This is a genomic window from Streptomyces sp. NPDC041814 (assembly GCF_055590565.1).
On sequence record NZ_JBVJAM010000008.1, the window covers coordinates 111,313 to 224,478 of the forward strand.

Annotated in this window: 101 protein-coding genes and 1 tRNA gene (2 of these 102 cut by a window edge); 45 read left to right on the plus strand and 57 right to left on the minus strand. The window is 72.1% G+C overall.

The window, feature by feature from the left end; genetic code table 11:
• Positions 1-7, minus strand: partial view of an SCO6745 family protein gene (locus ACZ6C6_RS21020; protein ID WP_469204789.1) — the start only. It extends 860 nt beyond the left edge of the window; 7 of the gene's 867 nt are visible here — the first part of the coding sequence; the start codon lies at positions 5-7; the stop codon falls past the left edge of the window.
• Between the two features lie 110 nt (positions 8-117).
• On the opposite strand from ACZ6C6_RS21020, the gene ACZ6C6_RS21025 reads away from it, so the two are divergent.
• Positions 118-717, plus strand: a complete 600-nt coding sequence (locus tag ACZ6C6_RS21025; RefSeq protein WP_469204790.1) for a TetR/AcrR family transcriptional regulator — start codon at positions 118-120, stop codon at positions 715-717.
• A 118-nt stretch (positions 718-835) separates the two neighbouring features.
• Entirely contained in the window at positions 836-2,017 is a 1,182-nt protein-coding gene (locus ACZ6C6_RS21030) for a GDSL-type esterase/lipase family protein (RefSeq protein WP_469204791.1), read from the plus strand.
• A gap of 76 nt (positions 2,018-2,093) precedes the next feature.
• Here ACZ6C6_RS21030 and mfd read toward each other — a convergent pair whose 3' ends face one another.
• From mfd to ACZ6C6_RS21050, 4 genes are all read right to left on the minus strand, one after another.
• Positions 2,094-5,624: a transcription-repair coupling factor gene (gene mfd / locus ACZ6C6_RS21035; RefSeq protein WP_469204792.1), complete on the minus strand. Its 3,531-nt coding sequence runs from the start codon at positions 5,622-5,624 to the stop codon at positions 2,094-2,096.
• Positions 5,625-5,849: 225 nt separating this feature from the next.
• Positions 5,850-8,432 carry an ABC transporter permease gene (locus ACZ6C6_RS21040; RefSeq protein WP_469204793.1) on the minus strand — a complete coding sequence of 861 codons (2,583 nt, stop codon included), beginning with the start codon at positions 8,430-8,432 and terminating at the stop codon, positions 5,850-5,852.
• A complete protein-coding gene (locus ACZ6C6_RS21045) occupies positions 8,429-9,217 on the minus strand; it encodes an ABC transporter ATP-binding protein (RefSeq protein ID WP_365682405.1) in 789 nt (262 codons plus the stop codon). The genes ACZ6C6_RS21040 and ACZ6C6_RS21045 overlap by 4 nt, the downstream gene beginning before the upstream one ends.
• A gap of 344 nt (positions 9,218-9,561) precedes the next feature.
• Positions 9,562-10,152 (minus strand): TetR/AcrR family transcriptional regulator, encoded by a 591-nt coding sequence (locus tag ACZ6C6_RS21050; RefSeq protein ID WP_469204794.1) that lies wholly within the window; start codon positions 10,150-10,152, stop codon positions 9,562-9,564.
• 75 nt (positions 10,153-10,227) lie between these two features.
• On the opposite strand from ACZ6C6_RS21050, the gene ACZ6C6_RS21055 reads away from it, so the two are divergent.
• From ACZ6C6_RS21055 to ACZ6C6_RS21065, 3 genes are read left to right on the plus strand one after another with little or no spacing between them, the layout of a single operon-like run.
• A complete protein-coding gene (locus ACZ6C6_RS21055; protein WP_469204795.1) occupies positions 10,228-10,920 on the plus strand; it encodes an NAD(P)-dependent oxidoreductase in 693 nt (230 codons plus the stop codon).
• Positions 10,917-11,321 carry a pyridoxamine 5'-phosphate oxidase family protein gene (locus ACZ6C6_RS21060; protein WP_469204796.1) on the plus strand — a complete coding sequence of 135 codons (405 nt, stop codon included), beginning with the start codon at positions 10,917-10,919 and terminating at the stop codon, positions 11,319-11,321. Before ACZ6C6_RS21055 ends, ACZ6C6_RS21060 begins: the two co-directional genes overlap by 4 nt.
• A 35-nt stretch (positions 11,322-11,356) precedes the next feature.
• Positions 11,357-12,226, plus strand: a complete 870-nt coding sequence (locus tag ACZ6C6_RS21065; protein WP_469204797.1) for a haloalkane dehalogenase — start codon at positions 11,357-11,359, stop codon at positions 12,224-12,226.
• A 75-nt stretch (positions 12,227-12,301) separates the two neighbouring features.
• Here ACZ6C6_RS21065 and ACZ6C6_RS21070 read toward each other — a convergent pair whose 3' ends face one another.
• On the minus strand, positions 12,302-13,759 hold the full coding sequence (locus tag ACZ6C6_RS21070; RefSeq protein WP_469204798.1) for an MFS transporter: 1,458 nt from the start codon (positions 13,757-13,759) through the stop codon (positions 12,302-12,304).
• 150 nt (positions 13,760-13,909) lie between these two features.
• On the opposite strand from ACZ6C6_RS21070, the gene ACZ6C6_RS21075 reads away from it, so the two are divergent.
• Positions 13,910-14,365: a MarR family winged helix-turn-helix transcriptional regulator gene (locus ACZ6C6_RS21075; RefSeq protein WP_469205021.1), complete on the plus strand. Its 456-nt coding sequence runs from the start codon at positions 13,910-13,912 to the stop codon at positions 14,363-14,365.
• Positions 14,366-14,372: 7 nt separating this feature from the next.
• Here the strand turns inward: ACZ6C6_RS21075 and ACZ6C6_RS21080 are convergent, their stop codons facing one another.
• From ACZ6C6_RS21080 to ACZ6C6_RS21090, 3 genes are all read right to left on the minus strand, one after another.
• A complete protein-coding gene (locus tag ACZ6C6_RS21080) occupies positions 14,373-15,290 on the minus strand; it encodes a cellulose-binding protein (protein WP_469204799.1) in 918 nt (305 codons plus the stop codon).
• Positions 15,291-15,486: 196 nt separating this feature from the next.
• The gene (locus ACZ6C6_RS21085) at positions 15,487-17,970 is read right to left on the minus strand and encodes an SUKH-4 family immunity protein (RefSeq protein WP_469204800.1); all 2,484 of its coding nucleotides are present in this window, start codon (positions 17,968-17,970) and stop codon (positions 15,487-15,489) included.
• Between the two features lie 5 nt (positions 17,971-17,975).
• Positions 17,976-18,953: an SMI1/KNR4 family protein gene (locus tag ACZ6C6_RS21090; RefSeq protein WP_469204801.1), complete on the minus strand. Its 978-nt coding sequence runs from the start codon at positions 18,951-18,953 to the stop codon at positions 17,976-17,978.
• A gap of 304 nt (positions 18,954-19,257) precedes the next feature.
• On the opposite strand from ACZ6C6_RS21090, the gene ACZ6C6_RS21095 reads away from it, so the two are divergent.
• The gene (locus ACZ6C6_RS21095) at positions 19,258-19,791 is read left to right on the plus strand and encodes a YwqJ-related putative deaminase (RefSeq protein ID WP_469204802.1); all 534 of its coding nucleotides are present in this window, start codon (positions 19,258-19,260) and stop codon (positions 19,789-19,791) included.
• Between the two features lie 8 nt (positions 19,792-19,799).
• Positions 19,800-20,324 (plus strand): SUKH-3 domain-containing protein, encoded by a 525-nt coding sequence (locus ACZ6C6_RS21100; RefSeq protein WP_469204803.1) that lies wholly within the window; start codon positions 19,800-19,802, stop codon positions 20,322-20,324.
• A 104-nt stretch (positions 20,325-20,428) separates the two neighbouring features.
• Here ACZ6C6_RS21100 and ACZ6C6_RS21105 read toward each other — a convergent pair whose 3' ends face one another.
• The gene (locus tag ACZ6C6_RS21105) at positions 20,429-21,730 is read right to left on the minus strand and encodes a sensor histidine kinase (RefSeq protein WP_469204804.1); all 1,302 of its coding nucleotides are present in this window, start codon (positions 21,728-21,730) and stop codon (positions 20,429-20,431) included.
• A gap of 155 nt (positions 21,731-21,885) precedes the next feature.
• Here ACZ6C6_RS21105 and ACZ6C6_RS21110 point away from each other — a divergent pair, with 155 nt between their 5' ends.
• From ACZ6C6_RS21110 to ACZ6C6_RS21140, 7 genes are all read left to right on the plus strand, one after another.
• A complete protein-coding gene (locus ACZ6C6_RS21110; RefSeq protein ID WP_469204805.1) occupies positions 21,886-22,752 on the plus strand; it encodes a hypothetical protein in 867 nt (288 codons plus the stop codon).
• Positions 22,753-22,763: 11 nt separating this feature from the next.
• Positions 22,764-22,834: transfer RNA gene (locus ACZ6C6_RS21115), tRNA-Gln, on the plus strand.
• 108 nt (positions 22,835-22,942) lie between these two features.
• Positions 22,943-24,391: a bifunctional UDP-N-acetylglucosamine diphosphorylase/glucosamine-1-phosphate N-acetyltransferase GlmU gene (gene glmU, locus ACZ6C6_RS21120; protein ID WP_469204806.1), complete on the plus strand. Its 1,449-nt coding sequence runs from the start codon at positions 22,943-22,945 to the stop codon at positions 24,389-24,391.
• A 120-nt stretch (positions 24,392-24,511) separates the two neighbouring features.
• Positions 24,512-25,486: a ribose-phosphate diphosphokinase gene (locus tag ACZ6C6_RS21125; protein WP_164402038.1), complete on the plus strand. Its 975-nt coding sequence runs from the start codon at positions 24,512-24,514 to the stop codon at positions 25,484-25,486.
• Between the two features lie 202 nt (positions 25,487-25,688).
• Positions 25,689-26,276 (plus strand): 50S ribosomal protein L25/general stress protein Ctc, encoded by a 588-nt coding sequence (locus ACZ6C6_RS21130; RefSeq protein ID WP_361021573.1) that lies wholly within the window; start codon positions 25,689-25,691, stop codon positions 26,274-26,276.
• Positions 26,277-26,390: 114 nt separating this feature from the next.
• Positions 26,391-26,984 carry an aminoacyl-tRNA hydrolase gene (gene pth, locus ACZ6C6_RS21135; protein WP_469204807.1) on the plus strand — a complete coding sequence of 198 codons (594 nt, stop codon included), beginning with the start codon at positions 26,391-26,393 and terminating at the stop codon, positions 26,982-26,984.
• 54 nt (positions 26,985-27,038) lie between these two features.
• Entirely contained in the window at positions 27,039-27,509 is a 471-nt protein-coding gene (locus tag ACZ6C6_RS21140) for a hypothetical protein (protein ID WP_469204808.1), read from the plus strand.
• A gap of 57 nt (positions 27,510-27,566) precedes the next feature.
• Here ACZ6C6_RS21140 and ppc read toward each other — a convergent pair whose 3' ends face one another.
• A complete protein-coding gene (ppc, locus tag ACZ6C6_RS21145; protein WP_469204809.1) occupies positions 27,567-30,296 on the minus strand; it encodes a phosphoenolpyruvate carboxylase in 2,730 nt (909 codons plus the stop codon).
• Positions 30,297-30,631: 335 nt separating this feature from the next.
• Here ppc and ACZ6C6_RS21150 point away from each other — a divergent pair, with 335 nt between their 5' ends.
• From ACZ6C6_RS21150 to ACZ6C6_RS21160, 3 genes are all read left to right on the plus strand, one after another.
• Positions 30,632-31,615, plus strand: coding sequence for an acyl-CoA desaturase (locus ACZ6C6_RS21150; protein WP_469204810.1), 984 nt, complete (start codon positions 30,632-30,634; stop codon positions 31,613-31,615).
• A complete protein-coding gene (locus tag ACZ6C6_RS21155; protein ID WP_445064631.1) occupies positions 31,612-32,298 on the plus strand; it encodes a TetR family transcriptional regulator in 687 nt (228 codons plus the stop codon). Before ACZ6C6_RS21150 ends, ACZ6C6_RS21155 begins: the two co-directional genes overlap by 4 nt.
• A gap of 201 nt (positions 32,299-32,499) precedes the next feature.
• Entirely contained in the window at positions 32,500-34,260 is a 1,761-nt protein-coding gene (locus tag ACZ6C6_RS21160) for an FG-GAP repeat domain-containing protein (RefSeq protein ID WP_469205022.1), read from the plus strand.
• Positions 34,261-34,320: 60 nt separating this feature from the next.
• Here the strand turns inward: ACZ6C6_RS21160 and ACZ6C6_RS21165 are convergent, their stop codons facing one another.
• Positions 34,321-34,686: a VOC family protein gene (locus ACZ6C6_RS21165; RefSeq protein ID WP_469204811.1), complete on the minus strand. Its 366-nt coding sequence runs from the start codon at positions 34,684-34,686 to the stop codon at positions 34,321-34,323.
• On the minus strand, positions 34,683-35,495 hold the full coding sequence (locus tag ACZ6C6_RS21170; protein WP_469204812.1) for a trans-aconitate 2-methyltransferase: 813 nt from the start codon (positions 35,493-35,495) through the stop codon (positions 34,683-34,685). Before ACZ6C6_RS21170 ends, ACZ6C6_RS21165 begins: the two co-directional genes overlap by 4 nt.
• 88 nt (positions 35,496-35,583) lie before the next feature.
• Between ACZ6C6_RS21170 and ACZ6C6_RS21175 the strand changes: the two genes are divergently transcribed.
• Positions 35,584-36,081, plus strand: a complete 498-nt coding sequence (locus ACZ6C6_RS21175; RefSeq protein ID WP_365682366.1) for a MarR family winged helix-turn-helix transcriptional regulator — start codon at positions 35,584-35,586, stop codon at positions 36,079-36,081.
• Here ACZ6C6_RS21175 and ACZ6C6_RS21180 read toward each other — a convergent pair.
• Positions 36,040-36,831 (minus strand): LuxR C-terminal-related transcriptional regulator, encoded by a 792-nt coding sequence (locus ACZ6C6_RS21180; RefSeq protein WP_469205023.1) that lies wholly within the window; start codon positions 36,829-36,831, stop codon positions 36,040-36,042. The genes ACZ6C6_RS21175 and ACZ6C6_RS21180 overlap by 42 nt on opposite strands.
• Before the next feature lie 135 nt (positions 36,832-36,966).
• Here ACZ6C6_RS21180 and ACZ6C6_RS21185 point away from each other — a divergent pair, with 135 nt between their 5' ends.
• Positions 36,967-37,410 (plus strand): GNAT family N-acetyltransferase, encoded by a 444-nt coding sequence (locus tag ACZ6C6_RS21185; protein ID WP_469204813.1) that lies wholly within the window; start codon positions 36,967-36,969, stop codon positions 37,408-37,410.
• 6 nt (positions 37,411-37,416) lie between these two features.
• Here the strand turns inward: ACZ6C6_RS21185 and galK are convergent, their stop codons facing one another.
• From galK to galT, 3 genes are read right to left on the minus strand one after another with little or no spacing between them, the layout of a single operon-like run.
• Entirely contained in the window at positions 37,417-38,586 is a 1,170-nt protein-coding gene (galK, locus tag ACZ6C6_RS21190) for a galactokinase (RefSeq protein WP_469204814.1), read from the minus strand.
• The gene (galE, locus tag ACZ6C6_RS21195) at positions 38,583-39,563 is read right to left on the minus strand and encodes a UDP-glucose 4-epimerase GalE (protein ID WP_469204815.1); all 981 of its coding nucleotides are present in this window, start codon (positions 39,561-39,563) and stop codon (positions 38,583-38,585) included. The genes galK and galE overlap by 4 nt, the downstream gene beginning before the upstream one ends.
• Positions 39,560-40,603, minus strand: a complete 1,044-nt coding sequence (galT, locus tag ACZ6C6_RS21200; protein ID WP_469204816.1) for a galactose-1-phosphate uridylyltransferase — start codon at positions 40,601-40,603, stop codon at positions 39,560-39,562. The genes galE and galT overlap by 4 nt, the downstream gene beginning before the upstream one ends.
• A 236-nt stretch (positions 40,604-40,839) precedes the next feature.
• Between galT and ACZ6C6_RS21205 the strand changes: the two genes are divergently transcribed.
• From ACZ6C6_RS21205 to ACZ6C6_RS21235, 7 genes are all read left to right on the plus strand, one after another.
• Positions 40,840-42,510, plus strand: coding sequence for a sodium:solute symporter family protein (locus ACZ6C6_RS21205; protein ID WP_469204817.1), 1,671 nt, complete (start codon positions 40,840-40,842; stop codon positions 42,508-42,510).
• A 15-nt stretch (positions 42,511-42,525) separates the two neighbouring features.
• Positions 42,526-42,804, plus strand: a complete 279-nt coding sequence (locus ACZ6C6_RS21210) for a hypothetical protein (protein ID WP_469204818.1) — start codon at positions 42,526-42,528, stop codon at positions 42,802-42,804.
• 345 nt (positions 42,805-43,149) lie between these two features.
• A complete protein-coding gene (gene sbnA, locus ACZ6C6_RS21215; RefSeq protein ID WP_469204819.1) occupies positions 43,150-44,136 on the plus strand; it encodes a 2,3-diaminopropionate biosynthesis protein SbnA in 987 nt (328 codons plus the stop codon).
• A gap of 12 nt (positions 44,137-44,148) precedes the next feature.
• Positions 44,149-45,150, plus strand: a complete 1,002-nt coding sequence (gene sbnB / locus ACZ6C6_RS21220; RefSeq protein WP_469204820.1) for a 2,3-diaminopropionate biosynthesis protein SbnB — start codon at positions 44,149-44,151, stop codon at positions 45,148-45,150.
• Entirely contained in the window at positions 45,144-47,126 is a 1,983-nt protein-coding gene (locus ACZ6C6_RS21225) for an FAD/NAD(P)-binding protein (protein WP_469204821.1), read from the plus strand. The genes sbnB and ACZ6C6_RS21225 overlap by 7 nt, the downstream gene beginning before the upstream one ends.
• Entirely contained in the window at positions 47,123-48,325 is a 1,203-nt protein-coding gene (locus ACZ6C6_RS21230) for a trans-sulfuration enzyme family protein (RefSeq protein ID WP_469204822.1), read from the plus strand. The genes ACZ6C6_RS21225 and ACZ6C6_RS21230 overlap by 4 nt, the downstream gene beginning before the upstream one ends.
• The gene (locus ACZ6C6_RS21235) at positions 48,322-49,617 is read left to right on the plus strand and encodes a benzoate/H(+) symporter BenE family transporter (RefSeq protein ID WP_469204823.1); all 1,296 of its coding nucleotides are present in this window, start codon (positions 48,322-48,324) and stop codon (positions 49,615-49,617) included. Before ACZ6C6_RS21230 ends, ACZ6C6_RS21235 begins: the two co-directional genes overlap by 4 nt.
• A gap of 40 nt (positions 49,618-49,657) precedes the next feature.
• Here the strand turns inward: ACZ6C6_RS21235 and ACZ6C6_RS21240 are convergent, their stop codons facing one another.
• The 5 genes from ACZ6C6_RS21240 to ACZ6C6_RS21260 all read right to left on the minus strand — a co-directional run bounded on the left by ACZ6C6_RS21240 (position 49,658) and on the right by ACZ6C6_RS21260 (position 58,116).
• Positions 49,658-50,350: a helix-turn-helix transcriptional regulator gene (locus ACZ6C6_RS21240; RefSeq protein ID WP_073968595.1), complete on the minus strand. Its 693-nt coding sequence runs from the start codon at positions 50,348-50,350 to the stop codon at positions 49,658-49,660.
• Positions 50,351-50,471: 121 nt separating this feature from the next.
• Entirely contained in the window at positions 50,472-52,310 is a 1,839-nt protein-coding gene (locus ACZ6C6_RS21245; protein WP_469204824.1) for an outer membrane protein assembly factor BamB family protein, read from the minus strand.
• A gap of 58 nt (positions 52,311-52,368) precedes the next feature.
• Positions 52,369-54,267 carry an outer membrane protein assembly factor BamB family protein gene (locus ACZ6C6_RS21250; RefSeq protein ID WP_469204825.1) on the minus strand — a complete coding sequence of 633 codons (1,899 nt, stop codon included), beginning with the start codon at positions 54,265-54,267 and terminating at the stop codon, positions 52,369-52,371.
• Between the two features lie 243 nt (positions 54,268-54,510).
• Positions 54,511-56,214, minus strand: a complete 1,704-nt coding sequence (locus ACZ6C6_RS21255; protein ID WP_469204826.1) for an outer membrane protein assembly factor BamB family protein — start codon at positions 56,212-56,214, stop codon at positions 54,511-54,513.
• A 90-nt stretch (positions 56,215-56,304) separates the two neighbouring features.
• On the minus strand, positions 56,305-58,116 hold the full coding sequence (locus tag ACZ6C6_RS21260; protein WP_469204827.1) for an ABC-F family ATP-binding cassette domain-containing protein: 1,812 nt from the start codon (positions 58,114-58,116) through the stop codon (positions 56,305-56,307).
• Positions 58,117-58,241: 125 nt separating this feature from the next.
• On the opposite strand from ACZ6C6_RS21260, the gene ACZ6C6_RS21265 reads away from it, so the two are divergent.
• Positions 58,242-58,883, plus strand: a complete 642-nt coding sequence (locus tag ACZ6C6_RS21265; protein ID WP_469204828.1) for a lipoprotein — start codon at positions 58,242-58,244, stop codon at positions 58,881-58,883.
• Positions 58,884-58,922: 39 nt separating this feature from the next.
• On the opposite strand, the gene ACZ6C6_RS21270 is transcribed toward ACZ6C6_RS21265, so the two are convergent.
• The 5 genes from ACZ6C6_RS21270 to rsmI all read right to left on the minus strand — a co-directional run bounded on the left by ACZ6C6_RS21270 (position 58,923) and on the right by rsmI (position 63,098).
• A complete protein-coding gene (locus tag ACZ6C6_RS21270; RefSeq protein ID WP_469204829.1) occupies positions 58,923-59,816 on the minus strand; it encodes a 4-(cytidine 5'-diphospho)-2-C-methyl-D-erythritol kinase in 894 nt (297 codons plus the stop codon).
• A complete protein-coding gene (gene rsmA, locus ACZ6C6_RS21275; protein WP_469204830.1) occupies positions 59,813-60,697 on the minus strand; it encodes a 16S rRNA (adenine(1518)-N(6)/adenine(1519)-N(6))-dimethyltransferase RsmA in 885 nt (294 codons plus the stop codon). Before rsmA ends, ACZ6C6_RS21270 begins: the two co-directional genes overlap by 4 nt.
• Before the next feature lie 53 nt (positions 60,698-60,750).
• On the minus strand, positions 60,751-61,617 hold the full coding sequence (locus tag ACZ6C6_RS21280) for a TatD family hydrolase (protein ID WP_469204831.1): 867 nt from the start codon (positions 61,615-61,617) through the stop codon (positions 60,751-60,753).
• A 34-nt stretch (positions 61,618-61,651) separates the two neighbouring features.
• Positions 61,652-62,041 (minus strand): hypothetical protein, encoded by a 390-nt coding sequence (locus ACZ6C6_RS21285; RefSeq protein ID WP_469204832.1) that lies wholly within the window; start codon positions 62,039-62,041, stop codon positions 61,652-61,654.
• Positions 62,042-62,201: 160 nt separating this feature from the next.
• A complete protein-coding gene (rsmI, locus tag ACZ6C6_RS21290) occupies positions 62,202-63,098 on the minus strand; it encodes a 16S rRNA (cytidine(1402)-2'-O)-methyltransferase (RefSeq protein ID WP_469204833.1) in 897 nt (298 codons plus the stop codon).
• Between the two features lie 52 nt (positions 63,099-63,150).
• Here rsmI and ACZ6C6_RS21295 point away from each other — a divergent pair, with 52 nt between their 5' ends.
• Both ACZ6C6_RS21295 and ACZ6C6_RS21300 read left to right on the plus strand, forming a co-directional pair.
• On the plus strand, positions 63,151-64,929 hold the full coding sequence (locus ACZ6C6_RS21295) for a dolichyl-phosphate-mannose--protein mannosyltransferase (RefSeq protein WP_469204834.1): 1,779 nt from the start codon (positions 63,151-63,153) through the stop codon (positions 64,927-64,929).
• 163 nt (positions 64,930-65,092) lie between these two features.
• A complete protein-coding gene (locus tag ACZ6C6_RS21300) occupies positions 65,093-66,742 on the plus strand; it encodes a penicillin-binding transpeptidase domain-containing protein (RefSeq protein WP_469204835.1) in 1,650 nt (549 codons plus the stop codon).
• A gap of 34 nt (positions 66,743-66,776) precedes the next feature.
• On the opposite strand, the gene ACZ6C6_RS21305 is transcribed toward ACZ6C6_RS21300, so the two are convergent.
• Positions 66,777-67,409 (minus strand): NAD(P)-dependent oxidoreductase, encoded by a 633-nt coding sequence (locus ACZ6C6_RS21305; protein ID WP_469204836.1) that lies wholly within the window; start codon positions 67,407-67,409, stop codon positions 66,777-66,779.
• Positions 67,406-68,329: an EamA family transporter gene (locus ACZ6C6_RS21310; RefSeq protein ID WP_469204837.1), complete on the minus strand. Its 924-nt coding sequence runs from the start codon at positions 68,327-68,329 to the stop codon at positions 67,406-67,408. The genes ACZ6C6_RS21305 and ACZ6C6_RS21310 overlap by 4 nt, the downstream gene beginning before the upstream one ends.
• Positions 68,330-68,420: 91 nt before the next feature.
• On the opposite strand from ACZ6C6_RS21310, the gene ACZ6C6_RS21315 reads away from it, so the two are divergent.
• The 3 genes from ACZ6C6_RS21315 to ACZ6C6_RS21325 all read left to right on the plus strand — a co-directional run bounded on the left by ACZ6C6_RS21315 (position 68,421) and on the right by ACZ6C6_RS21325 (position 72,474).
• Entirely contained in the window at positions 68,421-69,311 is an 891-nt protein-coding gene (locus ACZ6C6_RS21315) for a LysR family transcriptional regulator (RefSeq protein ID WP_469204838.1), read from the plus strand.
• A gap of 158 nt (positions 69,312-69,469) precedes the next feature.
• Positions 69,470-70,570, plus strand: a complete 1,101-nt coding sequence (locus ACZ6C6_RS21320) for a DUF1996 domain-containing protein (protein ID WP_469204839.1) — start codon at positions 69,470-69,472, stop codon at positions 70,568-70,570.
• Between the two features lie 146 nt (positions 70,571-70,716).
• Positions 70,717-72,474 carry a discoidin domain-containing protein gene (locus ACZ6C6_RS21325; protein WP_469204840.1) on the plus strand — a complete coding sequence of 586 codons (1,758 nt, stop codon included), beginning with the start codon at positions 70,717-70,719 and terminating at the stop codon, positions 72,472-72,474.
• Between the two features lie 195 nt (positions 72,475-72,669).
• Here ACZ6C6_RS21325 and ACZ6C6_RS21330 read toward each other — a convergent pair whose 3' ends face one another.
• From ACZ6C6_RS21330 to ACZ6C6_RS21355, 6 genes are all read right to left on the minus strand, one after another.
• Entirely contained in the window at positions 72,670-75,171 is a 2,502-nt protein-coding gene (locus tag ACZ6C6_RS21330) for an ABC transporter permease (protein WP_469204841.1), read from the minus strand.
• Entirely contained in the window at positions 75,168-76,013 is an 846-nt protein-coding gene (locus ACZ6C6_RS21335; RefSeq protein WP_469204842.1) for an ABC transporter ATP-binding protein, read from the minus strand. The genes ACZ6C6_RS21330 and ACZ6C6_RS21335 overlap by 4 nt, the downstream gene beginning before the upstream one ends.
• A gap of 153 nt (positions 76,014-76,166) precedes the next feature.
• The gene (locus ACZ6C6_RS21340; RefSeq protein WP_469204843.1) at positions 76,167-76,841 is read right to left on the minus strand and encodes a response regulator; all 675 of its coding nucleotides are present in this window, start codon (positions 76,839-76,841) and stop codon (positions 76,167-76,169) included.
• Positions 76,838-78,121 carry a sensor histidine kinase gene (locus ACZ6C6_RS21345; RefSeq protein ID WP_469204844.1) on the minus strand — a complete coding sequence of 428 codons (1,284 nt, stop codon included), beginning with the start codon at positions 78,119-78,121 and terminating at the stop codon, positions 76,838-76,840. The genes ACZ6C6_RS21340 and ACZ6C6_RS21345 overlap by 4 nt, the downstream gene beginning before the upstream one ends.
• 162 nt (positions 78,122-78,283) lie before the next feature.
• Positions 78,284-78,709, minus strand: a complete 426-nt coding sequence (locus ACZ6C6_RS21350) for a VOC family protein (protein ID WP_469204845.1) — start codon at positions 78,707-78,709, stop codon at positions 78,284-78,286.
• A gap of 91 nt (positions 78,710-78,800) precedes the next feature.
• Positions 78,801-79,649: a LysR family transcriptional regulator gene (locus ACZ6C6_RS21355; protein ID WP_469204846.1), complete on the minus strand. Its 849-nt coding sequence runs from the start codon at positions 79,647-79,649 to the stop codon at positions 78,801-78,803.
• A 103-nt stretch (positions 79,650-79,752) separates the two neighbouring features.
• Between ACZ6C6_RS21355 and ACZ6C6_RS21360 the strand changes: the two genes are divergently transcribed.
• A complete protein-coding gene (locus ACZ6C6_RS21360; protein WP_469204847.1) occupies positions 79,753-80,496 on the plus strand; it encodes an SDR family oxidoreductase in 744 nt (247 codons plus the stop codon).
• 69 nt (positions 80,497-80,565) lie between these two features.
• Here the strand turns inward: ACZ6C6_RS21360 and ACZ6C6_RS21365 are convergent, their stop codons facing one another.
• The 7 genes from ACZ6C6_RS21365 to ACZ6C6_RS21395 all read right to left on the minus strand — a co-directional run bounded on the left by ACZ6C6_RS21365 (position 80,566) and on the right by ACZ6C6_RS21395 (position 86,972).
• Positions 80,566-81,648: a hypothetical protein gene (locus ACZ6C6_RS21365; RefSeq protein ID WP_469204848.1), complete on the minus strand. Its 1,083-nt coding sequence runs from the start codon at positions 81,646-81,648 to the stop codon at positions 80,566-80,568.
• Entirely contained in the window at positions 81,645-82,211 is a 567-nt protein-coding gene (locus ACZ6C6_RS21370) for an RNA polymerase sigma factor (protein ID WP_469204849.1), read from the minus strand. The genes ACZ6C6_RS21365 and ACZ6C6_RS21370 overlap by 4 nt, the downstream gene beginning before the upstream one ends.
• Before the next feature lie 83 nt (positions 82,212-82,294).
• Positions 82,295-83,077 carry an SDR family NAD(P)-dependent oxidoreductase gene (locus tag ACZ6C6_RS21375; RefSeq protein ID WP_469204850.1) on the minus strand — a complete coding sequence of 261 codons (783 nt, stop codon included), beginning with the start codon at positions 83,075-83,077 and terminating at the stop codon, positions 82,295-82,297.
• A 76-nt stretch (positions 83,078-83,153) separates the two neighbouring features.
• On the minus strand, positions 83,154-84,314 hold the full coding sequence (locus tag ACZ6C6_RS21380; RefSeq protein WP_469205024.1) for a serine hydrolase domain-containing protein: 1,161 nt from the start codon (positions 84,312-84,314) through the stop codon (positions 83,154-83,156).
• A 66-nt stretch (positions 84,315-84,380) separates the two neighbouring features.
• A complete protein-coding gene (locus ACZ6C6_RS21385; RefSeq protein WP_469204851.1) occupies positions 84,381-85,154 on the minus strand; it encodes an energy-coupling factor ABC transporter ATP-binding protein in 774 nt (257 codons plus the stop codon).
• The gene (cbiQ, locus tag ACZ6C6_RS21390) at positions 85,151-85,912 is read right to left on the minus strand and encodes a cobalt ECF transporter T component CbiQ (protein ID WP_469204852.1); all 762 of its coding nucleotides are present in this window, start codon (positions 85,910-85,912) and stop codon (positions 85,151-85,153) included. The genes ACZ6C6_RS21385 and cbiQ overlap by 4 nt, the downstream gene beginning before the upstream one ends.
• 1 nt (position 85,913) lies before the next feature.
• Positions 85,914-86,972 (minus strand): energy-coupling factor ABC transporter permease, encoded by a 1,059-nt coding sequence (locus ACZ6C6_RS21395; RefSeq protein ID WP_469204853.1) that lies wholly within the window; start codon positions 86,970-86,972, stop codon positions 85,914-85,916.
• A 199-nt stretch (positions 86,973-87,171) separates the two neighbouring features.
• On the opposite strand from ACZ6C6_RS21395, the gene ACZ6C6_RS21400 reads away from it, so the two are divergent.
• Positions 87,172-87,528: an SsgA family sporulation/cell division regulator gene (locus ACZ6C6_RS21400; RefSeq protein WP_469204854.1), complete on the plus strand. Its 357-nt coding sequence runs from the start codon at positions 87,172-87,174 to the stop codon at positions 87,526-87,528.
• Between the two features lie 128 nt (positions 87,529-87,656).
• On the opposite strand, the gene ACZ6C6_RS21405 is transcribed toward ACZ6C6_RS21400, so the two are convergent.
• Positions 87,657-89,885, minus strand: coding sequence for an MMPL family transporter (locus tag ACZ6C6_RS21405; protein WP_469204855.1), 2,229 nt, complete (start codon positions 89,883-89,885; stop codon positions 87,657-87,659).
• A gap of 122 nt (positions 89,886-90,007) precedes the next feature.
• Complete coding sequence (locus ACZ6C6_RS21410) at positions 90,008-90,580, minus strand: TetR/AcrR family transcriptional regulator (RefSeq protein ID WP_469204856.1); 573 nt, start codon at positions 90,578-90,580, stop codon at positions 90,008-90,010.
• Positions 90,581-90,742: 162 nt separating this feature from the next.
• Here ACZ6C6_RS21410 and ACZ6C6_RS21415 point away from each other — a divergent pair, with 162 nt between their 5' ends.
• A complete protein-coding gene (locus ACZ6C6_RS21415; RefSeq protein ID WP_469204857.1) occupies positions 90,743-94,027 on the plus strand; it encodes a S41 family peptidase in 3,285 nt (1,094 codons plus the stop codon).
• Between the two features lie 15 nt (positions 94,028-94,042).
• Here the strand turns inward: ACZ6C6_RS21415 and ACZ6C6_RS21420 are convergent, their stop codons facing one another.
• The gene (locus ACZ6C6_RS21420) at positions 94,043-95,758 is read right to left on the minus strand and encodes an SEL1-like repeat protein (protein ID WP_469204858.1); all 1,716 of its coding nucleotides are present in this window, start codon (positions 95,756-95,758) and stop codon (positions 94,043-94,045) included.
• 345 nt (positions 95,759-96,103) lie between these two features.
• Here ACZ6C6_RS21420 and ACZ6C6_RS21425 point away from each other — a divergent pair, with 345 nt between their 5' ends.
• Positions 96,104-96,577, plus strand: coding sequence for a carboxymuconolactone decarboxylase family protein (locus tag ACZ6C6_RS21425; RefSeq protein WP_469204859.1), 474 nt, complete (start codon positions 96,104-96,106; stop codon positions 96,575-96,577).
• A gap of 28 nt (positions 96,578-96,605) precedes the next feature.
• A complete protein-coding gene (locus ACZ6C6_RS21430) occupies positions 96,606-97,529 on the plus strand; it encodes an RNA polymerase sigma-70 factor (RefSeq protein ID WP_469204860.1) in 924 nt (307 codons plus the stop codon).
• A 3-nt stretch (positions 97,530-97,532) separates the two neighbouring features.
• Here the strand turns inward: ACZ6C6_RS21430 and ACZ6C6_RS21435 are convergent, their stop codons facing one another.
• Positions 97,533-98,114, minus strand: a complete 582-nt coding sequence (locus ACZ6C6_RS21435; RefSeq protein WP_469204861.1) for a DinB family protein — start codon at positions 98,112-98,114, stop codon at positions 97,533-97,535.
• Between the two features lie 113 nt (positions 98,115-98,227).
• On the opposite strand from ACZ6C6_RS21435, the gene ACZ6C6_RS21440 reads away from it, so the two are divergent.
• Positions 98,228-98,800, plus strand: a complete 573-nt coding sequence (locus tag ACZ6C6_RS21440; RefSeq protein WP_469204862.1) for a dihydrofolate reductase family protein — start codon at positions 98,228-98,230, stop codon at positions 98,798-98,800.
• A 44-nt stretch (positions 98,801-98,844) separates the two neighbouring features.
• Entirely contained in the window at positions 98,845-99,450 is a 606-nt protein-coding gene (locus tag ACZ6C6_RS21445) for a dihydrofolate reductase family protein (RefSeq protein WP_469204863.1), read from the plus strand.
• Between the two features lie 6 nt (positions 99,451-99,456).
• Here the strand turns inward: ACZ6C6_RS21445 and ACZ6C6_RS21450 are convergent, their stop codons facing one another.
• From ACZ6C6_RS21450 to ACZ6C6_RS21465, 4 genes are all read right to left on the minus strand, one after another.
• Positions 99,457-100,011: a DUF6879 family protein gene (locus tag ACZ6C6_RS21450; protein ID WP_469204864.1), complete on the minus strand. Its 555-nt coding sequence runs from the start codon at positions 100,009-100,011 to the stop codon at positions 99,457-99,459.
• Positions 100,012-100,121: 110 nt separating this feature from the next.
• Positions 100,122-100,649, minus strand: a complete 528-nt coding sequence (locus ACZ6C6_RS21455) for a GNAT family N-acetyltransferase (RefSeq protein WP_469205025.1) — start codon at positions 100,647-100,649, stop codon at positions 100,122-100,124.
• A gap of 25 nt (positions 100,650-100,674) precedes the next feature.
• Complete coding sequence (locus tag ACZ6C6_RS21460) at positions 100,675-101,163, minus strand: ATP-binding protein (protein ID WP_469204865.1); 489 nt, start codon at positions 101,161-101,163, stop codon at positions 100,675-100,677.
• Positions 101,160-101,366: a hypothetical protein gene (locus tag ACZ6C6_RS21465; protein ID WP_469204866.1), complete on the minus strand. Its 207-nt coding sequence runs from the start codon at positions 101,364-101,366 to the stop codon at positions 101,160-101,162. The genes ACZ6C6_RS21460 and ACZ6C6_RS21465 overlap by 4 nt, the downstream gene beginning before the upstream one ends.
• 117 nt (positions 101,367-101,483) lie before the next feature.
• Between ACZ6C6_RS21465 and ACZ6C6_RS21470 the strand changes: the two genes are divergently transcribed.
• Entirely contained in the window at positions 101,484-102,326 is an 843-nt protein-coding gene (locus ACZ6C6_RS21470) for a DUF5753 domain-containing protein (RefSeq protein WP_469204867.1), read from the plus strand.
• Positions 102,307-102,579: a DUF397 domain-containing protein gene (locus tag ACZ6C6_RS21475; RefSeq protein WP_469204868.1), complete on the plus strand. Its 273-nt coding sequence runs from the start codon at positions 102,307-102,309 to the stop codon at positions 102,577-102,579. Before ACZ6C6_RS21470 ends, ACZ6C6_RS21475 begins: the two co-directional genes overlap by 20 nt.
• Positions 102,580-102,598: 19 nt before the next feature.
• Here ACZ6C6_RS21475 and ACZ6C6_RS21480 read toward each other — a convergent pair whose 3' ends face one another.
• The 5 genes from ACZ6C6_RS21480 to ACZ6C6_RS21500 all read right to left on the minus strand — a co-directional run bounded on the left by ACZ6C6_RS21480 (position 102,599) and on the right by ACZ6C6_RS21500 (position 108,102).
• On the minus strand, positions 102,599-104,254 hold the full coding sequence (locus ACZ6C6_RS21480; protein WP_469204869.1) for an eCIS core domain-containing protein: 1,656 nt from the start codon (positions 104,252-104,254) through the stop codon (positions 102,599-102,601).
• 197 nt (positions 104,255-104,451) lie between these two features.
• On the minus strand, positions 104,452-104,643 hold the full coding sequence (locus ACZ6C6_RS21485; protein WP_469205026.1) for a hypothetical protein: 192 nt from the start codon (positions 104,641-104,643) through the stop codon (positions 104,452-104,454).
• A gap of 86 nt (positions 104,644-104,729) precedes the next feature.
• Entirely contained in the window at positions 104,730-105,623 is an 894-nt protein-coding gene (locus ACZ6C6_RS21490) for an SDR family oxidoreductase (RefSeq protein WP_469204870.1), read from the minus strand.
• Positions 105,620-106,579 carry an alpha/beta fold hydrolase gene (locus ACZ6C6_RS21495; RefSeq protein WP_469204871.1) on the minus strand — a complete coding sequence of 320 codons (960 nt, stop codon included), beginning with the start codon at positions 106,577-106,579 and terminating at the stop codon, positions 105,620-105,622. Before ACZ6C6_RS21495 ends, ACZ6C6_RS21490 begins: the two co-directional genes overlap by 4 nt.
• Complete coding sequence (locus tag ACZ6C6_RS21500; protein WP_469204872.1) at positions 106,576-108,102, minus strand: flavin-containing monooxygenase; 1,527 nt, start codon at positions 108,100-108,102, stop codon at positions 106,576-106,578. The genes ACZ6C6_RS21495 and ACZ6C6_RS21500 overlap by 4 nt, the downstream gene beginning before the upstream one ends.
• 194 nt (positions 108,103-108,296) lie before the next feature.
• Here ACZ6C6_RS21500 and ACZ6C6_RS21505 point away from each other — a divergent pair, with 194 nt between their 5' ends.
• Together ACZ6C6_RS21505 and ACZ6C6_RS21510 are read left to right on the plus strand one after the other, a co-directional pair.
• Positions 108,297-108,938 carry a MerR family transcriptional regulator gene (locus ACZ6C6_RS21505; RefSeq protein WP_469205027.1) on the plus strand — a complete coding sequence of 214 codons (642 nt, stop codon included), beginning with the start codon at positions 108,297-108,299 and terminating at the stop codon, positions 108,936-108,938.
• A gap of 62 nt (positions 108,939-109,000) precedes the next feature.
• Positions 109,001-111,325, plus strand: a complete 2,325-nt coding sequence (locus tag ACZ6C6_RS21510) for an MFS transporter (RefSeq protein WP_469204873.1) — start codon at positions 109,001-109,003, stop codon at positions 111,323-111,325.
• 85 nt (positions 111,326-111,410) lie between these two features.
• Here ACZ6C6_RS21510 and ACZ6C6_RS21515 read toward each other — a convergent pair whose 3' ends face one another.
• The gene (locus ACZ6C6_RS21515) at positions 111,411-112,226 is read right to left on the minus strand and encodes an exodeoxyribonuclease III (protein ID WP_469204874.1); all 816 of its coding nucleotides are present in this window, start codon (positions 112,224-112,226) and stop codon (positions 111,411-111,413) included.
• Between the two features lie 49 nt (positions 112,227-112,275).
• On the opposite strand from ACZ6C6_RS21515, the gene ACZ6C6_RS21520 reads away from it, so the two are divergent.
• A complete protein-coding gene (locus ACZ6C6_RS21520; protein WP_469204875.1) occupies positions 112,276-112,770 on the plus strand; it encodes a GNAT family N-acetyltransferase in 495 nt (164 codons plus the stop codon).
• A 13-nt stretch (positions 112,771-112,783) separates the two neighbouring features.
• Here the strand turns inward: ACZ6C6_RS21520 and ACZ6C6_RS21525 are convergent, their stop codons facing one another.
• Positions 112,784-113,166, minus strand: partial view of a hypothetical protein gene (locus tag ACZ6C6_RS21525; protein ID WP_469204876.1) — the 3' portion only. The gene runs 40 nt beyond the window's last position; only the last 383 of its 423 coding nucleotides appear in the window; its start codon lies beyond the right edge, outside the window; it ends in the stop codon at positions 112,784-112,786.

The following is a 113,166-nucleotide window of genomic DNA, read 5'->3' on the forward strand; positions in this document are numbered from 1 at the left end:
CGGACATGTCCACACCTTCCGCCACGCACCGGCCACCATCTAGCCACTGCCTAGATCCCAAGAGTGCGCGCCCTCCGCGAACTTGTCAACGACTAGATCCCGCGTAGCCTGCTGTCCATGACCAGCGACCGCGCCTACCACCACGGCGACCTGCGGCGAGCCGTTCTCACCGCCGCCCTCGACGTCATCCGCACCGAAGGCCCCGCCGCGCTCAGCCTGCGCGACCTGGCGCGCCGGGCCGGCGTCTCCCACGCCGCCCCGGCCCACCACTTCAAGGACCGCACGGGCCTGCTCACCGCGATCGCCGCCGAGGGCTACGGCCTGTTCGCGGACGCCCTGGCAGCGGCCCCGGACCTACGGGAACGGGGCGTGGCGTACGTACGGTTCGCGAGGACGCATCCGGCGCACTTCCAGGTGATGTTCCAGCCGGACCTGTACCGCGCGGACGACCCGGACCTCCTCGCCGCGAAGGCCCGGGCCACGGCGGAACTCCGCGCGGGCGTCGCCACCCTGAGCCCCACCGACGACTCCCGCCTCACGGGCATCGCCGCCTGGTCCCTCGCCCACGGCTTCGCCACGCTCCTGCTGAGCGGCAACCTGACGGACGCGGTGGGCGACCGCGACCCGGAGGAGGCCTTCCGCCTCGTCGGCGGATTGGTGTTCACGCCGGGTGAGGCATCCGCGCGAGGTGACTCCCACACTTCGCCGAAAACGTGACCGGTCCCGACCCCTTCTGTCGCTCTCGGTCCATAACTCACCGCCCCAACTGGTCCATTCGGCTGCAAACAGGCGACCGCACTTCACCTCCCACCGCCCCGCTGCCGACAACCAACGCATGATCATTTCTCCCTCACGACGTTCCAGGACCCTCGCCGCCGCAGCCGCCACCGTGTGTGCGCTCGCGGTCTCGGGCGCGCTGCCCGCCTCCGCCTCCGGCTCCCGTGCGGAGCCGGCCGCCGCCGAGGCGCCTTTGCTGGTGTCCGTGGGCGACAGCTTCATCTCCGGTGAGGCCGGGCGCTGGTCCGGCAACAGCAACGTGAGCGCCAACGGTCACTCCGGCACCGACCGGGCCTGGGACCCGGCGACCGGCAAGTCCGACCCGTACCGGGTGTACGGGTCGTCCTACGACAGCGGCTGCAACCGCTCCGACGTGGCCGAGGTCCAGTCCGTCACGCTCGACGTCAGCCGCCTCAACCTCGCCTGTTCGGGGGCGACGTCGAAGGCGGTGCTCCTCCCGGAGAACGGCGGCGTGCCGTTCAAGGGCGAGCGCTCGCAGGCCAGGGAGCTGGAGGACGTGGCGGCCGGCCGGGCCGTGCGCGCGGTCGTCGTGTCGATCGGCGGCAACGACCTCGGCTTCTCCGACATCATCACCGGCTGCGCGACCGAGTTCGTCAAGCCCTTCGGCGGCGACCCGTGCGCACCGGACGCGGCCGAGCAGGTCGCCCAGCGGCTGCCCGGCGTGCGGCAGGCGGCCGTGAACACCCTCGCCGACGTGCGGACCGCGCTCGACCGGGCTGGCCACCCGGCCGGTTCGTACCGGCTGATCCTCCAGTCCTACCCGTCCCCGCTCCCGGACGCCGGCCGCATCCGCTACCCCGGCGAGAAGTACGACCGGCTCAAGTCCGGCGGCTGCCCCTTCTTCGACAAGGACCTCACCTGGGCGCACGACGAGCTGGTCCCGGAGATCAGCTCGGTCCTGGCGGACGCGGCCGACGAGGGCGGCGCGGAGTTCCTGGACCTGTCCCGGTCGTTCGAGGGCCGCGAGGTGTGCTCGACCAGCACCCGGCAGGCCGACGCCACCCACTCCCCCGCCGGTGACACCAGCGAGTGGGTCCGCTTCGTGACCTCCGGCCTCGGGCAGGGCCAGAAGCAGGAGTCCCTGCACCCCAACCGCTACGGCCAGCAGGCCCTCGGCACCTGCCTGACCCTTCAGCTGGAGCAGCCCTCGGGCGACCGCAGCTGCACCAACACCGCCGGCCAGGGCCCCGCCGCGATGCGGCTGAGCTCCATCGGCTGACACCTTCGCCGGAACGGGAGCGGGTGCGGTACGCCGTCGGCGTACCGCACCCGCTCCCGTTCCCGTGTCCGGGCCCTCACGACCCCAGGATCGTCGTCAGGAACTCGCCCGTCCACGCCAGCAGTTCGCGCCCCACCACCGGCTTTCCGCCGATCTTGCCCGTCGTCGGGCGCGGCACCAGGATCTGGTGGACCGCCGGCTTGATGACCGTCTTCGGGTACAGCCGCTTCAGGCGCAGCTCCTGGGACTCGCGCAGTTCCACCGGCGCGAAGCGGATGTTCGGGCCCTGGAGGACGATGTCACCGACTCCGCAGGCACGGGCCAGCATGCGCAGGCCCGCCACCAGGAGCAGGTTCTCGACCGGCTCCGGGAGCTTGCCGTAGCGGTCGGTCAGCTCCTCGCGGACCGCCTTGATGTCGTCCTCCGAGGACGCCGATGCGATCGAGCGGTACGCCTGGAGGCGCAGCCGCTCGCCGGGGGCGTAGTCGTGCGGGACGTGCGCGTCGACCGGGAGCTCGATCTTGACCTCCAGCGGCGGCTCCTCCTCGACGCCGCCCTCCAGGGACGCCCGGTAGTCGGCGACCGCCTCGCCCACCATGCGTACGTACAGGTCGAAGCCGACGCCCGCGATGTGGCCGGACTGCTCGCCGCCGAGGAGGTTGCCCGCGCCGCGGATCTCCAGGTCCTTCATGGCCACGTACATGCCCGCGCCCATCTCGGTGTGCTGGGCGATCGTCGCCAGGCGCTCGTGGGCGGTCTCGGTGAGCGGCTTCTCCGGCGGGTAGAGGAAGTACGCGTAACCCCGGTCGCGGCCGCGGCCGACGCGGCCGCGCAGCTGGTGCAGCTGGGAGAGGCCGAAGTTGTCGCCGCGCTCCACGATCAGCGTGTTCGCGTTGGAGATGTCGATGCCGGACTCCACGATCGTCGTGGAGACCAGGACGTCGAACTTCTTCTCCCAGAAGTCCACCACGACCTGTTCCAGGGCCTGTTCGGACATCTGGCCGTGCGCCGTGGCGATCCGCGCCTCGGGCACGATCTCGCGCAGCCGTGCCGCCGCACGGTCGATCGACTCGACCCGGTTGTGGATGTAGAACGCCTGGCCCTCGCGCAGCAGTTCACGCCGGATCGCGGCGCCGATCTGCTTCTCCTCGTACGGCCCGACGAAGGTCAGGACCGGGTGGCGCTCCTCGGGCGGGGTGGTGATGGTCGACATCTCGCGGATGCCGGTGACCGCCATTTCGAGCGTACGGGGAATGGGCGTCGCGGACATGGTCAGCACGTCCACGTTGGCGCGGAGCTTCTTCAGCTGCTCCTTGTGTTCGACGCCGAACCGCTGCTCCTCGTCCACGATGACGAGCCCCAGGTCCTTGAACTTCGTCTCCGACGAGAACAGGCGGTGGGTGCCGATGACCAGGTCGACGGCACCGTCCTTCAGTCCGGCCAGCGTCGCCTTGGACTCGGCCTCGGACTGGAAACGGCTCAGCGCGCGTACGTTGACGGGGAACTGGGAATAGCGCTCGGTGAACGTGCCGTAGTGCTGCTGCACGAGCAGCGTGGTGGGTACGAGGACGGCGACCTGCTTCCCGTCCTGCACCGCCTTGAACGCGGCGCGGACCGCGATCTCCGTCTTGCCGTACCCCACGTCGCCACAGATCAGCCGGTCCATCGGGACCGACTTCTCCATGTCCTCCTTGACCTCGGCGATCGTCGTCAGCTGGTCGGGCGTCTCCGCGTACGGGAACGCGTCCTCCAGCTCGCGCTGCCAGGGGGTGTCCGGGCCGAAGGTGTGGCCGGGGGCCGCCATCCGGGCCGAGTACAGCTTGATCAGGTCGGCGGCGATCTCCTTGACCGCCTTCTTGGCGCGCGCCTTCGTCTTCGTCCAGTCCGCGCCGCCGAGCCGGTGCAGGGTCGGGGCCTCGCCGCCGACGTACTTGGTGACCTGCTCCAGCTGGTCGGTCGGGATGTACAGCCGGTCGCCGGGCTGCCCGCGCTTGGCGGGGGCGTACTCGACGAGCAGGTACTCGCGCGTCGCCCCCTGCACCGTGCGCTGCACCATCTCGATGTAGCGGCCCACGCCGTGCTGTTCGTGCACGATGTAGTCGCCGGTCTCCAGCGTCAGCGGGTCGATGGTCTTGCGCCGCCGGACCGGCATCCGGCCCAGGTCCTTCGTGGCGGTGCGCTGGCCGGTGAGGTCGGTCTCCGTGAGCACGGCGAGCTTCAGGCCGGGGTGGACGAAGCCGTGGTCGATGGCCCCGCACGAGACGTGCACCACGGACGGGGAGATCTCGTCCAGGTCCGGGTCGAGCCGGGCCGCGATCCCCTCGCCGCCCAGCATCTCGACCGTACGCGAGGCGAGCCCCTGGCCCTCCGTGACGTACACCGTGCGCCAGCCGTCGGCCAGTCGGCCCTTCGTGTCGGCGAACGCCCGCGCGGTGTCCCCCCGGTACGTCTCCGGCGCCTGCATGCCCAGCGCCAGCGTGTCCGCGTCCAGCTCGGCGTCGGCGGCGAACGGGGAGATCGACCACCACATCATGTCCAGCTCACGGGCCCGTTCGCGCACGTCCGCGATGCCCCGCAGCGAGGCCGCGCCGACGTCGATCGGGGCCTCGCCGCCGCCCGCCGACGCCGCCCAGGACGCCTGCAGGAACTCCTGGCTGGTCGCCACCAGGTCCGCGGCCCGGGTCCGGACCCGCTCGGGGTCGCAGACGACGGCCATCGCGCCCTTGGGCAGCACGTCGAGCAGGAGCTCCATGTCGTCCACGAGGACCGGCGCCAGGGACTCCATGCCCTCCACCGCGATGCCCTCGGCGATCTTGCCCAGGAGTTCGCCCAGCTCGGGGTGGGCCTCGGCGAGCACGGCGGCCCGCTCCCGCACCTCGTCCGTCAGCAGGAGCTCCCGGCAGGGCGGCGCCCACAGGCCGTGCTCGGCGACCTCCAGGGACCGCTGGTCGGCGATCTTGAAGTACCGGATCTCCTCGACGTCGTCGCCCCAGAACTCCACCCGGAGCGGGTGCTCCTCGGTCGGCGGGAACACGTCCAGGATGCCGCCGCGCACCGCGAACTCGCCGCGCTTCTCGACCAGTTCGACCCGGGCGTACGCGGCTGCCGCCAGCGCCTCCACGGTCTCGCCGAGATCCGCGCTCTGCCCGGTGCGCAGCGCGACCGGTTCCAGGTCCGCGAGCCCCTTGACCTGCGGCTGGAGCACGGACCGGATCGGCGCGACGACGACCGAGACCGGCCCGGTCTCCGGGTCGTCGGCGCGCGGGTGCGCGAGGCGCCGCAGCACGGCGAGCCGGCGGCCCACGGTGTCGGAGCGGGGCGACAGGCGCTCGTGCGGCAGGGTCTCCCAGGACGGGAACTCCGCGATCGTGTCCGGCGGCAGCATGGTGCGCAGTGCGGCCGCCAGGTCCTCGGCCTCCCGGCCGGTCGCGGTGACCGCGAGGACGGTCCGCCCGGCGTCCCGGGCCAGCGCCGCGACGGCGAAGGGCCGCGCGGCGGGCGGGCCCACCAGGTCGATGTGCATCCGGTGGCCGTCACCGGCGGCCTTCACCGCTTCGTCGAGCGCCGGATCACGTACGACGACATCCAGCAGACCGTTCAGGCTCATGAAGGGGCTTCCGTCCGGGTGAGAAGAAGGGCTCTGGCGGCCGGCTGCCGCCAGGGCGCGCTGCCCCGGGGGCAACGCGAAGGGCCCGACACGTGAAACGTACCGGGGGTTCCAGCGTACGACTCGGGGAAGGCCGCCGCTTGCGCGAGGCCGTACACCCCACCGGCCCCGGCGCGCTCCGAGGAGCGTGCCGGGGCCGGTTCCGTCAGCCGGGGGACGCCTGTCTCACCCGTCCGTGGCGATCGCGTTCAGGACGTTCATCCGGCCCGCCCGGAAGGCCGGGACCAGGGCGGCGAACAGTCCGACGAAGGCGGAGGCGACGAACACCGTGAGGATCGTCGGCCACGGGATGTCCAGGACGCCCAGGCCCTCCAGGGCCAGCAGCTTCTGGGCCGAGGTGCCCCAGCCCATGCCCAGGCCGAGGCCGAGCAGGGCGCCGAAGAGGGCGATGACCACGGACTCCAGCCGGATCATGCGGCGCATCTGGCGGCGGGAGAGGCCGATGGCGCGCATCAGGCCGATCTCGCGGGTCCGCTCCACCACCGACAGGGCCAGGGTGTTCACCACACCCAGCACCGCGACGATGATCGCCAGGGCCAGCAGGCCGTACACGACGTTCAGGAGCTGGCCGATCTGGTCCTTCAGGTTCTCCTTGAAGTCGGCCTGATTCCGCACCTTGTACTGCGGGTAGTCCGCGACCGAGCTCTTCAGCGCCGCGTACGCCGCGTCCTCCTGGCCGTCCTTCGCCTTGGCGAACATGATCATGTTCTGGGGCAACTTGTCGGCGGGGACGTACCGCTGCGCGGTCGAGGTGTTCAGGTACATCGCGCCCTGGTCGAGGCTGGTCTCGTCCGAGGTGATCGCGGCGACCTTCAGCTTCGCCGTGCCGCCCGCCTTGAACGCGACGGTGATCGTGTCACCGACCTCGACGTGGTGCGCGGTGGCGTATTCCTCGCCGACCGACATGGCGTCCTTGCCGTACGCCTTGTCCAGGTCGCCCGAGAGGACCTCGCGGCGCACGTCCTCGGCGTACGTCGGGTCGGCCGCCGTGACGTGCTCGTCCGACGCCTTGCCGTCCGGGCCGGTCAGCTTCGCGCCGAGGACCTTGTAGTGCGTGAGGTGCTCGATGCCCCGGGCGGAGGCCAGCGCCTCGGCGGCCTGCGGGACGATCAGCTGCCCGGGGGCCGAGGACTCCACGATGAAGTCCGCGCCCACCGACCTGTCCAGCTCGTCGGTGGCCGAGGCGACCATGGACGAGCCGACCACGGAGAGGCAGGCCACCAGGGCGAGGCCGATCATCAGGGCCGCGCCGGTGGCGCCGGTGCGGCGCGGGTTGCGCAGCGCGTTGCGTTCGGCGAGCCGGCCGACCGGGCCGAAGAACCTCAGCAGGACGGCGCTCAGTGCCCGTACGACGACTCCGGCGAGCAGCGGGCCGATCACGATGAAGCCGACGAGGGTGAGCAGGACGCCCAGGCCGAGGAGGCCGGAGCCGTCGCTCGCCTCGTCCACCCGCGTCGTCGCCCACAGGGCGGCGGCACCGGCGCCGGTCACGACCAGGCCGAGGCCCGCCCGGACCCAGCCCGACTTCGCGTCCGCCGGGGTGCCCGCGTCGCGCAGGGCTGCCATCGGGGAGACCTTGCCGGCCCGGCGGGCCGGGATGTAGGCGGCGAGGACGGTGACGATGATGCCGAGCGCGAGCCCGACCACGGGGGTCGTCCAGGCGATGGTGAGGTCCTCGGTGGACAGCTCCATGCCGACGGCGCCCATGACCTTCATCAGCCCGACGGCGAGCCCGATGCCGGCGCCGACGCCGAGGACGGAGCCGACGATGCCGAGGAGCACCGCCTCCAGCAGCACCGAGCGGTTGACCTGCTCGCGGCTGGAACCGATGGCCCGCATCAGGCCGATCTCGCGGGTGCGCTGGGCGACCAGCATCGAGAAGGTGTTGACGATGAGGAAGATGCCGACGAGGAAGGCGATCCCGGCGAAGCCGAGCATCGCGTACTTCATGACGTCGAGGAACGACCCCATGGAGTCCTTGTTCTCGGCGGCGGCCTCGTCCTGCGTCTGGATCTTGTACGCGCCGGGGCCGTCGAGCGCCTGGGCCACGTTCTGCTTCAACTGGACGTCGCTGACGCCCTGTTCGGCGGTGATGGAGAGGTGCGAGAAGGCGCCGGGGGTGCCGAGCAGCGCGCGCTGGGCGGTGGCGGTGTCGAGGTAGACGATGGCCGCGCCCGGGTTGGTCACCTTGAAGGCGACGATGCCGGTGATCTTCGCCTTGATGTCGCCGGTGGCCGCGATGGTGCGCAGCTCGTCGCCGATCTTCAGGTGGTGCTTGCCGGCGGTGTCGGCGTCGACCATGATCTCGGTCGGGCCGCGCGGGGCGTGGCCGGAGCTGATCTCCATGGACCGCAGGTCGTTCTGCGTCCAGTTGGCGGCGATGGTGGGGGCGCCGGTCTCGGAGCCCATGTTCTCGTTGTGGCTGTCGACGACGGTGACGGAGGAGCTGGAGACGCCGCCCTCGGCCTTCTTCACCCCGTCGGCCTTTCCGGCCTTCGCGAGGAGGGAGGCGGGCAGCGACTCGGGCTTCCCGTTCTCCGGGATGTCGTCCACCTTGGCCTTCTTCGGGCTGACGGTGACATCGGCGGAGGTGGCGGCGAACAGCTTGTCGAACGTGGTGTTCATGGTGTCGGTGAAGACGAGCGTGCCGCAGACGAACGCCACCGAGAGCAGGACGGCGACGGCGGAGAGCGCCATGCGTCCCTTGTGCGCGAAGAAGTTGCGCATGGAGGTCTTCCAGACGGTCATGAGGTCCGCCCGCGCGCGTCGAAGTCCTTCATGCGGTCCAGCACCTGGTCGGCGGTGGGGTTGTGCATCTCGTCCACGATGCGGCCGTCGGCGAGGTAGAGCACCCGGTCCGCGTAGGAGGCGGCGACGGGGTCGTGGGTGACCATGACGATGGTCTGGCCCAGCTCGTCCACGGACCTGCGCAGGAAGCTCAGGACCTCGGCACCGGCCCGGGAGTCCAGGTTTCCGGTCGGCTCGTCGCCGAAGATGATCTCCGGCTTGGCGGCGAGGGCCCGCGCCACGGCGACGCGCTGCTGCTGGCCGCCGGAGAGCTGGGTGGGCCGGTGCTTGAGGCGGCCGGCCAGGCCGACGGTCTCGACGACCTGATTGAGCCAGGCGGTGTCGGGCTTGCGGCCGGCGATGTCCATCGGCAGCGTGATGTTCTCCAGCGCGTTCAGCGTCGGCAGCAGGTTGAACGCCTGGAAGATGAACCCGATGCGGTCGCGCCTGAGCTGGGTGAGCTTCTTGTCCTTGAGCCCGGTGATCTCGGTGTCGGCGACGTGGATCTGGCCCGACGTCACGGTGTCGAGGCCGGCCAGGCAGTGCATCAGCGTCGACTTGCCGGAGCCGGACGGGCCCATGATCGCGGTGAACTGCCCGCGGGCGATGTCCACGTCGACGTGGTCGAGCGCGACGACCCGGGTCTCTCCGGACCCGTACGCCTTGACGACCTGCCGCGCCCGCGCAGCCACGGCCGTACGCCCTCCAGTGCCCCCGTGCCTGGGAATGGTTACAGCCGTTGTCACGGTTTTTCTCCTATGTCGGTCAGCGACGGGTTGTCGCCGTCTGCTGTGAAGTCTGCTGTGGGGAGGGGGTCCGGCGCGCTGGTGCCCAGCGCAGTCTTCCGGTGGGGTTTTCCCCACCCCGTTCCCTGCGGTCCGCCCTGCGGCGGTACGTCGTCGGTGCTCGTGCGGTGCGTTCTCCGGTACGACGACAACGCTACGGAGAGACCCCGGCCCCGCACGTCCTCCACCGGGAGGAACGGCCCCTGGCCCGCTGTAAGGAGCTCCCCCTAGGGGGCTGGACCCCCGGGTGGACCCGGGTCTCAGGGACTGCCCCCAGGGGTCCACACCCGGGGGCGGAGAAGCGGTTACCGGCGCCGGGGAGCCAGCGCCGCGCGGACGGCCGGGGCGAGGGCGGCGCGGGTCTCGGCCGGGGTGAGGGCGGCCGGGGTGGGGAGGGGGTTCAGGTAGCGGGTGTAGATGATCCCGCCGAGCACGGTCACCACGGCGGTGGCGCGCGCGGTCGCGTCCGGGCCGCCGAGCAATTCAACGAGCCGCCCCAGCAGCTCCTGTTCCAGGTATTCGCGGACGACCTCGGCGGCGGTCTCGCCCCGGGTCGACAGGCGCCGGAAGTCGGCGTCCTCCCACAGGTCCGTCACCGCGTCGATCAGCCGCCCCGGCAGGGTGGCCGGGTCGCCGCCCAGCACCTCGTCCACCGACAGCGCACTCGCGCACTGAAACTGCATCACGTCCGCGAACAGGCCCTTCTTGGACCCGAAGTGATATGCGATCAGGGCCGGGTCCACCCCGGCCGCACCGGCCACGGCGCGCAGCGTGGTCGCCCGGTAGCCGCGTTCCAGGAACAGTGCGCGGGCCGCCACGACGAGCGATTCACGGGTCGGCGGGTTGCCCCGGGGGCGTCCGCGGGGCCGGGCGGGAGCGGCCACGGCGTTATTCATCAGCGTTGAGCGTGCGGCGGCCGGTCCGCAGAGTCAAGGGCGTTCCCACCGCACCCCGAAGGAAGCAGCCCCGCCATGCGCATCACGCTCTTCGGCGCCACCGGCCCGACCGGACGCCATCTCACCGAACAGGCCGTCGCCGCCGGCCACGAGGTCACCGCCGTCGTCCGCCGCCCCGGTGCGCTGCCCGACCGCCCGGGGGTCACCCCGGCCGTCGCCGACGCCACCGACCCGGCCGCCGTGGACGCCGCGGTCGAGGGGGCGGACGCGGTCCTGTCCGCGCTGGGGGCCCGCTTCAGCAAGGAGCCCGTCACCCTGTACTCGCGGAGCGCCGCGGCCATCACCCGGGCCATGAGCCGGCACGGCGTGCGGCGGCTCCTGGTCGTCAGCTCCAGCATCGCCGACCCCGGGTGGCGGCCCACCGGGGCGCACTTCTTCAACCACGTGCTCGACCCGCTGGTGAACCGGCGCCTGGGCCGCACCCTGCACGCGGACATGCGCCGCATGGAGGACGTCATCAGCCGCACGGCCCTCGACTGGACCCTGGTACGCCCGTCGGGCCTCTTCGAGCACTCCGAGGTAACGGACTACCTCACCGCCCCGTCCAGCGCGGACGGCGTCTTCACGGCCCGCCCCGACCTCGCCGCGAGCATGCTGCGCGAACTGGAGGAACGACGCCATGTGCGGACGGCCATGGGCGTCGTCACCACCGCCGTGAAGCCGAACATCGCCAAGCTGATCTGGAACGAGGGCGTGAGGAAGAAGTGAGCCGTGACCGGGACCGGCTCACGGCCGCCGCCCGCGGCTTCCTCGCCCTCGACCGCACGGCCACGCTCACCACGCTGCGCCCCGACGGCACCCCGCACGTGGCCCCGGTCCGCTTCACCGTCGACGCGGCCACCGGCATCGCCCGGGTGGCCACCCGGGCCACCGCCCGCAAGGCCCGCAATGTGGCGGCGGGCGGTCCGGCGGCCCGGGTCGCCCTCTGCCAGGCGGACGGCTTCCGCTGGATCACCCTCGAAGGCCGGGCCTCGGTGACGGGTGATCCCGTACGGCTGGCGGAGGCGGTACGCCGCTACACCTCCCGCTACGGAGCGGCCCCGCCCGATCCGCCGGACCTGGCGGTCATCGAGATCGCCGTCGACCGGGTCCTCAGCCTCAACGTATGAAATCCACCGACCAGAAAGCGATGTGACGCTCCCTCATGCCCACCGTTCCCGTCCTCGGCACCACCGTCCACTACCGCGAGTCCGGCGACCCCGACGGCCTGCCGTTCGTCTTCCTGCACGGCAACCCCACCTCCTCCCACCTCTGGCGCGACGTCCTGCCGGGGGTGGCCGCGCCCGGGCGCCGACTGCTGGCCCCCGACCTCGTCGGGATGGGCGACTCCGGGAAGCCGGACCTCGCCTACTCCTTCGAGGACCATGCCCGCCACCTGGACGCCTGGTTCGACGCGCTCGGCCTGGCCGAGGCCGTACTGGTCGGCCACGACTGGGGCGGCGCGCTCGCCTTCGACCGGGCAGCCCGGCTCCCGGGGGCCGTCCGCGGGCTGGCCTTCACGGAGACGATCGTCAAGCCGCTGTACGGCGACGAGTTCCCGGCCGCCGGACGCGAGCTGTTCACCCTCCTCCGGACACCGGGGGCGGGCGAGGACATGGTCCTGGAGCGGAACGCCTTCATCGAGGGGCTTCCGGCCACGCTCGCCACCCCGCTCGACCCCGCCGACCTCGACGTCTACCGCCGCCCGTTCCCCACCCCGGAGAGCCGCCGCCCGGTCCTGGCGTGGACGCGCATGATGCCGCTGGACGGCGAGCCCGCCGACGTGGTGGCGCGGATCGAGCGGTACGACGCCTGGCTGGCGGCGAGCCCCGACGTGCCCAAGCTGCTGGCGGCCTTCGAGCCGGGCCCGGGCGCCATGACCGACGCCGCGACCGTGGCCTGGTGCGAGGCGAACATCGCGGGCCTGGAGGTCTCCCGGCACGGACCGGCCGGCCACCACTCCCCGGAGGACCGGCCGGAGGAGCTGGCCTCGGCGATCAGCGCATGGGCGGCGCGCCACGGCCTGCGGGCGTGAGGCCGGGCCGAATGCCGGACGCCCGGCTCGGCGCCCCGTGCGGGGTGGTGAGCCGGGCGTCCGGGGTGCGCGGGGTCAGCCCTTGGCGGTCGCCGCCTCCGGGGCGGCCGGGGTGTCCGCCTTGTCGGAGGACGCGGCGGAGCCCCGTACCGCCGGGATGAAGGCGGAGATCGCGACCGCGACCAGCGCGACACCGCAGCCGAAGATCAGACCCATGCGGAAGCCCGCCTCGGAGGTGAAGGTGTAGCCGCCCGTTTCGGTGGTCATCTGGGCGAGGACCGCACCGATCACTGCGGCGCCGACCGAGGTGCCGAGGGCGCGCATGAGGGTGTTGAAGCCGTTGGCGGCGGCGGTCTCGGAGGCCGGGACCGCGCTCATGATGAGGGCGGGCATCGCCCCGTACGCGAGGCCCACGCCGCTGCTGCTGACCATGAGGAACAGCATCAGGCCCCAGGCGGAGCCCATCAGCAGGATGCCGAGGCCGTAGGCGGCCGCGATGACGAGGACGCCGGAGATCAGGGTGAACTTCGGGCCGCGGGCGTCGGTGAGCTTCCCGCCGAACGGGGAGACGATCATCATCATGATGCCGCCGGGGGCCATCCACAGACCGGCCTGGAGCATCGTCTGGCCGAGCCCGTAGCCGGTGGCCTCGGGGAACTGGAGCAGCTGCGGCGCGATCAGCATGCCGGCGTACATGCCGAAGCCGACGAAGAGCGACGCGATGTTGGTGATGAGCACCCGGGGGCGGGCGGTGGTCCGCAGGTCGACCAGCGGGTCCGTGGTGCGCAGCTCCCAGAAGCCCCAGGCGAGGAGGATCACGACGGCGGCGGCGAACAGGCCGATGGTCGTCGTGGAGGTCCAGCCCCAGTCGGCGCCCTTCGAGACCGCGAGGAGCAGGGAGACCAGGCCGGCCGCGAGGCCGAGCGCGCCGGGCACGTCGAAGCGCTGCCCCTTGGCACCCGCCGGGACGTCCGGGATCAGGAACCAGATCAGCGCGCAGATCACGGCGGCCAGCACGGCGGAGCCCCAGAACAGCACGCGCCAGCTGGCGTACTGCGCGACCGCCGAGGCGATCGGCAGGCCGAGCGCGCCGCCGATCCCGAGCGAGGCGCTGACCAGGGCGATGGACGAGCTCATCTTCTCCGGCGGCACCACGTCGCGCAGCAGGGCGATCCCGAGCGGGACCATGCCCATGCCCATGCCCTGGAGCCCGCGCCCGACGATCATCGGGACGACGGAGGACGAGAGCGCGCAGACCACCGAGCCGGCGATCAGCGGCACCGAGCAGGCGAGCAGCATCCGGCGCTTGCCCAGCAGGTCGCCGAGGCGGCCGGAGACCGGCACGCACACCGCGGAGACCAGCAGGGTCACGGTGATGACCCAGGCGGCGTTGGACGACGAGGTGTCGAGGATCTTGGGCAGTTCCGCGATGAGGGGCGTGACCAGGGTCTGCATGACCGCTGCCACGGTGCCGGCGAAGGCCAGGGTGGCGACGACGGCGCCTGTCCTCGCCGACGGCTGGGGGGCATCCATGAGGGGGACTCCTTGGGGCGTGGTCCCGCCTGCCGGGACAGCGACATGCATCGTACATGCTCAATGTGTCATACACATTATGTGCCACGTACACACTCCATGCGAGAATGGGGCGCCGCCCACGAGCAGCAGAACCAGGAGGCCGTCGCCATGCCCAGGCCCACGGAAGAGGTGGAGTACGAGCAGATGCTGCTCGGCCGCCACAGCCTCGCCGACCACCGCGGCGGACGCCACAAGTACGCCCTGCTGGACCGGAGCGCGTACATCCTGCTGAGCCGGCTCCGCGTCCAGGGCCCCATGTCCAACGGCGAACTCAGCGACGCCTTCGGCCTCGACGCCTCCACCCTCAACCGCCAGACCGCCGCCGTGACCCGCGCCGGGCTCGCCGAACGCATCCCGGACCCCGACGGCGGCATGGCCCGCAAATTCCGCATCACGGACGAGGGCGCACGGCTGCTGGACGCGGAGCGCGACCGCGTCGTGCGCTCACTGGACCAGGTCATGCACGACTGGCCCGACGAGGACATCGCGGCCTTCGCCGGCTACCTCAAACGCTTCAACAGCAGCATCGAAGAGCTCTCGCAGCGCCCCTGGCCCCGGCCCTGAGGGGGCGTCAGCCCCGGGCCCGCTCCTGCGCGGGCTCCGCCGCCGGGGACACCCGCCCCGTCAGCGCCGCGAGCGAACTGCGTACGTGAGCCATGTGGGCCTGGACCTCCTCGCGGCCCTCCTCGTGCTCCCGCAGTATGCGTTCGGTCTCGCGCACCACCCGCTCCTCGCGCACCCGCGCCCGCGCGATCAGCTCGGCCGCCCGCGCCTCCGCGTCCTCCTGGCCGTGCCGCGCGGCCTCCTCCGCCTCCGCCCTGGCCCGGCGCGCGGCCGCGAGGTCCGCCTCCGCGCGCTCCATCAGCCCGGCGTGCTCCGCGGCCTGCGCCGCCTCGGCGTCCGCGAGCTCCCGCTCCACAGCCTTGTGCCGCTCGGCGTGCTCCTGCTCCTGGTGCGCCAGCACGCTCTCGGTACGGCTGCGGGTGGCCGCCATCGCGGACTCCGCTTCCTCGCGCAGCCGCGCCGCCTCCGCACGGGCCGCCTCCAGCGCCTCACCGGCCGCCGTCTCCGCCGCACCCACCAGCTCACCGGCCGCGCTCTCCGCCGCCGCCCGGACCGCCTCCGCATCCGTGCGCGCCGCGTCCCGCAGGGCCCGGGCCGCCGCGTCCGCCTCGTCCCGGAGCGCCTGCGCCTCCTCGCGCGCCGCGCCCAGAAGCGCCTCCGCCTCCTCCTCGGCCAGCGCCAGGATCCGCAGCGCCCGCTCCCCCAGCGGCCCGTAGTCCGGCGGGGCCAGCCGCGCCACGGCCTCGTCCAGCCGGGCCGACTCCGCCGCCAGTTCCTCCGCGAGCTCCGTCAGCCGGGCCACCCTCGCCACGGCCTCGTCGCGCTCCGCGGACAGGGCCGCCACCGCCCGGTCCACCTGCTCCGGGCGGTACCCACGGCCCCGCACACCGACGAACCCGTACGCGGACACCGGTGCAGAACTCATCCCTGACGCCTCTTTCCGATCTTCCCGACTCCGACGCTCCGGCCAACGAGCGATAGGTCAAGGATGCGGCAATTGGTCGGGAAGTCTGAATCGATGCGGCGCTTTCCGGACGGAAGCGACCGGCATCACATACGGAAAAGGCGTGGTGCCCGGCCCCCCGCAAGGGACCGGGCACCACGCCTCGCGTACGGAACGGTCAGATCAGCCCGTCCCACATCTGTTCCAGCAGCACCGACCACCAGCTCTCCGGCGACGCCAGCGCCGCCGCGTCCAGCGCCACCAGCTGCGCCTGGAAGTCCACCGTCCAGCGGCCCGCCTGCTCCGGGTTCAGCCCGTACCGCAGCCGCCACATCCGGCCCAGCAGCGCCATGCAGCGCACGAACTCGGGCAGCCCCGTGTTCACGAACTGCGGCGGCACCGGCGCACCGCCCGGACCCGCCTCCACCGGCACCGCCACGATGTGCGCGGTGCCGTACTGGACGCAGATCGCCCGGCCGAAGTCCGAGCCCATCACCAGATACGACCCCGCGTCGGACGCGGGCTGCACCTGCCGCTGGGCCGCCAGCTCCGCCAGCGTCGGCACCACGGGCTGCCCCGGCTGCGCCCAGAAGAACGGCCCGAAGTCGGCGGGCAGACCCGCCCACACCAGGGTCCGCGCCACGAGCTCCGGCACGCCCTGACGGGACACCGCGCGCTGGTCGAAGCGGAGGATGCCCTGCGGACCGAAGGTCTGCATCATCTCCTCGGCCAGCGCCTCCGGCGGCACCGGCGGTGCGGGCTGCATCTGCGGCAGCGGCGCCCGCACCGGCGCGGGCCGCGCGGGGCCGTCCGCCACCTGGTGCAGCTCGCCCTGGTGCGTCAGCAGATGCTGCATGCCCTGCTGCCGGCTCGCGTGGTCCGTGCCGTACGGGGCGACGGAGGTGATCCGCACCTGCGGCCAGGTCTCCCGGATCATCCGGGCGCAGTAGCCACCGGGCAGCTCACAGGACTCCAGCTCCGTGTGCAGCTCGATCACCTGCTGCGGCGGCACGTTCATCGCCCGCAGCTCGTGCAGCATCTGCCACTCGGGGTGCGGCGTGCCCGGAGCCGAGCGGCGGATCAGCTGCTGCTCGCTGCCGTCCGGCGCCCGGAAGCGCAGCACGGCCTGGTAGCCCGGACCCACGGTCGGCTGACCGGCCGGCGCCTGCGGATAGCCGTACGCGGGCGGCGCGCCCACCGGCGGACCCGGCGGCTGCGGCGCCCCCGGACCGGTCTGCGCCGGCCCCGCGAGCATCGTCGCCGCATGGTGCACCCCGCCCGGGCCGGGCGGCGGCGTCGCCCCCGGCGGCGGAGGCGGCTGCTGCCCTCCGGGCGCACCGGGGGCTCCGGGCGCACCGGGGGCTCCGGGCGGGCCGGGCGGCTGCGGCGCGCCCGGAACACCCGGCGGGCCGGGCGGCTGCGGGATGCCCGCGCCGGACGACGCGTCGGCGAACATCGTGGCCGCCTGGTGCACCCCGCCACCGGGAGGCGGCGGAGTCGGCGGACCGGGTTGCTGCGGGGCGCCGGGCGGACCCAGCTGGGAGACGAGCTGCGTCGGCACATAGCCGCCCGCGGGCGCGCCGGGCGCACCCGGGCCCGAGGGAGGCGGCACCGGGGCGCCGGGCCGGGCGCCCGGGGTGCCGGGGGCACCGGGCGGCGGCGGAGGCGTGCCCCCGCGCGCGGCGCGCGGCGGGATGGCCGCCTTGCTCGTCGCGGCATCGGCGATGTCCCCGGCCCCGGGCCCACCCGGATGCCCGGGGGGCGGGGTGTACTGGGCCGGCGGGGGCGTGTGCTGGGCCGGCGGGGGCGTGTGCTGCCCCGGAACCGGCGGACCGGGCACGGCGGTCCCGGGCACGGGCGGACCCGGCACGGCGCTCCCCGGCACCGGCGGACCCACCGGCGGGCGCTCGCCGCCCAGGCTCGGCGCGATCGCGGTCTTCGGCAGCTGGCTGCCGCCCGACATCAGCGCCGTCGGCGCGTCCGCCGGAACGACCGGAGGCAGCTCCTCCTCGTCGTCGGCGCCGGACAGCGGCGGCGCGAACACCGTCGCCGGAAGCGCCACCTCCGCATCGTCCGAGTCCGCGTTCACATCGGTGCCCGCCCACGGCGTGGCCCCGACGGGCGGCTGGAGCGAGGACGCCGGCACGCCGTCCGAAGCGGTCGGCTCGTACGCCACCGAACCACCCTGCGAGGGCGTCGGGGACGACGGGATCGGGGCGGGCGGCGGGAAGGACGACGGCGTCCGCGGCGCGGGCGGCGGGGTCTCGTCCCGCTCCGCACGCCGGTCCGGGATGCCCAGCTTGTCCGCCGCCTCCTGGAGCCATTCCGGCGGGCTCAGCAGGAACGACGTCTGATTCAGGTCCACCCGCTCCGGCGGCGCCGGGGCGGCGGGTTCCACGTCCAGCGAGCCGTACTCCTCCTCGTACCGCCGGATCACCTCACCCACCGGCAGCCCGGGCCACAGCGTCGCCTCACCGCTGTCCCGCGCGATCACCAGCCGCTGACGGCCGCCGTCGGACACCGGTCCGTCCGCACGGTCCTCGGCCCACACCACGAATCCGAGTTCGAATTCACGGACACGCACCTCGCGGTGCTGGTACGCGGGAACGTCGCCGTTCACCCACTCCTCGGCGCGCTCCTGCGCCTGAGCGAAGGTCACCATCGCGCTCACCCCTCCACCGGGACGGCCTGCGCGAAGCCGCCGTCCACCATCAGGTTCGCCACCGTCTCCAGCTCCGGCGGATTGCCCGCCAGCCGCTGGAGGAACGCGTCGAAGTCCTCACCGCACGGCAGCAGCAGCCGGTCCACCCGCTCCTGCACCGTCCACCCGTCACGGTCCCGGGCGTCGTCGTACGCGCAGAACCACACCGAGCCCAGAGCCGCGCCGCGCACCTTCACCGCGAGCAGACCGCCCTGCACGAAGGCGACCCCGAGGTAGTCCTTCGTCAGGTGGTCGCGCAGGCACTTGTTGACGTACACCAGGTCGTTCACGGCGGCCTCCTCGCGCACCGTGAAGAACGGCTGGTCGATCAGGAGACCCAGCTCCGCGTCGAGCGCCGTACCCACCGGGGCCGAACCGCCGGCCGCCTTCAGGAACGCGCGGTACGCACCCGGCAGCCGGTAACCGAGGTCCTCCTCGACACCCAGAATCTGCTGCTCGGTCACCGCCACGGCACCCTTGGGCAGCCGGAAGTGCGCGGGGCGCGTCTCCTGGAGCGGGCGCGTGCCCCGCTTGTCCTGGTCGACCTCCGTGGACGCGAGCCCGCCGTGGTGGCGCAGCAGCGCCTTCACCTCGACCGGGACCAACTCCATCCGACGGCCCCCCGGCACGTGGTGCCAGGTCCAGCCGTGCGGCGTCGCGACCGGCGGGATCGTGTCCCACAGCTCGTGCCCGGCCTCGGCCAGCGCCGCGTTCGCGGACACGTAGTCCGTGAGCCGCAGCTCGTCCACGCCGAAACCCTGCGGAGGCTCCGCGATCTCCGCCGCGGCGCGCGCGTACGGCGAGAAGTCCGGACAGCCGTTCTCGTCCATCCGCACCCCTCTGGGGTGACGGGACGCCCGGACCGGGTCCGGGAAGTGCACGAGCTGCCCGGCGTAGGCCGCGTTCGGTGGCGCGGCTTGCTGCCCGAGCCGACCTGTCGTCATGGCGGTTGCCCCCTGCTGCGTCTGGCTGATGAGGACCGACCTGCCCAGGAGGCGGTCCAGGCACAGCCTAAGCGGTGTCACTCCTACGGGGACCGGCCCCGGCATCCCTAGGCCAGAACCGTCACCAAACGTCACGACAGAGTGACGGTCGAGCGACGGGAGCGCCACCGAACCGCGACACGCAGACACGTTTCAGCGACCCAGCTTTCACAGGACCCGACACATTTGGCAGGCTGTCACCCGCATACACGGGGGCGTGCACACCAAGCAGCAGCCGCTGCGGGCACGGGAGGGACACAGCACCATGCACACCGCACACTCTGCACAGACCGTCACGACCGGGGACCCACGACTCAGCTGGAGCAGCACCGAGAAGAGCCCCGCGCCCCGCCTCGGCCAGCGCCGCGACGGCATCCTGCCCGCCGTCGCCGCCGCCCTTTCCGTACGGGGCGAAACACTCACCTGCACCGCCGGCAAGGGCGACCAGCCACCGGTCCTGCACCACCTCGTCCAGGACTTCCTCGACACCCTCCCCAGCGCACAGCGCGAACGGTTCACCGGCCGCTGCCCCGAGGCCATACTCCTCTCCCGGCACCTCACCGCCGCCGAGGCCGGGCGCTCCAAGCGCGCCCAGCGCAAGCCCCTCACCAACGGCGAGGCCCGCCGCGCCCTCAAGCACGCCCGGCTCACCGCCCGCCGCATCCGCGAGGACGGCGACCCGCTGCACGGCAGCTACGCGGCACCCTGCCGCTCCTGTGCTGTCATGCTCGCCCACTTCGGCGTACGCCCGGTCGACCTCACCGCGGGCGGCGCGGCCACCACCGCAGAGAAGAGCTGACCGCGTCCATGCACGACCGCACCGACCTGCCCCGGCAGACCGGCCCCGACCGCCAGTCCGCCACCCGCTTCCCCGTCGCCGTCGACGCCGCACTGCGGACCGCCGGCTGGGCACCCGGCCGCTGGGACATCCGCCAGGCCGAGGAGTGGGCCGACGCCCTGCGCTCGCACGCCTCGCCCGCCGGGCACCAGCACGCCGTCTTCCCCGCCGCGGTAGAGGCGTGGGCCGAGTTCGGGGGCCTCCACATCACCGCCACCGCACCGGGGCGCCAGATCGCGCCGCCGGCCGTCCGCATCGACCCGCTGAGCGGGCTGCACCTGGCCCGCACCCTCGGCGACCTCGGCCGCGCGCTGGCGACCGAGGTCGCGCCGCTCGGCGAGGAGGGGGACGGGCAGGCCGTCCTGGCGATCGACCTGGCGGGGCGGGTGTACTCCATCGACCACACCGGGGACTGGTATCTCGGCCAGGACATCGACACGGCGCTCGCGACGCTCGTGACGGGGCTGCAGCCGGAGCGACTGGTCTCGGGCTGAGCCGGGGTCTCCGGCGCGCCGGTTCACGCCGGACGGGCGGTCACCACAACGAGGGTTTTGGCCTCAAACGCCGGACGGGCTTGAGACACCCCGCCGGGCGGGCTTCAGGTGCTGCCGCCGTCCGGCAGCACCGCCGATACACGGAAACCGCCCGCGTCCGTCGGGCCCGAGACGAAGACCCCGCCCAGGGCGAGGACCCGTTCGCGCATACCCACCAGGCCGTTGCCGCCACTGGGCAGCCCCGCGTCCGCCGTCGCCGCGTCCGTCGGGCCGTTCTCCACCTGCATGGCGACCTCGGCACCCCGGTGCGCAAGCCGCACCCACGTCTTCGCGCCCGCCGCGTGCTTGTGGACATTGGTCAGGGCCTCCTGCACCACGCGGTACGCCGTCTGCTCGACCTCGGGCGCGTACGCCCGGGCGGAGCCCTCGACGGAGAGCTCGACGGTCATGCCCGCGGCGCGCGACTGGCCGACCAGCGCCTCGACCTCCTCCAACCGCGGCCCGTCCTCCGCCGCGGCCTGGGCCGCCCGGCCCACGGAGGCCAGCGGCACCTGCTCCACCCTGGCCGGTGCCGGGTCACCGGCGCGCAGCACCCCCAGCATCTCGCGCAACTCGGTGAGCGCCTGGCGCCCCATGTCGCCGACCAGGGCCGCGTTGCGCACAGCCTTCGCCGGGTCCTTGGGCGCCACGGCCTGGAGCGCCGCCGCGTGCACGACCATCAGGCTCACCCGGTGGGCGACCACGTCGTGCATCTCACGGGCGATCCGGGTCCGCTCCTCCGTACGGGCCCACTCGGCCCGCTCCTCGGCCCGGTCCGCGAGCAGCGACAGCTCCCGCTCCAGCGAGTCGGCGCGCTCCCGCAGGCTCTCCATCAGCCGGCGCCGCGCCCCTATGTACAGCCCGAACAGCACGGGCGGGGCGGTCAGCCCGACGGCCATGAAGAGGGACAGCATGGGCACGTACCAGTCGCCGGGACCGAAGTCGGCGTTCTCGTCGACGCCCTGGCGCAGCCGTACGTACGTCACGATGAACGTCCCCACCAGGGACATGCTCATCAGCACCGCGGTGATCCGCCGGGGCACCTCGGACGCGGCCAGCGTGTACAGGCCGACGAGGCCCATCAGGAAGCCCATCTCGGCGGGCGTCGTCGCGATCGAGACCAGCACCACGGCGATCGGCCACCGCCGCCGCACCAGCAGCACGGCCCCCGCGATCACCCCGAACGCCACCCCGAAGGGCACCGGCAGCCCGGCGTCCCCCGCGAAATCCACCCCTTCGAGCGCGCACTCCGCCGCCGAAACGAGCGCGAGCCCCACATCCAGCGCGACACTCCGTCGCCGTTCCCACCACCAGTAGCCACGGGTGGTCGGACCCGCCGCTTCCCGGTCTTCCCCCGTTGCGGTCATGGCATCCAGCGTACGGGCGCCCGCATCCCATTTTCGGGTGACCTGCACAGCACGTCGCACGTTCGACCGGGGGCTGATTGGGGAACAACCGCCCGAAATAACGAATCGACCACCCATTCGACCCGGACGTCCGGATTCCGGACAACGCTTGGCGCATGACGGAGATCACGAGCAAGTACGCGGATTTCGAGGGCCTGCGCGAGCGGGCGGTGGCGTTACGCCGGGAGGGGTTGAGCGTGCGCCAGATCCGGGACCGCCTGAAGGTCTTCAACAACGACATCCTCCACCGTCTCCTGCAAGGCGAGCCCCCGCCGGAGTGGACCAAGCGCCCACGCGCGAAGGACGACCTGCGGGCGAGGGCGCGGGAGCTGCGGCTGGAGGGGAAGACGTACGACCGGATCCAGGTGGAGCTGGGGTGCTCGAAGAGTTCGATCTCGCTGTGGGTGCGGGATCTGCCGAAGCCACCGAGACGCTCACGCGAGGATGCGTCCGCCATCGCCAGACGTGGATGGGAGGTCACCCTTGAGCGGCGCGAGGCAGAGCGGCAGCAGACCAAGTGCGACGCGGCCGCCGAGATCGGAACGATGACCGAGCGGGAGTTGTTCATGCTCGGGGTCGGGCTCTACTGGGCCGAAGGCACCAAGGCCAAACCGCACCGGCGCCAGGAGCGGGTGACGTTCGTCAACGGCGATCCACGCATGATCCGCGTCTTCCTCGCGTGGCTCCGCCTCTTGCATGTCTCACCCGAGCAACTTCGGTTTCACGTACACATTCACGAGTCGGCTGATGTGCCGGAAGCTGAGCGATTCTGGCGGGAGGAAGTCGGCCGGTCCGGCTCGTTCGGTAAGACCACGCTCAAGAAGCACAATCCCACCACCAACCGCAAGAACACCGGAGAGGATTACCGCGGCTGCCTGGTGGTCCGCGTGAACAAGAGTGCTGACCTATACCGTCGCATCGAGGGCTGGTGGTGCGGCATAGTAGGTGCTGCCGAACGAGCCGATCAAGAGAATCGGACATAAAGGTAGAACCATCCCGGGTCGTCTAATGGCAGGACAAATGGTTTTGGTCCATTGAATGAGGGTTCGATTCCTTCCCCGGGAGCTCTTCACGCGGGCCCCGACCACCTCGGTCGGGGCCCGCGCCCATGTCCGGCCCCAGACCCCCCGGTATCCTGCGGATGTCCACCACCCGAAGCCGAAGGGCCTATTCGTGAGCTCCGTACGCCCGGCAGCCGTCGTCGTCCTCGCAGCGGGTGAGGGCACCCGCATGAAGTCGAAGACCCCCAAGGTTCTGCACGAGATCTCCGGGCGCTCGCTCGTCGGTCATGTCGTCGCCGCCTCCCGCGAGCTGGACCCCCAGCACCTCGTCGTCGTCGTGGGCCACGCGCACGAGCAGGTCACCGCCCACCTCACCGGCGCCGACGCGCAGGTGCGCACCGCCTACCAGGCCGAGCAGAAGGGCACCGGGAACGCGGTGCGCGTCGCGCTCGACGAGCTGGGCGGGGCCGTCGAGGGCACCGTCGTCGTCGTGTGCGGGGACACCCCGCTGCTGTCCGGCGAGACGCTGGGCGCGCTCGCCGCGACGCACACCGCCGACGGCAACGCGGTCACCGTGCTCAGCGCCGAGGTCCCCGACTCCACCGGCTACGGGCGGATCGTGCGCGACGCGGCGAGCGGCGCGGTCACCGAGATCGTGGAGCACAAGGACGCGAGCGACGAGCAGCGGGCGATCCGGGAGATCAACTCCGGGGTGTTCGCGTTCGACGGGAAGCTCCTCGCCGATGCGCTCGGCCAGGTGCGGACGGACAACAGCCAGGGCGAGGAGTACCTCACCGACGTGCTGTCGATCCTGCGCGAGGCCGGGCACCGGGTCGGCGCCTGTGTGGCGGGCGACCACCGGGAGATCCTGGGCATCAACAACCGCGTCCAGTTGGCGGAGGCCCGCCGGCTGCTGAACCAGCGGCTGCTTGAGCGCGCCATGACGGCCGGTGTGACCGTGGTCGACCCCGGCTCGACGCTGATCGACGTCACGGTGACCTTCGAGCGGGACGCGATCGTGCATCCCGGGACGCAGCTGCTGGGCACCACGCACCTCGCAGAGGATGCCGAGGTCGGCCCGAACTCGCGGCTGACGGACACCGTCGTGCACGCGGGCGCGCGGGTGGACAACACGGTGTCGGACGGCGCCGAGGTGGGCCCGGGGGCGCTGGTGGGCCCGTACGCCTACCTGCGGCCGGGCACCAAGCTGGGCCCGAAGGCCAAGGCCGGGACGTACGTCGAGATGAAGAACGCGACGATCGGCGAGGGGACCAAGGTCCCGCACCTGTCCTACGTGGGCGACGCGACCATCGGCGACCACACCAACATCGGCGCCGCGAGCGTGTTCGTGAACTACGACGGGGTGGCCAAGCACCACACGACGATCGGGTCGCACTGCCGCACCGGGTCGGACAATATGTTTGTGGCGCCTGTCACGGTCGGGGACGGGGTTTACACCGCCGCCGGCTCGGTCATCACGAAGGACGTGCCGTCCGGTTCGCTGGCCGTGGCCCGGGGCCAGCAAAGGAATATCGAGGGCTGGGTGGCGCGGAAGCGTCCCGGAAGCGCCGCCGCACAGGCGGCTCAGGCGGCGGAGGAGAGGCCGGCCGGCGAAAGCTGACCGGAAACAGGTGCGTCCAGCACCGCGTACCGTGATAGATGCTCACCCCATTTCGGCTGGCTCGTTGCACATCGGGACATCTGCGTGCGGCGCCAGGAACACGTCTGAGGAGACTGTGCTGTGACCGGGATCAAGACGACCGGCGAGAAGAAACTGATGCTCTTCTCCGGCCGCGCCCACCCCGAGCTGGCCGAGGAGGTCGCGCACCAGCTCGGTGTCGGCCTCGTGCCGACGAAGGCCTTCGATTTCGCCAACGGTGAGATCTACGTCCGCTTCCAGGAGTCGGCACGTGGCGCGGACTGCTTCCTGATCCAGAGCCACACGGCTCCGATCAACAAGTGGATCATGGAGCAGCTGATCATGATCGACGCGCTGAAGCGCGCGTCGGCCCGCTCGATCACGGTGATCGTGCCGTTCTACGGCTACGCCCGCCAGGACAAGAAGCACCGCGGCCGCGAGCCGATCTCGGCCCGGCTGGTCGCGGACCTGATGAAGACGGCGGGCGCGGACCGCATCCTCACCGTCGACCTGCACACGGACCAGATCCAGGGCTTCTTCGACGGCCCGGTCGACCACCTGTTCGCGCTGCCGATCCTGGCGGACTACGTGGGCGCCAAGGTGGACCGTTCCAAGCTGACGATCGTCTCGCCGGACGCCGGCCGGGTGCGCGTCGCCGACCGCTGGTGCGACCGCCTGGACGCCCCGCTGGCGATCGTGCACAAGCGCCGTGACAAGGACGTCGCCAACCAGGTGACCGTCCACGAGGTCGTCGGCAACGTGAAGGGCCGGGTCTGCGTCCTGGTCGACGACATGATCGACACCGGCGGCACGATCTGCGCCGCCGCCGACGCCCTGTTCGCGCACGGCGCCGAGGACGTCATAGTGACGGCGACGCACGGTGTGCTCTCGGGCCCCGCGGCGGACCGCCTGAAGAACTCGAAGGTGAGCGAGTTCGTGTTCACGGACACGCTGCCGACGCCGGGTGAGCTGGAGCTCGACAAGATCAAGGTGCTGTCGATCGCCCCGACGATCGCCCGCGCGGTGCGCGAGGTCTTCGAGGACGGCTCGGTCACGAGCCTCTTCGAGGAGCAGTAGGAGCGGCAGGACCGGGCGGCGCATGCGTCGCCGTTGATCCACTTTGGGGTGCGGCCTCCCCGCCGGGTAGACTCTGCGAGTTGCTCGGCGAGGGAGGCCGTACTCATGTACGGCGATCCGTTATCGGCGCGCTCTTCGTAGCAGGCCAGTTGTTGGCCGGGTGACCATCCGTAGTTTCCGTCACCCCACGAGGAGTGCAGCCATGGCCGAGATCAAGCTCGCCGCTCAGGTCCGTACCGAGTTCGGCAAGGGTGCCGCCCGTCGCGCGCGCCGTGCCCAGCAGGTCCCCGCGGTCGTCTACGGCCACGGCGCCGAGTCCGTCCACATCACGCTTCCGGCCCACGAGCTGCAGCTCGCGCTCCGTACCGCCAACGTCCTGATCGGTATCGAGCTCGACGGCAAGGACGCCCTGGTCATCCCCAAGGCCGTGCAGCGCAACCCGCTCAAGGGCGACATCGAGCACGTCGACCTGCTGACCGTGAAGCGCGGCGAGAAGGTCAACGTCGAGATCGCGGTGCACGTCGAGGGCGACCTGGCCCCCGGTGGCAACCTGCTGGAGTACGTGCAGAACACCCTCCTCGTCGAGGCCGAGGCCACCCACATCCCCGAGTCCGTCACGGTCTCCGTGCAGGGCCTGGACGCCGGTGCGTCGATCCTCGCCAAGGACATCCCGCTGCCCAAGGGCTCCGTGCTCGCCGGTGACGAGGACGCCATCGTGCTCCAGGTCGTCGCCGCGCAGGCCGAGGAGCCGGCCGCCGAGTCCGCCGAGGGTGAGGGCGAGGAGGGCTGAGTCCCGTCCCGCCTGCTTGACTGACGGGGCGGTGGTCTCCCTTTCCGGGAGCGCCACCGCCCCGTTTCGCTGTCCACGCCTGCTGTACGCGTACGAACGAGGAGACTTCGCGCGATGTCCGACGCCACCGACCCCTGGCTGATCGTGGGGCTGGGCAATCCCGGCCCCGAGTACGCGGCGAACCGGCACAACGTCGGTTTCATGGTCGCCGACCTGCTCGCCGAGCGGATCGGCGGGAAGTTCAAGCGCGCTCCGAAGGCGCAGGCGCAGGTGCTGGAGGGCCGGATCGGCCCGCCCGGACCGCTGAGCCGCCGTGTGGTGATCGCGAAGCCGATGTCGTACATGAATCTGTCCGGGGGCCCGGTGGCGGCGTTGCGGGACTTCTACAAGGTGCCGACGGCCCATGTGGTGGCGGTCCACGACGAGCTGGACATCGACTACGGGACGCTGCGGCTGAAGCTGGGCGGCGGGGACAACGGGCACAACGGGCTGAAGTCGATGACGAAGGCGATGGGTCCGGACTATCACCGGGTGCGGTTCGGGATCGGCCGGCCGCCGGGGCGGATGCAGGTGGCGGACTTCGTGCTGAAGGACTTCTCTTCCACGGAGCGCAAGGAGCTGGCGTTCGAGGTGGACCGGGCGGCGGACGCGGTGGAGTGCCTGCTGGCGGAGGGTCTGGAGCGGGCGCAGTCCGCGTACAACACCTGATTGGTACGGGTCCGGCTTGACCGGTCGTGCGGCTCTGGCCAAGGATCTGGGCCCATGAAGCGGAACCCCTCCCACCGTGCCCTGTTGTACGGCCGCAGTGCGGCGCTCGGCCTCGTCGTCGTGGTGCTGCTGGTGGCGGGTGTGCTGACGTCGTGGGACGCGGCGCACCACATCGTGCTGGCCCGGGGCCGGGAGCACGGGACGATGACGGTGACGGGGTGCGGCGACGACGTGTGTACGGGGTCGTTCTCGCCGGGTGACGGGGCGGCGGCGCGGTCGCGGGTGTCGGTGGACAGCTCGGTGGCGGCGCGCAAGGGCGACCGCTTCCCGGTGGTGGTGAAGCCGGGGACGGACGAGGTGGTGCGGACCGGGGCGCCGGGCTTCCTGCACGCGTGGGTGCCGCTGGGCGGTGCGCTGGTGCTGGCGGGCCTGGTGATCGGCGGGGGCCTGCGGCTGACGCGTACGGCCTGGGGCACCGGGGTCGCGGGTGGGGTGCTGCTGGTGGCGGCGTTCATCGCGCTGTGAACGCGGGACGGGGCGCGGGGAGGAGTTCCCCGCGCCCCGTCGTCGTGCGGTGCCGGGTCAGCCGGTGTTGCGGAGGCCTGCGGCGACGCCGTTGACGGTGAGCAGCAGGGCGCGGGCGAGGAGCGGGTCCTCCTCCTCGCCTGCTTCGGCGGCCTGGCGCTGGCGGGCGAGCAGGGAGACCTGGAGGTAGGAGATCGGGTCCAGGTAGGCGTCGCGGATGGCGAAGGTCTGCTGGAGCACCGGGTTGGTGTCGAGCAGCTTCTCGCCGCCGGTGACGCGCAGGACTTCCCGCACGGTGAGGGCGTGCTCGGCCTCGATGACGTCGAAGACGTGCTTGAGCTCGTCGGGGACGAGGGTGTCGACGTAGTGCCGGGCGATGCGCAGGTCGGTCTTGGCGAGGGTCATCTCGACGTTGGAGAGGAAGTTGCGGAAGAAGTGCCACTGCTCGTGCATCTCTTCCAGGACCGTGTCGAGTCCGGCCTCGCGCAGGGCCTTGAGGCCGGAGCCGACGCCGAACCAGCCGGGGACGATCTGGCGGGACTGGGTCCAGCCGAAGACCCAGGGGATGGCGCGCAGTCCGTCGAGTGAGACTCCGGAGCCGGGGCGGCGGGAGGGCCGGGAGCCGAGGTGCAGGCCGGCGAGCTGGTCCACGGGGGTGGAGGCCAGGAAGTACGACGGCAGGTCGGGGTCCTCGACGAGCTTGCGGTAGGCGGCGTGGGCGGCGTCGGAGACGGTGTCCATGGCCGCGTCCCAGCGGGCGAGGGCCTCGTCGGACTGGCGGGGTGCGGTGTGCAGGGCGGACGCCTGGAGGGTGGCCGCGACGGTCAGTTCCAGGTTCTCCCGGGCGAGCGCGGGGATGAGGTACTTGTCGGAGATGACCTCGCCCTGCTCGGTGACCTTGATCTCGCCTTCCAGGGTGCCCCAGGGCTGGGCGAGGATCGCGTCGTGCGAGGGGCCGCCGCCGCGGCCGACGGTGCCGCCGCGGCCGTGGAAGAGGCGGAGTCGTACGCCGTAGCGGTGGGCGACGTCGCGCAGGCGGCGCTGGGCGCGGTGGATCTCCCACTGGGAGGTGGTGATGCCGCCGAACTTGGAGGAGTCGGAGTAGCCGAGCATGACCTCCTGGACGTCGCCGCGCAGGGAGACGAGGCGCCGGTAGGAGGGGTCGGCGAGCATCTCGTCGAGGATGACGTCGGCGGCGCGGAGCTCGTCGGTGGTTTCCAGGAGCGGGACGATGCCGATTTCGGCCCAGCCGGCGTGGAGGTCGAGGAGGCCGGCCTCGCGGGCGAGGACGGCGGCGGCGAAGACGTCGTCGGCGCCCTGGCACATCGAGATGATGTAGGACTCGATGACTTCGGGGCCGAAGCGCTGGAAGGCTTCCTTGATGGTGTGGAAGACGCCGAGGGTCTTCTCGCCGGCGGCGTCGAGTGGTGCCGGGGTGGGCGCGAGGGGGCGGCGGGAGCGCAGTTCCTTGGCGAGGAGCTTCTGCCGGTAGTCGCGGGGCATGTCGGCGTAGCGCCAGGACTCCTCGCCGAGCCGGTCGAAGAGCTGGCCGAGGGCGTGGTGGTGGGCGTCGGCGTGTTCGCGGACGTCCATCGTGGCGAGCTGGAGGCCGAACGCGGAGAGCGTGCGGATGGTGCGGTCCATGCGGCCGTCGGCGACGATGCCGGCCTTGTGGCGGCGCAGCGAGTCCTGGATGAGGGCGAGGTCGCTGATGAGTTCGGCGGTGCCGAGGTAGTCGCAGCCGGGGCGGTGGGGGCGGCCGGAGGCGAGGCGCTCGCGGGTGTTGACGAGCTTCTGGCGGATGCAGGTGGCCTTGAGGCGGTAGGGCTCCTCGGCGTTCAGCCGCTTGTAGCGGGGGCTGATCTCGGGGAGGAGGTCCAGGTCGGCCTGGAGGGAGGCGAGGAGTTCGTCGGTGGCGCCGGTGTAGCGGATGGAGTTGGAGAGCAGTCCGCGGAGCTGGTCGACGAGTTCGAGGGCGTCGGTGATGCCGTGCTCGTGCTGGAGGATAAGGACGTCCCAGGTGACCTCGGGGGTCACGTTGGGGTTGCCGTCGCGGTCGCCGCCGATCCAGGTGCCGAAGGTGAGGGGTCGGGTGCCGGCGGGGAGTTCGACGCCGACGCGCTCCAGCTCGGCGGCCAGGTCCTCCAGGACGTCGCCGACGGCGTTGGCGTGCAGCTCGTCCAGGTAGTAGATGGCGTTCCGGGCCTCGTCGGTGGGCTCGGGGCGTACGACGCGGAGCTCGTCGGTCTGCCAGATGAGGTCGATGTTCTCGGCGAGCCGGAGGTCCTGGCGGCGGCGGTCGGCCTCGATGACCGGGGTTTCCAGGAGGGCGGCGATGCGGCGGAGCTTGTTGAGGACGGAGCGCCGGGCGGCCTCGGTGGGGTGCGCGGTGAAGACGGGGCGCACGTTGAGGTTCTTGACGGTGGCGCGCAGGTGCTCGGGGTCGGCGTCCTTGAGCCGGTCGGCGGTGCGGGCGAGGAGGCCGCCCTCGGCGGACCGGCGGTCGCGCATCTCGTGGGCGCGGTGGACCTGCTCGGTCACGTTGGCCAGGTGGAAGTAGGTGGAGAAGGCGCGGACGAGCTTGGCGGCGGTCTCCAGGCCGGTGTCGCCGAGGAGCTCGGCCGCGGCCTCGCCGTCGGTGCGGGTCAGGGCGCGTACGCGCTCGACGAGGTCGAGGAGTTCCGGGCCCTCCTGGCGTACCAGGGTCTCGCCCAGCAGGTCGCCGAGGCGGCGGATGTCGGCGCGCAGCTCGGGGCTGGCGGCGGGGGTCTGGTCGGCACTGCTCACAGTGTGCGGCTCCTTGCAGTGGTGGTGCACGGGACCCGGGACCGCGGTCGGCGGATGCCGACGCCACCCCGGAAAAGCAGGGTGCGGACCGCGCTGTCCGACCTCTCCAGGATAGGTGTCCGTGCTTTCGGTGCTGTTCGCGCCCCGGACGGCCGTCCGTGTGCACCGGGGGTCCGGTCGGGGTACGCGGTGTGTGTCTACCCGGTATTCGCGCGTCTGTGCGCGGTGTTTCGCCCTCTCGTGGGCGGGCCTCCGCGCTGCCATACTTACGAAGCCGTAGGTTACGGGTGCGTAACCCGGTTGTCCGTCCCGTTCTCACCCCCAGGGGACTCCCCATGAAGACCAGCCCCGATGTGATCGAGGCCGCCGCCCCGGCGGCCGGTGATCCTGCTCTTCCCTCCGCCACGCTCGGCGGGGACAACAAGCGGTCGATCGAGCAGATCGCGCTCCTGCTGTTCATCGTCCTGCCGTTCGTGGCCCTGGTGGCGGCGGTGCCGCTGGCCTGGGGCCGCGGTGTGAGCTGGCTCGATCTGGGTCTGCTGGTGGCGATGTACTTCATCGGCTGCCACGGCATCACGATCGGCTTCCACCGGTACTTCACGCACGGCTCGTTCAAGGCGAAGCGTCCGCTCCGCATCGCCCTGGCGGTGGCCGGTTCGCTGGCTGTGGAGGGTCCCCTGGTGCGCTGGGTGGCCGATCACCGCAAGCACCACCGGTTCTCGGACGCGGACGGCGACCCGCACTCGCCGTGGCGGTTCGGCGAGACGCTGCCTGCGCTGCTGAAGGGCCTGTGGTGGGCCCACATCGCGTGGATGTTCGACGAGGAGCAGACCCCGCAGCAGAAGTACGCGCCGGACCTGATCAAGGACCCGGCGCTCCGCCGGATCTCGCGCCACTTCATGACGTTCACGCTCGTCTCGCTGGCGATTCCCCCGCTGGTCGGCGGCCTGGTGACGATGTCCTGGTGGGGCGCGGCGACGGCGTTCTTCTGGGGCTCGCTGGTACGGGTGGCGCTGCTGCACCACGTGACGTGGTCGATCAACTCGATCTGCCACGCGGTCGGCAAGCGCCCCTTCAAGTCCCGCGACAAGTCGGGCAACGTGTGGTGGCTGGCGGTCCTGTCGTGCGGTGAGTCCTGGCACAACCTGCACCACGCGGACCCGACGAGTGCCCGGCACGGCGTGATGCGCGGTCAGATCGATTCGAGCGCGCGCCTCATCCGCTGGTTCGAGCAGGCCGGCTGGGCGTACGACGTGCGCTGGCCGGACGAGGCCCGTATCGAGTCCCGGCGCAACCGCGCGGCGGCCGACGCGGCATGATGGACGATGTGGCGACCGACTCCAGCGCAAGCAGCGAGAACACCCGTGCACCTTCGTCCCGGCGGGCCCGCCGGGTGCGGATGACCGGGAAGGAACGCCGCGAGCAGCTGCTGGACATCGGTCGCACCCTGTTCGCCGACAAGGGCTTCGAGGGCACGTCGGTCGAGGAGATCGCGGCCCGCGCGGGGGTGTCGAAGCCGGTCGTCTACGAGCACTTCGGCGGCAAGGAGGGGCTGTACGCGGTCGTGGTGGACCGGGAGATGCGCCAGCTCCTGGACATGGTGACCGGTGCCCTGACCGCGGGGCACCCCCGGGAGCTCCTGGAGCAGGCGGCGTTCGCGCTCCTGGACTACATCGAGACGTACACCGACGGCTTCCGCATCCTGGTCCGGGACTCGCCGGTCGCCCAGTCGACGGGCACCTTCGCGTCCCTGATCAGCGACATCGCGACCCAGGTCGAGGACATCCTCGGCCTGGAGTTCAAGGCGCGGGGCTTCGATCCGAAGCTGGCCCCGCTGTACGCGCAGGCGCTGGTGGGCATGGTGGCGCTGACCGGCCAGTGGTGGGTGAACGCGCGCAAGCCGAAGAAGGCGGAGGTCGCGGCCCATCTGGTGAATCTGGCCTGGCACGGTCTGGAGAACCTGGAGTCGAAGCCGCGGCTGATAGGGCACCGCAAGAGCTGACGGCCCGTCGGGGGGCGGGCCGGTGCGGTGGGCGAGTGTGGCCAAGCCGCAACCTTGATCCATCGCTAAACCACTTCAGTCCCGGTGTGCGCAGTTGTAGAGTCTGTGAACATCCCGGGAATGCTTCACCCTGCACGTAACGTGCCCGTGAAAGCGTTTGCCCCGGTTCCACCACTTACCCCTGGGGGGGCTTTGACTTCTGTGGAACCCGGCCGTTTCGTCGTGCGCTCGAAGCGCGCGAGCCGGATCGCGGCCTGCACCGCACTCGTTCTCTCCGCCGGCATGCTGCTGGCGGCCCCGGCCTCGGCCGATGACTCGGCGCCCGCTCCGAGCGGCGCCACCGCGCAGTTCACCCCCGAGCTCGGCGGTCAGCCGACGCTCAGCCTGCCGAAGCGCACGGCGAAGAAGAAGTCCGGCGCCTCGGGCGTGGCGGGCACCCAGTCCCCGTCCTCCGTCGTCCCGGCCAAGCCGCGCGGGGACCTGGACGGCGACGGCTACACCGACATGCTCTACCGGGGTCTGGACGGCAACGTGTATGCCGCCATGGACTCCTCGGGCTCGCACCCGTACACGATCAACAGCGACGACCAGTACGAGACCGCCAAGGACATCATCACGCCGGGCGACCTCGACGGCGGCGGCATGGCCGAGGTCCTGACGCTGTCGGCGTCGGGCAAGCTCTCGCTCTACCAGAGCTGGGGCGCGGACAGCACCGGCTACGCCACCTGGTCGGGCAGCGGCTGGCAGAAGTACAACAAGGTCTCCGCCCCCGGCGACCTGGACGGCGACGGCCGCGGCGACCTGCTCGCGCGTACGCCCTCGGGTGACGTCTACGTCTACATCTCCACCGGCAACGTGAACAGCGCGCCCTTCAAGGCCGGTGTCAAGGTGGGCTACGGCTGGAACGTCTACGACCAGATCGTGGGCGCGAACGACGTCAACGGCGACGGTCTGGGCGACGTCATCGCCCGTACGCCCGCCGGTGACGTGTACTTCTACGCCGGTACCGGCGACGCGGCGAAGCCCTTCAAGGCGCGCGCCAAGGTCGGCTACGGCTGGGACATCTACAACCAGCTGATCAGCTTCGACGACCTCGACGGCGACGGCCTCGGCGACATCGTCGCCCGTAAGCCGAACGGCGCGCTCTACACGTACCTCTCCACCGGCTACGGGACCTTCGAGTCGCGCGTCGAGGGCGGCACGGGGTGGAACGCGGCGGCGCTGTTCGCCAGTGCGGGCGGGAACCCGGCCTGGGGCAAGCAGGAGCTGGAGGCGCGTACCAAGGGCGGCAGCCTGTACTGGTACCAGAGCCGGAACAACGAGCAGTTCTTCCCGCGTCAGCTGGACAGCTCGGACACCGGCTGGAACCAGGTGAGCCTGTCGCTGGCGTCCTCGCTGGACAACGACGGCTGGGGCGAGCTCCTCCAGGTCTACAAGGGCACCCTCTGGGTCGGCGCCGAGGAGATCGGCTCCGGCTGGCAGGTCTACAACAGCCTCACCGGTCCGGGCGACCTGAGCGGCGACGGCAAGGGCGACGTGCTGGCCCGCGACACCAGCGGCAACCTGTACCTGTACAAGGGCAACGGGCTCGGCACCAAGTTCGCGACCAAGGTCAAGGTCGGCTACGGCTACAACACGTACAACAAGATCGTCGGCGCCGGTGACCTCAGCGGCGACGGCATCGCGGACGTCGTGGCCCGCGACACCAAGGGCAACCTGTACCTGTACAAGGGCACGGGCAACGCCGCCAAGCCGCTCTCGGCCCGCGTCAAGCTCGGCTACGGCTACAACACGTACAAGCAGTTCGCCGCTCCCGGCGACCTCGACGGCGACGGCTTCGCCGACCTGGTCGGCGTCGACGGCAAGGGCGACGTGTACCGCTACTCGTCCACCGGCACCGGCAAGATCGAGAAGCGCGTCAAGATCGGCTACGGCTGGGACATCTACAACGGCCTGTACTAGGCCCGCGTGACCCACGGCGCCCCGTTCCCGCACCGGCGGGGGCGGGGCGCTGCCGTGTGCTCAGCCGGTGGCCGGTTCCAGGAACTCCAGCCGGTTGCCCACCGGGTCGTGGCTGTAGAAGCGGCGGTGGCCCGGCAGGCCGTCGTCCCAGACCACTTCGGCGCCGCGTTCGGCCAGCCGGGCCGCGTACGTCTCGATGTCCGTGACGCGCAGGCCCGGGTGGGCCTTGCGGGCCGGGCGGAAGTCCGCCTCGATGCCCAGGTGGAGCTGGACGGGACCGGCGGCGAACCAGCAGCCGCCCCGGGCCGCGAGCACGGGCGGCTTCGGGATCTCGGTCATGCCGAGGACGTCCGCGTAGTACGTGCGCAGCGCGTCCTCGCTGCCCTGCGGGGCGGCGAGCTGGACGTGGTCGAGCGAGGCGATCACCGGTCCTCCCGGTGGGCGACGGCGAAGACGCGGCGGAACGGGAAGACCGTGCCGTGCGGGCCCTTCGGGTAGGCCGCGCGCAGCCGGTCGCGGTAGTCGGCGAGGAAGGCGTCCCGGGCCTCCTCGTCGTCGGCGAGTGCGGTGAGGACGGGGCGCAGCCCGGTGCCCTTGACCCAGTCCAGGACAGGGTCCTCGCCGGGCAGGAGGTGGAGGTAGGTGGTCTCCCAGACGTCGGCGGTGGTGCCGGGGCCGGTCAGCGCGTCCAGGTATCCGGCGGGGCTCAGCACGGCGTCCGTGTGGCGCAGCAGGCCGCCGAGGCGGGGCCGCCAGCGCGGGGACTCCGCGAGTTCGCGCATCAGGACGTGCGAGGGCTGGTCGAAGTTGCCGGGGACCTGGAGGGCGAGGGTGCCGCCGGGGAGCAGGGCGTCCAGCCAGAGCGGCAGGCGGGCGGCGTGGCCGGGGACCCACTGGAGCAGGGCGTTGGAGACGATCAGGCCGTACGGTTCCGAGGGCGTCCAGACGGCCGCGTCGGCCTCGGCGAAGTCCAGCAGCTCCGTGGCGTGGGCGCGGGCCCGTTCGAGCATCTGCGGGGAGTTGTCGTAGCCGGTGATCCGGGCGTGCGGCCAGCGCTCGGCGAGCAGGGCGGTGACGTTGCCCGCGCCGCAGCCGAGGTCGGCGATGCGGGGTGCGGGGGTGTCTCCGGGGCTGTCCGGTGGGTCGGGGACGCGGGCCAGGAGGTCGTGGAAGGGGCGGGTGCGGTGATCCGCGTGGCGCAGGTATTGCTGCGGATCCCAGAGGGGTGCGGTCATGACGTCCAGCATGATCAGCGCATATCTTGATGTCAAGACACTTGAATTCAAGAGACTTCATGTCGACAGACCATCTACACTGATCCACATGGAGGACGAGGTCGACCGTCTGGTCGCTGCATGGCGCCGCGAGCGCCCCGACCTCGACGTGGAACCGCTCGAGGTCCTCAGCCGCGTCTCCCGCCTGGCCCGGCACCTCGACCGGGCCCGCCGCATCGCCTTCGCCGAGCACCAGCTCGAACCGTGGGAGTTCGACGTGCTCACGTCGCTGCGCCGGGCAGGCGCCCCCTACCAGCTCTCCCCCGGCCAGCTGCTCACCCAGACCCTGGTCACCTCGGGCACGATGACCAACCGCATCGACCGCCTCACCAAGAAGAACCTGGTCGAGCGGCTGCCCGACCCGAGCGACCGGCGCGGCGTCCTCGTCCGGCTCACCGCCGAGGGCCGGGACAAGGCCGACCAGTCCCTGGCGGGTCTCCTCGCCCAGGAGCGCGCCATCCTCGGCGAGCTCTCCCGCCAGCAGCGCGCCGAACTGGCCGGGCTGCTACGCCAGTTGACCGCCCCGTTCGACAACGTCCCCGGGTAGCGCCAGCTCGGCCGGGCCGACCCCGGCCCGGCGCGCCAGCGCCACCGCGGCCAGCGTCGAGTGCACGCCCAGCTTCCCCAGCACGTTCTGCATGTGCGTCCGCACGGTGTGCGGGGACAGGAAGAGCCGCTCCGCGACCGCCTTGCGGCCCAGACCCGCCACCATGCACCGCAGCACCTCGCGTTCGCGCGGGGTCAGCGACTCGACCAGCGTCTCGCTCTCGGTGCGGTGCTTGCGGTCGGCCAGCAGCTCGCGGAGCACCCCCGTCAGCAGCGCGGCGGGCAGATGCGTCTCGTCGCGCAGCACCCCCCGGATCACCGCGAGCAGCCGTTGCAGCGAGCTGTCCTTGGCGACCCAGCCGCAGGCCCCGGCCTGGAGGGCGAGCGCGGCCCGGGCCGGGTCGTCCTTCTCGGCGAGCACCACCGTACGCACCGAGGGACGCGCCGCGCGGACCGCGCCGACGAGGGCGATCCCGTCGACCGGGCCGCCCTGTCCGGGAGCGGGGCGCGGGGCGGGCACCGGGACCGGGCCCACCCCGGTGCGGGCGAGCGCGGCGGCGCCCAGTTCCGCGTCGGCCAGCAGCACGTCGTATCCCCGGCCCTCGGCCGCCGCGCGCTCCAGGCAGCGCAGCGCCGCCGGGCCGCTGCCGGCCGCGGCCACCTCGACATCGGGCTCGGCCGCGAGCGCGGCGGCCAGTGATTCGGCGAAGATCCGGTGGTCGTCCACCACGAGAACCCGGATACGGGCCACAGGCACCCCCATGCTGTGTGTGACGGGGCGCACGACGCAGGCCCCCGTCGCGCTGTGCATCAGCGTACGGGCGGGGGCCCGGGGGAACGGGAAAATGGCGGAAGTTGTCCGGGGGTGCGGCCTAGGCTGGGGCGCATGTTCCATCTTGAGACAGAAGTGGACAAGGAACGGCGTGCCCAGCTGCACCAGCTGCTGCGGGACGACAACACCGCGCGCTCACCGCACATGAGCGCCCTCCGCCGGCGCCCGGACGCGCAGGAGGAGCCGCTGCACGTCTGGGCGCTGGATGCCGAGGGGCGCCTCGCGGGCGGTCTCGCGGCCCGGACCTGGGCGAGCTGGCTCCACCTGGAGCTGCTGTGGGTCGACACCGCGCACCGGGGCTCCGGCCTCGGCGCCCGGCTGCTCGCCGAGGCGGAACGGGTGGCCCGGGAGGACCGGGCCTGCGCCCGGTCCCGGGTGGAGACCTGGGACTTCCAGGCCCCCGGCTTCTACCGGAAGCAGGGGTACGAGGTGCGCGGGCAGGTCGAGGACTTCCCGCCGGGCGTCACGGAGTACACCCTCACGAAGGAGTTCGGCTGACCCCGGTCAGACCAGCCGGCGCGCCCCCGCCGACGGCACCGCGGGAAAGACGCCCGGGGTGCCGTAACCGGCGGCGGTGAACGCCTCCAGGACGGACTTGGTCACCGCGTCCGCCCGCGCCTCCTCGACCAGCACGATCGCCGAGCCGCCGAAGCCGCCGCCGGTCATCCGCGCCCCGAGCGCCCCGGCCGCGTTGGCCGCCTCGACCACGAGGTCGAGCTCCACGCAGGAGACCCGCAGGTCGTCGCGGAGCGAGACGTGACCCGCCGTGAGGACCGGGCCCGCCGCGCGCACGTCGCCCGCGTCGAGCAGCGCGATGACCTGCTCGACGCGCTGGTTGTCGCCGACCACATGGCGCACGTACCGCACGACGGACTCGTCCGCGCCGGACTCCGCGAGCCGCTCCAGGGCGGCGCCCAGCTCCTCGTACGGCAGGTCGCGCAGGGTGCCTATGCCGAGCAGACGGGCGCCCTCCTCGCAGCCGGCCCGGCGCTCCGCGTACGCCCCGTCGCCGAGCGCGTGCTTGACCCGGGTGTCGACCACCAGGAGCCGCAGCCCGTGCGCGGCCAGGTCGAAGGGCACCTGGCGGCGGCCGAGGTCCCGGGTGTCCAGGTGCAGGGCGTGGCCCTCGGTGCAGCAGGCGGACGCCATCTGGTCCATGACGCCGCAGGGGACGCCGACGAACGCGTTCTCGGCGCGCTGGGCGAGGACCGCGAGCTCGGCCGCGTCGAGCCCGAGGCCGAAGAGGTCGTTGAGGGCGAGGGCGGTGACCACTTCGAGGGCGGCGGACGAGGAGAGCCCGGCGCCCGTGGGGACGGTGGAGGTCAGCTGGATGTCGGCGCCGGTGATCTCGTGGCCCGCCTCGCGCAGCGCCCAGACGACGCCGGCCGGGTAGGCGGCCCAGCCGTGGCCCTCGTTCGGGGTCAGCCCGTCCACGCGGAGCCGGACGACGCCGCCGGGCACATCGGTGGAGTGCAGCCGCAGTTCGCCGTCGGTGCGGCGGGAGACCGCGGCGCGCGCGGTGTGCGGGAGGGCGAGCGGCATGACGAAGCCGTCGTTGAAGTCGGTGTACTCGCCGATCAGGTTGACCCGGCCGGGTGCGGCCCAGATCCCCTCGGGCTCGCTTCCGTACAGCTCGGTGAAGGAGGCGGTGAGCTCTGCGTGGTCCTCGGTCATGGTGCGGTGGGCTCCTCTCGGCGGGCGAACGTCCAGGCGTCGGAGACGATTCCGGCCAGGTCGGCGCGGGACGGCTGCCAGCCGAGCCGCTCCCTGGCGGTGGCGGCGGAGGCGACGAGGACGGCCGGGTCGCCGGCGCGGCGCGGGGCCGCGGTCTCGGGGACGGGGTGGCCGGTGACCTCGCGGACCGTCTCGATGACCTCGCGGACCGAGAAGCCGTTGCCGTTGCCGAGGTTGCAGATCAGGTGCTCGCCCGGGGTGGCGGCGTCGAGGGCGAGGAGGTGCGCCTCGGCGAGGTCAGCGACGTGGATGTAGTCGCGGACGCAGGTGCCGTCCGGGGTCGGGTAGTCGTCGCCGTAGACGGAGATCGACTCGCGCTGTCCGAGGGCGACCTGGAGCACCAGCGGGATGAGGTGGGACTCCGGGCTGTGGCGCTCGCCGCAGTCCCCGTACGCCCCGGCCACGTTGAAGTAGCGCAGCGAGACGGCGGCCAGGCCGTGGGCGGCGGCCTCCCCGGTGATCATGTGGTCGACGGCGAGCTTGGTGGCGCCGTACGGGCTGGTCGGGGCGGTGGGGTCGACCTCCGTGATGGGGCTGGTGACCGGCTCGCCGTAGGTGGCCGCGGTGGAGGAGAAGACCAGGGTGCGGACCCCGGCGGCGCGCATCGCGGCGAGCAGCGCCGTGGAGCCGCCGACGTTGTTGAGCCAGTACTTCTCGGGGTCGGTGACCGACTCGCCGACCTGGGAGTACGCGGCGAAGTGGAGGACCCCGTCGTAGGAGGCGTCGAGCCACTTGGCGGCGTCCTGGATGCGGCCCTCGATGAAGTCGGCCCCGGCCGGGACGCCCTCGCGGAAGCCGGTGGAGAGGTCGTCCAGGACGGTGACGGTGTGACCGGCCTCAAGGAGGTGCTGGGCGACGACACTGCCCACGTAACCGGCACCACCGGTGACCAGGTACTTCTTCGGGGTCTTGCTCACTGGCTCGCTACCTCTCGCAGTCGCTGGGCCGCGGTCTCCGGCGGCACGTCGTTGATGAACACGCTCATGCCGGATTCGGAACCCGCGAGGAACTTCAGCTTGCCGGAGGTCCGTCGGATGGTGAAAAGCTCAAGGTGGAGCCCGAAGTCCTCACGCCCGGGGACCCCGAACGGCGCCTGGTGCCAGGCGGAGATGTACGGGGTCGGCGGCTCTCCGGGTCCGAAGATCCGGTCGAATCGCCTCAACAGTTCCAGATAGACCTGTGGGAACTCCGTGCGCGCCTCCTCGTCCAGCTCCCGCAGGTCGGCGACGCGGCGGCGCGGGTGGAGGTGCACCTCGTACGGCCAGTGGGCCGCGTAGGGGACGAAGGCGATCCAGTGCTCGGCGGCGAGCACGATCCGGGAGCCGTCCTCCTCCTCCCGTGCGACCACGTCGTCGAAGAGGTTGCGGCCGGTCTTCGCGTGGTGGGCGGCCATCGAGCGCAGCATCAGCTCGGTGCGCGGGGTGACGAAGGGGTAGCCGTAGATCTGCCCGTGCGGGTGGCCGAGCGTGACGCCGATCTCGGCGCCCCGGTTCTCGAAGCAGAACACCTGCTTGACCTGCGGAAGCGCGGCCAGGGCCGCGGTGCGGTCGGTCCAGGCGTCCAGGACGAGCCCGGCCTGCTGCTCGGTGAGGTCCGCGAAGGAGGCGTCGTGGTCGGAGGTGAAGCAGACGACCTCGCAGCGGCCGGAGTCGCCGGCGAGCGAGGGGAAGCGGTTCTCGAAGACGGCGACGTCGTAGTCGGGCTCCGGGATCTCGCTCTGCCGGCCCTCGCGCGAGGGGCACAGCGGGCACTCGTCGGCGGGCGGGTGGTAGGTCCGGCCCTGGCGGTGCGAGGCGATGGCCACGCTGTCACCGAGCAGGGGGTCGCGCCGGATCTCGGACGAGGTGGAGACGGCGTCGAGGGGGCGCGTGTCGACGGCCTCGCGGACGAGATCGTCGCGGCTGTCGTAGTAGATCAGCTCCCGGCCGTCGGCGAGCGTCGTAACCGTCTTCTTCACCAGACTCCTCCCACCGAACATAAGCAAACACAATGAACCACAAGTCAACAGATGCGTCAATGAGTCGACGGCGGGGGCAGACGGGTCGTGCGAGGCGGATCGCAGCCGCTTGAAGCCTGTGATTTAGGCAATACGATCACAAACAAACAAAGAACCTCTCGGGAACTGTTCACTTTCTGAACACAAGAGCGTAGTTTCCTTCGGGTTCAGTTCGCGCAACGAAGCGAGACCCCCACATGCAATACCTGGCAGCAGGGCTCCGGCTCCCCACGAACGGGCTCGACTACACGATCCTGGCGATCTACTTCGTCGTGGTGCTCGGCATCGGCTTCGCCGCCCGGGCGAGCGTCAAGACCAGCCTCGACTTCTTCCTCTCCGGACGGTCACTGCCCGCATGGGTGACCGGTCTGGCCTTCGTGGCGGCGAACCTCGGCGCCACCGAGATCCTCGGCATGGCGGCCACCGGCGCGCAGTACGGCGTCGCGGTCGTGCACTGGTACTGGATCGGCGCCATCCCCGCGATGGTCTTCCTCGGCCTCGTGATGATGCCGTTCTACTACCGCTCGAAGGTGCGCTCGGTGCCGGAGTTCCTGCTCCAGCGCTTCGACAAGTCCGCGCACCTGCTGAGCTCCATACTCTTCGCCTTCTCGGCGATCCTGATCGCGGGCGTCAACCTGTACGCCCTGTCGATCGTCGTGGAGGCGCTGCTCGGCTGGCCGCAGTGGGTCGCGATCGTCGTCGCGGGCCTCTTCGTCCTCGTCTACATCACGATCGGCGGGCTCTCCTCCGCGATCTACAACGAGGTGCTGCAGTTCTTCGTCATCCTCGCCGCGCTGATCCCGCTGACCCTGCTGGGCCTCAAGCGCGTCGGCGGCTGGGACGGGCTGAGCGACTCGCTGACGTCCAGCCACGGCTCGAACTTCATGTCGGCCTGGGGCGGCACCGGCATCGGTGACGCCAACCCGCTCGGCGCGAACTGGCTGACGATCGTCCTCGGCCTCGGCTTCGTCCTCTCCTTCGGCTACTGGACGACGAACTTCGCCGAGGTGCAGCGCGCGCTGTCCGCGAAGAACCTCTCGGCCGCCCAGCGCACCCCGCTGATCGCCGCGTTCCCGAAGATGTTCATCGTCTTCGCCGTGATGATCCCGGGCCTGGTCGCCGCCGTGATCGTGCCCAACATCGGCACCGACGGCTCCGGCACCACGTACAACGACGCGATCCCGCTGCTGATGCGCGAGCTGCTGCCCAACGGTGTGCTCGGCATCGCGGTGACCGGTCTGCTGGCCGCGTTCATGGCGGGCATGGCCGCCAACGTCTCCTCGTTCAACACCGTGTTCACCACGGACATCTGGGCGCGGTACGTGAAGAAGGACCAGCCGGACGCGTACTACCTGCGCTTCGGCCGGCTGATCACGGCGCTCGGTGTGCTGGCCTCCATCGGCACCGCGTTCATCGCCGCCAGCTTCTCGAACATCATGAGCTACCTCCAGACGCTCTTCTCGTTCTTCAACGTGCCGCTCTTCGTGGTCTTCATCATCGGCATGTTCTGGAAGCGCGCCTCGATGAAGTCCGGCGTCTGGGGCCTGCTCGCGGGCACCACGGCCGCGATGGTCAACTACTTCGTCATCTACAAGCAGGGCGTCATCGACATCCCGAGCGACCAGGGCGCGAACTTCGTCTCCGCGATCGTCGGCTTCGTCGCCGGTGCGGTCGTCATGGTCGCGGTCACGCTCTTCACCGCTCCCAAGCCCGAGGCCGAACTCGCCGGCCTCGTCTACGGAACCGAGTCCCCGGGCGCCCCCGAGGTGCCCGAGGAGGGCGACAGCGCCTGGTACCGCAGGCCCGCACTCCTGGGCTGGGGAGCCATCGTGCTCGCCGCCCTGTGCTACGTCCCCTACTCGTTCTGATCGGAGCAGCCCACCATGTCCGAACTGCACAAGGAAGTCTCCGACCTGGAGCAGAAGTCCGCCACGGCGGCCCGCCTCTTCGACATCCGGCGGATCATCGGCGGCCTCTTCGTGGTCTACGGGATCATCGTGACGATCGCCGGGATCAGCCCGTCCGACGAGGACCTGAAGAAGGCCCAGGGCGTCCACATCAACCTCTGGACCGGCCTCGCCATGCTGGCGCTCGGCCTGTTCTTCCTGGTCTGGATGAAGCTGCGCCCGGCCCAGGCCCCGGAGCACGCGCCGGAGGACTAGTACGCCTTGCGCGGCAGGGGCCGGACACCGTCAGCCGACGGGGTCCGGCCCCTGCCGCGTTTCCGTCGCGGGCCCGGCCCGGAATTTTTAATTCCCTTTACTCATCGAATGTTATTCACCGATCAACCTTTTCCACATGCTGGAATATGCATTGATCGGGCCGTCTTTTCGTGTCAGGATCCCTGACGGCCGAGCAGATACGGGGGACCCTCGGCCAGGGGGAGTACATACAGAACATTCCAAAACCGCACACGGGCCAAAGATTTTCACCACCATGCCCGTGCAGGCAACCCAGGCGGCGCAGTGCGCCCTGCCCATCACCTTTACTTCACGGTTTGGATTCTGGTGATAGCGGAAGAAGTCTACGACCTGGTGCTGGACGACGTCTTCGTCCGGCTCGACCAATTAGTTCCCGGAAGCATCCTCTACCTCAAGCTGGAAGGTCTCAATCCAGCGGGCTCGGTCAAGCTCAAGACCGCGGTCGCCCTGGTCCGTGACGCGGAGGAGCAGGCCGAGAAGTCGCGCCGCCCCTTCCTCCGGACCCGGCTGATCGAATCGACGTCCGGCAACCTGGGCGTCGCCCTGGCCATGGTGTGCGCGGCCAAGGGGTACGCGCTCACCTGCGTCACGGACCCGAACGCCAACCGCCAGTCGGTCCAGCTGATGCGGGCGCTCGGCGCGGAGGTCGTCGTCATCGACATCCCCGACGCCAACGGGGGGTTCCTGCAGTCACGGATCAACTACATCAGACGGCGGCTGCGCCGTGAGCCGCACACGCACTGGCTGAACCAGTACGCCAACGCCGCGGGCCCCGCCGCACACCGGGACCGCACGGGGCGGTCCATCGTCGAGCACATCGGCCACCCCGACTACGTCTTCGTCGGCGCGGGGACCACGGGGACGCTGATGGGCTGCGGGGCGTACCTGCGGGCGCACAGCCCGGAGACCCGCATCGTCGCCGTCGACACCGTGGGGTCGGTCACCTTCGGCACCCCGGCCGCCCCGCGCCACATCCCGGGCCTGGGCACCAGCCGGAGGCCCGAGATCCTCGACCCGACGCTGGTGGACGACCTCGTCCTCGTTCCGGAGTCGGAGGCCGTCGCCATGTGCCACGCCCTCGCCAGGGAACGCGGTCTGCTCTTCGGCGGATCGACCGGGACGGTGCTCGCCGCCGTACGGAAAACGGCGCAGGACATTCCGGAGGGGAGCACGGTGGTGGCCCTCTCGCCCGATTTCGGCGACCGCTATCTCGACACCCTTTACGACGACCATTGGGTGGCGGAGCGCTGGCCCGGAACGAACGACCGAACAATGCATCGGGCTCAGTCCTGACAAGGGGGAGAAATGTTCGACTTCGATATTGTCACCGGTAAGGCCGTCCAGGAAATTCTTCGGAATTCCCGGTCCTCGGTCCTCGACATCGTGGAACGCGCCTATCTGGCCCACGAACGGGGCGACTCGGTCAACCCCGACAGCTATTTCCTGCGCTTCCCCGAAAAGCCGGACTCGCGGATCATCGCGCTGCCCGCCTTCCTCGGCGACGACGTACAGCTCGCCGGAATCAAGTGGATCGCCAGCTTCCCCAGGAACACCGCCTCCGGTCTGCCCCGGGCGGCCGCGGTCCTCGTGCTCAACGACTACGAGACCGGCTACCCGGTCGCCTGCATGGAGGCCGCGGGGATCAGCGCGGCGCGCACCGCCGCGTCGGCCGCCGTCGCCGCCCGCACGCTGCGGCCCGGCGGCCACCGGGGCACCACGGTCGCCGTCGTCGGCGGCGGGGTCATCGCCCGCAACATCTGCGACTACCTGCACGCCGCGGGATGCGACCCGGACGCCTATCTGGTGCACGACATCGACGAGCCGTCCGGCCGGGCCCTCGCCGATCACATCCGCGTCACGCAGGGCCGCGCCGCGTCCTTCACCGCCGACCGCGACACCGCCCTGGCGGCGGACACCGTCGTGTTCGCCACGACGGCCCTCGAACCGTACGTCACCCGCCCGTTCGAAGCGGGTCAGGTGGTCCTCAACATCTCGCTGCGGGACCTGACGCCCGAGGTGGTCCTGGGCGCGGAGAACATCCTGGACGACGTCGAGCACTGCCTGAAGGCCAACACCTCGCCGCATCTGGCCGAACAGCTCTCCGGTTCCCGCTCCTTCGTCACCGGGACCCTCGCGGCCGTGCTGAACGGCGAGGTCACGCCGGACCCGGCCCGGCCGGTGATCTTCTCGCCCTTCGGGCTCGGGGTCCTCGACCTGGCGGTCGGCACCCATGTCCTCACCCAGGCACGCGCCGACGGTACGGCGATGCCGGTGCCGGACTTCTTCGGGGAGACCAGCCGATGGTGACGCCCGCACAGGAACCCTGCACCGCACCGGCGTCGGCCGTGATCATAGGCGTCGGCTCCCGCGGCCTCGGCGTACTGGAACGGCTGACCGCCCACGCCCTCGCGACCCCGTCGCCCCTCGTCGTGCACCTGGTCGACCCGGGCGTCGGGGGGCCCGGATTCCACCGCCCCGACGAGCCCGACCACCTGCTGCTCAACACCGTCTGCGCGCAGGTGACGGCGTTCGCGGACGCGGACATGGTGGACGGTCCGGTCCCCCTGACCGGGCCCTCGCTGCACGCCTGGTGCCTCCAACGCGATCTGCGGCTGGACGAGGACGGCTTCACCGTGCGGCCGGGGCGCGGCCGGGAGATCAGGCCCAACGACTTCCTGCCGCGCAGGCTGCTGAGCGAGTACCTCACGTGGGCCGCGCGCCGGATCATGGACGCCGCCCCCGGCCACCTGACCCTCGTACGGCACACGACGACAGCGGTCGACGTGCTCACCGGGACCGGTGACGACGGGCGGGAGCACTCCGAGACGGTGGTCCTCGCCGACGGGGGCCGCATCACCGCGGACGCCGTCTTCGTCACCGTCGGACACCACTCCCTCCACCTGCCCCCGCCGCCCGCCGAGGCCCCCCGGTCGGTCAGCCGCCCGTATCCCCTGCCCGGGGCGCTCGACGCCATCGCGCCCGGGGAGCGGGTCGCCGTGCTGGGCACGGGGCTGACGGCCATGGACGTGATAGCCACCCTCACCGTGGGCCGTGGCGGCCGGCACGTCCGCGACGGGGACCGGCTGCGCTACGAGCCGGGCGGGCGCGAGCCGCTGATCGTGCTGGCCAACCGCTCCGGACTGCCCGCCCGGAGCAGGCCGCACCTCCACCCCGGACGGCTCCGCCCCACCCCGCTCGCGCTGACCGGGGAACGCCTGTCCGCGCTGCGCGCCCGGCGGCCGGACGGCCGGCTGTCCTTCGTCCGGGACGTCCAGCCGCTCGTCGCCGCCGAGATGGAACTCGCCTGGTATCGCACCCTGCTCGCCCGCAGCCTGGGCGGCCGGACCCCGGACACGGCCCGGGCCGCCGCCCAACTCGCCGATGAGGCAAGGGCGTCGGGGTACGAACAGCTCCTCGCCGGCTTACGTGAGCGCTTCGGCCCGACCGGGGTCGCCGACCTGCTGCACGGCGCACCGGCCACGTCCGACGACCGCGGCGGTACACCCGCCCCCACCTGGCCGGACCAGCGCGCGTACACCGCGTACTTCACCGCCGAGGTGGAGAACGACCTCGGCGAGGCACGCGCGGGTCTCGGCGTCAGCCCCCTGAAGGAGGCCCTGGAGGTCCTGCGCGACCACCGCGACGCGCTCCGCGCCGTCGTGGACGCCCCGGGCCTGGACGACGAGTCGTCGGCGTACTTCTTCGGCACCTTCGCCCCGCTCGTCAACCGTCTGGTGATCGGCCCGCAGCTCGACCGCTCGGCGGAGCTCCTCTCCCTGCTCGCCGCGGGGGTGCTGCGCCTGGGGCCGGGCCCCGGGCCCAAGCTCGTTCCGCCCCTCGGCGGGGGCGGCCCCTGGCAGCTGGAGTCGACCCTGCTCGACGAGCACACCGTCGTGGACGTCGACCACGTGGTGCACGCCCATGTCACCGAGCCCGTGGCGGAGCGGGTCACCGGCTCGCTGCTGAGCCGCCTGGTCCGGTCCGGCCGGGCCAGGACCCGTACGGCGGGCGGGACCCACCTGCCCGGTCTTGAGGTCAACCGGAGCGGCCAGGGCATCGCCCGGACGGGCGCGGTCCAGTCCCGCCTGTTCTTCCTGGGGCCCCACACGGAGGGCTCCAGCTACTACAACCACTACGTCCCCTCCCCCGGCACACCCTCGCGTGCGCTGCTGGACGCGGAGCTGGCCCTCACCACGGCCCTGCCGCAGCTGCGGGGCGTCCCGACCCTCCACCGCACCCCCACCGCAGCCGGGGCGGCCCCGTCCGACGAGAGGAACCGATGAACAACCGCGAGAAGTACACCCCCTGGACGCACACGTACCACGTGGAGACCCGGGCCGCGCAGGGCGACGGCTGGCGCTCCCCCACCACCGGAGCCGTGCCGCCCGCCATCAGCATGGGCGCCACCTACGCCAGGGACGGCGAGTACCGCACCCCCGCGGGCCTGGCCTACCTGCGCGACCAGGGGGCCCCGGGTTACGAGCAGGTCGAGGACGTGGTGGCCGGCCTTGAGGGCGGCTCGCGCGGCCTGCTGTTCTCGTCCGGGATGGCCGCCGCGACCGCCGTCTTCCAGGTGCTGCCCGCCGGCTCCCGGGTCGTGGTGCCCCGGACGATGTACTTCGGGCTCACCAAGTGGCTCCTGGAATTCGGTACGGAACAGGGCCTCGAAGTGGTCCAGGTGGCCATGGACGACCTGGACGCCGTCGCCGCCGCGGTGGCGGCCGCCCCGACCCGCCTGGTGTGGGCGGAGTCCCCCGCGAACCCCACCTGGACGGTGACGGACCTCGCCGCGGTGGGCGCGGTGGCGCGCGGGGCCGGAGCGCTGTTCGGCGTGGACAACACGGTGCCCACGCCCGTCCACTCCCGCCCGTTCGAACTCGGTGCCGACATCGTCATGCACTCCGGGACCAAGTACCTCAACGGCCACACCGACGTGGTGGCCGGTCTGCTCGTGCTGGCCCCGGGCCCGGACGAGCGGACGGCAGCCCTGTGGGAACGGCTGGAACTGCACCGCAGGCTGACCGGGCCCATGCTCGGGCCGCTGGAGACCTACCTGCTGATGCGCGGCATACGCACGCTCTTCCCGCGGATGCGTCAGATCTCGGCCACCGCGATGGCGCTCGCCGAGCACTTCGCCGGGCATCCGCTGATCCGCAAGGTCGCCTATCCGGGGCTGCCCGACGACCCCGGCCACGCCATCGCCGCACGTCAGATGAGTGCGGGCTTCAGCGGCATGCTCTCGCTGCACGTGGCCGGGGAGTGGCAGCGCTCCCTGCGCGCCGCCCAGCACTGCGAGTTGTTCATTCGGGCCACTTCTCTCGGTGGAGTGGAGAGCCTGATCGAACACCGCTATACCTTCGAGGGCCCGGGCAGCACGTCGCCCAAGGACATGCTGCGCGTCTCGGTCGGCCTGGAGAATCCCGCGGACCTCGTCGCCGACCTCGAACAGGCCCTGGAGCGGGCCGCGAAGGAAGACCGTTGAGCTCTGAGACCCACACCCCCCACCCCCCGGCGGCCGGTTCCTCCGCCGCCGGGGGCGCCCCGTCGGACCCCGGCGGGGCGCCCCCCGCCGAGGACTCCGCCGCCCCCCGGCCCGGCCTCTGGCGGGACGCGTCCCTCTCGGCCGTGCTCGCGGGCTTCATCGCCGTCGTGGTCTCCTACTCCGGGCCGCTGGTCATCGTGCTGGCGGCCGCGTCGGCGGGCCATCTGGACACCGGCCAGACCAGCTCCTGGGTCTGGGCCATCTCCATCGGCTCCGGCCTGACCTGCATCGGGCTCAGCCTGCGGACCCGGATGCCGGTCATCACCGCCTGGTCGACGCCCGGTGCCGCCCTGCTGGTCACCAGCCTCGGCGCGTACTCGTACGGGGAGGCCGTCGGCGCGTTCCTGGTCACCGGTGTGGTGATCACCCTCGTCGGGCTGACCGGGGTCTTCGGACGGCTGATGCGCCACGTGCCGTCGGCGGTGGTCTCGGCGATGCTCGCCGGCATCCTGTTCTCCTTCGGGACCGGGGTGTTCACCTCGCTGAGGTCCGCGCCGTACATCGGCGGCGCGGTGCTCGTGGCCTATCTGCTCGGCAAGCGGATGTTCCCCCGGTACGCCGTGCTGCTCGCGCTGGCGGCCGGTGTGGTGGCCGCGGCGGCCACCTCCCGCCTGCATGTGCACCTCGACGGCGTCGGCCTGGCCACACCGGTCCTGACGACGCCGCACTTCTCCGTGGCCGCCCTGATCGGCATCGCCGTACCGCTGACCCTCGCGACGCTCGGCTCGCAGAACGCCCCCGGGATCGGAGTGCTCACGGCCGCCGGATACCGCCCGGACGACCGGCTGCTCATCGGCTCCACCGGGCTGGTCTCGACCGCGCTGGCTCCGTTCGGCTCGCACGCCGTCAACCTGGCCGCCATCACGGCCGCGATCTGCACCGGTTCGGAGGCCCACCAGGACCCCCGGCGCCGGTACGTCGCCGGGGTGTCCTGCGGGGCGTTCTACCTGCTGATCGGCCTGTTCGGCTCCACGCTGGTGGTGCTGTTCGCGGGACTGCCCAAGGAGCTGATCGCGGCGACGGCGGGCGTCGCCCTGTTCGGCGCGCTGGCGGGCGGTCTGACCGGGGCCATGGCCGAGGAGAAGGACCGTGAGGCCGCGCTGATCACCTTCCTCGCCACCGCGTCGGGGATCACCCTGCACGGGATCGGATCGGCGTTCTGGGGCCTGCTGTTCGGCATGGTCACGCACCTGGTCCTGACCCGCCTGCGCCGCCCCGCCCCGGCGGCCTGACCCCCTCCCCGGACCGTACGCCCCCAGGGACCGGACCCCGTCAGCCGACGGGGTCCGGCCCCTGGCGCGTCACCGCCGCCCGGTCCAGCAGCCCGGTCCGGGCGGCCAGGGCGGCGGCCTCCAGGCGGGAGCCGACGCCGAGCTTCATCAGGACGCGCTGGACGTGCGTGCGCGCGGTGCTCGGCGCGATCCGCATCCCGGCCGCGATCAGCCGGGTGTCCTCGCCCTCCGCGACCCGGACCAGCACCTCGACCTCGCGCGGGGTGAGCAGCCGCAGCAGCCTGCGGCCCTCGTCGTCCGGCTGGGCCACCGGGTCGAGCAGTTCGGCGAAGGCGCCCTGGAGGAGCTGGGGCGCGATGGCCGCCTCCCCGGCCCTCGCCTTGACCATGGCGCGCTCCACGCCCTCGATCCGCTCGTCGTGCCGGACGTACCCGGCGGCCCCGGCCGCGAACGCGGCGGCGATCCCGCGCGGGCTGGGGACCGGGCCGAGCACGACCACCGCGGTCTGCGGGCGCTCGCGCCGGATCCGGACGACGGGGTCGAAGGTGCCGGGCACGGCGGGCGACGCGGTGCCGAACAGGCAGACCTCCGGGGCGCGTCCGACGACGAGGTCCGCCGCCCCGGTGGTGGGCGCGGCGGCGGCCAGCACCCGGTGGCCGCGCAGTTTCAGCGCCGAGGCCAGCGCCTCGGCGAGCAGTCGGTGGTCGTCCACCACCATCAGCCGGACACCCATCGCCCCATCCCCCCGTCACACCGGCCAAGGCCCCCCGGCCTTCCAGGGCCTGCAAGTTACACGGCCGGGTACGCGTGTGGGGGTGGAACCGGCCGGTTCCACCCCCACATGTGATGCGCGGTCAGCTGGTGCGGAAGGACACCACCAGGTACTCCTTCTCGTTCAGCGAGCTCTTGCGCGGCGCGCTGATCATCGTCTCGGAGATGAAGAAGCGGCCCTGCTCGTAGCGGAACTCGGCGTAGTCCGCGGAGAAGCTGGTCTCCGCGTCCCGGACGGCCTCGTCGGACGGGTTGCGCATCAGGACGGTCTGCTTGAAGGTGCTGCCGTCGATGGAGACGATCTCACCGCCCTTGTCGTACGGGGGTTCCCGGTACGCGATGATGTTGGCGCCGTCCATGCGCAGCGGGAACATCGTGAACTTCTCGCCCGCGTCGGCCCGGTCGCCGGTCTGCTTGCCGGTGGTGAGGTCGAAGGAGACGATCTCGTTGGTCCGGCTGAAGCTCTCGCCGGTGCCCTCGTGCTCCTCGGTCGGCAGGTAGAGGCGGTTGTTGCCGACGGCGAGGTGCTGGCACTGCTCGACCTCGGTGGAACCGCACCTGGCCGCGTACTTCTCGGCGTCGGCTGAGATACGGATCTTCAGCTTGCCGGTGGCCTCGTCGATCGAGAAGAAGTCCGAGATGCTGCTGCCGTCGCCCGCGGTGTCGCCGACGTCGGCGGCGACGACGAGCGGCTTGGTGGAGACGATGCTCGCGTAGTCGACGCCGGGCGGCATCTTGTACGAGGAGAGCGGGGCGCCCGTCGTCGGGTTCAGCGCCTGGATGGTGAGCTGCGGGTCGTCGTACGAACCGCACTTGCGGACGACGGCCAGGGCCTCCCCGCCGCCGTACCCCGCGTCGTAGCAGTTGTCGGTGCTGACCTTCGGCTTCCAGAGCTCGGCGCCGGTCTCCAGCTTGAAGGCGGCGCCGCCCCTGGAGCCGCCGGCGGCGACCGTGCTGCCGCTGAGGGTGACCTCGTCGAAGCGGATGGGTTCGTCACCACCGTTGGAGGCGGTGATCGACTTGCCCCACAGCAGCTTGCCGGTGGCCAGGTCGAGGACGCCGACCTTGGTGCAGCTCTGGTACTTCTTGGCCGTCGTGCGCTTGCCCTCCTCGAAGAGGATGGCGGTCTTGTAGTCCTTGGACATGTGCCGCGAGGCGCCGCACACCTGGCCGTCCAGCGGGATCGACCAGAGCTTGGTTCCCTTGTCCAGGTCGTAGCCGACGACCTCGTTGATGCCCGACTTCACGTACGCCTTGTCGGTGACCCAGGAGCCGTCGACGGTGGTGACGTCGGTGACCTTGGGCTGCGGGAGCTGGAAGCCGACGGCCGAATCGACGTTCGCGGGGGCCTTCTCCTTGCCGCCGGTGGAGCCCCCCTTCCCGCCGTCGTCGCCCTTGCCGCCCTTGTTCTCGCCGGAGGTGCCGGCGGAGGAGCCCGCCTCGTCCTTCTTGTCGTCCCCTCCGCTGGAGGCGTACCAGATGCCGCCGCCGACGATCAGGGCGACCGCGACCACGGCCGCGACGATGATCTGGGCCTGGGTGGAGAACTTCTTCCCGCCCCCGCCCTGCGGCGGCGTCGGGTAGGCGGGCTGCATCGGGGCGGTCGGGTAGCCGTACGGCTGCTGCTGGCCCTGCTGCGGGAAGCCGTAGCCGGGCTGGGTGGGCGGCTGGGGCGGCTGGGCCTGCGGGAAGCCGTAGCCGGGCTGCGTCGGCGGCTGGGCGGGCTGCTGCCCCTGCGGGAAGCCGTAGCCCGGCTGCGTGGGCGGTTGCTGGGGCGGGCCGGGGGGCGGCGGGGGCGGGGCGCCGAAGCCACCGGAGGGCGGGTCCTGCGGGGCGCCGAAACCGCCGGGCGGCGGGTCCTGCGGCGCGCCGAAACCGCCCTGGGGCGGGTCGTTGGGCGGCTGCTGGGGCGGCTGGGTCATGGCGTTGCGTACCTCGGGGAAGGGGGGTCGGTCGGGTTCGTCCGGACGGGGTGAGCCGTCAGTTGCCGAAGGCCATCATGGTGTTCGTCTCCAGCTCTTCCTTGTCGTTGCCCGCGCTGACCCGACCGCTCGCGATGAACGAACGCCCGCCCGCGTACAGGATCTTCGGGTTGTAGAAGGAGCGCTCGATCTCCGAGGTCGAGTCCGGGTGCTGGAGCACCGTCTTCGGGCTGCCGCCGGCCGGGGAGAGGGTCGCGATGCCGCCGCCCTTGCTGTAGCCGCCGTCGATGTAGAGCAGGACGTTGCCGCCCTCCATGCCGAGCGGCTCCATGGTCTGCTCGGCGGGCGAGTTCGCCTTCCACTTCGTCTTGCCGGTGTTCAGGTTGAACGCGACGACCTTGTTGGTGCGGGCGGAGCCGCTGGTGTCGTCCGTCGTGGACATGTAGAAGGTGTTGGCGTCGGCGGCGACGCCGACGCAGCCCTGGAGCTGCTGGCCGAAGATGGTGAAGCCGCCGCCGCAGTCCGGGGAGAACTTGTCACCCTTGTCGCTGGACAGCTGGGAGCGCAGCGTGCCGTTCTCGCGGAGCGCGATGATGCTCCACTTCTTGTCGTCGCTGCTGCTGCCCTTGGTGAGGGAGACGACGAGCGGGGTCACCGAGTAGACCTTCTCGACCTCCCAGCCGCGGGCGGGCTTGTAGGTCCACTTCGCCCTGCCGGTGCTGGGGTCGAGCTCCTCGATCTCCTGCTGCGGGTTCTCGACGTCGTCCGTGCGGCAGTTGACCGCGGCGATGAGCTTGGGGCCGCCGGCGAAGGCGAACGGCTGGCAGTTGCCGCTCCGCTTCCCGAAGACCTCCTTGCCGTCGCTGACCCGGAAGGCGTTGGACGCACCGGTGCGGCCGGCTGTGACGGTGTCCCCGCTGATGGCCATGGAGAGGTCGGACATCATGTCGAAGAGGCCGCTCTTCTTGACCTCCTTCTTCCATCCGGCCTTGCCCGTGTTGAGGTCGATCTGCTGGAGCGCGGAGCAGTCGGCCTTGTCGGTGGTGCCGTTCTTGATCGCGATGACGATCTTGCCGTCGGCGGTGGTCTGCTCGGGCGCGGAGCAGATGTCGGCCGGCAGCTTCAGCGTCCATGCCTGCTTGCCGTCGGCGACCGAGTAGCCGGAGACCGTGCGGTACATGCCCTTGACGATGGTGTCGCCGACGATCCAGGGGCCGTAGACGTCCGCGCCGTTGCGCGGGAGGTCCACGTCGTTCTTCTGCAGCCAGAGGACCTTGGCCTCGCCGTCCTTGCGGCCGCTGTTGAGGTCGTCGTCCTCCTCCCGGCCGGTGCCGTTGCCGTCGCCCTTGTCGACGGTGGGCGAGCCGGTCGGCTTCTTGACCTGTTCGCTCTTCTCGGCGACCGGCTTGTCGTCGTCGCCGTCGCCCCCGCTCGTCGCGAAATACACGCCGCCGCCGATGACCAGGAGCGCGGCCACGGCGGCACCGATGATCATGGCCGGCTTGCGCTTGAACGGGTTGCCACCACCGGGGCCGTTCGGGCCCGGCGGCACGGGCGCGCCGGGGTGCTGCTGCGGCGGGAAGCCGTAACCGGCCTGCGGCTGCTGGCCGTACGGACCCGGCTGCGGCTGCCCGTACGGGCCGGGCTGCTGGTTGTACGGGCCCGGCTGCGGCTGTCCGTAGGGGCCGGGCTGCGGCTGCTGGCCGTACGGGCCCGGCTGCTGCGGCTGGCCGTAGGGCCCCGGCTGCTGCGGCTTGTCGTACGGGCCCGGCTGCTGCGGGTAGCCGTAGCCCGGCTGCGTGGGCGGCGGGGTCTGCGGCGCGGCGGGGGCCTGGGGCGGCGCGGCGGGCGGCGGGGTCTGCGGCGGGCCCTGGGGCGGCTGCGGTACCCCGTGCGGCGGCTCCTGCGGAGCGCCGAAGCCTCCCTGCGGCGGTTGCTGTCCGGGCGGCTGGGTCATCAGCACGTCCCCCTTCGTGCGGTCCGGTGCCCGTTCCGGACTCCCCCGCGATCCCGTCGGCACCGAGGGGGCAAGACCCCCTGGAACACGACGGAATGGAGCGAATCGGGCATGGATCCCGCAGTGTCACGTCAGTCGAGCGGGACTTCTTTGTACCACCCGCCCGGGGGCGCCCTCCGGCTCGGTCCATCCCTGTTCCCAAGGGAGGACCGGGCTGTGATGCCGCTGTGATGCTTCGGTCCGTCAGCCGCCGTAGACCACCACGGAGCGCGCGTCCACCTCGTCGTCGCCGTCGACGCCGCTGAGCCGCGAGGGCGTCAGCACGGCGCGTCCGCCGGTGTACACGACGCGCGGTTCGAAGATGCCGCGCTCCAGGTCGGCGCCGGACGCCGGGTGGCGCTGCACGAACTGCGGGGCGCCGCCGCCGGCGGGGAGCGTGGCGATCCCGCCACCCTTGCCCTTGGCCGCGTGGACGTACATCAGCAGCTTGCCGCCCTCGGTGCGCAGCGGGGTGACGGACTGGCCGTCCGGCGCGTCGGCCGACCAGCGGAACTTGCCGGTGGACAGGTCGAACGCCACGATCTTGTTGGACTGTGTGGCGCCGAGCTCACCGTGATTGGTGCTCATGTAGAAGGTGTTCGCGTCGGCGGCCACGCCCACGCAGTTGTCCAGGTTCCGGCCGAGCGACATCAGGTCCCGCTCGCACTCGACCTGGTAGTCCCCCGGTCCGCCGGAGAGCTGGGAGCGGTAGGTGCCGTCGGCGTTGAGGACGAGGATGGCCCATTTGTCGCGGTCCTCCGACTGTTTCAGCGAGACGACCAGCGGGCTGACCGAGTAGATCTGCCCGACCTCCCACTTCTTCTTCAGCTTGTACGTCCACAGCGCCTTGCCGGTGGCGGGGTCGATCCGCTGCACCTGCTGGTCCTTGTACTGGTCGTCGGCGGTGTGGCAGCTGACGGCCGCGATGGCGACCGGGCCGCTGGCGACGCCGAACGGCTGGCACGGCCCGGTCCGCTCACCGAAGAGCTGCTTGCCGTCGCTGACCCGGAAGCCCTCGGTGCGGCTGGTGCGGCCGACGGTCACGGTGTCGCCGTTGATGGACATCGCGAGGTCGGAGAGCCCGTCCCAGACGCCCTTGCGGACGTACGACTTGCGCCAGCCGGCCGTGCCGGTCCTCAGGTCGACCATCTGGAGCGTGTCGCACTCGGCGTCGGCGGCGGTGTCGTGCCGGATGCCGAGGACGATTTTTCCGTCGGCGGTGGGCTGCGAGGGCGCCGAGCACATCTTGGCCGGCAGCCGGAGGTTCCATTTCCGGGTGCCGTCGGAGACCGAGTAGCCGGAGACCGTGTTGAACAGGGCCCGGACGACGATGTCCCCGGCGAACCAGGGGCCGAACTGGTCCTCGCCGTTGCGGGGCAGGTCGACGCCGCCCTTCTGGATCCAGGCGACCTTCGCCTCACCGGACTTGGCCCCGGCGTTGATGGTCCGGGCCTGCTCCTCCGGGCTGACCACCGGCTCTCCGGTGGCCCCGCCCTTGGTCGGTGACGGGGCAACGGTGGGCTTCGCGGAATGGGTGGGTCCGGCCAGGGGCTTGTCGTCGTCCCCGCCGCCGCTGGTGGCGAACCAGATCCCGCCGCCCGCGAGGAGTGCCACGGCGACGACGGCCCCGACGATCTTCCCGGTCCGGCCCCGGAACGGCCCGCCCCGGCCGGGTGCCCCGCCGGACCCGGGGGCCGCGTACTGCTGCTGGGTGGGCATCTGGTGCAGCCCCGGCTGCGTGTACGGGCCGGGCTGCTGGTTGTACGGGCCCGGCTGGGGCGGTCCGTAACCCTGCGGCGGATAGCCGTAGCCGGGCTGGGCGGGCGGCTGGGTGTACGGACCGGTAGCCGGATCGTACGGTGCTCCGAACTCGCCCTGCGGCGGCTGCTGTCCGGGCGGCTGGCTCATCGGACCCGTCCCCCTGTGGTGAAAGTGGCACGGTCCTGGCCCGCACCGGGCAAGGGTTCTTTGTACCACCCGCCCCACACGTAACGACGCTCAGGCGTCCTCGGCCAGTTCCAGCCAGCGCATCTCCAGCACATCGCGTTCCGCGACCAGTTCGCGCAGCTCGGCGTCGAGCTTCGCCACCTTCTCGAAGTCCGTGGCGTTCTCGGCGATCTGCGCGTGCAGGGTCGTCTCGCGCGAGGACATCTTCTCCAGCTGCCGTTCGACCTTCTGGAGCTCCTTCTTGGCCGCGCGGGCCGCCTGCGCGGAGACCGCGGGCGCCGGTGCGGCACCCTGGGCGGCGGCGGGTGCGGCGGGGGCGGCCGTCTCGGCCTGGCGCTGCCTGCGCTCCAGGTACTCGTCGATGCCGCGCGGCAGCATCCGCAGCGACCGGTCGCCGAGCAGCGCCATGACCCGGTCCGTGGTGCGCTCGACGAAGAACCGGTCGTGGGAGATCACGATCATGGAGCCGGGCCAGCCGTCGAGCAGGTCCTCCAGCTGGGTCAGGGTCTCGATGTCGAGGTCGTTGGTCGGCTCGTCCAGGAAGAGCACGTTGGGCTCGTCCATCAGCAGGCGCAGGATCTGGAGCCGGCGCCGCTCACCGCCGGAGAGGTCGCCGACGGGCGTCCACTGCTTCTCCTTGGCGAAGCCGAACTGCTCGCAGAGCTGTCCGGCGGTCATCTCGCGGCCCTTGCCGAGGTCCACCCGGTCCCGCACCTGCTGGACGGCCTCCAGCACACGCAGGTCCGGGTTCAGCTCGTGGACCTCCTGGGAGAGGTAGGCGAGCCGGACGGTCTTGCCGACGACGATCCGCCCGGCGGCCGGCTGGACCTCGCCCTCGCTGCGGGCGGCCTCGGCGAGCGCCCGCAGCAGCGAGGTCTTCCCGGCGCCGTTGACCCCGACGAGGCCGATGCGGTCGCCGGGGCCGAGCTGCCAGGTGAGGTGCTGGAGCAGGGTCTTGGGGCCCGCCTCGACGGTGACGTCCTCCAGGTCGAAGACGGTCTTGCCGAGCCGGGCGTTGGCGAACTTCATCAGCTCGCTGGTGTCGCGCGGCGGCGGCACGTCCGCGATGAGCTCGTTGGCGGCCTCGATGCGGTAGCGCGGCTTGGCGGTACGGGCGGGGGCGCCGCGCCGCAGCCAGGCCAGCTCCTTGCGCATCAGGTTCTGCCGCTTGGCCTCCTCGGTCGCGGCGATCCGCTCCCGTTCGGCGCGCGCGAACACGTAGTCGCTGTAGCCGCCCTCGTATTCGTGGACCGTGCCGCGCTGCACGTCCCACATGCGGGTGCAGACCTGGTCCAGGAACCAGCGGTCGTGGGTGACGCAGACCAGGGCGGAGCGGCGGGCGCGCAGATGGCCGGCGAGCCAGGCGATGCCCTCGACGTCGAGGTGGTTGGTCGGCTCGTCCAGGACGATCAGGTCCTGGTCGGCGATGAGCAGCTTGGCGAGCGCGATCCGGCGCCGCTCACCGCCGGAGAGCGGGGCGATGACCGTGTCCAGGCCGTTCTGGAAGCCGGGCAGGTCGAGCCCGCCGAAGAGGCCGGTCAGCACATCGCGGATCTTGGCGCTGCCCGCCCACTCGTGGTCGGCGAGGTCGCCGATGACCTCGTGGCGGATGGTGGCCCCGGGGTCGAGCGAGTCGTGCTGGGTGAGCACGCCGAGGCGCAGCCCGCCGCTGTGCGTGACGCGGCCGGTGTCGGCCTCCTCCAGCCGGGCGAGCATCCGGATCAGCGTCGTCTTGCCGTCGCCGTTGCGGCCGACGACCCCGATGCGGTCGCCCTCCGAGACGCCGAGGGAGACACCGTCGAGCAGGGCACGGGTGCCGTAGACCTTGCTGACCTGCTCGACATTGATGAGGTTGACGGCCACGAACGCTCCAGCTGCGAGGAAGACTCCGGCCTTCCAGCGTAGTCGCCGCCGCGCGGGCCTCCGTACGGGCGGCCGCCCGGCGCCGGTGTACCTTGCGCGCACACGATCAAGGGGTGGGGATTGTCATGTCACGTCGTACGGTTCGCGGGCTGGTGCCCGTACTGCTGGCCGCCGCCGCGCTGACCGGCTGTTCGTCGGACGCGGATTCCGGTGCGGACGCGAAGCCGGAGAGGTCCGCGGAGGGGTCCGCGGCGCCCGCGGTCAGGACCGCGGCCCGGGGCGGCACGGTCGGCGGCTCCGGTTCCGGCTGTGAGCTGCCGGTGACGTTCGGCCTGGCGAAGGACTGGAAGCCGAAGGCCGTCGAGATCGACCCGGACTCGGACTTCGCCGACCTGGCCGAGCAGGGCCCGGTCACGATGGTCTGCGAGATCGACGCCAAGCCGGCCGGACACATCGGCTTCCTGCGGGTGTGGCGGGCGGAGACCACGACCGTGACCCCGCGCGAGGCGCTGAAGGGCTTCGTCGGAGCGGACGTGAACGCCTCCAAGGCCACGTACAAGGAGGTCACGAGCGGCGGGCAGCGCCTGACCGAGGTGGCCTACACGGCCCACAGCGACCTCATGGACGAGGACCGCCCCGCCCACGCGTTCGCCCTGGCCACCCCCGAGGGCCCGGTCGTGGTCCACCTGGGCGGCCTGGACTCGGACGAGCACGGGGGCATGCTGCCGGCGTACGAGCTGGCGAAGCAGTCGGTACGGGTGGGCTGACCGCCCCGGGGGGGGCGTCCTGAGGGCGTCCAGGGGCGGCTAGAGGACCGTCGCTCCCCGGGCCGGGGAGGCCGCCGTGCGTGCCGTGCGGCAGGTGCCGGAGGCGGTCAGGGCGGCGGCCACTTCGCGGGCCGTCGCCTCGTCCTCCGTGAGGAACGCGGTCGTCGGGCCCGAGCCCGAGACCAGGGCCGCCAGCGCGCCCGCCTCCGTGCCCGCCGCCAGGGTCGCGGAGAGGGAGGGGCGCAGGGCCAGCGCGGGGGCCTGGAGGTCGTTGCTCAGGGTGGCGGCCAGGGCCTTCGGGTCGCCCGACCGCAGCGCGTCGAGGAGGGCGTCCGACGCCACCGGTTCCGGAACGCGGGTGCCCGCGGTGAGGCGGTCGAACTCGCGGTACACCGCCGGGGTGGACAGCCCGCCGTCGGCCACCGCGAACACCCAGTGGAAGGTGCCGCCGGTCTCGACCGGGGTCAACAGCTCGCCCCGGCCGGTCCCGAGCGCGGCACCGCCGACCAGGCTGAACGGCACGTCGCTGCCCAGCTCGGCGCAGAGGGCGAGCAGGTCCTCGCGGGGGGTGCGGGTCCCCCACAGCGCGTCGCAGGCCAGCAGGGCGCCGGCGCCGTCCGCGCTGCCGCCCGCCATGCCGCCGGCGACCGGGATGTCCTTGTCGATGTGGATGTGCACGTCGGGCGCGAGGCCGTGGCGCGCGGCCAGCGCGGACGCCGCCCGGGCCGCCAGGTTCGACGCGTCCAGCGGGACCTGGGCGGCGTCGGGCCCGGAGCAGGTGATGCGCAGGCGGTCGGCGGGGGTGACGGTCACCTCGTCGTACAGGCCGACGGCGAGGAAGACGTTGGCCAGGTCGTGGAAGCCGTCGGGGCGCGCGGCACCGACCGCGAGCTGGACGTTGACCTTGGCGGGGACCCGTACGGTGACGCTCACCGGTCGCTCCCGTTCTCGTCGGCGGGCTTGTTCTCGGCGATGGCCGCGAACTCCTCGATCGTCAGGGACTCCCCGCGCGCCTGCGGCGAGACGCCCGCCGCGACCAGGGCGGCCTCGGCGGCCGGCGCGGAACCGGCCCAGCCCGCGAGTGCCGCGCGCAGCGTCTTGCGGCGCTGCGCGAACGCCGCGTCCACCACCGCGAAGACCTCTTCCTTGCTCGCGGTCGTCGCCACGGGTTCGCTGCGGCGCACCAGCGAGACGAGGCCGGAGTCCACGTTCGGCGCGGGCCAGAAGACCTTGCGGCCGATGGACCCGGCGCGCTTGACGTCGGTGTACCAGTTCGCCTTCACCGACGGCACGCCGTAGACCTTGTTGCCGGGCCGTGCGGCCAGCCGGTCCGCGACCTCCGCCTGCACCATGACGAGCGTGCGCTCGATGCTGGGGAAGCGGTCGAGCACGGTGAGCAGCACCGGTACGGCGACGTTGTACGGCAGGTTGGCGACCAGCGCGGTGGGCGGCGGGCCGGGCAGTTCGCGTACGAGCATGGCGTCCGAGTGCACCAGCGCGAAGCGGTCGGCGCGGGCGGGCATCCGGGCGGCGACGGTGGCGGGCAGGGCCGCCGCGAGTACGTCGTCGATCTCGACGGCGACGACGCGGTCGGCGACCTCGAGCAGCGCGAGGGTCAGCGAGCCGAGGCCCGGGCCGATCTCGACCACCACGTCGTCCGGCCGCACCTCCGCCGTGCGCACGATCCGGCGGACCGTGTTGGCGTCGATGACGAAGTTCTGCCCGCGCTGCTTGGTGGGGCGTACGCCGAGGGTGTCGGCGAGTTCGCGGATGTCTGCGGGGCCCAGGAGGGCGTCGGGCTCAGTGGTGCTCACCTGTAAAGCGTAAGGCGCGCCACGTAAGTCGACTCACGCGGCGCGGACCCCACTCAGTAGTCGAACGCCCGCGCCGTGTTGTCCGCGATCGCCTCGGCCAGCGTGTCCTCGTCCAGGCCCTTCACCGCCGCCATCGCCCGCAGCGTCACCGGGATCAGGTACGGCGCGTTCGGCCGCCCCCGGTACGGCGCCGGGGTCAGGAACGGGGCGTCCGTCTCGACCAGGACCAGTTCCAGCGGGGCGACCGCCAGCGCGTCGCGCAGCGGCTGGGCGTTCTTGAAGGTCATGTTCCCGGCGAACGACATGAAGTAGCCGGCGTCCGCGCAGACCCGGGCCATGTCCGCGTCGCCGGAGTAGCAGTGGAAGACGGTCCGCTCGGGCGCCCCCGCGTCCGCGAGGACGCGCAGGACGTCCGCGTGGGCCTCGCGGTCGTGGATGACGAGGGCCTTGCCGTGCCGCTTGGCGATCTCGATGTGGGCCCGGAAGGACTCCTCCTGGGCGGCCATGCCCTCGGGGCCGGTCCGGAAGTGGTCGAGGCCGGTCTCGCCGACCCCGCGTACGTGCGGCAGCGCGGCCAGCGCGTCGATCTCGGCGAGCGCTTCGTGCAGCGCGGCCGTGCCGCCCGCCTCGCGCGCCCCCTGCCGCGACCACCCGTCCGGATCCCCGTGCACGATGCGCGGGGCCTCATTGGGGTGCAGGGCCACCGCCGCGTGCACGTTCGCGTGGGCGGCGGCGGTCTCGGCGGCCCAGCGGGACCCCTTCACGTCGCAGCCCACCTGGACCACGGTCGTCACGTTCACCGCGGCGGCCCTGGCCAGGCCCTCCTCGACGGTGCCGTCCTGCATGTCCAGGTGGGTGTGCGAATCGGCGACCGGCACCCGGAGGGGTTCCGGCAGGGGCGGGGCTTCGGTGCGGCTCATGGCCACGATCGTACGAGGACCGCGGCGGTCCGCCCTACTTCCGGAACGGGTGCAGGAGGTCGGAGAGGTGCCAGTGGTGCCCGGCGGACGGGACGGCGGTGGCCGCGACCGGCTCCTCGGCCGGCGCCTCGGGCAGCAGCGGCCCGGCCGCGGGCTGGGTGCGGTTCTGGTTGTACAGGAAGCGCTGGATGTTGGAGACCCGGCCGGACCGCATGATCCGTACGACGTGCCCGCCGCAGTTGGCGCAGGTCGGGGTGGACAGGGGAGACGGCACCCGTTCGCCGTCCGCCTTGTAGACCACGTACGCGTGGCCGGACGCGTCGGTGTGGTGCTCTATCTCGTACGCCTGCTCCCACCCGTGTCCGCACCTCATGCAGGCGAAGGCGTAGGCCTCGTGTGCGGTGGCTGCTGTGGTGTCGCTCATGCCTGCTCCTCTTGTCCGTCGGACAAGCACTCCGGGGAATGCGCCCTGCCTTCCAGTGGACGCCTTCACCGGCGGGAGCGCACCGGGCCCTGTCGAGTGTTGGAGCGGTTTTGGCCTTCTCGTGGTCAAAGGGGCCGGTACGCGGCTCTCGCTTTGCTTTTCACGATAGTCCCTTGCCGTCGTCGTGGCCGGTCCGAGCAGCATTCTTTGCCGCCACGACGGCGTCGAACACCTCGCGCTTGGGCAGGCCCGCCTCGGCCGCCACGGCGGCGATCGCCTCCTTGCGCCGCTCCCCCGCCTCCTCGCGCACCCGCACCCTGCGCACCAGCTCACCGGCGTCCAGTTCCTCGCCGGTGGAGCCCGCGCCCTCCACGACGACGGTGATCTCCCCGCGCACCTGCTCGGCGGCCGACCAGGCGGCGAGCTCGGCCAGCGGACCGCGCTTGACCTCCTCGTACGTCTTGGTCAGCTCGCGGCACACCGCGCCCCGCCGCTCCGCGCCGAAGACCTCGGCCATCGCGGCGAGGGTGTCGTCCAGGCGGTGCGGCGCCTCGAAGAAGACCATCGTGCGGGGCTCACGGGCGACCTCGCGGAGCTTGGAGAGACGTTCGCCGCCCTTGCGCGGCAGGAACCCCTCGAAGCAGAACCGGTCCACCGGCAGCGCGGACAGGGCGAGCGCGGTGAGCACGGCGGACGGGCCGGGCACGGCGGTGACCCTGATGTCCTGCTCCACGGCGGCGGCGACCAGCCGGTAGCCCGGGTCGGAGACGGACGGCATCCCGGCGTCCGTCACCAGCAGCACCCGGGCCCCGCCCGCCAGGGCCTCCACGAGTTCGGGCGTACGGGCGGACTCGTTGCCCTCGAAGTAGGAGACGACCCGTCCCGTGGTGTGGACGCCGAGGCCCTGGGTCAGCCGGCGCAGCCTGCGGGTGTCCTCGGCGGCGATCACGTCGGCCGCCTCCAGTTCGGCGGCGAGGCGGGGCGGGGCGTCCGCCAGGTCGCCGATGGGGGTCCCTGCGAGCACGAGCGTTCCAGTCGTTCCAGTCACAGGCCCCATCCTCCCGCACGGGGAACACCTCTCCCACAGACGCGTTCCCTACGATGGCGCGGTGACGAGTACTGCGCCCGAAGCCCGGCAGGGCCAAGACGCCGGGGAACAGCACGGCCCGGAGCCGACTTCCTGGCAGCAGCGGCTGCGCCGCTTCGGCCATTCCCCGCGCCCCGGAATCGGGCTGCGGGAGCGGCTGATCCCGCCGTACACCCGGCCCGGGAACCAGCTGTGGGCGGTGCTCGGCGTGCCGCCGCTGCTCGCGGACCGGCTGGTGCGCTGGTCGGCGTGGGGCGGTCCGCTGCTGGTCGCGGCGGTCGCGGGGGTGCTGCGCTTCTGGAAGCTGGGCAGCCCGCACGCGGTGATATTCGACGAGACGTACTACGCGAAGGACTCCTGGGCGCTGATCAACCAGGGGTACGAGGGCGCGTGGCCCAAGGACGTCGACAAGCTGATCCTGAACGACCCCTCGCAGGTGCCGGTGCCGACCGACCCGGGCTATGTGGTGCACCCGCCCGTCGGCAAGTGGATCATCGGCCTCGGCGAGCAGATGTTCGGGTTCACGCCATTCGGCTGGCGGTTCATGGTCGCCGTGCTCGGCACGCTGTCGGTGCTGATGCTGTGCCGGATCGGCCGCCGGCTGTTCCGCTCGACCTTCCTCGGCTGCCTGGCGGGCGCCCTGCTCGCGGTGGACGGGCTGCACTTCGTGATGAGCCGCACCGCGCTGCTCGACCTGGTGCTGATGTTCTTCGTGCTGGCCGCGTTCGGCTGCCTGCTGATCGACCGCGACTGGGCCAGGCGCCGTCTCGCGGCGGCGCTGCCGGTGGACGAGGACGGTGTGCTGCGCCCGGACGCGGGGATCGCGGAGCACCTGCGCCTGGGCTGGCGGCCCTGGCGGATCGCCGCCGGTGTCTCGCTGGGCCTGGCCGCCGCGACGAAGTGGAACGGCCTGTACATCATGGTCGCGTTCGGCCTGATGACGGTGTTGTGGGACGTGGGCGCGCGCCGCACCGCCGGGGCCGTGCGCCCGTACCTGGCGGTGCTGCTGCGGGACGTGCTCCCGGCGTTCGTCTCGGTGGTCCCGGTCGCGCTGGCCGCTTACCTCGCCTCCTGGACGGGCTGGATCGTCCGGAACTCGCCGGACCGGCACGGCTACTTCCGGGACTGGGCGACGACGGACGGGAAGGGCGGCGACTGGACCTGGCTGCCGGACTGGCTGCGCAGCCTGTGGCACTACGAGCACCAGGTGTACGACTTCCACGTGCACCTGACGTCCGGGCACACGTACCAGTCCAACCCGTGGAGCTGGATCGTGCTGGGCCGGCCCGTGTCGTACTTCTACGAGGAGCAGAACGGCTGCGCCGAGTCGGTGACCGGGAAGTGCTCCCGCGAGGTGCTGGCGCTCGGGACTCCGCTGCTGTGGTGGGCGGCCTGCTTCGCCCTGGTGTACGTGCTGTGGCGCTGGGTGTTCCGCCGCGACTGGCGGGCGGGCGCGATCGCCTGCGGCGTGGCGGCGGGGTGGCTGCCGTGGTTCCTGTACCAGGAGCGCACGATCTTCCTGTTCTACGCGGTCGTGTTCGTGCCGTTCCTGTGCCTGGCGGTGTCGATGATGATCGGCGCGATGCTGGGTCCGGCGGCGGAGACGGGGCCGCGGTACGAACTCGGGCTCGCGAAGCCCGATCCGTCGGGCGAACGGCGCCGGACGCTGGGCGCGGTGGCGGCCGGGGTCCTGGTGCTGCTGATCATCTGGAACTTCATCTATTTCTGGCCACTGTTCACGGGGACGCCGATCCCGGAGGACTCGTGGCGGGACCGGATGTGGCTGGACACCTGGATCTGAGGGGCCCGACCCCACCATTCACGCCAAGTCCGCCTCCATTCATGCCATGTCCGCGTCGCATTCCGATAACAACCGGTACTCCCGTCACTACGGTCCCGTAGGGTGCCCCGTACAACTTTCTTGAACGTGTTCAAGAAGCTCCGGGGGATGGGGACGGCAGGGAATGCGCAGTGGAGCGAAGGTAGGCATAGTCGGCGGGGTGTTCGCACTCGTACTGGGCGGGGTGGGATACGGGGCGTACAACATCCTGGACGGGCTCGGGGACAGTGGTGTCGGCGGCAACACGAGCACCGCCGCCGACTCCTCCGAGGTGAGGTCCGGCCCGGTCACCAAGGACGAGATCGCCGACACGTCGAAGAAGTTCCTCGCCGCGTGGGCGGAGGGCGACGCGGCGGTCGCGGCGGCCCTCACCAACAACAAGGCCGAGGCGGAGACCGCGCTGACCGGTTACAGCGACACGGCCCATGTCACCAAGGCCGTGATCACCCCGGGCGCGGCGACGGGCTCGACCGTCCCGTACACCGTGAAGGCGACCGTCTCGTACAAGGGCGCGACGAAGTCCTGGTCGTACGCCTCGGAGCTGACCGTCGTACGCGGACTGACCACCGGGCGCCCGCTCGTCGACTGGAAGCCCTCCGTCGTCCACCCGGACCTCGCCAAGGGCGAGTCGCTGGAGACCGGCGAGTCCTCCACCGCCTCGATCGAGGCCGTCGACCGCAACGGACAGGTGCTCACCAAGGAGAAGTACCCGTCGCTCGCCGGCATCCTGGACGAGCTGCGCAAGAAGTACGGCGAGAAGGCCGGCGGCACGACGGGCATCGAGACCTGGATCAACAGCGCCAACGCCGACGGGGCGAACAAGACGCTGCTGACCCTGGTCAAGGGCAAGTCGGGCCGGGTGCAGACGACGCTGGACGCGAAGGTGCAGGCGGCGGCCGAGCGGGGCGTGAAGAAGTTCGCGGAGGCGTCGGTCGCCGCCGTCGAGCCGTCCACGGGCGCCATCCGGGCCATCGCGAACAACCGGGCCGACGGCTTCGACGCGGCCCGGAAGGGCAAGGTCGCCCCCGGCTCGACGATGAAGATCATCACCGCCGCGATGATCATCCAGAACGGCCTGGGCAGTGCGAACGCGCCCGTCCAGTGCCCCGCGACCGTGCCCTGGGTGGGGGTCACCTTCCACAACCTGAAGGACTTCTCGATGCCGAGCGCCACGCTGAAGACGGCGTTCGCCCGGTCCTGCAACACCGCGTTCATCAAGCCGGTGCTGCCCCTCGGCGACAAGCGCGACACCGCGCTGGGCAACGAGGCCAAGCAGTACTTCGGTATCGGCCAGAACTGGCAGTCGGGCATCGTCACGGTCGACGGCAGCGTCCCCGCGTCCCAGGACGCCGAGACGGCCGCCTCGTTCATCGGCCAGGGCAAGATCGAGATGAACCCGCTCAACATGGCCTCGGTGACCGCCACCGCGGTGAACGGCCGGTTCCTGCAGCCGTACATCGTCCCCAAGGACCTGGACAACCGGACCTTCGCCGTCGCGAGCCCGCTGCCGCCCGGGGTCTCGTCGCAGCTGACGGAGATGCTGCGCTACGCCGCGACCGCCCCCGAGGGCACCGCCACCCAGGCCATGGCGAACGTGCGCGGCGACAAGGGCGCCAAGACCGGCTCGGCGGAGATCGACGGCCACGCCACCTCCGACAGCTGGTTCACCGGTTTCAGCAACGACCTGGCGGCCGCCGCCCTGGTCCAGTCCGGCGGCCACGGCGGCGACGCGGCGGGCCCGGTCGTCGCGGAGGTCCTGCGGGCGGGGCCGTGAGCGAGGGCGGCGGGCTGCGGGCGCCCGCCCGCCCTCAGTAACCCACCGTGAAGTGCCGTTCCCCGCGCGGCCGTTCCAGCTCGTCCAGGACCGCCACCGCCAGGTCCTCCGCCGCGATGCGGGACGCGCCGTCCTCCGCGGTGAGCAGGGTCGTCGTGCCGCGGCGGTAAGCACCCGTGCGGGGGCCCGGTTCGAGGACGGCGGGCGGGCTGAGATAGGTCCAGTCGGCCTCGTGCGCCCGGCAGACGGCGAGCTGGGCGGAGCTGGCGGCGGCGACCGTGCGCCACTGCGGCGGTACGTACGCGGGGTCGTCGGCCACCAGCCGTCCGGGGTGCCCGGGGACCTCCAGCGGACCCGCCCCGCCGATCACCAGGATGCGCGTCCCGGCCTTCGCCGCCGCGTCGAGCAGCGCCGTCGTCGTCGCCGCGATCGTGTGCTCGCGCCCCTCGGGCGGGCGGGTCGCGGCCACCACCGCGTCGACGCCGTCGAACAGGGCGGCCATCGCGGCGGCGTCGTCCGCGTCGCCCGCCACCGGGGTGACGCCGGGCGGCAGGGTGTCCGGGCGGGTGGAGCGGTACACCGCGAGGAGCGCGTGGCCCCGGTGCGCGGCTTCGGTGACGACGCGGGAGCCGGCCATGCCTGCGGCTCCGAGAACGGCGATCCTCATCGAGGAGTCCTTTCCGGTACGGGAGTCGGGTGGACGACAGGGGCGCGGCCCGGAAGCTGGCCCCCGACGATCGAGGCCAGGGCGAGCGCGAAGCCCGTCAGCTGGACCGGGCCGAGCGTCTGGCCGAGGACGAGCGCGCCAAGACCGGCCGCGACGAGCGGCGAGAGCAGGCCGAGGACGGCGACCGAGGTCACCGGCAGGGCACCGATCCCCCGGAACCACAGGGCGTACGTCAGCAGCCCGCCGACCAGGCCCAGCCAGAGGTAGCCGAGCGCGGCGCGGCCGTCGATCGCGGGCGGGGCGCCCTCGATGAGGAAGGTCACCGGCGCCAGGAAGAGGCCCCCGGCGGTGAGCTGCCAGCCGGTAAAGGCGAGCGGCCCGACGCCCTCGGGCCGCCCCCACCGCTTGGTGAGCGTCACGCCGAGCCCCATCGTCGCGGCCCCGGCGAGGCCCGCGGCCACCCCGGCCGCGTCCAGCTCCGCCCCGGGCCCGATGACCACCAGGCCGACGCCGAGCACCCCCGTAACGCCCCACAGCAGGGGCCGGGCTGCCAGGGGCTGGCGCAGGACGGCCACCGCGAGGACGGCGACGACGAGCGGCTGCGCGGCGCCCAGCGTGGCGGCGACACCGCCCGGCAGCCGCTCCGCCGCGATGAACAGGAGCGGCAGGAAGAGCCCGATGTTGAGCACCCCGAGCACCGCCGCCTTTCCCCACCAGGCACCGCGCGGCAGCGTGCGGGTGAGGGCGAGGGCGAGGAGGCCGGCGGGCAGGGCGCGCAGGAAGCCGGCGAACAGCGGGTGCCCGGCCAGCAGGAACTCCGTGGTGACGATGTAGGTCGTGCCCCACACCGCCGGGGCGAGCGCGGTCAGGGCGGTACGGGGCAGCGCCCCGGCAGCCCCCCGCGTGGGTCGGCTTGTCATGCCTCGAAGTCTCGGCCCGGGGCCATTGATGAGTCCAACACATGTCTGTCACCGCATTGATCTCGATCCGCGATGGATGGACGATGCAGCCATGGAGCTCCAGCAGATGCGTTACGTGATCGCCGTGGCCGAAACCGGCAGCTTCACCCGGGCCGCCGGGCGGTGCCTCGTCGTGCAGTCGGCGCTGAGCCACCAGATCGCCCGGCTGGAAAGGGAGTTGGGCGGCCGGCTCTTCGAACGGACCACCCGGAGGGTGCGGCTCACCCCGGCCGGCGAGGCGTTCCTCCCGGCCGCCCGCCAGTGCCTGGAGGCCGCCGAGCGCGCCGCCGCCGAGGTCGCGGCGGCCGTCGGCGAGGTGCGCGGCCGGCTCGCGGTGGGCCTGATCCCGACCGTCACCGCCGTCGACATCCCGGCCGCCCTGGGCGACTTCCGCCGCCGCCACCCCCAGGTGCGCGTCAGCCTCCGCGTGGGCGCCAGCGACGAGCTGGCCGAGCAGGTCCGCGAAGGCGCCCTCGACGTGGCCTTCCTCGGGCTGCCCGCGGCCGCCGTGCCCCGGGGCGTCGGCCGCCACGAACTGGCCCGCGACCGGCTCGTCGCCGTGGTCGCCCCGGACCATCCGCTGGCCGGGGCGCCCTCCGTGGACCTGCGCCGCCTCGCCTCGGAGGTCTTCGCGGACTTCCCGGCGGGCACGGCCGGACGCGCCCAGACCGACCAGGCGTTCGCCGCCGCCGGACTCACCCGCGACGTCGCCTTCGAGGTCACCACCGCGGACTACATCGCGAGCCTCGTCGCGCCCGGCCTGGCGGTGGCGATGCTGCCGCCCGCGTACGCCGCCCGGCTCCCCGGCATCGTCGCGATCGAGGTGTCCGACGCGCCCCTCCGCGTCCAGCACGCCACCTGGAGCCGGTCGGGCCGGACACCGGCCGCGACGGCGTTCCTGGGGGCGCTCGGCATCCCCGTGACGGACGGGGACGACTCGTGAAGTGACGACACGAAGTATTGACACGCTCTTGTCAGGGACGGAACACTCCAGAAACAACGGGAGAGCGCTCTCCAAGAACCACCGCAGTGCTTCCGTCCTCCCCGGCCGGGCGCCCTCCCCTCACCCCACGCTCCCCCACGACGCAGCAGGAGGTCTCCATGCCACGGAGGTCCAGAACCCTCACCGGACTGCTCTTGTTCACCTCGCTGAGCCTGACCACGGCCGGGATCGCCGGGATCGCGGCGACGGCGAACGCGGCTCCCGAGACGAGCGCCGCCGCGCACACCGAGCACGCGGCCTACTCGATGCCGGGGATGCCCGGCATGCCGGCGTCCACCCAGGCATCCGGCGACGACCCGGACGGGGACGGCTACATCATGGCCGACCCGCCGGTCACCGGGGTCACCCCCTCCATGGACGTACCGCCGCAGGCGTACTTCCACGAGTTCCAGGCCAAGTGCGCCCCCACGCACACCGCGCCGGACGACCCGATCGTCTACCCGGGCCAGCCCGGCAAGTCCCACGACCACACGTTCATGGGCAACACCACGACCAACGCCAACACCACGGCCGCCTCGCTGGAGACGGGCAGCACCACGTGCCTGGCGCCCGGTGACAAGTCGGCGTACTGGATGCCGAGCCTGTTCAAGGGGGACCAGAAGATCCTCCCCGACGGCGTCCAGACCATCTACTACAAGGCGGGCGTTACCGACTACCGCAGCGTCCGCCCCTTCCCCAAGGGCCTGCGCTTCGTCGTCGGCAGCCCGATGCAGAGCGAGGAGGAGTTCAAGAACCTGAAGGGCACCGTCGAGGGCTGGGAGTGCGGTGACTCCTTCAAGAACTACGACTTCCCGGCCAGCTGCCCCGACCGCCGGGACGTGCAGCTCAACCTGCGCCTCCAGGCGCCGAGTTGCTGGGACGGCATCCACCTGGACACGCCGGACCACAAGAGCCACATGGCGTACCCCGTGGCGGGCGGCGCCAACTACAACTCCTGCCCGGCGGACCACCCGGTCGCGCTGCCGATGATCGAGTTCAAGATGGCGTGGCCGGTCAACGGCGACATGTCCCAGGTGAGGCTGGCGAGCGGGGCGGGCTACTCGTTCCACTACGACTTCATGAACGCCTGGGACACCGCCACGCTGGACGCGATGGTCACCCACTGCATCAAGGGCGGCCTCCAGTGCGACCCGCACGGCTACGACGAGAACCACCCCGACAAGGGCGCGGTGCTCGACGGGAACTACGAGCTGCCGTAACCGGCGGCGCGCGCACCCCCACAGGTCCGGGGCCTTTTTTCGGCCCACTCCGGAGAGCGCTCTCCAAGATCGCGGAGGCCCCGGACCGCGCGCACAGCACCCCCCCCCCCACCCCCAACTCCCCCCACACGCAAGGAGAGAGACACATGCACCATCCCCCCACCCGTACGGCCCGTCGCCTGATCGCGCCCGTCGCTGCGGCCGCCCTCCTCGGCGGCGGGCTGCTCGCCCTCCAGGCGCCCGCGGCACAGGCGGCCGGGAACGTCGTGAAGGTCACCGGTTCACAGGGCGACTGGCAGCTGACCGTGGACGGTTCGCCGTATACGGTCAAGGGCCTCACCTGGGGCCCCTCGGTCGCGGACGCCGGGAAGTATCTGCCGGACCTGGCGTCGATGGGCGTCAACACGATCCGCACCTGGGGCACGGACGCCACCAGCAAGCCGCTCTTCGACACGGCGGCGGCCAACGGCGTCAAGGTGATCGCCGGCTTCTGGCTCCAGCCCGGCGGCGGCCCCGGCAGCGGCGGCTGCGTCAACTACCTGACGGACACGCAGTACAAGAACGACATGCTCGCCGAGTTCCCGAAGTGGGTCGACACCTACAAGGACAACCCCGGCGTGCTGATGTGGAACGTGGGCAACGAGTCCACCCTCGGCCTGCAGAACTGCTACGGCGGCGACGAGCTGGAGGCCCAGCGCAACGCGTACACCTCCTTCGTCAACGACATCGCGAAGAAGATCCACGAGGTGGACCCCAACCACCCGGTCACCTCCACGGACGCGTGGACCGGCGCCTGGCCGTACTACAAGAAGAACGCCCCGGACCTGGACCTGTACGCGGTCAACGCCTACGACGCGGTCTGCAACGTCAAGTCGGACTGGGAGCAGGGCGGTTACGACAAGCCGTACATCGTCACGGAGACCGGACCGGCCGGTGAGTGGGAGGTGGACGACGACGCCAACGGCGTACCGGAGGAGCCCACCGACGCGGCGAAGGCCGAGGGCTACACCAAGGCGTGGGGCTGCGTCACGGGGCACACGGGGGTGGCCCTGGGCGCCACGATGTTCCACTACGGCACCGAGGACGACTTCGGCGGTGTGTGGTTCAACCTGCTTCCGGGCGGCGAGAAGCGGCTCTCGTACTACGCCGTGAAGAAGGCGTACGGCGCGGACACCTCCGGTGACAACACCCCGCCCGTGATCTCGGACATGGCCGTGGACAACGCCACCGAGGGCGTCCCCACCGGCTCCGACGTGCGCGTCAGCACGCACACCACGGACCCGGACGGCGACGCGGTCACGTACCAGGTTCTGTTCAGCAGCAACTACATCGACCAGAACAAGGCGCTGGTCCCCGCCGAGACCAAGGACAACGGCGACGGCACGCTGACCGCGAAGGCACCGAGCAGGACCGGCGTCTACAAGGTCTACGTGAAGGCCAGGGACGGCCACGGCAATGTGGGCATCGAGACCAAGTCCCTCAAGGTGATCCCGCCGAAGGTCGACGGCACCAACGTCTCCCGGGGCAAGCCGGCCACGGCCTCCTCCTTCCAGACGGACCCGACCGGCGGCTGTCCGTGCGGCGCGGACAACGCGGTGGACGGCAAGTTCGACACCCGCTGGGCCAGTGACTGGAGCGACCCGCAGTGGCTCCAGGTCGACCTGGGCGCCTCCACGGCCATCAAGCACGTGCAGCTGGCGTGGGACCCGGCGTACGCCAAGGGCTACGAGATCCAGACGTCCGAGGACGGCCGGAACTGGACGACGGTCAAGACCGTGACCGACGGCAACGGCGACATCGACGACCTCGACGTCACCGGCACCGGCCGCTACGTGCGCGTCAACGGCACCGCGCGGGGCACGGGCTGGGGCTACTCGCTCTACGAGTTCGGCGTCTACAGCTGACCGCCGCGGGCACACCACCACCTCGGCGTCCCGTTTGAGGGAACGGCCACGCCGCGGCCGGCCCCCGGGGGCCGGCGGGCGCCCGGGGGCCGGCGGGCGCCCGGGGGCCGGCGGGCGCCCGGGGGCCGGCGGGCGCCCGGGGGCATGAGCAGGCGGGAGTCCGGTCTCGACCGGACTCCCGCCTCGCCCGCCCCTCTACGCCCGGCGGCGCAGTCCCGTCCTGGCCGGCAGCGAGACCGCGAGCAGGGCCAGGCCGCCGACGGCCGCCGCGAGACCCCCGTACATCAAGGGGGGCACGTACGGCGCGTCGCCGGTCACACCGTTCATCATCGGGATCAGCGTGGCCGCCGCGATCGCGGAGCCGAGGACCAGGCCCGCCCCCGCGACCAGCAGGGCCTCCCAGCGCAGCATCGTCATCACCTGCCGCCGGGTGGCGCCGACGAGGCGCAGCGCGCCCAGTTCCGGACGGCGGTCCCGGACCGTCATCACCAGGGTGTTGACCGCGGCGACGGCCGCGAAGCCGCCGAGGACCGCGGCCATGGTGGTGTTCATCCAGGCACCCAGCTCCGCCTCCGCGTTCCGTGCGGTGGCGTAGCCGGAGGCGTCGGTGACCTCGCCCAGGGCGGTGAGCGCCTTCGCCGAGCCGCCCCGTACCAGCAGCGTGCTGTCGAAGCCCGCGGTGACGTGCCCGGCCAGGGACGCCCGGTCCATGGTCACCGTGGCCAGGCCGAGGCCGCGGCCGTAGACCGCGACGATCTCGGGAGCGGCCTCGGTCCCGTCCGGGAGATAGAGCGGAAGCCGGTCGCCGACGCGGGCGTCCGCCGAGTCCGCCAGGGTCCGGTCGATGGCGATGCGGCCCGCCCCGAGCCGGTCGAGGCTGCCCTCGCGTACGTCCAGGTCCTGCACCTTCGCGAGGGCGGCGCCGGAGCCGGTGACGCCCTGGGTGGCCGCCCCCTGCAACGACTTGAACTCGCCCGAGCCCGTCGGCACCAGCACCTGGGTGTTCAGCAGCCCGACGGACGTCTGCACACCCGGCGCACGGGCCGCGCGGGCCACGGCGTCCACCGGGAGCCCGGCCGGGTCCGTCACCACGTGGTCCGCGGTGATCCCCGCGCGCAGCTGCTTGTCGGCGGCGTGGTTCTCGCTCGTGTGCATGAACACGAGGGTCGAGGAGAACGCCACGGCGAGCACGATCGGGGTGATCGCGGAGGCGAGGCGGCGGGCGTTGGCCCGGGAGTTGGCCGCCGCGAGTCCGGCCGTCGGGCCCGCGGCGCGCAGGGGCAGGCCGAACAGCCCCGCGCACAGCCGCGCCACCAGCGGGCCGAGCAGCCCGACGGCGAGCATGAAGAGCATGACGACGCCGAGCGCGGCACCGGCCGCGTCGTCCCCCGCGGAGCGGGCGGACACGCCCGTGAGGATCGTCCCCCCGACGAGGGCGGCGGCGCCGAGGAGGGTGCGGATCAGGCCGGGCCGCAGCCGCTCCACCGACGCCTCCGACAGCGCCTGCCCCGGCGCGATCCGGGCCGGCCGGCGACCGGCGATCCAGCCCGCGCCGAGCGCGCTGAGCAGGCCCAGGACGACGGCGGCGAGCAGCGGGAGCACGGAGACGTGCAGGTCCACGGCGCGCGGGACGGCACCACGGTCCTGCAGCTGCCCGAACCACCAGTGGGCGAGCCCGATGCCGGGCAGGCAGCCGGCGATCCCGGCGAGCGGTGCGACGAGCAGCGCTTCGGAGGCGACCGCGCGGCGCACCTGTCGCGGCGTGGCGCCGATGGCGCGCAGCAGGGCGAAGGAGCGGGCCCGCTGACCGACCGAGAGCGCCACGGTCCCGGCCGCGGTGAAGACGGCGACGATGGCGGCGATGCCGCCGAAGGACCCACCGATCCCGAAGAGCGTCAGCTTGGCGGACGCGAGGCCCGGTTCCTCGACGGCTCCGCGGTCGTCGCCGGTGTGGACCTGGACATCGGAGCCGGCCAGGGCCTGCCGCACGGCGTCGCCGAGGGTGCCGGCGTCGGTGCCCTTCTCCGCCAGCACCACGACGGCGTCGGCCTTGCCGGGGTGCCCGGCGAGGACGGGGGCCTGGGCGTCGGCGAACCAGGCCGTGCCGCCCGCGTCGCCGGAGTCCCGGGCGGCCTCCGCGAGGCCCGCATCGGCGAGGCCGGCCACGCGGAAGTCCCGCTGCCCGGCGGCGGTCTCCAGCGCGACGGTGTCGCCCACGGCGGCCCGGGCGGCGCGGGCCGCACCGGTGTCGAGCACGACCTCGCCCTCGCGGGGCGCGGAGCCGGCGGTCAGCGAGGCACCGGTGAAGCTGTGCGAGCCCCATCCGTGCGCGGTGAGCGCACCGCCCCGCGCGTGCACCGGGAAGGTGAAGTCCGCGACGGCGGTGGCCGCGCCCGGCGCCCCGGCGGCCTTCGCCACCAGCCCGGCGTCCATCCGGGCGGTGTCCGGCAGCGGCGTCGCCTCCTTCTCCAGGTCCTCGCCACTGCCGGTGACGACGTACTCGTTCTGGTCGGCCGCCACGACGACCGGCGCGTCGGCGTACCGCTCCGGCGGCACCGATGCGCGCAGGCTTGTCTCCAGCAGGATCCCGCAGGCCGAGACGATCAGCGCGGACATGAGCAGCGCGAGGAACGTGCCCGCGAAGGACGCGGGCTTGAAGCGGATGGCCTCACGTGCGAGTCCGTTGGGGCGCCTCATGCCGCCACCCCGGCCGTCGCCCCGGCACGGGCGGACCGTGCGGTGAGAGCTGCCATCCTGGCCGCGATCTGCTCGGCCGAACCGCGCTCGACGTGGTCGGCGAAGGCGCCGTCGGCGAGGAACAGCACCCGGTCGGCCCAGGCGGCCGCCACGGGGTCGTGGGTGACCATGACGACGGTGGCCCCGAGCGAGTCCACCGCGTGGCGCAGGAGGCCGAGGACCTCGGCGGCGGTGCCGGTGTCGAGCGCGCCGGTGGGTTCGTCCGCGAAGATCACGTCGGGGCCGGTGACCAGGGCACGGGCCACGGCCACGCGCTGCTGCTGGCCGCCGGAGAGCTCCGCGGGGCGGCGCCGCGCCTTGTCCGCGAGTCCGACCCGGGCGAGCACCGCCTGCGCCCGGTGCCGGTCCTGGTGCTGCCCGGCCAGGCGCATCGGCAGCAGCACGTTCTGCTCCACGGTCAGCGACGGCAGCAGGTTGAACGCCTGGAAGACGAAGCCGAGGCGGCTGCGGCGCAGCTCGGTGAGGTCGTTCTCGCCCATGCCGGTGATCTCCGTACCGCCGACCCGCACCGAGCCCGCCGATGGCCGGTCGAGCCCGGCGGCGCACTGGAGGAACGTGGACTTGCCGGACCCGGACGGGCCCATGACAGCGGTGAACGTGCCGCTCGGCAGGGCCAGGTCGACACCCGCGAGGGCGTGCACCGTGCCCGCACCGCGCCCGTAGTGCCGCCGGACGTCGCGCAGCTCGACCGCGAGGCCGGGCGTGGCGGCCGGGCCCCCGGGTCCGTTGCCCGCCTCCGGCCTGGCCCCCGCCTTCCCCCGCTTGCTCCTGCGTAGCCTCATCTTCCGGTCTCCCTCACACGTCCGTTTCCCGTACGGGTGAAGAGTGCGGCGAAGGCTGTGCGCGGGGCGTCATACCCGGGAGCCAAAGTGGCGGTGCTACGGCCGTAGGGGGTGGCGGAGAGCGGGTGCGCACCGTGCGGGGGTGCCCCCGTCCTACTCGCCCGGGGTCACCAGCCCCGACTCGTAGGCGAAGACCACCGCCTGGGCGCGGTCGCGCAGGTCGAGCTTGGTGAGGACGCGGCTGACGTGGGTCTTCACCGTCTGCTCGGCCAGCACCAGGGTCTCCGCGATCTCCGCGTTCGACAGGCCGCGGGCCACCAGGGAGAGGACTTCGGTCTCGCGCTCCGTGAGGCCGCCCAGCCGCTGCGCGGGCCTGCCCCGGGCGGCGGGGCGCTGCTTGGCGAAGTCCGCGATGAGGCGGCGGGTCACGGAGGGGGCGAGAAGGGCGTCGCCCGAGGCCACGACGCGGACCGCCGCGATCAGGTCGGCCGGGGGCGCGTCCTTGAGGAGGAAGCCGCTCGCGCCGGCCCGGAGCGCTTCGTAGACGTAGTCGTCGACGTCGAAGGTGGTGAGCATCAGGACGCGCGGCGTGTGGGTCACGCCCGTCGGCGGATGCAGGAGCTCGCGTGCGGCCGCCAGGCCGTTCATCCCGGGCATCCGGACATCCATCAGCACGACGTCGGGACGGGTCTGCCGGCTCAGCTCGACTCCCCGCTCGCCGTCGGAGGCCTCACCCACTACGTCGATGTCGCTCTGGGCGGCCAGCAGCGCGGCGAAGCCCGCCCGCACCATGGCCTGGTCGTCGACGATGAGGACGCGTGTCGTCACGTGAGGTCGTCCGTTCCGGTGAGGGGGAGGAGGGCGGCGACCCGGAAGCCGCCGTCCGGGAGCGGCCCCGCGTCGAGGGTGCCGCCGATGATCCTGACCCTCTCACGCATGCCGACCAGCCCGTGCCCGGTGCCGCCCGCTTCGAGCGGCCCTCCGGACGCCTCCGGCGGCGGGCCGTTGACGACGAGGACGGTGAGCTGCGGGACGGCGGGCGCGGTGGGGTCCGACACGGATGCGGCCGGGCCCGACACGGGAGCGGTGGGGTCCGACACGGACAGCGACACCCGGGTGTGCGCGCCCGGCGCGTGCCGCACGACGTTCGCCAGGGCCTCCTGGACGATCCGGTAGGCGGACAGGCCCACCGCTTCGGGCACCTCGGCATCGCAGGGGGTGAAGTCCACCCGCCCGCTCGCCCGCTCCGTCGCCTCCACCAGGGGGCCGATCTGCGCGAGGCCCGGCTGGGGCGCGAGCTCACCGTGCGCTTCCTCGTTGCGCAGCACGCCGAGGAGCCTGCGCATCTCGCCGAGTGACTGGCGCGCGGTGGCCGCGATGGACGTGAACTCCTCCCGCAGCTGCGGCGGGAGCCCGTCGTGGCGGTACTCCGCCGTGTCGGCCTGCACCGTGATGACGGACATGTGGTGGGCCACCACGTCGTGCAGTTCGCGGGCGATCCGGGCGCGCTCCTCCAGCAGCGTGCGCCGGCCGCGCTCGGCCTCGCTGATCGTCTCCTGCTCGGCCAGCCTGCGCTGCGCGTCGGACCGCTCGCGGAGCGCGCCGCCCAGCAGGAGCGCGATGCCTCCGAGGATGGTGAACAGCAGGTCCCCGGCGCCGAAGCCGTGGGGCGCGGCGAACCCCAGGGCCACGTTCGCCCCCGCCGTGACCAGCCACACCCGGATCAGCGTCCGGCGCCGCTCCCGCAGGCCCAGGGCCAGGCAGAGCCCGACGTACCCGACGATCTGCATGGGCGGGAACGGCCACAGCAGGCGGTCCTCGAAGTCGACGGCGAGCAGGGCGAGCGCCCCCGCCACGTCCGCGGTGAAGATCACGTACCAGGCCCGCAGCGGCCGTACGACGGCGAGCAGGAGCGGTGCGGCCTGCGCGACGGCCAGCACCGCGGCTACGCCCCCGTTCAGACCGTAGTCGGCGGTGAGGACCCGGATGGTGGTGGGCAGCAGGGCGACGCACAGCACGAACGCCACGGCCCACGGCAGCCCCCGCACCCACCGCCGCGAAGCGCCCGCGAGCAGCGCGCGCGGACGCTCCTCCTCCACTGAGGTCATGAACACCAGCGTAGGCGCACCGCCCGGTCACCGGCCCGGACGGTACGCGCGCCAGGCGGTGGCAGCGGCCGACCGGCGTACGGCCACCTCGACGTCCCGTTTCAGGGAATGGCACACCGCTCCCGGCCCCCTGAGACTGCCCCTGGGGGACGCCACCAACCGCTACGAGCCGGAGGGCTGGCCGCGCTCGGGCCAGACCGGGCCCTGGTCGGTCCAGACGACGCCCTTGTTGCGGCAGAGGCAGAAGGGGTGGCCGATCGGGTCGGTGTAGACCCGCCAGCCGTAGCCGTTGGGGCCGATGAAGTCTTGCCTCAGCGTCGCGCCGAGGTCGAGGACGCGGCGCTGCTCCGACTCGATGTCGTCCACTTCGAAGTCGAGGTGGAACTGCTTGGGGTGCTCTTTGTCGGGCCACTGCGGAGCGCGGTAGTCGTCCACCCGGATGAACGCCAACTCGATCTCGCCGAACCGGATTCCGGCCCAGTCCTCGGAGCTGTCCTCCTTCACCGGGCGGCCTGCCACCTCGGAGTAGAAGGAAGCCAGCCTCATCGTGTCCGGGCAGTCGATGATGAAATCGGTGAGTCGCAGCATCCCGCGATCCTGGCACAAGGTCCCACCCGGCTTCGAGGGAGGCGGTGAGAACTTCTGCCCTCCTGGACAACGAACGCCCCGCGCGGGGGAGTCACAGCCCCGTGGCCGCGCGGACCAACCCCGCCACCGCTGTCGAGCGGCTGTGCGGGGGCCAGGCGATGACCGTCGTGACGCGGGGGCTGTCGGGTACGGGGACGGCGACGAGGCCCTCGGGGAGGCCGGTGCGGATCGTTTCCGGGACGATCGCGCAGGCGCGGCCCAGGGCGATGAGCTGGGTGAGCTGGGTGTGGTCGCGGACCTTGGGGCCGGGGCCGTCCGGGAAGGTGCCGTCGGGGCGTGGCCAGCGCGGGAGGGGGAGGTCGGGGAGGGCGGTGACCTCGGCGACGCTCAGGTGGGGGCGGAGGGCGAGGGGGTGGCCCGCCGGGAGGACCGCGACCTGGCCCTCCGTGTGCAGGTCCTCGGTGTCGAAGCCGGCCAGGTCGTCGAACGGCCGGTGCAGCAGGGCCACGTCGGCCCGGCCGTCGCGCAAGGTGCCCGCCTGCTCGCCCGGCCCGCACAGCAGGACGTCCACGGTGACGGCACCGGGCTCGGCGGCGTAGGCGTCGAGGAGCTTGGCCAGCAGTTCGCCGGAGGCGCCCGCCTTCGCGGCGAGGACCACCGCGGGGTGACCGGCCTCGGTGGGAGCGGCCCGGCGGGTACGGCGCTCGGCGGCCTCGACCGCGTCCAGCACCGCCCGCGCCTCCCGCAGCAGCACCGCCCCGGCCCCGGTCAGGGTGACGCCCCGGCTGCCGCGCTCCAGGAGGAGCACGCCCAGCCGCCGTTCGAGCCCGCCGATCGCCCGAGACAACGGAGGCTGGGCGATCCCGAGCCGTTGGGCGGCCCGGCCGAAGTGCAACTCCTCGGCGACCGCGACGAAGTACCGCAGTTCACGTGTCTCCACACCGCCAGCGTAACGGGCCTCACCTGGAGCGATACCCGGACGGTATCGACGCCCACCCGGTCGGTCTTGGACGCCCCGCCCGGCGAGGAGAAACATCGAGGACATGACTGAGACCAAGACTGTGAACCACCCCAAGGTCGCGCTGGTGACCGGCGCCAACAAGGGCATCGGATACGAGATCGCCGCCGGGCTCGGCGCGCTCGGCTGGACGGTCGGCGTCGGCGCGCGGGACGAGGAGCGGCGCGAGGCCGCCGTGGACAAGCTGCGCGCGGCCGGGGCCGACGCATTCGGCGTACCGCTGGACGTGACCGACGACGCGAGCGTGACCGCGGCGGCCCGGCTGGTGGAGGAGCACGCCGGGCGGCTCGACGCGCTCGTCAACAACGCGGCGATCACCGGCGGCCACCCCCAGGAACCCACCGCGGTCGACGTGGACCGGGTGCGGGCGGCCGTGGAGACCAACGTGATCGGCGTCATCCGCGTCACCAACGCCCTGCTCCCGCTGCTGCGCCGCTCACCGTCGCCGCGGATCGTGAACGTGTCCAGCAGCGTCGGCTCCCTCACGCTCCAGACCACCCCGGGTGCCGACACGGGCCCGATATCCGCCGGCTACTCACCGTCCAAGACGTTCCTCAACGCCGTGACCGTGCAGTACGCGAAGGAGCTGGCCGACACGCCCATCCTGATCAACGCCGTGTGCCCCGGCTTCACCGCGACCGACCTCAACGGCTTCCGCGGGACGCGCACCCCGCAGCAGGGCGCGACCTCCGCGATCCAGCTGGCCACGGTGGGAGACGACGGACCGACCGGCCGCTTCTTCAGCGACGAGGGCGAGATCCCCTGGTGATCGGCTCCCGGTGCGCGCCGGCAAGGAGCGCACCGGGAGATTCCGAGGCCCGTTGGCGAGCGGCCCCGCTCAGCCCGTCCTCCTCGCCGGGCCCGTGCTCAGGTACGTCTCGCGCCGGACGATGTGGCCGGCGTTGTCGTCGGGGTCGTGGTTGACCTCCAGGAGGCGGCCGTCGGACGGGGAGACGATCCAGTTCGAGCGGAGGGCCGGGGCGGATTCGAGCTTGAATCCGGTGGGGGTGCCCGCGCCCTTGGGACTGTCCGCGTCCTTGCCGCTGTGCGCGTCCTTGGGGCTGTCCACGTAGTAGTTCGGCCAGAAGCCCCAGTTCTTCGGCTTCTGTTCGTTGAAGCGCTTGGCCCACTTCCAGGAGATGCGGGTGCCGGAACGGCCCTTCGCGTCCTTCGCACCCTCCTTCACCGTGGCCCCGGGTGTCTTCGCCAGGACGCGGAAGATCGCGGCGCGCAGCTCGGAGGACAGGGGGGCGTCGGTCAGCAGCTGGCCGGCCTGCTGGACGGTCTGCTCGGCGGCGGCGTCGGCCCCGTGGGAACCCTCGGCCAGTTTGCGGCGCAGTGCGTCGGGCTCGGTGGGCAGGTCGGCGAGCCCCTCCCAGGTCACCGTCCCCTTGCCGACCGGCCAACTGGCGCGTCCGGGAATGATCTTGGTGATCGTCTTGCCGTCCGCAGTCTTGACGGTCAACGAGTTCATGCTCAGGTAGCGGGTGTCGACGCGGGGCTTCTCGCCCTCGACCCACGACTCGACCGTGCTCTTCCAGTACATCGAGGATGTGTTCTGGCCGGTGATCATCCCGCCGTGGGCGCCGTTGGCGACCGTCAGGTGGTCCGCCATGCTCGTGAACACCTCGGACGCCGACGCGCTCGCCGCCGGTCCTTCGCCCCCGAAGTCGGTGACCGGGAGCACCGCCGCGCCCACCGCCACCGCCGCGACGGCCGCCGCGAGGGCGAACACCCGGCGGCGGCCGAAGCGCGAAACGGTCACGGGCGCCGACGCGGCGTCCGTAGCGATGGCATCCAGGATGAGCGAGTGCGCGCGGGCCTGGACCGCCGGGTCGAGCGGTCCGGTGCGGCCGGCGCGCTCCAGGGCGGCGGCGCCGGGGAAGTCGAGCAGGTCCGTGGGGCGGTTGTCGTGGGTCATGCGAAGTCTCCCGTCAGGGTCGTACGGGCGGGGCCGGCCAGTCCGTCGCGCAGCCGGGCGCGGGCCCGGTGCAGGCGGGAACGGGCTGTTCCGGCGGGGATGCCGACGGCGGCGGCCGCCTCGGCGGGGGTCAGCTGCTCCCAGGCCACGAGCAGCAGCAACTCGCGCTCCGAAGAGGGGAGTTCGGCGACTCTGCGGCGCAGTTCCGGGGCGACCGAGGCGGCGTCCAGCCGCTGGTCGACGGCCTGCCACGGGTCGGCCGTCGTGGCGTCGGCGTCGGGCTGCTCGGCGCGGCCGGCCGCACGCGCCGCGGTCTGCCGGTGCCGGGAGAGCACGTTGCGGGCGACGCCGAACAGCCAGCCCCGGGCGGAGCCGCGCGCCGCGTCGAACGTAGCGCGGTGGGCGTACGCCTGGAGCCACACCTCGGAGAGCAGGTCGTCGGCGGCTGCCGGGGCACGGCGTACGAGATAGCCGTGCAGGGCGGCGGAGTGCCGGGCGACCAGCGGCTCGAAGGCCGTGGGTTCACGTGCGGAACGAGTGAGCAGATCCTCGTCCGGGTCCATGGGTCTCCTGTCCCGGACCGCCGGGCGGCGGTCTCACCCCGTACTTGCACAGGAGGGACCCGAGCGTTCGCGGGCGGCTCCGGCTACTCCGAGACCGCCGCCCGGAACCCCGTGTTCACCGCCGTCAGCCCGCCGTCCACACACAGCGACGTCCCCGTGATCCACTCCGCGTCCGACGACGCGAGGAACGCCACCGCCTTCGCGATGTCCTCCGGTTCGCCGACGCGACCCAGCGGGTAGAGCGCGCTGACCCGGTCCAGTTCCGCCTCGCGGCCCGCCCAGGCGTCGGTGCGGATCGTGCCGGGGACGACGAGGTTGGCGCGGACGCCGCGCGGGCCCGCGTGGCCGGCGAGGGTGCGGGTGAGGCTCGCGAGGCCCGCCTTCGCGGCGCTGTAGGCGTGGTTGCCGAAGTCCTGCATGCCGTTGACGGAGCCGATGGAGACGATCGCGCCCCGGCCGGACGCGGCGAGGTGCGGCATCGCGGCGCGCGAGCACCGGTAGGCGCCGCCCAGCGATACGTCCAGGTCGCGGTGCCAGGTCTCGTCCGGCTCGTCCTCGAAGAGCGTGCTGTCCAGGCTGCAGGAGTACGCGTTGTTGACGAGGACGTCGAGCCCGCCGAAGGTCTCCGCGGCGTACGCCACCGCCGCCTCGACCGCCGCCCGGTCCGCCACGTCGCAGACCAGCGCATCGGCCGTACCGCCGCTGCCCCGGATCTCCGCCGCCACGGACTCCGCCCGCTCCCCGTCCATGTCGGTGACGAGGACGCGGGCGCCCTCCGCGGCCAGCAGGCGGGCGGTGGCGGCGCCGATACCCCGTCCGGCACCGGTGATGAGGACGGCGTATCCGTCAAAGCGCGCAGGAGTCATGACGCCGACCGTACCCCGCGGGTCAGGGCCCGGGCCCGGGGGCGGTCGGCAGCAACTTGCCCGAAGCCCGAAGCGGTCACAACGCCGACCGCACCGCCCTCACCAACGCCTGCGCCCTCGGGTCGGCGGTAACTCCCTTCTGGAGCCCGTTCGTCACGTACCCGAAGGCGATCCCGGACTCCGGGTCCGCGAAGCCCAGCGAGCCGCCCCGGCCCGGGTGTCCGAAGGAGCCGGGCGCGAGGAGCGGGCTGGCCGGGCCGTGGAGCATGTAGCCCAGGCCGAACCGGGTGTTGACGACGAGCACCTGGTCCGGGCCCGCCGACTCCTCGGTGCGGGCGAGCGTCAGCGTCGCCGGGGCGAACAGCCGCTGGCCGTCGACCGGACCGATCATCGCGGCATAGCAGCGGGCCAGGCCGCGCGCGGTCGCGGTGCCGTTGGACGCGGGGAGTTCGGCGGCCCGGTACGCCGCGTCGTTCTCGTCGGGCAGCGGGTCGATCGCGCCGAACGCCCGCCGGGTCAGCGACTCCGGATCGCGGTAGGCGTCCACCACCGACCGCTTCGGGCGCATCCGCAGCGCCCCGGTGTTCTCGGCGGCCGGTGCCTCGACCGGCCCGATCCGGCCCACCCGGTGGGCCTCGTCCTCGGGGATGCCGAACCAGAAGTCGAGGCCGAGCGGGCGGGCGATCTCCTCGGCGACCCAGCGGCCGACGGTGCGCCCGGTGACGCGGCGCACGAGTTCGCCGATGAGCCAGCTGAAGGTCTGCGCGTGGTAGCCGTGCGCCGCGCCGGGCTCCCAGGCCGGAGCCTGGGCGGCGACGGCCCGCGCCCCGCTCACCCCGTCCGCCGCCTCCGCCGGGGTCAGCGGCCGGTCCAGGGCCGGGACTCCGGCCCGGTGGGCGAGGAGGTGGCGGACGAGGACGCGTTCCTTGCCGTTCGCCTTGAACTCCGGCCAGTACGTGGAGACCGGGGCGTGCAGGTCGATCTGGCCGCGCTGGTGGAGCAGCAGCGGGACGGCGGCGGCGATGCCCTTGCCCGCGGAGCGGACGACCTGGACGGTGTCGACGGCCCAGGGTTCGGTGCCGTCCACGTCTCTGGTGCCGGCCCACAGGTCGACCACCTTGCGCCCGTGCCGGTAGACGGCGACCGCCGCCCCCCGGTCCCCGCGCTGCTCGAAATTACGGACGAAAGCGTCCCGGACCGCTTCGAATCCGGGCGCCGCCGTGCCTCGTACGTCCACGCCTGCTGCCGCACTCCCGCTCATCCCCCCATGGTGCACGGCACCGCAGGTGGGAGGTGGGGCGGGTCACCCCGAATTCACCGTCACGGAACGCGGGTCGAAGCCGAAGGGGAGTTCCAGACGGTGGGCGCGCATCAGGGGCTCGTCGCAGAGGAGGTCCTGGGTGCGGTCGTCGGCGGCGATGACCCCGTCGCTGAGGATCACCGCGCGGGGGCACAGCTCCAGCGCGTACGGCAGGTCGTGCGTGACCATCAGGACGGTGACGTCCAGGGAGCGCAGGATGTCGGCGAGTTCACGCCGGGACGCCGGGTCCAGGTTGGAGGAGGGCTCATCCAGGACGAGGATCTCGGGCCGCATGGCGAGGACCGTGGCGACGGCGACGCGGCGGCGCTGGCCGAAGGAGAGGTGGTGCGGCGGCCGGCCCGCGTACTCCTCCATGCCGACCTGTTTCAGCGCCTCCATGACCCGCCCTTCCAGCTCCGCGCCGCGCAGTCCCCCGGCGGCGGGTCCGAAGGCGACGTCCTCGCGGACGGTGGGCATGAAGAGCTGGTCGTCGGGGTCCTGGAAGACGATGCCGACGCGGCGGCGGATCTCGGCCATGTTCCGCTTGTCGACCGGCATCCCGGCGACGCGCACCGACCCGGCGCCCGCCTCCAGGATGCCGTTGAGGTGGAGGACGAGGGTCGTCTTGCCGGCGCCGTTCGGGCCGAGGAGCGCGACGCGTTCGCCGCGTCCGACGGTCAGGTCGACTCCGAAGAGCGCCTGGTGGCCGTCGGGATACGCGTACGCGAGGCCGCTGACCTCCAGGGAGGGCGGCACGGGGGCGGGGTCGGGGCTCATACGGTCCATCCCACCAGACACACGGCGAGGGCGAGCAGCGGGAGGGCGGAGGCGTACGCCCACTGGGTGCGGGAGGCCGTCACCTGGTCGATGACGGGCATGGAGCCCGCGTAGCCCCGGCTGACCATCGCGAGGTGGACGCGTTCGCCGCGCTCGTAGGAGCGGATGAACAGGGCCCCGGCCGACTTGGCGAGGACGCCCCAGTGCCGCAGGCCGCGCGCCTCGAAGCCGCGGGAGCGGCGGGCGATGGACATGCGGCGCATCTCGTCGGTGATGACGTCGCCGTACCGGATCATGAAGGAGGCGATCTGGACGAGCAGCGGCGGGAGCTTGAGGCGCTGGAGGCCGAGCAGCAGCTCGCGCAGTTCCGTGGTGGAGGCCAGCAGCACGGAGGCGGCGACTCCGAGGGTGCCCTTGGCCAGCACGTTCCAGGCGCCCCAGAGGCCGGGGACGCTGACCGAGAGGCCGAGGACGTGGGTCTGCTCGCCGGGCACGACGAACGGCATGAGCAGGGCGAACGCGACGAACGGCACCTCGATCAGCAGCCGTTTCAGCAGGAAGCCGGCCGGGATGCGGGCGGACGCGGTGACGCCCGCGATGAGCAGCGCGTACAGACCGAAGGCCCAGACGGCTTCGCGCGGGGTGGAGACGACGACCACGACGAAGCAGAAGACGGCGGCGAGCTTGCAGTGCGGCGGCAGGTCGTGGACCGGTGAGTGCCCGTGCCGGTAGAGCTTGTGCGCGTGTCCGGCGCCCATGTCAGACCTTCTCTTCGGTGCGGGAGTCCGCCTCGCCCTGCGTACGGCGTCGGCGCGAGACCACGTAGAAGGCGCCGCTGCCCACGACGAGGGTGGCGCCGACGCCGATGATCCCGGCGAGGCCGCCGGAGAGCCGGGCGTCGGAGACGTCCTTGACGCCGTAGTCGGCGAGCGGGGAGTCCGCGGTGGCGTGCTCCTTGGCCTCCTTGTCGATGCCCTTGTCGGCGGCGACCTTCTCCAGGCCGTCCGGGTTGGCGGAGGCGTAGAAGGAGACGAAACCGGCGAGCACGAGGGCGGTGACCAGACCGGTGGCCCACAGGCCGCGGGTCGGGCGGTGCGCGGCGGGGGCGGGCTCGCGCACCGGCGCCGGGGCGTCGACCAGTTCGCCGTCGACCCGGAGCTTGAGCGGGGCGGCGAGGCCCTTCGCGCCGTGGACGAGGTCGGGGCGGACGGCGAGGACGGCGCCGACCGTGAGCGCGGTGATCACGGCCTCGCCGATGCCGATGAGCACGTGCACGCCGACCATGGCGGTGAAGACCTTGCCGATCGGGATGTCGGTGGTCCCGCCGATCCAGTACATCAGCGTGAACGCCCCGGCGGCGGCCGGTACGGAGACCAGCGCGGCGACGAAGGAGGCGGCGGTCATCGAGCGGCGGGTGCGCGGCAGCACGCCGACGAGGCCGCGGAAGAGGGCGTACGCGACGACGGTGGTGACGACGCCCATGTCGAGGACGTTGACGCCGAGCGCGGTCAGGCCGCCGTCGGCGAAGAGGATGCCCTGCATCAGCAGGACGACGGATATGCAGAGCACGCCCGTATACGGCCCGACGAGGATCGCCGCGAGCGCCCCGCCGAGCAGATGGCCGCTGGTGCCGGCGGCGACGGGGAAGTTCAGCATCTGCACGGCGAAGATGAAGGCGGCGACGAGCCCGGCCAGCGGCGCGGTGCGTTCATCGAGTTCGCGGCGCGCCCCCTTCAGGCTGACGGCGACGGCTCCGGCGGCGACGACGCCCGCGACGGCGGAGACGGGTGCGTTGATGAATCCGTCGGGTACATGCATGGGGGAGGCTCCGCTTCCTGCGTTCTCGCGTGGGCGCGCCGGGTGCGCGGGGTCGTGAACCTCTCAATGATAGGACCTTGTTGCGAAGCGTTCGCAAGAGCGCGTCACTCACAACTGCATAGGGCTTCCATAGTGCCCTTTACGCAAAATATGGGACATTAGATAACAAAGTTGCAGAAGCAGGATGGAGAGTCGGCCCATGTCCTCCGTGATCCATGACCATGCCCGTGCCCGGCTCGTCACCGACGCCCGCGACCTGCCCGTCGTCCCGGTCGAGCTGCGGTTCGACGGCGCGGACTCCCCCGCGACGATCCGCATCGCCTACCCGGGCGGCACGGAGTGGGCCGTCGAGCGCGAGCTCCTGGAACGCGGACTGCGCTACCCGGTCGAGCAGGACGGCTGGCGGATATGGCCGTGCGGCCGGGTCCAGGTGATCATGGAGCGGCACGACACGGCCGGCGTCGACGTCGTCCAGTTCGACTGCGCCCCGCTGGTCCGCTTCCTGCGGCGTACGCACCACGAGGCGCCGCGGCCGGAGACCGCCGCCCGCACCTGACATGCCGAGAGCCCCCGTGCACACCGCACGGGGGCTCTCGCCGCCCCGGCCCCCCGTCCCCACAGGTAACCCGGGCCGCCGGGGCCGCGCACCGCTCGGACGCGGCCCCGGACTTCACTCCGCGCGGCTCACACGCGGATCAGCTCGCGCTCCCCGCCGGACTCCGGCCCGGCGTCGCCGGACGACGGCTCGTCCAGCTCCTTGCGCAGGCCCTCGCCCTCGACGTCCACGTTGGGCAGCGCGCGGTCGAGCCAGCGCGGCAGCCACCAGGCGCGCTTGCCGAGCAGCGCCAGGACGGCGGGCACGATGGCCATGCGCACGACGAACGCGTCGAAGAAGACGGCGATGGCGAGCGAGAAGCCGATCATCTTGATCATCTGCTCGCTGGAGCCGATGAACCCGGAGAAGACCGCGATCATGATCACGGCGGCGGCCGTGACGACCCGCGCCCCGTGCTTGAAGCCGGTGACGATGGCCTGGCCGGGCTTCTCGCCGTGGACGTACGCCTCACGCATCCGCGTGACGAGGAAGACCTCGTAGTCCATCGCGAGGCCGAAGACCACGCCCACCATGAAGATCGGCATCATCGACATGATCGGACCGGTCTGCTCGACCCCGAAGAGCGAGCCGAGCCAGCCCCACTGGAAGACCGCGACGACCGCGCCCAGGGCCGCGACGACCGAGAGCAGGAAGCCGAGCGCCGCCTTCAGCGGCACCAGGACCGACCGGAAGACCACCATCAGGAGCAGGAAGGCGAGGCCGACCACGAGCGCCAGGTAGGGCAGCAGCGCGTCGTTCATCTTCTGCGAGAAGTCGATGTTCATCGCGGTGGAGCCGGTGACCAGCACCTCGGCGCCGGTGTCCGACTTGATGTCCTTGCCCGCGTCGCGGATCGCGTGGACCACGTTCTCCGTCTCGACGGAGCTCGGGCGGTCCTTCGGGACGACGGTGATCATCGCCGCGTCGCCGGCCTTGTTGAACGTGGCCGGGGTGACGGCGACGACGCCCTTGATCCCGGCGATCTCGTCGCCGACCCGCTTGGCCGCGGCCTTGCCGTCCGCGCTGTCCTCGGTGTCCACCACGACGAGCAGCGGACCGTTGAAGCCGGGGCCGAAGCCGTCGGAGAGCAGGTCGTAGGCGCGGCGCTGGGTGGTGCTGGTGGGCTGGGAGCCGTCGTCCGGCAGACCCATCTCCAGCGAGGCGGCAGGAACAGCGATGGCGCCGAGGCCCAGGACGCCGACGAGCAGCACCCAGACCGGCTTGCGCAGCACGAACCGGGCCCAGCGGGTGCCCATGTTCGGCTTCGCCTCGGGCTTGTTCTCCGCCTCGGCGGCCTTGCGCGCCTTGCGCCCCACGATGCGCTTGCCCACGAAGCCCAGCATGGCCGGGACCAGGGTGAGGGCGATGAGGACGGCGATGGCGACCGTGCCGGCCGCGGCGAAGCCCATCTTGGAGAGCATCGGGATGTTGACGACGGCCAGGCCGACGAGGGCGATGACCACGGTGAGCCCGGCGAAGACGACCGCGGACCCGGCCGTGCCGACCGCCCGGCCCGCCGCCTCCTCGCGTTCCCGGCCCTCGGCCAGCTCGGCGCGGTAGCGGGAGACGATGAACAGCGCGTAGTCGATGCCGACGGCGAGGCCGATCATCATCGCGAGCGTGGAGGTGGTGGAGCCCAGGTCGAGCACGTTGGCCAGGGCGGTGATCGTGGAGACGCCGATGCCGACCCCGATCAGGGCGGTGAGCAGCGGCAGCCCGGCCGCGATGAGCGAGCCGAAGGTGATGACGAGCACCACGGCGGCCAGCGCGATGCCGATGACCTCGGTGGCGCCGGTCTCCGGCATCACCTGGAGCGCGTCACCGCCGATCTCGACGGTCATCCCGCTCTTCTGGGCGTGGGTGCCGGCGTCCTCCAGCGCGTCCCGGGTCGCGTCGGTCAGCTCCATCGAGTTGACCTTGTACGAGACCGAGATGTACGCGGTGGAGCCGTTCTTGGAGACGGCGTTGCCGGTGTACGGGTCGGTGACCGAGGCGATCTGGTCGGAGCCTTCCTTCAGCTCCCGGGTGATCTTGTTGACCTCGGCCTTGTTGGCCGCGTCCGTCATCTTCTCGTGCTCGGGGGCCTTGAAGACGATGCGCGCGGTGGCGCCGTCCGCACTGGCGGCCGGGAAGCGCTGTTCCAGCAGGTCGAAGGCCTTCTGGGCCTCCGTACCGGGAATGGAGAAGGAGCTGGAGGTCGCGGTGGCTGCGGAGGACGCGCCGAACCCGGCAAGCGCCAGCAGTGCCACCCAGATCAGGGCGACATAGCGGCGGCGCCGGAAGGCGAGCCGTCCGAGCTTGTAGAGGAATGTGGCCACGGGGGCGTACTCCCGGTCAGGTCGTTGAGTGGAAATGGGCGTGAGGAACCAGCCCGACGACGAGAGCGGCGTGTCAGGTGGGGCTTGGGGAGGGGCCGTGCGGAAAGCGCGGGGACCTGAGGTCAGACGCCGAGAGCGGGGAGGATCACGGAGTCGACGTAGTCGAGAAGGAATGCCTGGTCGACGGGGCGGTCCTCGACCAGCTGCCGGGTGGCGACGGCGCCCACCAGCATGTGCGGTACGTATCTGAGCGCCGGGTTGTCCGGGCTCACCTCTCCCCGGTCCACGGCCCGGCGCAGCAGCGTGTCGAGACCGGTCATCTCCGGTTCGATCAGCAGTTCGCGCAGGGCCTGCAGGAGGTCGGGGTTGTCGTGGACGGCATGGCTCAGACCCCGCATCAGCGCGGCGTCCTTCTCCATCTGACAGTCGTCACTGCGGCTGAGCACGGCATGGAAGTCCCCGCGCAGCGAGCCGGTGTCGACATCGCCGAGGCTGCCGGGTTTGTTGTGCCGCAGGGCCGTGACGACGAGCGCCGGCTTGCTCCCCCACTGGCGGTAGAGGGTGGCCTTGCTGGAATGCGTACGGGCGGCGACGGCGTCCATCGTGAGGGCGTCGTAACCGACTTCGCGGAGCAGGTCGAGCACGGCGGCGTACAGCTCGCTCTCACGCTCGGGCGTGAGCCGTGTGCGTGCCATGGCCGACCTCCTGTCCGATGGATCATCGAACGAAACCGTTTCGTACAGTAGAACGGTACCCCGGCCGTCGAGCGAAACGAAACGGTTTCGCTTGTGGCTCGCACCACAAAAAGCGGGCCTCTCTGAGTTGCCGGGCCCCCCTCGCGCGGAAAGCATTGGGGGGTGAGTGACGACGTCTCGTATCTCCGGTTCCCGCACCTCCACGAGGATCTGCTCTGCTTCGTGGCCGAGGACGATCTCTGGGTCGCCCCCCTCGCCGCCGAAGGGGAGCGCCCCGGCCGGGCCTGGCGGGTCACCGTCGACCGCACCAGAGCCGGCCACCCCCGGTTCTCGCCCGACGGGACCCGGATCGCGTACACGTCGTGGCGCAGCCTCGACCCGGAGATCCACCTCGCCCCGGTCGCCGGCGGACCGTCCCGCCGGCTCACCTACTGGGGCTCCACCGACACCCGGGTCTGCGGCTGGACGCCCGACCCGGGCGACGCGGCACAGATCCTCGCCGTCTCCTCGCACAACCAGCCGTTCTCCTACTTCTCGTGGGCCTACAGCGTCCCCACCGACGGCAGCCCCGGCGGCAAGCTCCCCTGGGGCCCGGTCACCGACATCGCGGTCGCCGACACCGACGGCGAGCGCCGCACCCTGCTGCTCACCGGCACCCCGCCGCACGAACCGGCGGCCTGGAAGCGCTACCGGGGCGGAGCCATGGGCCGCCTGTGGCTGCACGGCGAGCGGCTGCTCCCGGACATCGGCGGGCACCTCGACGCCCCGATGTTCGTGGGCGGCCGGATCGCGTTCCTCTCCGACCACGAGGGCGTCGGCAACCTCTACTCCTGCCGTCCCGACGGCACGGACCTGCGCCGCCACACCGACCACGACGCGTTCTACGCCCGGCACGCGGCGAGCGACGGGCGCCGGATCGTCTACCAGTGCGCGGGCGAGCTGTGGCTCGTGGACGACCTGGAGACGCCGGACGCGGTGCCCCGGAAGCTGGAGGTCCGGCTCGGCGGCCCGCGCGCGGGGCGGCGTACGTACCAGGTCCCGGCGTCGAGCCATGTGGACGCGGTGTCCGTGGACGAGACGGGCCGGGCGAGCGCCGTGTCGGTTCGCGGCAGCCTGTACTGGCTCACGCACCGCGACGGGCCCGCCCGCACCATCTCGGACACGCCGGGTGTGCGGGTGCGGCTGCCGGAGATGCTGGGCAGCGGGGGCCAGGTCGCGTACGTCACCGACGCGGAGGGCGAGGACGCGGTCGAGATCGCCCCGCTGCCGCGCGCCAGCGGCGACCGCCCGGTCCGCCGCCTCGCCTCGGGCCTGATCGGCCGGGTCCAGGAGCTGGTCTCCGACCCGGACGGCGAACGCCTCGCCATCGCCTCGCACGACGGCCGCCTGCTGCTCCTGGACACCGACGAGGAGACGGCCACGGGCGAGCCGACCGAGCTGATCCGGTCCGTCAACGGGCCCGTACGCGACCTGGCGTTCTCCCCGGACGGCGCCTGGCTGACCTGGTCGCACCCGGGGATCGGCCGCTCGCTGCGCAAGATCAAGCTGGCCCGGATCGGCGGTCCGGGCGAGCCCGTGATCGTGGACGTCACCAACGGCCGCTTCGAGGACGAGAACCCGGTCTTCACGGGCGACGGCCGCTATCTGGCGTTCCTGTCCTGGCGCGGCTTCGACCCGGTGTACGACGTCCACACCGGCGACCTGTCCTTCCCGCTCGGCTGCCGTCCCTACCTGGTGCCGCTCTCCTCGGCGACCCCGTCCCCCTTCGCCCTGCTGCCCGACGGGCGGCCCGCGGCGGGCGGCCTGGACCCGGTCGACACGGCCGAGGCGGGGATGACGGAGGGGTCCACGGTCACCGTCGAGTTCGAGGGGCTGGAGAGCCGGGTCACGCCATTCCCGGTCTCCGCCTCGAAGTACTCCGCGCTGGCGCCGGTCAGCGGCGGCGGCCTGGTGTGGTTGCGCTGGCCGATCTCCGGGGCGCTCGGCGAGACCTTCGCCAACCCGGCGGACATGTCGGGCCGGCCGACCCTGGAGCACTTCAGCATCGCCAAGGCGAAGAAGACCGAACTCGTGGGCCACCTCGACTGGTTCGAGGTCAGCGGTGACGCGTCCCGGCTGGTCGTGATGGACGACGGCGAGCTGCGCGCGGTCCCCGCCGCGGAGCCCGGCGACAACGACTCGACCGTCTATCTGGACCTGCGCCGCATCCTGCACGAGGTGGACCCGGCGGCGGAGTGGCGCGGGGCGTACGACGAGGCGGGCCGCATCATCCGCTCCTACTTCTGGGAGCCGGACATGTGCGGCATCGACTGGCCGGGGGTCCTGGACCAGTACCGGCCCCTGGTCGAACGCGTCGCCACGCCCGACGAGTTCGCGGACCTGCTGCGCGAGGTGCTGGGCGAGCTGGGCACCTCGCACGCCTACGTGGCGCCCGCGCGCCGCAACGAGGGCCCGCCGCACTACCAGCGCGCGATCGGGCTGCTCGGCGCCAACTTCGCGTGCCGGGACGGGGACTGGACCCTGCTGCGCATCCTGCCCGGCGACTCGTCGGACTCCAAGGCGCGGTCCCCGCTGGCCGGTACGGGAATCCGCGAGGGGGCGGTGCTGACCCATGTGGACGGCCGGCCGGTGGACCCGGTCGCCGGGCCGTATCCGCTGCTGGCGGCGGCGGGCGGCACGACGGTCGAGCTGACCTTCCGCCCGGCGGAGGGCGGGGGCCCTCCGCGCCGCATCGCGGTCGTGCCCCTCGTCGACGAACGCCCCCTCCGCTATCAGGACTGGGTCGCCAAGCGGCGCGAGGTGGTCCGGGAGCTGAGCGGGGGGCGGTGCGGCTACCTCCACATCCCCGACATGGGCGGTTCGGGCTGGGCCCAGTTCAACCGCGACCTGCGGATGGAGGTGTCCCGCCCCGCGCTGATCGTGGACGTACGCGGCAACGCCGGCGGCCACATCAGCGAACTGGTCGTGGAGAAGCTCACCCGTACGATCCTGGGCTGGGACCTGACCCGCAACGCCCAGCCGGTGAGCTACGCCTCCAACGCCCCCCGGGGCCCCGTCGTCGCCCTGGCCGACGAGGCGACCTCGTCCGACGGCGACATGATCACCGCCGCGTTCCGCCTGCTGAAGCTGGGCCCGGTCGTCGGCCAGCGCACCTGGGGCGGCGTCGTCGGCATGACCGGCCGCCACCGGCTGGGCGACGGCACGGTGATCACGGTGCCGATGAACGCGGCCTGGTTCGACACGTACGGCTGGTCCGTCGAGAACCACGGCGTCGAACCGGACCTGGAGGCGCTGCGCACCCCGCTGGACTGGGCGGAGGGCCGCTACGCGGTCCTGGACGACGCGGTCCGCACCGCCCTGGACCTCCTGGCGGCCCATCCCCCGGCGACCCCGCCCACGTACGACACGGCCCCGGACCGCAGGCGGCCCCCGCTGCCGCCGAGGTAGGGGGCGGGGGCGGGGTCACTCCTCGTCGTCCTCCGCCAGCTCCGCGTCGAGCTCCGCGTCCAACTGCTCGTCCAGCGCCTCCAGTTCCTCCTCCGGCCGGATCATCCGGGCGCGGAGGTCCAGGTCGTCCGGGTCGTAGTGGGGCAGCACGTCCTCCCGCCAGCGGTCGGCGGCGAGCGTCAGGAGGTCCATGGCCTCGTCCAGCCGGCCCAGGTGGCGCAAGGCGACTCCGTAGTATCCGGCCGCCTCCGTGCGGAACGTGTCGTTGTCGTCGCCCTCCTCCCAGGCCCGGCGGAGGTACGGCTCGGCCTCGGCGTACGCCTTGCGCTGGACCATCAGCTTGCCCGCGAGCATGGAGTCCAGGCGGGAGCCGAGACCGGCCGCGCGGACGTACCAGCGCTCGGACTCCTGGTAGTCCCGGTGCTGGTCGGACAGCCAGCCCATGTAGTGGCAGGAGTGCCGGTCGCCGCCCTCGGCGGCCACCCGGTGCCACCTGTCGCGGTCGGGGAAGCGGCGCAGCTTCGCGTACAGCTCCGCCAGGTCGTAGGCCGCGTCCGGGTTCCCGGCGCGGGCGGCGGGCTCGATCCAGGGGATCAGGTAGCGGGCGTTCTTGCCGCCCCAGTCGTTGAGCATGTCGGCGTATTCGTACCCGGCCTCGGCGTCGCCCGCCTCGGCCCGCTCGCGCAGTCCGGGGAGCTGCCGGAAGTCGGGCTCGTCGGCGGCACGGGGGCCGCCCTCGCGGAGCGCGGCGACCCGGGCCAGCTGCTGCACGGCGTCCTTGTCGTCCTCGCCGAACTGCCGGAACCAGTGCTCGGCCTCGTCGTACCGGCCGAGCCGCATGCACAGCATCCCGAGGTTCCACTTGGGCGCCTCGTCGCCCGCCTCGACGGCGAGCCGGTGGACACGCTCGGCCTCCGCCAGCTGGCCGCGCTGCTCGCACAGGTTGCCGAGCACCCCGGCGGCCCGCTCCACGCCCGCCTCGCGCGCCTGGAGCAGCAGCTCGATGGCCTCGGGCCAGCCCTCCTCGCCGGTCTCGGTGAGGAACATCGCGTAGTACACCCCTGCCTCGGCGCTGAGCGCGGAGCCCCGGCGGTAGAGCGCGTCGGCGCGGGGGGCGAGTCCCGGGTAGTCCGCGAAGTGCTTGTCCAGCTCGAAGAGTCCCCGGACCGCCGCCAGGGCGGCCGCGCCGTCCTCGTCGGCCTCGGCGGCCTCCAGCGCCTCTTCGACCCGGTCGAAGACCTCCTCGAACGAGTCGAAGAGCCGGGACCAGCGGAATACGGCGATGTCACCGAGCTCGGCCTTGCTCATCAGGAACGCGGACGCCTCCGCGCACCGCCCCTCGGCGGCCATGATCTTGCCCAGCTCGATTTTGCATTCGAGGTGCCGCGAGTTCTCCCACCCCTGCCGCAGCCACTCGGCGGCCTCGTCGGTCTTCCCGTCCTCCCGCAGCAGCACCCCGAGCCCCCAGGCGCACCCCCCGTCGAACTCCGCCCACTCGCGGTAGAGCGCGTCCGCCGCCGCCCGGTCGCCCCGGACCTTCCGGTACCGGGCCAGCGTGTAGTGCGACCAGATGTCCCCGGCCTCGACGGCCCGTTCCCAGTAGGGGATGCCCTCGTCGATGTGTCTCCCGAACACGAAGAAGTCCGTGTGCCGGTGGGCGGCCTTCACATCCTTGGCCAGAGCGGCGGCGACCAGCGCCTCGCCCCGGGTCTGTATGTCCTGGGTGGTCATGGGCGCATGGTGCCAGGTGAGTTGGCGTACACGCCGCCCGGGCCCCCGGCCTTCACACGTCGGGCGCACCGGCCACGACCGCCACCGTCCACGTGGCCGTTGCCCGTGCAGCGGGCGTACACGGTGCAGACGCCCTGCCGGGGCGTGAACCGCTTGAGGTCGAGGTCGCCGGATCCGGATGTCTCGGGGACGAGTACGGCGGCGTGCGCCGGGCGGCCCGGGCCGTACGCGTACGACTGTCGTGGCCCACGAGACCCGCGTCACACCGCGCACCCCCGTGTCACAGCCCGGCCCGCTGTCTCGTCCAGGGAGTGAACGCACCACAGCGCTCCCGAGGAGGACCCGATGAACGCTCGCCTCAGCTACTTCACCAACCCCGTCGCCGCCAAGGCGCTCAAGTACTTCATGGCGTGCGGCCGGGAGGTGAAGGACCTGCCGCTGCCCGCCGCCACGCAGGAGCTCGTCGCCCTCCGCGTCAGCCAGATCAACGGCTGCGCGGCCTGCGTCGACATGCACACCAAGGACGCCGTCGCGGCCGGGGAGAGCGCGGTGCGGCTGAATCTCGTCGCGGTCTGGCGGGAGGCCACCGTGTTCACCGACGCCGAGCGCGCGGCCCTCGCCCTCGCCGAGCAGGGCACGCGTACGGCCGACGCCGGGACCGGGGTGGACGACGAGACCTGGGCGAGGGCGGCCGAGCTGTACGACGAGGAGCAGCTGACCGCGCTCGTCATGCTGGTCTCGTTCATGAACGCGGTGAACCGGCTGAACATCATCACGCAGCAGCCCGCGGGCGATTACCGGCCCGGACAGTTCCACTGAGCGGAAGAAGCGAGGGAAGGGGTCCGGCATGGGCAAGGCCGAGGAGTTCGAGGAGCTGCGGGCGCTGCTGTTCTCGATCGCGTACCGCGTCCTGGGCAGCGTCGCCGAGGCGGAGGACGCCGTCCAGGAGACCTGGCTCCGTTACGACGCCTCGGCCACCCGGCCGGAGTCGGTGAAGGCGTTCCTCTCCACCACGGTGACCCGGATCGCGATCGACGTGCTGCGGTCGGCCCGGGTGCGGCGGGAGGAGTACGTCGGCCCGTGGCTGCCGGAACCGCTGCTGGACGACCCGTACGCGGACCCGGCACGGGCCGCCGAGCTGGCGGACTCGGTGTCGATGGCGTCGCTGCTCCTCCTGGAGCGGCTGAGCCCGCTGGAGCGGTCGGTGTTCGTGCTGCGGGACGTCTTCGCCTTCGGCTTCGCCGACATCGCGGCGGCGGTGGGCCGCTCCGAGGCGGCCTGCCGCCAGCTGCTCGTACGGGCCCGGCGCCACATGCACGAGGGGCGGCCCCGGTTCGAGGCGGACCGCGCGGAGCAGCGGGAGCTGGCGGGCCGGTTCTTCGACGCGCTGTCCCGGGGCGATGTGGAGGGCCTGCGGAGCCTGCTCGCCGCCGACGTCCAGCTCGTCGGTGACGGGGGCGGCAAGGCACCGCAGCTGGCCAGGACCGTCGTGGGCGCGGAGAACGCGGCCCGGCTGCTCGCCACGGTCTACCCCCTCATGGCCGAGGCGGGCATCACCTGCGAACCGCGCGAGGTGAACGGCCGCCCGGGCGCGCTGTTCCGGGTGCGCGACGGGGGCGTGCTCCACATCCTGTCCCTCGACGTGCTGGACGGCCGTGTCCAGACGGTCCGCTCGGTGATCAACCCGGACAAGCTCGGCCACCTGGGCCCGGTGGCGGACGCGTGGGAGGCCGACCGCGAGGTGAAGGCGCTGCGCAGGCGGGGCCGCTGAGTTCTACGCCTCTTCGGCGGCCTTCGCCGCGCGTTCGACCTTCGCGCGGTGGGCATCCCAGTACGCCGCGTCCTGCTGCGGTTCGGCGTACGCGGCGGCCCTGCCCGTCGCGTGGTCGAGCTGTTCGCGGAGGATGTCGGCGTGGCCCGCGTGCCGGGCGGTCTCGCCGTGCATGTGGATCATGACGTCGAACAGCCGCACCTCGGGCCGCCCCCACCACTCCACCCGGCCGGGCGCGTCGAGGGGCAGCGCGGCGATCGTCGCGTCGGTGTGCGCCCACACCCGTCGGTACAGGCCGACGATCTCGTCCCGGGTCTCCCCTTCGGTGGCCCACATGTCCCGGCCGGCCGGTTCGTTGTCGTCCCAGCGGGGAAGCGGCTCGGGGAACGGCCGCCCGAAGACGTCCCCGAAGTAGCGGGCCTCCCAGAACGACAGGTGCTTGACGAGCCCCAGCAGGTTGGTCCCGGTCCAGGTCAACGGCCGCCGGATGTCGTATTCTCCGAGCCCGTCGAGCTTCCAGACCATGGCCTCACGGGCCATCCGCAGATTGCCGTGGAGGCGTTCTTTCACCGCGTCATCGATCATGCGTACCGACTCTGCCATCCGGGGGACCCGTCCGGAACGCCGGACCGATGACTTTTCCCGCACCGCGCAGTCTGAACCCATGTAAAGCACGCCGCACATACCCCGAGGACACCATGCGCACACTCATCAGCACCGCCTTCGTCTCCCTCGACGGCGTCATGGAGGCCCCGGGCGGCGAGCCCGGCTACCGGAACTCCGGCTGGACGTTCAAGGACATCGACTTCCTCCCCGAGGCGTACGAGATCAAGGGCCGGGAGCAGGAGGAGGCCGGGGCGCTCATGATGGGGCGGCTCAGCTACGAGGCGTTCAGCCCCGTGTGGCCGGGCATGGAGGAGTTCGCCGGTTACAAGGCGATGCCCAAGTACGTCGTCTCCACGACGCTCACCGAGGACGGCCTCGTGGACACGTGGGGCGAGACCCACATCCTCCGGTCCATGGACGACGTCGCCGCGCTGAAGGAGACCGACGGCGGCCCGGTCATCGTCCACGGGAGCGCCGCCCTCAACCACGCGCTCTCCGACGCCGGTCTGATCGACCGCTATCACCTGCTCGTCTTCCCGCTGCTCCTCGGCGCGGGCAAGCGCCTGTTCAGCACGGCCGACAAGGACACCCGGCACCTGAAGCTCGTGGAGCACGAGGCGTTCCCCAACGGCATCCAGAAAAACGTCTTCGACGTGGTCCGCTGAGGCCGACGGCCTCGGCGTCTGCCGCGACGAGAGGAGCACACACCATGCGCAAGATCATCGTCTCCACGTTCCTGACCCTCGACGGCGTCATGCAGGCCCCCGGCGGCCCCGACGAGGACCCCGAGAGCGGCTTCCGGCAAGGCGGCTGGCAGAAGCCCACGTTCGACGAGGGCGTCGGCGAGGCGATCGCCGGCTGGTACGAGGACACCGACGCGATGCTCCTCGGCCGCAAGACGTACGACATCTTCGCGTCGTACTGGCCGACCGCCGACCCGGACAACCCGTTCACGGAGCGCATGAACTCCATGCACAAGTACGTGGCGTCCCGCACCCTCACGTCCGTGGACTGGCAGAACTCCACCCTCCTGACCGGCGACACCGCCGACGCGGTACGCCGCCTCAAGGAGACCGAGGGCCGCAACATCAACGTCGTCGGCAGCGGCGACCTGGCCCAGACCCTGATGCGCGAGGACCTGGTGGACGAGTACCGCCTCACGATCCACCCGGTCATCCTCGGCACCGGCAAACGCCTCTTCGCGGACGGCGCGATCCCGACGGCCCTGGAACCGGTCACGGTGACGGGGACGAAGGGCGGCACGGTCCTCGCGGTCTACCGGCCTGCGGGGCGGCCTGCGTACGACAGCTTCTAGCCGACCTCAGAGTGCCTGAACGGTGTACTTCTCGTGCGGGATGCCGCGCTCCCAGACTGCCTCGAAGGCGGCCTGGCACAGCGCGACGGCGGCCGGGTCCGTGGTGCGCTCCTTGCCGTCCGATGCCCAGTCGCCGGTGCCGGTGAAGTGGTGGAACTGCACGAGTCGGCCGTCCAGGAGCCAGAAGTCGTTACCGGGCAGCGCGATGTCGCTCGCGCTGCGGCGGGGCAGCCAGCGTACGTCCTCTCCGGCCTGGAGGTTGAGCGGGGTGATGGCGTGCTCGTAGCGGATGTAGTCGGTGACCGGCTCGGAGACGATCCGTGCGCGGCGCATGACCACGCCGCGGGCGACCGCATCCTTCACGAGCGGCATCCACTGGGGCCAGAACGACCGAGCCGGGTCGAGGTTCGGGACGCCGGTACGCAGGAAAGCGGCGTAGTCGTCCGTCTCGTCGCCGACTGCGTACACGTCGCGCATCTCCAGGTGGAAAGCCGTGCGGCGGGTGTCGGCGAGCAGTTCAGCGAACGTCGCGGTGTTCAGCTGCTGCGCGTTCAGCGGCATCGCACGCCTCCCTCGGAATCGACATCATGCGGAACGGAAACCGGATCACCCCACTCGTGCGCGGGTACCCCTGGTGATCCCTCGCCACCAGTGTTCGGGCCTCGGCACACCTACACGAGCGGAGCGATCGCCGAGGGGCCGGTGAAGTCGGCGGCAACGGCGTCCATGATCACCTCGTCGCAGACCTCGCCGAGCCAGTAGCCGGCTTCGCGGAGAGTGCCGGCGGGTCGGAATCCGGCCTTCTCGTAGACGCGGATGCCCGCCTTGTTGGGGGCGAGGGCCTTGAGCCAGACCATGCGCAGGTTGGTGACGTGGAAGGCGTAGTCCAGGGTGAGGCGGGTGGCTGCGGTCCCCAGGCCCCTGCCGCGTGCCTCGCGTGCGAGCAACACCCCGTATTCGGCGGTCCGGACGGCCGGATCGGGCAGAAGCGTGGCGATCCCGACCGGAACCGGCTCCCCGATGAGGTCGTAGACGGTGAAGCGGATGTTCTCACCGCGGAGTTGACGCGCGATGCCTTCGGTGCGGGCCTCCAGGGATTCCGGACGCGTGCGGCCGAAGGCAACGATCAGGGCGGGGTCCTGTTCCCAAGACCAATAGGTTTCCACGAGGTCGGCGCGGTAGGGCCCGAGGCCGCAGATGTCGTTGCGGACCCAGACGACCGGTTCAGAGCTGGTGATGGCGGCCTCCGAGAGTGAGGGCGGGCGTGGACGACGCCTCGTCAACCGAGGCGCGTTCCCCAGTCTGCGCCCCCTCGGGCCGGAGGCCCGCCCGGCTTCCCGGGGCCCGTAGTTCGCACCAGACCGTCTTGCGGTACGGGGCCTGTTCCACGCCCCACCGCAGGGCGAGCGCGTCCAGCAGTTGGAGGCCCCGGCCCGACGTGCCATCCGGGCCGGTCTCGCGGAGGACCGGCCAGACCGTTGCTGCGGGGTCGCTCACCGCTACCCGTACGCGTCCCGAGGGCGTCGCGCTCAGTCGTAGCGACACCGGCGTGCGCTCCCCCACATGGGCGATCACGTTCGCCAGCAACTCACTGACGCACAGCAGGAGATCGCCCGCGTCCTCGCCGTCGAACCGCGCTCGCAGTATCTGCCGTACCTCCGGTACCGCCTGCGGGACCGCCAGGAACTCCCATGTCAGGGGCAGCCCGTTCATCCCCCGGCCGCCCTCTGCAGCACCTCGGCCAGCTGACGCGCCGTCTCCGTGTTGCAGTTACCCAGCGCGACGAGCGGCTGGCGGCCGGACCATGCGAGCGTCAGCGGGTCAACTCCCAATGACGGCAGCGTGATGCCGTTGGCCTTGAGCGCCGCACGCAGTGCGTCGATCTCCTGGCCGATGTCGTACGGGCCGTGGTCCATGAGGGCCGCCCACCTTTCGGTTGCTTGCTGTGACGAATACCTCACACGCTGCCGTATGGAGCCGTACCGTGGAAGCCAATTCCGCTCCACAGAGCGAGGCGTGAAAGGCGGTCGGCGGTGGCCAAGGAGATCGACGGTTCGGCGGGGGTGCCGCAGTTCTACGGGAAGGAGTTGCGGTACCAGAGGGAGGCGGCGGGCCTGACCATGGAGAAGCTGCTGGACGGCAGCTACTACGGAATCGCCATGCTCAGCGCCGTCGAGCACGGCGACCGCCGCATGCCGCCTCCGCTCGCCGCACACGTGGACCAGAAGCTGAGCACGGACTTCTTCACTCGGCGTTGTGAAGACGTTCGGGAGGCCCAAAGCAAGGGACACGCCGCGTTCTTTGCGAACATCGCGGAAGCGGAGACCCGCGCCCGGACCATCAACGAGTGGTCGGGCAATCTGATCCCGGGGCTCCTCCAGACCCCCGCCTACGCACGAGCCGTCATCCAGGCAACGCACCCTCTGGACACTCCCGAGGAGGTGCAGGCCAAGATCGACGCTCGACAGGAGCGGGCCAAGCTGTTCGCCGACCCCAAGAAACCCGAGTACTGGGTGGTACTGGACGAGTCGGTGCTCCGCCATCCGCTGCTGGAACCAGCGGAGATGGCCGAGCAGTTGGATCACATCGCCGCCCTGGTGCAAAGCCGTCGGGTCGTTCTACAGATCCTTCCGTGGAACGCGGCCACCCGCCCCATCAGCGAGATGCCGTTGCTGCTCCTGGACTTCGACGACGAGCCGCCGCTGTTCTACACCGAGGGGGCCTACCACGGGCAGACCATCGATGATCCGGGGCTCGTTAAGCAGTACCGCAACGCCTACGATCGCCTCAGGGCCGCCGCGCTGCCGCCAGAGGTGTCCCTCGCCCTGCTGAAGAAGGCGGCTGAGGAGTTCCGGAATGGCCAGCACCACCCTTGACCTGAGCACCACCCGCTGGCGCAAGAGCAGCTACAGCAACGGCTCCGGCGGCAACTGCCTCGAAGTAGCCGAGGGGTACGCCCTGTGGCGTAAGAGCAGCTACAGCAACACCAGCGGCGGCAACTGCCTCGAAGTCGCCGACGGCCACCCCGGCCTCGTCCCCGTCCGCGACTCCAAGCGGCCCGACGGGCCCGCGCTCGTCGTCCACGCCACCGCCTGGGCGCCGTTCATCGCGTCCGTCAAGGCCGCCTGACGCAGCAGCCACGCGGGCCCTACCCCGTCATCTCGACGTCGGACTTCTCGGACTCCTCGGAGTCCGATCCGTACTGCTGGCTCCCGTCCGGGCCGGTGCGGTGAGCGGTCGTCGGCCCGTACTTCTGGATCAGCTCGTCGAGCTCCTTCTCGTCCTTGACCCCCGCCGCGTTGGCGATCTTCGTGAGGCCGGCGTTCGCGGTTGCCCAGTAGCCGCCGGGCTTCGTCTGGAAGCTCAGCTGGGGAAGCTTCTTCTCCTTCGCGATCGACAAGGAGCAGAAGCACGAGGTGCACGGCCTCTTCTTGCCGGCGATCATCGCCGCACCGGTCGAGCCGGACTGAAGCAGGGCCAGCACCAGCTTCTGCTCCGCGTGGAGTTCTTCGAAGCCGGAACGGATGAAGACGATCTTCCCGTCCATCTGCCCGGCCCCGATCGTCGCCGCGGCCTCCGTCGCCGTCTGAGCCGCCAGTACGCCGTCCTGCACGGCCATGGCGGTGGCCATGAAGGCGTTGACCGCGCCCTCCCGGCCGTTCCCCTCACCGAGGTTGGTCATGTAGTCCGCCGACCTCTGGGCTCTCGCGTCGCCTCCTGTCCCGTGCGAGTCCCGCATGACATCGGCGAGCGTTCTCGTCTCAAGGGTGTTCAGGATCTTGGCGGCGGTGGTGTTGTCGTTGCAGGCGACAAGAATCCCGCCGCCGACCCACATGACCTGGGTCTCCTGGTTCCCGTCGTCCTCGATGTAGGCCCTTCCGCTGTTGAAGAACTGCCGCGCGACGTGGCGCAGAGCCTGCTCATCGGCCTCCATACGGCGCTTGGCGCTGTTCTCGACGGAGTCGGGCCATTTCCCGCCGGCATAGGGCATCTGCGTCCAGTCCGACGTCATCTTGCCCATGGACCGCTTGGTCGCCGCGGCCGGGACTTCCTTCGTCCTGGTCCGTTGCAGGTGGGGCCGGCCGTGCACCGGGGACACGTCCCGCGCGGACGTCGACGGCATGCTTTCGGGGGCGTGGACCGGAGGCGTCCCGGCAAGGGCTCGCTTCGCGTTGGCCTCCGCCTCGCGCTCGAAGCGGTCCGCCGGGTCGGAGACCCTGAGCCCGCTGCCGTCGTCGGTCCCGGCGACGGGCCCCCGGCGTTGCTGGATGACGTGGGTCAACTCGTGGGCGAGGGTGTGCCTGTCGGCGCCGCCCGCGCCGATGACGACATGGTTGCCGGACGTGTAGGCGCGGGCGCCGACCTCGGCCGCCGAGGCCGCGGCAGCGGAACCGTCGTGGATGCGCACGTCCGAGAAGTCCGCGCCCAGCCGGGCCTCCATGTCGGTGCGGGTCGCGTCGTCCATCGCCCGGCCGGGGGCTCGGAGCACCTCGTGCACGGTGGACCGCTGCACGGGTGCCGTATCCGCTTCGGCCTGCTCGGCGACCTGGTGGTCGCAGCCCGGACCGTGCTGATGCCGCTCGTGCGACGGCTGGACCCAGGGATGGCCGGCCTCGCGGAGCATCTGGACGACGGCGGCGTTCCCGTGCTGGGCCTGGAGGGCCCACAGCCCCTCGTGCTGCGCCTGCGGCGCGCCCGTCTGCTGGGCGGCCGGTGCCCGGCGGGGGCCGGCGGACTTCTTCAGGTTCTCGTGTTCACTCAAGGCCCGCTCCGCAGCAACTGAGAATGGCAACTCTTCATGCATACACGGCCGGTGGAGCAGGGTTCCAGGCCCGCGAGGGCAATGCGGGGTGACCCGGGAGCGGTTCGCGGGGCGCCATCCCTTTCCGGCCGAGGCCGAAGCGAGGGCGGCCGTCGGGGCCCGCCGGGCGGCCCTCGGACAGCCGGAAGGGGCGCGCCCGGAAGAATCCGGGCGCGCCCCTCGGCGTCACCGCGCGACCGTTACCGGTCGAGGCGCTCGTTCGCCTCGTTCTGGGCGCGCCGCGTCGCGTCCTTCGCGCGGTCGCGGCCCTGCTGGGTCGCGTCCTTGGCGCGGTCGCGGCCCTGGCCCTGGCGCTGGCGGTCCTGCGTCTGGTCCTGCGCCTGGCCCGCGAGGTCCTTGGCCTTGTCCTTGAACTGGTCGGCGATGCCCATGCTGTTCACTCCTATGTGGTGCGTGGGGTACGGCCCCGGTGGGGCCTCGACCAGATTCACACGGCCGACCACGCTCCGCATGTCGATCATTCACGCTCCGTGCGCGCGGCGCGTTCCTGCTGGTCAGCGGCGCCTCCGGCACCGACGAGGCCCCTGCTCCGGCCCTCCATGCGCGGGCCGAAGCGGCGCATCTCGCGCTGGCCGACGACGCCGATGAGGGTGGGCAGGTAGCCGCGTACGGACTGCATGCCGCGCAGCCACCACTGGGCGTAGACGTGGGCGGAGCGGCGCTCGATTCCGGCGACGATGCGGTCGACGGCGGGGCCGAGGGGGTACGTGCGGTTGGTGGGCCACGGGAGGCGCTTGCGCAGGTCCCGCATGACGTCGTCCTCGTCGGCGCCGCGCACCATGTCGGTGTCGGTCCAGGAGAGGTAGCCGACGCCCACCTTCACGCCCTTGTAGCCGACTTCGCCGCGCAGGCTGTGCGCGAACGCCTCGACGCCGGACTTGGAGGCGCAGTAGGCGCTCATCATCGGGGCCGGGGTCATCGCGGCGAGGGAGGCGATCTGGAGGAAGTAGCCCCGGCTCTCCATGAGGACGGGCAGGAAGGCGCGAGCCGTCACCGCGCCGCCGATGAGGTTGACCTCGATGACCCGGCGCCAGGCGACGGGGTCGGAGTCGACGAGGGGGCCGCCGGTGGCGACGCCCGCGTTGGCGACGACGATGTCGACCTTGCCGAAGCGGGCCTTGACGTCCCTCGCGACCTGGGACATCGCCTCGTGGTCGGTGACGTCGGCGTGCCAGTGGTCGCTCTCACCGTGGAGGCGGGCCGAAACCTTCTTCAGCTCGTCGGGTTCGAGGCCGACGAGGGCGAGGATCGCTCCCCGGGCGGAGAGCTTGCGGGCGAGGAGTTCGCCGACGCCGCGTGCCGCGCCGGTGACGACGACGACCTGTCCTTCGAGACTTCCCGTGCCGCTCATGCGACCTCCTCCTTGCCCTCGATGTCTGTAGTACCCCGCGCGTCCCGGTCCGGGCCGGACGGCAGGTACGCGGCCACCAGCTCCCGTATCTTCGCCGTGACGGTCTCCGGCGCCTCCACGGGCGTCATGTGCCCCATGCCCGTCAGCTCGGTGAGGCCGAGGCAGTCGGGCAGGGCCGCCGCGATGGCGCGGGCGTGGACGGGCGGCGTGAGCCGGTCCTCCGTACCCGCGATGACCGCAGTGGGCACGCGCAACTCCCGTACGCCCTCGTCCAGATCGAGCTCGGCGAGGACGTGGCCCCAGGCGACCCTGGGGATGCGGGGGCAGGCGTGCACGATGCGGGCGCAGGTGTCGACCCGGTCGGGGGCCGAACCGGCGCCCATCGTCCCGTACTTCAGTATCCGACGCGAAACGGGCGTGACCGGCCCGAGGGGGGCGCGCGCGCCGAGGATCGCGCGGGTGAGGCGGGTGCGTACGGCTCCGGCGCGCATCGGTACGACGAGCGACTCGGCGAGGAGCCGGGAGCTGCCGGTGCTGCACAGCAGGACGGCGACGGCGTGCTCGCGCAGCTTCGGGCGGCGGGAGGCGGACATGATGGTCATGCCGCCCATGGAGTGCCCGGCGAGGACCGCCTTCTCGCCGGGGGCGAGGGTGGCGGCGAGGACCGCTTCGAGGTCGTCGGCGAGGGCGTCGGTGGTGTAGCCGTCGCGGGCGGCGGCGGGCGAGGTGCCGTGGCCGCGCTGGTCGTAGGCGATGACGCGGTGGTCGACGGCCAGGTCGCGTATCTGGGCGTCCCAGAAGCTGGTGTTGCAGGTCCAGCCGTGGGAGAGGACGACGGCGGGCGCGCCCTCCTGGCCGTGGATCTCGACGTGTATCCGGGAGCCGTCGGCGGAGACGGCGAGGAGTTCGCGGGCGGCCACGGGGCGGCGCCCCGCGACGGGCAGGGGGCGGCTCATCGGACGGCCTCCTCGGAGACGGTGTCGCCGGACGTGCGCTGGGCGGGGACGGACGGACGGAGGACCTGGTATTCGGACAGGTCGACGGTCCGGGTGGCCTTGCGGAACTCGGAGGTGGTGCCGGGCCAGACGGTGGTGTTGCGGCCGTTGGCGTCCAGGTACCAGCTGTTGCAGCCGCCGGTGTTCCAGACGGTGCGCTTCATCCGTTCCTGGACGCGGCGGTTCCAGGTGTTCACGGCGGAGGGGCGGGCGTCGAGGGCGGCCTTGCCGCCGAGGAGGTTCAGCTGGCGCAGGTAGTCGGCCATGTAGTTCAGCTGGGACTCGATCATGAGGATCATCGAGGAGTTCCCGAGCCCGGTGTTGGGGCCGATGATGGTCATCCAGTTCGGGAACCCGGCCGCGCTGGCGCCGCGCAGCGCCTGCATGCCGTCCTTCCAGGCCTCGGTGAGCGTGATCCCGTCGGCGCCGACGACGCGTTCGGCGATCGGCATGTCGGTGACGTGGAATCCGGTGCCGAAGATGATCGCGTCGACCTCGGCCTCCGTGCCGTCGGACGCGACGACCGTGGAGCCGCGTACCTCGGCGAGGCCGGAGGCGACGACGTCGACATTGGGCTGGGCCAGAGCGGGGTAGTACGTGCTCGACAGCAGGATTCGCTTGCAGCCGATGCGGTAGGAGGGGGTCAGCTTGGCGCGCAGGGCCGGGTCCTTGATGGCGCGGGCCATGTTGGACTTCGCTATGCGCTCGACCAGACCGAGCTGGTCGGGGTGCTTGGTGAAGGCGCTGACCTGCAACTCCCGGATGCCCCAGAGGAGTCCGCGACGGGCGGCGCCGGTGGCGGGCAGGGCGCGGTGGAGCCACTGCTCGGCGCCGCTGATCTTGCGGTCCATGCGGGGCATGACCCAGGGCGGGGTGCGCTGGAAGAGGGTCAGCTTCCCGACCTTCGGCTGGATGGAGGGGACGATCTGGATGGCGGAGGCGCCGGTGCCGATCATCGCGACGCGCTTGCCGGTGAGGTCGGCGTCGTGGTCCCAGCGGGCGGAGTGGAAGACCTTGCCGGGGAAGTCGGCGAGCCCCGGGATGTCGGGCATCTTCGGGTCGGAGAGCGGCCCGGTCGCGGAGACGACGACGTCCGCGACGATCGTGGTGCCGTTCGCGCTGTCGATGACCCAGTGCAGCTCGTCGTTGTCCCAGCGCATCTGCTTGACCTCGTGGTCGAGGCGCAGATGGGCGCGGAGCCCGAAGGTGTCGGCGACGTGCTCCAGGTAGGCGCGGATGTGCTCCTGCCCGGAGAAGGTGCGCGGCCACTCGGGGTTGGGGGCGAACGAGAAGGAGTAGAGGTGGGACGGTACGTCGCAGGCGCAGCCGGGGTAGCTGTTGTCGCGCCAGGTGCCGCCGACGGAACCGGCGCGCTCCAGGATCACGAAGTCGGTGATGCCTTCGCGTCGCAGCCGGACCGCGGCGCCGAGGCCCCCGAATCCGGATCCGATCACCGCCACGCGTACATGCTCGTGCTGGGCCATGCTGCCGCCTCCCGCGGTACGTCACACGACTCTGCCAGCAATCACTGGCATGGTTGGGAGGGTAGAGCAGCGAAGTACCGATGGGTAGGGGGCGGACGAAGCAAAGTTACCCGCGGTACAACTTGAGGCCCGCGCCCCGGGGAGGCGGATAGGCTGCGGGGGTGGCAGACGGACCCGAGCACCGCGAGTACCGCATGGAGGAGCTGGCCAAGGAGGCCGGCATCCCCGTGCGGACCGTGCGCTTCTACCGCGAGCGCGGCCTGATCGCGCCGCCCCGCCGGGAGGGCCGCATCGCCTGGTACGACGACCACCACCTGGCCCGCCTGCGCACGATCACGGGCCTCCTGGAACGCGGCCACACCCTGACCGGCATCGCCGACCTGGCCCGTACGTTCGAGAGCGGCCGCGATGTCGCCGAGGTGCTGGGCCTGGGCGAACCGTCCGAGGAGACCCCGGTCCGCCTGACGCCCGAGCAGCTGGCGGACTACTTCGAGGGCGAGTCCACGCCGGAGAACCTGGCCCTGGCGATGGAGCTGGGCTACCTGGGGACGGACGGCGAGGAGATCGTCCACATCAGCCGCCGCCTGCTGGACGTGTCCGCCGAGCTGGTACGGGAGGGGGTGCCGCTCTCGACGGTGCTCTCGACGGGCCGCCACGTCCGCGCGCACGCGGAGGCGCTGGCGGACCTGTTCGTCTCGGTGCTCCAGGAGTACGGCGCGGAGACGGACCCGGAACCGCCCCAACTGCGGCCGCTGGCCCGCGCGGTGGTGGACGCGGAGCTGTCGATGGCGCTGGACCGGCGGCTGCGGCGGAAGACGGCGGAGGAGACCGGGTAGATCCGGTGCGGATCTTGCTCATTCCGCCACCCGTACCGGCCGCCCCCCGCTAGGTTTCCGGCATGAAGCCGCTGACCGCCGAGGACCCCACGCGCATCGGCCCCTACCGCCTGATCGCCCGCCTGGGCGCGGGCGGGATGGGACTCGTCTACCTCGGCCGCTCGGACGTCGGCCGCACGGTCGCGGTGAAGGTCGTGCAGCGCGAGTACGCGGCGCAGCCGGAGTTCCGCAAGCGCTTCGCGCGTGAGGTGGCGGCGGCCGGTGAGGTGGCCGGGAGCTGGACGGCGGACGTCCTCGACTCGGACACCGAGGCCGAAGTGCCGTGGCTGGCCACGCAGTACGTACCCGGCCCGGACCTGGCGACGGTGGTCGGCACGGACTACGGACCGCTGCCCGAGCACTCGGTCCGCGTCCTGGCGAACCGCCTCGCCCTCGCGCTGGGGGCGGTGCACGGGGCGGGCCTCATCCACCGCGACCTGAAGCCGTCCAACGTGCTGGTGACGGTGGACGGGCCGCGGGTCATCGACTTCGGCATCGCCCGCGCGATGGACAAGCTGACGGACGGCAGCCTGCTCACACGTGCGGGCATGCTGATCGGTTCACCCGGTTTCATGTCCCCGGAACAGGTGAGGGGCCTCGAACTCACCCCGGCCAGTGACGTGTTCTGCCTGGGCGCGGTCCTGGTGTACGCGGCGACGGGCCGCCTGCTCTTCGGCGCCACGGACACCGGTCTGAACGCGCACCTGTTCCGGATCGCGGAGGACGAACCGGATCTGACGGGCGTACCGGAGTCGCTGCTCCCCCTGGTACGCGCCTGCCTCGCGAAGGATCCGGCCGCCCGCCCCGCCCCGCACGAGATCGCCGCCCGCACGTCCGGGGACGGGGGCGGGGACGCGGTGTGGCTGCCGGGCGAGGTGCTGGCGGAGCTGGGGCGGAGATCGGCGCGGCTGCTGGACTACGTACCGGAGGCGCGGGAGGAGGCGGCACCGGTGAACTCGGCGGCGAAGCCGACTGAGGCCGTGACGGAGCCCGTCGCCTCCCCCGCGTACCCGCCGACGACTCCCGCGCAGCCGACCGGAGCGGCCCGTACGCGGGGCCTCGCCGTGATCGTGGTGGCGCAACTGGCGGTCCTGGCCGGGGCCGTGCTCGGGAATCCGGCCGGCCCCGACGGAAGGACCGCCCCCTATCCCACCTCCGCGCCCGTCTCCTACGCCTTCGCGGTCGCCTTCGCGGCCATGCTGGTGCCCGGGGGCCATATCGCGGACCGGGTGGGCCGCAGGCGGTCGCTGATCGCCGGGGTGACGGGCTTCGCGGTGTCGGGGCTGCTCTCGGGGTTCGCCCTGCTGGCCGGTGCCCCGCCGCTGCTCCTCGCGAGCCGCCTCCTCCAGGGCGGTTTCGGCGCGCTGGCCACGGCGGCGGCCCTGGCGACGGTGGCGGCGGGTTCGCGGGGCGGTGCGGGCCGGGGCTTCGGTGCCTACGCGGCGGTGAGCGCGTGCGGTCCGATGCTCGGGCTGCTGGGGAGCGACGCCCTGTGGTTCATGGCCAGGGGCCCGCTCACGGCCGTGGCGCCCGCGCTCGCGCTGCTGGCCCTGACGGGTATGCGGACGCTGCCGCCGGACTCCCCGGACCGGACGGGCGGTGTACCGGCCGACCTGCCGGGCGTGCTGCTGGGCTTCCTGGGAACGGGGGCGGTCATGTACGGGCTGGCCGGGGTCCCGTCGGCGGGCCGGGCGGACGGCGACGCGGGCGTCGCGCTGGGTGTGGGCGTCGCGCTGCTGATCGTGTTCGCGGCGCGGCAGCGGGCGGCGTCGGCCCCGTTGCTTCCGCCGTACGTCCTCCGGGACCGCGGACGCCGGGGCGGCTTCCTGACGATGGGCCTGGTCGGCTTCAGCATCCTCAGCCTGCTGCCTCCGCTGACCGGCATCATGGGCGAGGCGTTCGACCACTCGGCGCCGTGGAAGGGGCCGATGCTGCCGATGCTGGTGGCGGTGGCGGTCAGCGGCGGCTGGATCGCACCGCGCCTGTTGCGCGACGGCATGACACAGGCGCGCATGGCGGTGACGGGCCTGCCGACGACGGCGGTCGGGGTGGCGCTGGGCATCGTCGCCATCGAGAGCGACGGCGATTACGCGGCCCTGTCGGCCTGCCTGATCGTGGCAGGCATCGGAATCGGCCTCACCCTCACCGCGCTCCTCACGGCCGCGCTGACCGACCTCACCCCCCGCCACTCCGGCGCGACGGCGGGCGCTCTGATGGCAACCCTGTTCCTGACCGCGGCCCTGGGCACCGCGCTGTACACCCTGCTCGACGGCCCCCCGTGGTGGGCCGCGCTGTGCATGCTCCTGGCGGCGGTGACGGCGGGGCGGATGCTGCGGACCCCGGCGTAACCCACCGCCGACCCGGGTAGGTCCGGGTAGGGGCGCGGCGCCCTCGCCGTACCCCGCCCGCCCGCGCTCAACCCCCGTGACCCGCCTACTGCTCGTACACCACCGTCACGGGCGCGTGGTCGCTCCACCGCTCGCCGTGCGTGGCCGCCCGCTCGACCCATGCCTTCACCGCGCGGCCCGCGAGGCCGGGGGTCGCGACCTGGTAGTCGATGCGCCAGCCGGTGTCGTTGTCGAACGCGCGCCCCCGGTACGACCACCACGAGTACGGGCCCTCGACGTCCGGGTGCAGGGCGCGTACGACGTCGACGTACGCCGCCTCCGAGAAGACCCGGGTCAGCCACTCGCGCTCCTCGGGGAGGAAGCCGGAGCTCTTGCGGTTGGCGCGCCAGTTCTTGAGGTCGGCCTCCTGGTGGGCGATGTTCCAGTCGCCGCAGACGACGACCTCGCGGCCATCGGCGGCGGCGCGTGCCTTCAGTCCGACGAGGTAGGGCAGGAAGGCGGCCATGAAGCGCTCCTTCTCGTCCTGCCGCTCGGTGCCGACCTCGCCGGAGGGCAGGTAGAGGCTCGCGACCGTGACGCCGGGCAGGTCGATCTCCACGTACCGCCCGCTCATGTCGAACTCCTCGCTCCCGGCGTGCCCGTAACCGCCGAAGCCGGTCTGCACCCGCTCCGGGGCGCGCCGCGAGTAGAGGGAGACCCCGGCCCGGCCCTTGGCGGCGGCGGGCGCGTGGACGGTGTGCCAGCCCTCGGGGTCACGCACGTCCGCGGGCAGCTGCCCGGGCTCGGCGCGGACCTCCTGGAGGCAGATCACGTCGGCGTCGGTCTGCGCCAGCCACTCGACGAAGCCCTTCTTGGCCGCGGCGCGGAGACCGTTTACATTCACGGAGGTCACGGTGAGCATTCCGGCACGATACCGGTCAATGATGTCGCATACATGTACGATGCTTCGCATGAATATCCACGTCCGGGCCTTCGATCACCCCGATGCCGTCAAACTCAACGACCGCGTGCAGCTCGAATACGCCGAGCGCTACGGCGATGGGGGCGATGTCACACCGCTGGACCCCACCATGTTCGACCCGCCTCACGGCCTGTACCTGATCGCGTACGACGCGTCGGACCAGCCGGTCGCCACGGGCGGCTGGCGCTCCCAGGAGCGCAACGACGAGGGCTACTCGGACGGTGACGCCGAACTGAAGCGGATGTACGTCATACCGGAGGGCCGCGGCCTCGGCCTCGCCCGCCGCATCCTGGCGGCCCTGGAGGCGGACGCCCGCGCCGCGGGCCGCACCCGCATGGTCCTGGAGACGGGCGACCGCCAGCCGGAGGCCATCGCCCTGTACCTCTCCAGCGGCTACACCCCGTGCGAGAAGTTCGGCCACTACCGCACGTACGACAGCAGCCGCTGCTTCGCGAAGCCGCTGCGGGGAAACGGCGCCGTCTGACACGGCGCTCACCTCACCCCGCCTTCGGGAACGCCGCCTTCAGGGCCGCCCCCCGGGTGAGGAACGCGACGCGGATCACCGGCAGCATGCACAGCGCCTGCGCCACCGCGTACCAGGGCGGGCAGACGCCCGGGATCAGGTCGACGCCGATGATGGCGATGGGCATGATCACCGCGAGGGTGCTCACGCGCTCGAAGGCCCGGCGGGAGCCCTCCGCGGCTGCGGCCGTGATGCGGAGGAGTACGTACGCGATCACCGGCAGCAGGACCGCGCGGACCCACATGAAGGTGTTCACCGTGTGACCGGTGGCGGCCACCACGACGACCGCACCGAGGGCGGTGGCGGTGAGCGCGCCGTAGAGCGTGAAGCTCCGGCGGGCCGATGCGAGGGCGCCCA

Coding starts and splice junctions, on each gene's coding strand:
- ACZ6C6_RS21105 (WP_469204804.1), bottom strand. CDS start 21,730: ATGACCGCAACGGGGGAAGACCGGGAAGCGGCGGGTCCGACCACCCGT.
- ACZ6C6_RS21040 (WP_469204793.1), bottom strand. CDS start 8,432: ATGACCGTCTGGAAGACCTCCATGCGCAACTTCTTCGCGCACAAGGGA.
- ACZ6C6_RS21475 (WP_469204868.1), top strand. CDS start 102,307: ATGGCCAGCACCACCCTTGACCTGAGCACCACCCGCTGGCGCAAGAGC.
- ACZ6C6_RS21335 (WP_469204842.1), bottom strand. CDS start 76,013: ATGAGGCTACGCAGGAGCAAGCGGGGGAAGGCGGGGGCCAGGCCGGAG.
- ACZ6C6_RS21185 (WP_469204813.1), top strand. CDS start 36,967: ATGTTCCATCTTGAGACAGAAGTGGACAAGGAACGGCGTGCCCAGCTG.
- pth (WP_469204807.1), top strand. CDS start 26,391: ATGTCCGACGCCACCGACCCCTGGCTGATCGTGGGGCTGGGCAATCCC.
- cbiQ (WP_469204852.1), bottom strand. CDS start 85,912: ATGGGCGCCGGACACGCGCACAAGCTCTACCGGCACGGGCACTCACCG.
- ACZ6C6_RS21400 (WP_469204854.1), top strand. CDS start 87,172: ATGTCCTCCGTGATCCATGACCATGCCCGTGCCCGGCTCGTCACCGAC.
- ACZ6C6_RS21375 (WP_469204850.1), bottom strand. CDS start 83,077: ATGACTCCTGCGCGCTTTGACGGATACGCCGTCCTCATCACCGGTGCC.
- ACZ6C6_RS21320 (WP_469204839.1), top strand. CDS start 69,470: ATGCCACGGAGGTCCAGAACCCTCACCGGACTGCTCTTGTTCACCTCG.
- sbnB (WP_469204820.1), top strand. CDS start 44,149: ATGTTCGACTTCGATATTGTCACCGGTAAGGCCGTCCAGGAAATTCTT.
- ACZ6C6_RS21460 (WP_469204865.1), bottom strand. CDS start 101,163: ATGAACGGGCTGCCCCTGACATGGGAGTTCCTGGCGGTCCCGCAGGCG.
- ACZ6C6_RS21520 (WP_469204875.1), top strand. CDS start 112,276: ATGAATATCCACGTCCGGGCCTTCGATCACCCCGATGCCGTCAAACTC.
- ACZ6C6_RS21370 (WP_469204849.1), bottom strand. CDS start 82,211: ATGGACCCGGACGAGGATCTGCTCACTCGTTCCGCACGTGAACCCACG.
- ACZ6C6_RS21245 (WP_469204824.1), bottom strand. CDS start 52,310: ATGACCCAGCCGCCCCAGCAGCCGCCCAACGACCCGCCCCAGGGCGGT.
- ACZ6C6_RS21510 (WP_469204873.1), top strand. CDS start 109,001: ATGAAGCCGCTGACCGCCGAGGACCCCACGCGCATCGGCCCCTACCGC.
- ACZ6C6_RS21250 (WP_469204825.1), bottom strand. CDS start 54,267: ATGACCCAGCCGCCCGGACAGCAACCGCCGCAGGGAGGCTTCGGCGCT.
- ACZ6C6_RS21130 (WP_361021573.1), top strand. CDS start 25,689: ATGGCCGAGATCAAGCTCGCCGCTCAGGTCCGTACCGAGTTCGGCAAG.
- ACZ6C6_RS21225 (WP_469204821.1), top strand. CDS start 45,144: ATGGTGACGCCCGCACAGGAACCCTGCACCGCACCGGCGTCGGCCGTG.
- ACZ6C6_RS21480 (WP_469204869.1), bottom strand. CDS start 104,254: ATGCATGAAGAGTTGCCATTCTCAGTTGCTGCGGAGCGGGCCTTGAGT.
- ACZ6C6_RS21500 (WP_469204872.1), bottom strand. CDS start 108,102: ATGGCCCAGCACGAGCATGTACGCGTGGCGGTGATCGGATCCGGATTC.
- ACZ6C6_RS21310 (WP_469204837.1), bottom strand. CDS start 68,329: ATGACAAGCCGACCCACGCGGGGGGCTGCCGGGGCGCTGCCCCGTACC.
- ACZ6C6_RS21280 (WP_469204831.1), bottom strand. CDS start 61,617: ATGAGCCGCACCGAAGCCCCGCCCCTGCCGGAACCCCTCCGGGTGCCG.
- ACZ6C6_RS21205 (WP_469204817.1), top strand. CDS start 40,840: ATGCAATACCTGGCAGCAGGGCTCCGGCTCCCCACGAACGGGCTCGAC.
- ACZ6C6_RS21450 (WP_469204864.1), bottom strand. CDS start 100,011: ATGCCGCTGAACGCGCAGCAGCTGAACACCGCGACGTTCGCTGAACTG.
- ACZ6C6_RS21285 (WP_469204832.1), bottom strand. CDS start 62,041: ATGAGCGACACCACAGCAGCCACCGCACACGAGGCCTACGCCTTCGCC.
- ACZ6C6_RS21055 (WP_469204795.1), top strand. CDS start 10,228: ATGCGCATCACGCTCTTCGGCGCCACCGGCCCGACCGGACGCCATCTC.
- ACZ6C6_RS21050 (WP_469204794.1), bottom strand. CDS start 10,152: ATGAATAACGCCGTGGCCGCTCCCGCCCGGCCCCGCGGACGCCCCCGG.
- ACZ6C6_RS21255 (WP_469204826.1), bottom strand. CDS start 56,214: ATGAGCCAGCCGCCCGGACAGCAGCCGCCGCAGGGCGAGTTCGGAGCA.
- ACZ6C6_RS21265 (WP_469204828.1), top strand. CDS start 58,242: ATGTCACGTCGTACGGTTCGCGGGCTGGTGCCCGTACTGCTGGCCGCC.
- ACZ6C6_RS21080 (WP_469204799.1), bottom strand. CDS start 15,290: ATGAGTTCTGCACCGGTGTCCGCGTACGGGTTCGTCGGTGTGCGGGGC.
- ACZ6C6_RS21155 (WP_445064631.1), top strand. CDS start 31,612: ATGATGGACGATGTGGCGACCGACTCCAGCGCAAGCAGCGAGAACACC.
- ACZ6C6_RS21305 (WP_469204836.1), bottom strand. CDS start 67,409: ATGAGGATCGCCGTTCTCGGAGCCGCAGGCATGGCCGGCTCCCGCGTC.
- ACZ6C6_RS21240 (WP_073968595.1), bottom strand. CDS start 50,350: ATGGGTGTCCGGCTGATGGTGGTGGACGACCACCGACTGCTCGCCGAG.
- ACZ6C6_RS21090 (WP_469204801.1), bottom strand. CDS start 18,953: ATGACGACAGGTCGGCTCGGGCAGCAAGCCGCGCCACCGAACGCGGCC.
- galK (WP_469204814.1), bottom strand. CDS start 38,586: ATGACCGAGGACCACGCAGAGCTCACCGCCTCCTTCACCGAGCTGTAC.
- ACZ6C6_RS21425 (WP_469204859.1), top strand. CDS start 96,104: ATGAACGCTCGCCTCAGCTACTTCACCAACCCCGTCGCCGCCAAGGCG.
- ACZ6C6_RS21070 (WP_469204798.1), bottom strand. CDS start 13,759: ATGGATGCCCCCCAGCCGTCGGCGAGGACAGGCGCCGTCGTCGCCACC.
- ACZ6C6_RS21100 (WP_469204803.1), top strand. CDS start 19,800: ATGCACGACCGCACCGACCTGCCCCGGCAGACCGGCCCCGACCGCCAG.
- ACZ6C6_RS21360 (WP_469204847.1), top strand. CDS start 79,753: ATGACTGAGACCAAGACTGTGAACCACCCCAAGGTCGCGCTGGTGACC.
- ACZ6C6_RS21175 (WP_365682366.1), top strand. CDS start 35,584: ATGGAGGACGAGGTCGACCGTCTGGTCGCTGCATGGCGCCGCGAGCGC.
- ACZ6C6_RS21395 (WP_469204853.1), bottom strand. CDS start 86,972: ATGCATGTACCCGACGGATTCATCAACGCACCCGTCTCCGCCGTCGCG.
- ACZ6C6_RS21025 (WP_469204790.1), top strand. CDS start 118: ATGACCAGCGACCGCGCCTACCACCACGGCGACCTGCGGCGAGCCGTT.
- ACZ6C6_RS21345 (WP_469204844.1), bottom strand. CDS start 78,121: ATGACCTCAGTGGAGGAGGAGCGTCCGCGCGCGCTGCTCGCGGGCGCT.
- ACZ6C6_RS21430 (WP_469204860.1), top strand. CDS start 96,606: ATGGGCAAGGCCGAGGAGTTCGAGGAGCTGCGGGCGCTGCTGTTCTCG.
- ACZ6C6_RS21485 (WP_469205026.1), bottom strand. CDS start 104,643: ATGGGCATCGCCGACCAGTTCAAGGACAAGGCCAAGGACCTCGCGGGC.
- ACZ6C6_RS21420 (WP_469204858.1), bottom strand. CDS start 95,758: ATGACCACCCAGGACATACAGACCCGGGGCGAGGCGCTGGTCGCCGCC.
- ACZ6C6_RS21465 (WP_469204866.1), bottom strand. CDS start 101,366: ATGGACCACGGCCCGTACGACATCGGCCAGGAGATCGACGCACTGCGT.
- ACZ6C6_RS21075 (WP_469205021.1), top strand. CDS start 13,910: ATGCCCAGGCCCACGGAAGAGGTGGAGTACGAGCAGATGCTGCTCGGC.
- ACZ6C6_RS21330 (WP_469204841.1), bottom strand. CDS start 75,171: ATGAGGCGCCCCAACGGACTCGCACGTGAGGCCATCCGCTTCAAGCCC.
- ACZ6C6_RS21515 (WP_469204874.1), bottom strand. CDS start 112,226: ATGCTCACCGTGACCTCCGTGAATGTAAACGGTCTCCGCGCCGCGGCC.
- ACZ6C6_RS21410 (WP_469204856.1), bottom strand. CDS start 90,580: ATGGCACGCACACGGCTCACGCCCGAGCGTGAGAGCGAGCTGTACGCC.
- ACZ6C6_RS21445 (WP_469204863.1), top strand. CDS start 98,845: ATGCGCAAGATCATCGTCTCCACGTTCCTGACCCTCGACGGCGTCATG.
- ACZ6C6_RS21385 (WP_469204851.1), bottom strand. CDS start 85,154: ATGAGCCCCGACCCCGCCCCCGTGCCGCCCTCCCTGGAGGTCAGCGGC.
- ACZ6C6_RS21300 (WP_469204835.1), top strand. CDS start 65,093: ATGCGCAGTGGAGCGAAGGTAGGCATAGTCGGCGGGGTGTTCGCACTC.
- ACZ6C6_RS21150 (WP_469204810.1), top strand. CDS start 30,632: ATGAAGACCAGCCCCGATGTGATCGAGGCCGCCGCCCCGGCGGCCGGT.
- ACZ6C6_RS21325 (WP_469204840.1), top strand. CDS start 70,717: ATGCACCATCCCCCCACCCGTACGGCCCGTCGCCTGATCGCGCCCGTC.
- rsmI (WP_469204833.1), bottom strand. CDS start 63,098: ATGGGGCCTGTGACTGGAACGACTGGAACGCTCGTGCTCGCAGGGACC.
- ACZ6C6_RS21110 (WP_469204805.1), top strand. CDS start 21,886: ATGACGGAGATCACGAGCAAGTACGCGGATTTCGAGGGCCTGCGCGAG.
- ACZ6C6_RS21495 (WP_469204871.1), bottom strand. CDS start 106,579: ATGAGCCGCCCCCTGCCCGTCGCGGGGCGCCGCCCCGTGGCCGCCCGC.
- ACZ6C6_RS21140 (WP_469204808.1), top strand. CDS start 27,039: ATGAAGCGGAACCCCTCCCACCGTGCCCTGTTGTACGGCCGCAGTGCG.
- ACZ6C6_RS21350 (WP_469204845.1), bottom strand. CDS start 78,709: ATGCTGCGACTCACCGATTTCATCATCGACTGCCCGGACACGATGAGG.
- ACZ6C6_RS21505 (WP_469205027.1), top strand. CDS start 108,297: ATGGAGGAGCTGGCCAAGGAGGCCGGCATCCCCGTGCGGACCGTGCGC.
- ACZ6C6_RS21315 (WP_469204838.1), top strand. CDS start 68,421: ATGGAGCTCCAGCAGATGCGTTACGTGATCGCCGTGGCCGAAACCGGC.
- ACZ6C6_RS21440 (WP_469204862.1), top strand. CDS start 98,228: ATGCGCACACTCATCAGCACCGCCTTCGTCTCCCTCGACGGCGTCATG.
- ACZ6C6_RS21095 (WP_469204802.1), top strand. CDS start 19,258: ATGCACACCGCACACTCTGCACAGACCGTCACGACCGGGGACCCACGA.
- ACZ6C6_RS21210 (WP_469204818.1), top strand. CDS start 42,526: ATGTCCGAACTGCACAAGGAAGTCTCCGACCTGGAGCAGAAGTCCGCC.
- ACZ6C6_RS21435 (WP_469204861.1), bottom strand. CDS start 98,114: ATGATCGATGACGCGGTGAAAGAACGCCTCCACGGCAATCTGCGGATG.
- ACZ6C6_RS21365 (WP_469204848.1), bottom strand. CDS start 81,648: ATGACCCACGACAACCGCCCCACGGACCTGCTCGACTTCCCCGGCGCC.
- ACZ6C6_RS21065 (WP_469204797.1), top strand. CDS start 11,357: ATGCCCACCGTTCCCGTCCTCGGCACCACCGTCCACTACCGCGAGTCC.
- ACZ6C6_RS21230 (WP_469204822.1), top strand. CDS start 47,123: ATGAACAACCGCGAGAAGTACACCCCCTGGACGCACACGTACCACGTG.
- ACZ6C6_RS21030 (WP_469204791.1), top strand. CDS start 836: ATGATCATTTCTCCCTCACGACGTTCCAGGACCCTCGCCGCCGCAGCC.
- ACZ6C6_RS21170 (WP_469204812.1), bottom strand. CDS start 35,495: ATGACCGCACCCCTCTGGGATCCGCAGCAATACCTGCGCCACGCGGAT.
- mfd (WP_469204792.1), bottom strand. CDS start 5,624: ATGAGCCTGAACGGTCTGCTGGATGTCGTCGTACGTGATCCGGCGCTC.
- ACZ6C6_RS21085 (WP_469204800.1), bottom strand. CDS start 17,970: ATGGTGACCTTCGCTCAGGCGCAGGAGCGCGCCGAGGAGTGGGTGAAC.
- ACZ6C6_RS21490 (WP_469204870.1), bottom strand. CDS start 105,623: ATGAGCGGCACGGGAAGTCTCGAAGGACAGGTCGTCGTCGTCACCGGC.